At 36.8% G+C, this 115,343-nt stretch carries 97 protein-coding genes and 2 pseudogenes (2 of these 99 running past the window's edge); 78 read left to right on the forward strand and 21 right to left on the reverse strand.

What is annotated here, in order from left to right; translation table 11 throughout:
* Positions 1–151: the 3' portion of a tyrosine-protein phosphatase gene (locus IGL24_RS02690; RefSeq protein WP_242543259.1), read on the forward strand. Its footprint begins 611 nt before the window's first position; 151 of the gene's 762 nt are visible here — the last part of the coding sequence; its start codon lies beyond the left edge, outside the window; the stop codon is at positions 149–151.
* Between the two features lie 261 nt (positions 152–412).
* Here IGL24_RS02690 and IGL24_RS02695 read toward each other — a convergent pair whose 3' ends face one another.
* A complete protein-coding gene (locus IGL24_RS02695; RefSeq protein ID WP_206855424.1) occupies positions 413–1,783 on the reverse strand; it encodes an aldehyde dehydrogenase in 1,371 nt (456 codons plus the stop codon).
* Positions 1,784–2,587: 804 nt separating this feature from the next.
* Between IGL24_RS02695 and IGL24_RS02700 the strand changes: the two genes are divergently transcribed.
* The 11 genes from IGL24_RS02700 (at position 2,588) to IGL24_RS02750 (ending at position 16,373) form a co-directional block, all read left to right on the forward strand.
* On the forward strand, positions 2,588–4,066 hold the full coding sequence (locus IGL24_RS02700; RefSeq protein WP_206855425.1) for a helix-turn-helix domain-containing protein: 1,479 nt from the start codon (positions 2,588–2,590) through the stop codon (positions 4,064–4,066).
* A gap of 286 nt (positions 4,067–4,352) precedes the next feature.
* Positions 4,353–4,685, forward strand: coding sequence for an LPXTG cell wall anchor domain-containing protein (locus IGL24_RS02705; protein ID WP_242542574.1), 333 nt, complete (start codon positions 4,353–4,355; stop codon positions 4,683–4,685).
* Between the two features lie 4 nt (positions 4,686–4,689).
* Positions 4,690–5,568, forward strand: coding sequence for a WxL domain-containing protein (locus IGL24_RS02710; RefSeq protein WP_207699237.1), 879 nt, complete (start codon positions 4,690–4,692; stop codon positions 5,566–5,568).
* Between the two features lie 106 nt (positions 5,569–5,674).
* Positions 5,675–6,727 carry a DUF916 and DUF3324 domain-containing protein gene (locus tag IGL24_RS02715; RefSeq protein ID WP_429968383.1) on the forward strand — a complete coding sequence of 351 codons (1,053 nt, stop codon included), beginning with the start codon at positions 5,675–5,677 and terminating at the stop codon, positions 6,725–6,727.
* Positions 6,728–6,751: 24 nt separating this feature from the next.
* Positions 6,752–9,034: a WxL domain-containing protein gene (locus IGL24_RS02720; RefSeq protein ID WP_207699238.1), complete on the forward strand. Its 2,283-nt coding sequence runs from the start codon at positions 6,752–6,754 to the stop codon at positions 9,032–9,034.
* 337 nt (positions 9,035–9,371) lie between these two features.
* Positions 9,372–10,913, forward strand: coding sequence for a cardiolipin synthase (gene cls / locus IGL24_RS02725; RefSeq protein ID WP_429968384.1), 1,542 nt, complete (start codon positions 9,372–9,374; stop codon positions 10,911–10,913).
* 258 nt (positions 10,914–11,171) lie between these two features.
* Positions 11,172–12,668 carry a phytoene desaturase family protein gene (locus tag IGL24_RS02730; protein ID WP_206855431.1) on the forward strand — a complete coding sequence of 499 codons (1,497 nt, stop codon included), beginning with the start codon at positions 11,172–11,174 and terminating at the stop codon, positions 12,666–12,668.
* 15 nt (positions 12,669–12,683) lie between these two features.
* Positions 12,684–13,763, forward strand: coding sequence for a glycosyltransferase (locus IGL24_RS02735; RefSeq protein WP_206855434.1), 1,080 nt, complete (start codon positions 12,684–12,686; stop codon positions 13,761–13,763).
* Positions 13,764–13,772: 9 nt separating this feature from the next.
* A complete protein-coding gene (locus tag IGL24_RS02740) occupies positions 13,773–14,258 on the forward strand; it encodes a glycosyl-4,4'-diaponeurosporenoate acyltransferase (protein WP_206855436.1) in 486 nt (161 codons plus the stop codon).
* Positions 14,259–14,966: 708 nt separating this feature from the next.
* The gene (locus tag IGL24_RS02745) at positions 14,967–15,488 is read left to right on the forward strand and encodes a sigma-70 family RNA polymerase sigma factor (RefSeq protein ID WP_206855439.1); all 522 of its coding nucleotides are present in this window, start codon (positions 14,967–14,969) and stop codon (positions 15,486–15,488) included.
* An 18-nt stretch (positions 15,489–15,506) separates the two neighbouring features.
* Positions 15,507–16,373: an RsiV family protein gene (locus tag IGL24_RS02750; protein ID WP_206855441.1), complete on the forward strand. Its 867-nt coding sequence runs from the start codon at positions 15,507–15,509 to the stop codon at positions 16,371–16,373.
* Positions 16,374–16,491: 118 nt separating this feature from the next.
* Here IGL24_RS02750 and IGL24_RS02755 read toward each other — a convergent pair whose 3' ends face one another.
* From IGL24_RS02755 to IGL24_RS02765, 3 genes are read right to left on the reverse strand one after another with little or no spacing between them, the layout of a single operon-like run.
* On the reverse strand, positions 16,492–16,731 hold the full coding sequence (locus IGL24_RS02755) for a hypothetical protein (protein WP_206855443.1): 240 nt from the start codon (positions 16,729–16,731) through the stop codon (positions 16,492–16,494).
* A gap of 16 nt (positions 16,732–16,747) precedes the next feature.
* Complete coding sequence (locus IGL24_RS02760) at positions 16,748–17,257, reverse strand: hypothetical protein (protein ID WP_206855445.1); 510 nt, start codon at positions 17,255–17,257, stop codon at positions 16,748–16,750.
* Entirely contained in the window at positions 17,220–18,611 is a 1,392-nt protein-coding gene (locus IGL24_RS02765; protein WP_206855447.1) for a Y-family DNA polymerase, read from the reverse strand. Before IGL24_RS02765 ends, IGL24_RS02760 begins: the two co-directional genes overlap by 38 nt.
* 552 nt (positions 18,612–19,163) lie before the next feature.
* On the opposite strand from IGL24_RS02765, the gene aroF reads away from it, so the two are divergent.
* The 10 genes and pseudogenes from aroF (at position 19,164) to IGL24_RS02815 (ending at position 28,231) form a co-directional block, all read left to right on the forward strand.
* Positions 19,164–20,183 (forward strand): 3-deoxy-7-phosphoheptulonate synthase, encoded by a 1,020-nt coding sequence (gene aroF / locus IGL24_RS02770; protein WP_206855448.1) that lies wholly within the window; start codon positions 19,164–19,166, stop codon positions 20,181–20,183.
* Positions 20,184–20,197: 14 nt separating this feature from the next.
* On the forward strand, positions 20,198–21,262 hold the full coding sequence (gene aroB / locus IGL24_RS02775) for a 3-dehydroquinate synthase (RefSeq protein ID WP_206855450.1): 1,065 nt from the start codon (positions 20,198–20,200) through the stop codon (positions 21,260–21,262).
* Complete coding sequence (aroC, locus tag IGL24_RS02780; protein ID WP_206855454.1) at positions 21,263–22,429, forward strand: chorismate synthase; 1,167 nt, start codon at positions 21,263–21,265, stop codon at positions 22,427–22,429.
* Positions 22,430–22,442: 13 nt separating this feature from the next.
* The gene (locus tag IGL24_RS02785) at positions 22,443–23,522 is read left to right on the forward strand and encodes a prephenate dehydrogenase (protein ID WP_206855457.1); all 1,080 of its coding nucleotides are present in this window, start codon (positions 22,443–22,445) and stop codon (positions 23,520–23,522) included.
* Between the two features lie 4 nt (positions 23,523–23,526).
* Positions 23,527–24,810: a 3-phosphoshikimate 1-carboxyvinyltransferase gene (gene aroA / locus IGL24_RS02790; RefSeq protein ID WP_206855458.1), complete on the forward strand. Its 1,284-nt coding sequence runs from the start codon at positions 23,527–23,529 to the stop codon at positions 24,808–24,810.
* Entirely contained in the window at positions 24,810–25,316 is a 507-nt protein-coding gene (locus tag IGL24_RS02795) for a shikimate kinase (RefSeq protein ID WP_206855459.1), read from the forward strand. Before aroA ends, IGL24_RS02795 begins: the two co-directional genes overlap by 1 nt.
* Positions 25,313–26,179 (forward strand): prephenate dehydratase, encoded by an 867-nt coding sequence (pheA, locus tag IGL24_RS02800; protein ID WP_429968385.1) that lies wholly within the window; start codon positions 25,313–25,315, stop codon positions 26,177–26,179. Before IGL24_RS02795 ends, pheA begins: the two co-directional genes overlap by 4 nt.
* A 291-nt stretch (positions 26,180–26,470) precedes the next feature.
* A pseudogene (locus IGL24_RS02805) lies at positions 26,471–26,925 on the forward strand (type II toxin-antitoxin system HicB family antitoxin).
* A gap of 125 nt (positions 26,926–27,050) precedes the next feature.
* On the forward strand, positions 27,051–27,560 hold the full coding sequence (locus IGL24_RS02810) for a type 1 glutamine amidotransferase domain-containing protein (RefSeq protein ID WP_206855461.1): 510 nt from the start codon (positions 27,051–27,053) through the stop codon (positions 27,558–27,560).
* Between the two features lie 344 nt (positions 27,561–27,904).
* Positions 27,905–28,231, forward strand: a complete 327-nt coding sequence (locus IGL24_RS02815) for an arsenic metallochaperone ArsD family protein (RefSeq protein ID WP_206855462.1) — start codon at positions 27,905–27,907, stop codon at positions 28,229–28,231.
* A gap of 109 nt (positions 28,232–28,340) precedes the next feature.
* On the opposite strand, the gene IGL24_RS02820 is transcribed toward IGL24_RS02815, so the two are convergent.
* Positions 28,341–29,507, reverse strand: a complete 1,167-nt coding sequence (locus IGL24_RS02820) for a galactokinase (protein WP_206855463.1) — start codon at positions 29,505–29,507, stop codon at positions 28,341–28,343.
* Positions 29,507–30,544, reverse strand: coding sequence for an aldose epimerase family protein (locus IGL24_RS02825; RefSeq protein ID WP_206855464.1), 1,038 nt, complete (start codon positions 30,542–30,544; stop codon positions 29,507–29,509). The genes IGL24_RS02820 and IGL24_RS02825 overlap by 1 nt, the downstream gene beginning before the upstream one ends.
* A gap of 238 nt (positions 30,545–30,782) precedes the next feature.
* On the opposite strand from IGL24_RS02825, the gene IGL24_RS02830 reads away from it, so the two are divergent.
* From IGL24_RS02830 to IGL24_RS02865, 8 genes are all read left to right on the forward strand, one after another.
* Positions 30,783–31,688 carry an AraC family transcriptional regulator gene (locus IGL24_RS02830; RefSeq protein WP_206855465.1) on the forward strand — a complete coding sequence of 302 codons (906 nt, stop codon included), beginning with the start codon at positions 30,783–30,785 and terminating at the stop codon, positions 31,686–31,688.
* A 69-nt stretch (positions 31,689–31,757) separates the two neighbouring features.
* Entirely contained in the window at positions 31,758–32,435 is a 678-nt protein-coding gene (locus IGL24_RS02835) for an NAD(P)H-dependent oxidoreductase (protein ID WP_206855467.1), read from the forward strand.
* On the forward strand, positions 32,435–32,602 hold the full coding sequence (locus tag IGL24_RS02840) for a hypothetical protein (RefSeq protein WP_207699241.1): 168 nt from the start codon (positions 32,435–32,437) through the stop codon (positions 32,600–32,602). The genes IGL24_RS02835 and IGL24_RS02840 overlap by 1 nt, the downstream gene beginning before the upstream one ends.
* Positions 32,603–32,723: 121 nt before the next feature.
* Positions 32,724–33,623 carry a LysM peptidoglycan-binding domain-containing protein gene (locus IGL24_RS02845; protein WP_206855473.1) on the forward strand — a complete coding sequence of 300 codons (900 nt, stop codon included), beginning with the start codon at positions 32,724–32,726 and terminating at the stop codon, positions 33,621–33,623.
* A 187-nt stretch (positions 33,624–33,810) separates the two neighbouring features.
* Positions 33,811–34,518, forward strand: a complete 708-nt coding sequence (locus tag IGL24_RS02850) for a GntR family transcriptional regulator (RefSeq protein WP_429968387.1) — start codon at positions 33,811–33,813, stop codon at positions 34,516–34,518.
* Between the two features lie 716 nt (positions 34,519–35,234).
* Complete coding sequence (gene mazE / locus IGL24_RS02855) at positions 35,235–35,462, forward strand: type II toxin-antitoxin system PemI/MazE family antitoxin (RefSeq protein WP_242542572.1); 228 nt, start codon at positions 35,235–35,237, stop codon at positions 35,460–35,462.
* Positions 35,455–35,598 (forward strand): type II toxin-antitoxin system PemK/MazF family toxin, encoded by a 144-nt coding sequence (locus tag IGL24_RS02860; protein ID WP_206855478.1) that lies wholly within the window; start codon positions 35,455–35,457, stop codon positions 35,596–35,598. The genes mazE and IGL24_RS02860 overlap by 8 nt, the downstream gene beginning before the upstream one ends.
* Entirely contained in the window at positions 35,583–35,792 is a 210-nt protein-coding gene (locus IGL24_RS02865) for a hypothetical protein (protein WP_422392100.1), read from the forward strand. Before IGL24_RS02860 ends, IGL24_RS02865 begins: the two co-directional genes overlap by 16 nt.
* Before the next feature lie 122 nt (positions 35,793–35,914).
* Here the strand turns inward: IGL24_RS02865 and IGL24_RS02870 are convergent, their stop codons facing one another.
* Positions 35,915–37,114 (reverse strand): enolase C-terminal domain-like protein, encoded by a 1,200-nt coding sequence (locus tag IGL24_RS02870; RefSeq protein WP_206855481.1) that lies wholly within the window; start codon positions 37,112–37,114, stop codon positions 35,915–35,917.
* A gap of 1,034 nt (positions 37,115–38,148) precedes the next feature.
* Here IGL24_RS02870 and IGL24_RS02875 point away from each other — a divergent pair.
* Positions 38,149–39,978 carry a glucose PTS transporter subunit IIA gene (locus IGL24_RS02875; protein ID WP_206855482.1) on the forward strand — a complete coding sequence of 610 codons (1,830 nt, stop codon included), beginning with the start codon at positions 38,149–38,151 and terminating at the stop codon, positions 39,976–39,978.
* 400 nt (positions 39,979–40,378) lie between these two features.
* Entirely contained in the window at positions 40,379–40,660 is a 282-nt protein-coding gene (locus IGL24_RS02880; RefSeq protein ID WP_206855484.1) for a hypothetical protein, read from the forward strand.
* 149 nt (positions 40,661–40,809) lie between these two features.
* On the opposite strand, the gene IGL24_RS02885 is transcribed toward IGL24_RS02880, so the two are convergent.
* Positions 40,810–41,166: a winged helix-turn-helix transcriptional regulator gene (locus IGL24_RS02885; RefSeq protein ID WP_206855486.1), complete on the reverse strand. Its 357-nt coding sequence runs from the start codon at positions 41,164–41,166 to the stop codon at positions 40,810–40,812.
* A 204-nt stretch (positions 41,167–41,370) separates the two neighbouring features.
* Between IGL24_RS02885 and IGL24_RS02890 the strand changes: the two genes are divergently transcribed.
* The 3 genes and pseudogenes from IGL24_RS02890 (at position 41,371) to IGL24_RS02900 (ending at position 44,317) form a co-directional block, all read left to right on the forward strand.
* Entirely contained in the window at positions 41,371–42,510 is a 1,140-nt protein-coding gene (locus IGL24_RS02890) for an S-(hydroxymethyl)glutathione dehydrogenase/class III alcohol dehydrogenase (protein ID WP_206855488.1), read from the forward strand.
* Positions 42,491–43,333, forward strand: a pseudogene (gene fghA / locus IGL24_RS02895) (S-formylglutathione hydrolase). The gene IGL24_RS02890 and the pseudogene fghA overlap by 20 nt, the downstream one beginning before the upstream one ends.
* Positions 43,334–43,720: 387 nt before the next feature.
* The gene (locus tag IGL24_RS02900; protein ID WP_206855492.1) at positions 43,721–44,317 is read left to right on the forward strand and encodes a YitT family protein; all 597 of its coding nucleotides are present in this window, start codon (positions 43,721–43,723) and stop codon (positions 44,315–44,317) included.
* A gap of 259 nt (positions 44,318–44,576) precedes the next feature.
* Here the strand turns inward: IGL24_RS02900 and IGL24_RS02905 are convergent, their stop codons facing one another.
* Both IGL24_RS02905 and IGL24_RS02910 read right to left on the reverse strand, forming a co-directional pair.
* Positions 44,577–45,083: a VOC family protein gene (locus IGL24_RS02905; RefSeq protein ID WP_206855494.1), complete on the reverse strand. Its 507-nt coding sequence runs from the start codon at positions 45,081–45,083 to the stop codon at positions 44,577–44,579.
* Between the two features lie 97 nt (positions 45,084–45,180).
* The gene (locus IGL24_RS02910) at positions 45,181–45,975 is read right to left on the reverse strand and encodes a DUF6597 domain-containing transcriptional factor (protein ID WP_206855496.1); all 795 of its coding nucleotides are present in this window, start codon (positions 45,973–45,975) and stop codon (positions 45,181–45,183) included.
* 268 nt (positions 45,976–46,243) lie between these two features.
* Here IGL24_RS02910 and IGL24_RS02915 point away from each other — a divergent pair, with 268 nt between their 5' ends.
* The 3 genes from IGL24_RS02915 to IGL24_RS02925 are packed head-to-tail and all read left to right on the forward strand — an operon-like array spanning position 46,244 to position 50,397.
* Positions 46,244–47,086, forward strand: coding sequence for a PRD domain-containing protein (locus IGL24_RS02915; protein WP_206855498.1), 843 nt, complete (start codon positions 46,244–46,246; stop codon positions 47,084–47,086).
* Between the two features lie 4 nt (positions 47,087–47,090).
* Positions 47,091–48,935 (forward strand): beta-glucoside-specific PTS transporter subunit IIABC, encoded by a 1,845-nt coding sequence (locus IGL24_RS02920; RefSeq protein WP_206855499.1) that lies wholly within the window; start codon positions 47,091–47,093, stop codon positions 48,933–48,935.
* 16 nt (positions 48,936–48,951) lie between these two features.
* Complete coding sequence (locus IGL24_RS02925; RefSeq protein ID WP_206855500.1) at positions 48,952–50,397, forward strand: glycoside hydrolase family 1 protein; 1,446 nt, start codon at positions 48,952–48,954, stop codon at positions 50,395–50,397.
* A gap of 223 nt (positions 50,398–50,620) precedes the next feature.
* Here IGL24_RS02925 and IGL24_RS02930 read toward each other — a convergent pair whose 3' ends face one another.
* The 3 genes from IGL24_RS02930 to IGL24_RS02940 are packed head-to-tail and all read right to left on the reverse strand — an operon-like array spanning position 50,621 to position 52,579.
* Positions 50,621–51,355 carry a hypothetical protein gene (locus IGL24_RS02930; protein ID WP_207700272.1) on the reverse strand — a complete coding sequence of 245 codons (735 nt, stop codon included), beginning with the start codon at positions 51,353–51,355 and terminating at the stop codon, positions 50,621–50,623.
* A 4-nt stretch (positions 51,356–51,359) separates the two neighbouring features.
* Positions 51,360–52,214, reverse strand: a complete 855-nt coding sequence (locus IGL24_RS02935) for an ABC transporter ATP-binding protein (protein ID WP_206855503.1) — start codon at positions 52,212–52,214, stop codon at positions 51,360–51,362.
* Positions 52,211–52,579, reverse strand: a complete 369-nt coding sequence (locus IGL24_RS02940) for a GntR family transcriptional regulator (protein ID WP_206855505.1) — start codon at positions 52,577–52,579, stop codon at positions 52,211–52,213. Before IGL24_RS02940 ends, IGL24_RS02935 begins: the two co-directional genes overlap by 4 nt.
* A gap of 1,870 nt (positions 52,580–54,449) precedes the next feature.
* Here IGL24_RS02940 and IGL24_RS02945 point away from each other — a divergent pair.
* From IGL24_RS02945 to IGL24_RS02960, 4 genes are all read left to right on the forward strand, one after another.
* Entirely contained in the window at positions 54,450–57,356 is a 2,907-nt protein-coding gene (locus IGL24_RS02945; protein ID WP_207700273.1) for a BspA family leucine-rich repeat surface protein, read from the forward strand.
* 58 nt (positions 57,357–57,414) lie between these two features.
* Positions 57,415–57,915: a hypothetical protein gene (locus IGL24_RS02950; protein ID WP_206855510.1), complete on the forward strand. Its 501-nt coding sequence runs from the start codon at positions 57,415–57,417 to the stop codon at positions 57,913–57,915.
* Positions 57,916–57,952: 37 nt separating this feature from the next.
* Complete coding sequence (locus IGL24_RS02955) at positions 57,953–58,330, forward strand: LPXTG cell wall anchor domain-containing protein (RefSeq protein ID WP_206855513.1); 378 nt, start codon at positions 57,953–57,955, stop codon at positions 58,328–58,330.
* Between the two features lie 412 nt (positions 58,331–58,742).
* Positions 58,743–59,339, forward strand: a complete 597-nt coding sequence (locus IGL24_RS02960; protein WP_206855515.1) for a hypothetical protein — start codon at positions 58,743–58,745, stop codon at positions 59,337–59,339.
* 275 nt (positions 59,340–59,614) lie between these two features.
* On the opposite strand, the gene IGL24_RS02965 is transcribed toward IGL24_RS02960, so the two are convergent.
* From IGL24_RS02965 to IGL24_RS02980, 4 genes are all read right to left on the reverse strand, one after another.
* Positions 59,615–60,739, reverse strand: coding sequence for an ABC transporter permease (locus tag IGL24_RS02965; RefSeq protein ID WP_207116051.1), 1,125 nt, complete (start codon positions 60,737–60,739; stop codon positions 59,615–59,617).
* Positions 60,740–60,742: 3 nt separating this feature from the next.
* Positions 60,743–61,417 carry an ABC transporter ATP-binding protein gene (locus IGL24_RS02970; RefSeq protein ID WP_206855521.1) on the reverse strand — a complete coding sequence of 225 codons (675 nt, stop codon included), beginning with the start codon at positions 61,415–61,417 and terminating at the stop codon, positions 60,743–60,745.
* 482 nt (positions 61,418–61,899) lie between these two features.
* Positions 61,900–62,352: a MarR family winged helix-turn-helix transcriptional regulator gene (locus IGL24_RS02975; protein ID WP_206855524.1), complete on the reverse strand. Its 453-nt coding sequence runs from the start codon at positions 62,350–62,352 to the stop codon at positions 61,900–61,902.
* A 2-nt stretch (positions 62,353–62,354) separates the two neighbouring features.
* Positions 62,355–62,828, reverse strand: a complete 474-nt coding sequence (locus IGL24_RS02980) for a YbaK/EbsC family protein (protein ID WP_206855527.1) — start codon at positions 62,826–62,828, stop codon at positions 62,355–62,357.
* Between the two features lie 673 nt (positions 62,829–63,501).
* On the opposite strand from IGL24_RS02980, the gene IGL24_RS02985 reads away from it, so the two are divergent.
* Genes IGL24_RS02985 through ssb form a run of 3 tightly spaced genes read left to right on the forward strand, consistent with a single transcriptional unit; the run spans position 63,502 to position 65,492 of the window.
* The gene (locus IGL24_RS02985) at positions 63,502–64,095 is read left to right on the forward strand and encodes a type IV toxin-antitoxin system AbiEi family antitoxin domain-containing protein (protein ID WP_206855529.1); all 594 of its coding nucleotides are present in this window, start codon (positions 63,502–63,504) and stop codon (positions 64,093–64,095) included.
* 12 nt (positions 64,096–64,107) lie between these two features.
* Entirely contained in the window at positions 64,108–64,965 is an 858-nt protein-coding gene (locus IGL24_RS02990) for a nucleotidyl transferase AbiEii/AbiGii toxin family protein (RefSeq protein ID WP_206855531.1), read from the forward strand.
* Between the two features lie 44 nt (positions 64,966–65,009).
* Positions 65,010–65,492 (forward strand): single-stranded DNA-binding protein, encoded by a 483-nt coding sequence (gene ssb / locus IGL24_RS02995; protein WP_206855533.1) that lies wholly within the window; start codon positions 65,010–65,012, stop codon positions 65,490–65,492.
* Between the two features lie 179 nt (positions 65,493–65,671).
* On the opposite strand, the gene IGL24_RS03000 is transcribed toward ssb, so the two are convergent.
* Positions 65,672–66,325: a hypothetical protein gene (locus tag IGL24_RS03000; RefSeq protein ID WP_206855534.1), complete on the reverse strand. Its 654-nt coding sequence runs from the start codon at positions 66,323–66,325 to the stop codon at positions 65,672–65,674.
* Between the two features lie 416 nt (positions 66,326–66,741).
* On the opposite strand from IGL24_RS03000, the gene IGL24_RS03005 reads away from it, so the two are divergent.
* The 18 genes from IGL24_RS03005 to IGL24_RS03090 all read left to right on the forward strand — a co-directional run bounded on the left by IGL24_RS03005 (position 66,742) and on the right by IGL24_RS03090 (position 89,385).
* Complete coding sequence (locus tag IGL24_RS03005; protein WP_207699596.1) at positions 66,742–68,484, forward strand: ABC transporter transmembrane domain-containing protein; 1,743 nt, start codon at positions 66,742–66,744, stop codon at positions 68,482–68,484.
* A complete protein-coding gene (locus IGL24_RS03010) occupies positions 68,465–70,297 on the forward strand; it encodes an ABC transporter ATP-binding protein (protein WP_206855538.1) in 1,833 nt (610 codons plus the stop codon). The genes IGL24_RS03005 and IGL24_RS03010 overlap by 20 nt, the downstream gene beginning before the upstream one ends.
* Positions 70,298–70,319: 22 nt before the next feature.
* Complete coding sequence (locus IGL24_RS03015; protein ID WP_206855540.1) at positions 70,320–71,579, forward strand: ATP-binding cassette domain-containing protein; 1,260 nt, start codon at positions 70,320–70,322, stop codon at positions 71,577–71,579.
* Positions 71,563–73,077, forward strand: coding sequence for a hypothetical protein (locus tag IGL24_RS03020; RefSeq protein ID WP_207699598.1), 1,515 nt, complete (start codon positions 71,563–71,565; stop codon positions 73,075–73,077). The genes IGL24_RS03015 and IGL24_RS03020 overlap by 17 nt, the downstream gene beginning before the upstream one ends.
* 562 nt (positions 73,078–73,639) lie before the next feature.
* Positions 73,640–74,590, forward strand: coding sequence for a helix-turn-helix domain-containing protein (locus tag IGL24_RS03025; protein ID WP_206855546.1), 951 nt, complete (start codon positions 73,640–73,642; stop codon positions 74,588–74,590).
* A gap of 788 nt (positions 74,591–75,378) precedes the next feature.
* A complete protein-coding gene (locus tag IGL24_RS03030) occupies positions 75,379–77,499 on the forward strand; it encodes a BspA family leucine-rich repeat surface protein (RefSeq protein ID WP_207700270.1) in 2,121 nt (706 codons plus the stop codon).
* Between the two features lie 42 nt (positions 77,500–77,541).
* Positions 77,542–78,057: a hypothetical protein gene (locus tag IGL24_RS03035; RefSeq protein ID WP_206859462.1), complete on the forward strand. Its 516-nt coding sequence runs from the start codon at positions 77,542–77,544 to the stop codon at positions 78,055–78,057.
* A gap of 21 nt (positions 78,058–78,078) precedes the next feature.
* Positions 78,079–78,444, forward strand: coding sequence for an LPXTG cell wall anchor domain-containing protein (locus tag IGL24_RS03040; RefSeq protein ID WP_206859461.1), 366 nt, complete (start codon positions 78,079–78,081; stop codon positions 78,442–78,444).
* Between the two features lie 367 nt (positions 78,445–78,811).
* Positions 78,812–79,402 (forward strand): hypothetical protein, encoded by a 591-nt coding sequence (locus IGL24_RS03045; protein WP_206859460.1) that lies wholly within the window; start codon positions 78,812–78,814, stop codon positions 79,400–79,402.
* A 261-nt stretch (positions 79,403–79,663) separates the two neighbouring features.
* Positions 79,664–80,092, forward strand: a complete 429-nt coding sequence (locus IGL24_RS03050; RefSeq protein WP_206859459.1) for a hypothetical protein — start codon at positions 79,664–79,666, stop codon at positions 80,090–80,092.
* 42 nt (positions 80,093–80,134) lie between these two features.
* Positions 80,135–81,163 (forward strand): hypothetical protein, encoded by a 1,029-nt coding sequence (locus IGL24_RS03055; protein WP_206859458.1) that lies wholly within the window; start codon positions 80,135–80,137, stop codon positions 81,161–81,163.
* A 639-nt stretch (positions 81,164–81,802) separates the two neighbouring features.
* Positions 81,803–83,278 (forward strand): helix-turn-helix domain-containing protein, encoded by a 1,476-nt coding sequence (locus IGL24_RS03060; protein WP_207699738.1) that lies wholly within the window; start codon positions 81,803–81,805, stop codon positions 83,276–83,278.
* Between the two features lie 265 nt (positions 83,279–83,543).
* Positions 83,544–86,072: a BspA family leucine-rich repeat surface protein gene (locus tag IGL24_RS03065; RefSeq protein ID WP_207699737.1), complete on the forward strand. Its 2,529-nt coding sequence runs from the start codon at positions 83,544–83,546 to the stop codon at positions 86,070–86,072.
* A gap of 32 nt (positions 86,073–86,104) precedes the next feature.
* Positions 86,105–86,623, forward strand: coding sequence for a hypothetical protein (locus IGL24_RS03070; RefSeq protein WP_206859457.1), 519 nt, complete (start codon positions 86,105–86,107; stop codon positions 86,621–86,623).
* Between the two features lie 26 nt (positions 86,624–86,649).
* Positions 86,650–87,207 carry a hypothetical protein gene (locus IGL24_RS03075; protein WP_206859455.1) on the forward strand — a complete coding sequence of 186 codons (558 nt, stop codon included), beginning with the start codon at positions 86,650–86,652 and terminating at the stop codon, positions 87,205–87,207.
* Between the two features lie 54 nt (positions 87,208–87,261).
* On the forward strand, positions 87,262–87,615 hold the full coding sequence (locus IGL24_RS03080; RefSeq protein WP_429968388.1) for a hypothetical protein: 354 nt from the start codon (positions 87,262–87,264) through the stop codon (positions 87,613–87,615).
* Positions 87,616–88,247: 632 nt separating this feature from the next.
* Entirely contained in the window at positions 88,248–88,931 is a 684-nt protein-coding gene (gene deoC, locus IGL24_RS03085; protein ID WP_206859452.1) for a deoxyribose-phosphate aldolase, read from the forward strand.
* 295 nt (positions 88,932–89,226) lie between these two features.
* Positions 89,227–89,385: a hypothetical protein gene (locus IGL24_RS03090; RefSeq protein ID WP_429968389.1), complete on the forward strand. Its 159-nt coding sequence runs from the start codon at positions 89,227–89,229 to the stop codon at positions 89,383–89,385.
* 228 nt (positions 89,386–89,613) lie between these two features.
* On the opposite strand, the gene IGL24_RS03095 is transcribed toward IGL24_RS03090, so the two are convergent.
* Entirely contained in the window at positions 89,614–89,790 is a 177-nt protein-coding gene (locus IGL24_RS03095) for a hypothetical protein (protein WP_206859451.1), read from the reverse strand.
* 232 nt (positions 89,791–90,022) lie between these two features.
* Between IGL24_RS03095 and IGL24_RS03100 the strand changes: the two genes are divergently transcribed.
* The 12 genes from IGL24_RS03100 (at position 90,023) to IGL24_RS03155 (ending at position 109,522) form a co-directional block, all read left to right on the forward strand.
* Positions 90,023–90,649, forward strand: coding sequence for a pentapeptide repeat-containing protein (locus tag IGL24_RS03100; RefSeq protein ID WP_206859450.1), 627 nt, complete (start codon positions 90,023–90,025; stop codon positions 90,647–90,649).
* A 1,577-nt stretch (positions 90,650–92,226) separates the two neighbouring features.
* Positions 92,227–98,889, forward strand: coding sequence for an immunoglobulin-like domain-containing protein (locus tag IGL24_RS03105; protein WP_429968390.1), 6,663 nt, complete (start codon positions 92,227–92,229; stop codon positions 98,887–98,889).
* Between the two features lie 318 nt (positions 98,890–99,207).
* Complete coding sequence (locus IGL24_RS03110; protein WP_206859535.1) at positions 99,208–100,419, forward strand: nucleotide sugar dehydrogenase; 1,212 nt, start codon at positions 99,208–99,210, stop codon at positions 100,417–100,419.
* A 13-nt stretch (positions 100,420–100,432) separates the two neighbouring features.
* A complete protein-coding gene (locus tag IGL24_RS03115; RefSeq protein ID WP_206859537.1) occupies positions 100,433–101,170 on the forward strand; it encodes a YveK family protein in 738 nt (245 codons plus the stop codon).
* A gap of 6 nt (positions 101,171–101,176) precedes the next feature.
* Complete coding sequence (locus IGL24_RS03120) at positions 101,177–101,908, forward strand: CpsD/CapB family tyrosine-protein kinase (protein WP_206859538.1); 732 nt, start codon at positions 101,177–101,179, stop codon at positions 101,906–101,908.
* Positions 101,859–103,034 (forward strand): glycosyltransferase family 4 protein, encoded by a 1,176-nt coding sequence (locus tag IGL24_RS03125; RefSeq protein WP_206859539.1) that lies wholly within the window; start codon positions 101,859–101,861, stop codon positions 103,032–103,034. The genes IGL24_RS03120 and IGL24_RS03125 overlap by 50 nt, the downstream gene beginning before the upstream one ends.
* Complete coding sequence (locus tag IGL24_RS03130; protein ID WP_207699739.1) at positions 103,031–104,167, forward strand: polysaccharide pyruvyl transferase family protein; 1,137 nt, start codon at positions 103,031–103,033, stop codon at positions 104,165–104,167. Before IGL24_RS03125 ends, IGL24_RS03130 begins: the two co-directional genes overlap by 4 nt.
* Positions 104,164–105,588 (forward strand): lipopolysaccharide biosynthesis protein, encoded by a 1,425-nt coding sequence (locus tag IGL24_RS03135; protein WP_206859541.1) that lies wholly within the window; start codon positions 104,164–104,166, stop codon positions 105,586–105,588. The genes IGL24_RS03130 and IGL24_RS03135 overlap by 4 nt, the downstream gene beginning before the upstream one ends.
* Before the next feature lie 323 nt (positions 105,589–105,911).
* On the forward strand, positions 105,912–106,511 hold the full coding sequence (locus tag IGL24_RS03140) for a sugar transferase (RefSeq protein WP_206859542.1): 600 nt from the start codon (positions 105,912–105,914) through the stop codon (positions 106,509–106,511).
* Between the two features lie 3 nt (positions 106,512–106,514).
* Positions 106,515–107,261 carry a WecB/TagA/CpsF family glycosyltransferase gene (locus IGL24_RS03145; protein ID WP_242543367.1) on the forward strand — a complete coding sequence of 249 codons (747 nt, stop codon included), beginning with the start codon at positions 106,515–106,517 and terminating at the stop codon, positions 107,259–107,261.
* Positions 107,230–108,522: an O-antigen ligase family protein gene (locus tag IGL24_RS03150; protein ID WP_206859543.1), complete on the forward strand. Its 1,293-nt coding sequence runs from the start codon at positions 107,230–107,232 to the stop codon at positions 108,520–108,522. Before IGL24_RS03145 ends, IGL24_RS03150 begins: the two co-directional genes overlap by 32 nt.
* Positions 108,497–109,522, forward strand: coding sequence for a glycosyltransferase family 4 protein (locus IGL24_RS03155; RefSeq protein WP_206859544.1), 1,026 nt, complete (start codon positions 108,497–108,499; stop codon positions 109,520–109,522). The genes IGL24_RS03150 and IGL24_RS03155 overlap by 26 nt, the downstream gene beginning before the upstream one ends.
* Before the next feature lie 22 nt (positions 109,523–109,544).
* Here the strand turns inward: IGL24_RS03155 and IGL24_RS03160 are convergent, their stop codons facing one another.
* Both IGL24_RS03160 and IGL24_RS03165 read right to left on the reverse strand, forming a co-directional pair.
* A complete protein-coding gene (locus tag IGL24_RS03160) occupies positions 109,545–111,089 on the reverse strand; it encodes a helix-turn-helix domain-containing protein (protein WP_207700356.1) in 1,545 nt (514 codons plus the stop codon).
* A 268-nt stretch (positions 111,090–111,357) separates the two neighbouring features.
* Positions 111,358–111,846 carry a DUF4352 domain-containing protein gene (locus IGL24_RS03165; RefSeq protein WP_206859555.1) on the reverse strand — a complete coding sequence of 163 codons (489 nt, stop codon included), beginning with the start codon at positions 111,844–111,846 and terminating at the stop codon, positions 111,358–111,360.
* Between the two features lie 451 nt (positions 111,847–112,297).
* Here IGL24_RS03165 and IGL24_RS03170 point away from each other — a divergent pair, with 451 nt between their 5' ends.
* The 3 genes in view from IGL24_RS03170 to IGL24_RS03180 are tightly spaced (each overlapping or abutting the next) and all read left to right on the forward strand, a layout consistent with a single transcriptional unit that may run on beyond the window.
* Complete coding sequence (locus IGL24_RS03170; RefSeq protein ID WP_206859557.1) at positions 112,298–113,731, forward strand: helix-turn-helix domain-containing protein; 1,434 nt, start codon at positions 112,298–112,300, stop codon at positions 113,729–113,731.
* Positions 113,732–114,103 (forward strand): hypothetical protein, encoded by a 372-nt coding sequence (locus IGL24_RS03175; RefSeq protein WP_207700376.1) that lies wholly within the window; start codon positions 113,732–113,734, stop codon positions 114,101–114,103.
* On the forward strand, positions 114,093–115,343 hold the start of the coding sequence (locus IGL24_RS03180; protein ID WP_429968391.1) for a SpaA isopeptide-forming pilin-related protein. The gene runs 1,473 nt beyond the window's last position; 1,251 of the gene's 2,724 nt are visible here — the first part of the coding sequence; its start codon is at positions 114,093–114,095; its stop codon lies off the right edge, out of view. The genes IGL24_RS03175 and IGL24_RS03180 overlap by 11 nt, the downstream gene beginning before the upstream one ends.

A 115,343-nucleotide genomic window follows, 5' to 3' on the forward strand; every position in this document is an offset into this window, starting at 1 on the left:
AGTTGCATTGAACGTTGACAGCAGCTACTTGGATCGTTTTTATCAAGTCGTTGAAAAAGAGTATGGATCGATCCAAAAATACCTAAAGCAAGCCATTGGTATGGATCAGCTAAGTTTAGACACCTTCAATCATCAATTCCTTAAAGGGTAAATCTTTGTTTCGCAATCTTTCTAACTACGAACAGCTTACTTTTTGAGAATTAGTTGTAAGCGAACATATTATTGTATTTGCTGACCTAAAAATTAGGTCAGTTTTTTTGTGGATATAAAAAATAAACCTCTTATTTTAAAATAATAAAGGTATGGTTCAAGTAAAAAGATTTCTTAAACTAAATCATCTTACGTAAAAGAGCAAACCAACAGGAGCAAGCTGTTGGTTTGCTCTTTAATTTGTGCTAGAATAGTCGAATTTCTATTTAAGTATTCGTTTCAGTAATTTTAATGTCCGCTCATTATAAGGCGGAAATAATCCAGGAACATTGAATTTTGCTCTATTCTCATATACTCCTTTTTTATGAGAGAAGGTCAAGAAACTATACTTGCCATGATAACTACCAATACCAGATTCCCCCACTCCACCGAAAGGTAAATGATGGTTGGCAACATGCTTGAGAACATCATTGACAGTGACATTCCCTGAGGAAATTTCAGACATGATTTTCTCTTTATTCATGGTAGAAGTTGTAAAAAGATATAGCGCTAAAGGTTTTTCATACTGTTTGATTTGGGCGATCGCATCGTTGATGGTATCGAATGACAAGATGGGCAAAATCGGACCAAAGATCTCTTCTTGCATGCTTACTGCTTCATGAGAAGGAAGATCTAGTAAAGTCGGTTCAATGAATAAGTCCGCCCGATTCGTTTCACCACCAGCGATAACGAATGACTGATCTGCTTCCAACAACTTGTGTAGTCGCACAAAATGCCGATCATTGATGATTCGACCATAATCGGTATTATTTCTGATATCAGCACCATAAAACTCTTTGATAGCGGCCGTCATTTCTTTGATCAATGCCTCTTTTCGTTTATGGGACACTAAAACATAATCTGGTGCAATACAAGTTTGTCCGTTGTTCTGCAATTTCCCCCAAATGATACGCTTGGCTGCTAATTTCAGATTCGCGGTATCATCCACGACCACCGGACTTTTTCCACCTAATTCTAAAGTGACAGGAGTCAAGTGTTTGGCGGCTGCTTGCATCACGATTTTCCCAACAGGTACGCTACCAGTGAAGAAAATATAGTCGAAGCGTTGCGCAAGTAATTCAGTCGTTACATCCACACCACCCTCAACAGTGGTAATGTATTCTTTGGGGAAAATGGAGCGGATCAGTTTTGTCAAAACGTTGGACACATTAGGCGCTAATTCACTTGGTTTCAAAATTACCGTATTTCCCGCAGCGATTGCCCCAATCAGTGGCTCAATCGCTAAATGAAAAGGGTAATTGAAAGGAGCGATGATCAAGACTTGTCCGTAAGGCTCATAATCCAGATAGCTTTTCCCCCACATATAGATCGGTGTATGAACGGGTTGACGTTTGGCGAATTTCTTTAATTTTTTGATCATCATAGAAATACTTTGATAGACGACACCAATTTCAGTTACGTATGCTTCATGTGCTGGTTTTCGTAAATCTTTGTACAATGCTTGCGTTAATTCAATCTCGATTTCTTTCATTCCGTGTTTCAGTTTCGCTAATTGCGCCAAGCGAAAGTCGATCGATTTTGTTTGCCCAGTTGCGAAAAAGTGTTGTTGCTCTCTTAAAAGTTGATTGATCACTTGTATTCTCCTTTATGGTTGATTTGGCAGTCGTTGCTATAGCTCAATCATACGGGTATAAATTTGTACTTGTCAAATTGTTTTGTTTTTGGTTCGGTAAATGTATGAAGCGATTTCCTTTGCATTGACAGAGAGCTGGTTGAAGAACGTGAAACGAGCAAAAATTATGGAGAAACTAAAGATATAGTGACCATTTTTACGCTGTATATTGATCCAATATTATCGCTTAGGGAGGATCGTTTTATTTTTAGATTGAATGTATTTATTCTTACTTCTGGAAAATAAAATCAATAAATTCCCTTGATTTTAGAGAAATAAATAAATGGACAATAATTATTTTATCCGTTATTTTAAATAGTTTGATGGCTATAGGATGTTCGTTTTTTTATGCAAGGAGATAAGCTACTCGTAAAATAGGTTAATTATCTCAATTTTCATATTTTTTGAAGTGAAAGATACTTTTTTTGTGAGTATAGTTAGAGAATCAGGTATAACGAAAGAATGTTCATTAAAAATACATATAATAGAAATTGATTTTTAAAAATCCAAAAACTGATAATAACTAAACGAAAGTACATAAAATGTAAGCCTAAAGATTGTAGATTTTTGTTATGCATAGGCAGTAGCTGACTAGAGATAGAAATAAGGGGAATAAGATTATAAATAGCTTCTACCAGAAATTTTGATAAAGTTATTTTTTAGATTTTCCGCGAATTTATTATTAGTATTTCTCCATCATTTTTGTTATACATGTTTACAATCTATTTTTTAAGAATAGATAAAAAAAACAAACGGGGTGCTCAAATGCGAGAATTACAATTAAAGTTTATTACGAACACAATTACGGAAAGGTGGATGCGTATCCTAAATGTGATCGAACAACAAAATATGTTTACGATCGTTGGACTGTCGCAGCAACTAGGTGTTTCTAAACGTACGATCCTAAAAGATGTCAGTGAACTGAAAAACTATTTTGAGGAGAGTGCGATTTTTGAGTCAAATACCACTGGCTATTTTTTTAAAGAAAAAAATCGACGACTGTATCATGAGGAAAAAGAAGCATTATTACAATCTGAGATTTGGTTTGAGATCATCAGTGACATTTTTTACGGAGAATTAGTATCCATCGAAGAATTAGCTGATCGCTATAATTATTCTGAAAGTACGATGTTACGATCAGTCGCTCAAATCAATGAGGCTCTAAAAGAATATCAGCTTTCACTTAGCTTAAAACCGGTGGATCTTGTGGGAAAAGAAGGCAATATCCGCAAGTTTTTTTTTGATTTTTTTTACGAAGGAGAACCTACCCCTTATACGGTCTATCCCCCGGAAAGTATCCATCAAATGTTTTTGGCTAAGTTAGGGGAGCGTCTTGGCAAGTATAAATTGGGGACAGGAATCATGGTCAATGCTTTTTATTATTTTTTGTATATTTCGATGATCAGAAATCAGCAAGGACATATCATTTCTATTCCCCAGAGTATCAAAGAGATAGACATTTCAGATGCAGAAGATTTTCTCTTACTTTCTGAACTCGTTCCGCTCATCGAAAAAAAATACGGAATTAGCATGCATCCCGATGAAGTGATCTGGCTTTTCTTTGTTATCGTGAGTAAAAGACCCATTGACAGAGTTGAACAAGAGGCTTTTTTTTTCGATCAGTATAACCAATGGACGGAAATTATTGAAGTTGTCGAATCCTATTTCCGAGTATTTGGTATCAATGTGGAGAATAATTCAGTCTTGCCAATCTTCTTAAAGTCGTTTTTTCTAGGCAGAAGAATCAACAATGAAATCAGCCCAATTTTAAATAAGTTACTAAGCGAGGAGAATAGAATCATCCAAGATCTATATAAGGCAACTTATGAAAAAAATAAGCAATTTATCCTCAGGAATCAAAAAAAATTTTCTTTTTCAGAAGATTATTTATCTGACATCGTAGCTAGTTTAACAATGTATACAGAAATTTTATTCACTTATTATTCACCAAAAAAAACAGTGTTATTTCTTTTGGAAGGGAATCACTTACTTGTTCAGTGGATCCAAGTCCAAGCTAGCCAATTGTTGTCAAAGCAGCATCATGTGCTGTTTGTACCTTTGCATGAATTGACCGAAGAACGTTTGAATCTTGAACATGTAGATTTGATTGTGACCAACTATCGTCCTTATATGTTGGACTATCAGTTGCATAAGGAATACGTGCTGATCAATCGAGTTCCTGATATAAATGACTGGGGCAACATTTTTTCAAGTTTGAATTCTTTATTCGATCATATGTTTTAAGAAGTCCAAAAATGATATCAATCGATGAAGTACCTAAAGGGATTATTTGCTCCCAGTGGTCCCTCGTCGATTTTTTGTTGTGTAGCTGGAAGAGTGAATATATCAGAAATGTATAGTGAAAGTGGTAACAAGGGTGTTCGCTAATTAGTGAAAATCATGAATTTATTTTCTTTTATTACTACGTTAAACTTGTTTATGCAGAGGGTAATGATAATTACTCTCATGTGAGAAAGGTTACAGGGGGAGGGATATGAAATTTAAAAAAAGATACATACTGAGTATAGGTATGTTATTTATTCAAATTTATATGCCGCTGATCGTTTATGGAGCAGAAGTTCGCTCAGTAGAAACAGAAGGAACAGTTAGTTTTACTGGCGTCTATGAAACACCAGGAACACCAGATCCAGCACCAGAAGTTGGGATTAAACCCGTCTTGCCAAAAGAAATCACCCAACCACCGTCAAACGTGGTGCAAGTCGATCATATAAGACTACCAAAAACGAGCGATAGTCGGATGATTGCTTGGAAAATTTTGGGAATACTGATTATTGTAGTTACACTTAGTTTTTGGTCTTGGAAGCACAAAAGTAAGAAAACAAAAAAAGAAAGTAGGACTTAGATAAATGAAATTCGTTAGATTAGCAACTATTGCAGCATTAACATCCACCATTTTTGCCGGAGGCATCACAGCTTTCGCCGAAGAAACCACTGAAGAAACATCAAAAGAAGTACGTAACGTAACAACCGATGGAACGATTGGATTTACAGCAAATGAAGATGATGAACTAGACGTTGTTCCGCCAGAAGAAGGACCGGAAGTTGACATTGATCCTGAAGTTCCAGGAACAACAGGACCTTTATCGATCATGAAAGCTGTCACGATGAATTTCGGTTCACAAGTCATCTCGAATCAAAATCAAACCTACAACATGATTGCAGAAAAACAACAAAAAAAGGGTACGACTGGTGAAGAAAATAAAGTTCCTTATGTCAGTTTTGCGCAAGTACAAGATGTCCGAGGAACGAATGCTGGTTGGGATCTGCAAGTACGTATGACAGACTTTAAAGCAACGACTGAAACGGTAAATGATACATTGCTCGGTGCAGAGATTTCATTGTTGGATCCAAGAATCCAATATGAAGGAAGTACACCTGAGAATGCGCCGTCATTCAACGCACCATTTACGAATACAGATGAAGTCAATTATTTGAAGTTGATGCCAAACGCTTCTGCTGTTTCAGTGATGACTGCAGAAAAAGATAAAGGTGCAGGTGTTTCTTCAGTCGTTTGGGGAAATCAAGCAGATTTAGATAAACAAGAAGCAGATGATACGATTGAAGTGGTAACAAATAATGCAATCCAATTGTTTGTTCCTGGTTCTACAGCAAAAGATGCGACACAATACAAATCAACACTTACTTGGGAATTATCCAATACGCCTGGTAGTAATGGAGTAGGCGGAGAAGATGACGGGCAACCAGAAGAAAATGACGAAGCTTAATCCAGATTCGAAAGCGCCGGAAAGTAAGCTGTTTTAGGGCATAGAAATGAATGATGTAGCGTTACAATTTTGTAGCGCTACTTTCTTTAAAGGAAGGGGTCAAAGAATGAAAAAAGCAATTACATATCGAAAAAATAAAATCCAACAAGTGGGTCTCGTAGTGCTTCTGCTATTGGTTAATTTGTTAGTGCCAATGTCCGTGGGTGCAGAAGAAGGAACATTAAATTTTTATGTGACACCGGAGTTTACAGAAAATCAAAAAGAAGGAAATGAGCGTTACTTCCAGTTGAATCTTGCACCAGATAAGACAGAAAAACTAACATTGAGACTACAAAATGCAAACGCAGAAGCAAAGAAAATCAAGATCACCCCACATACCGCGTATACCAACGTGATGGGTGTAGTGGAATACGGACAAGATGCGGAAGAAGCAGATCCAACACTCCAGCATTCACTGGATGATTTGATCGAGCAACCCGAAATCATCGAGCTTGGTGGTAATGAAACGAAAACTGTGACGCTCGATCTGAAGATGCCAAAAGAAGCCTTCGAAGGCTTCTTAGCGGGTGGCTTACGAATCGAAGAAGTCAAAGAAGACACAACTGAAGAAACAAGCGATGAAGAAGGGGTCGCCATCCAAAACGAATTTGCGTATATCATCGGTGTGGTGGTGAGTAATAACCAAGACGCCGTGCAACCTGATTTAGATTTGTTGGATGTCTTTGCCGATCAACTCAACTATCGCAATGTCATCAGTGCCAATCTCCAAAATTTTACTCCGACATTTGTGAATCGCTTAGAAGTTGAAGCAACGGTGCAAAGAGTTGGCGAAGAGGATATTTTATACCAAGCAAGTCAAGAACAAATGCAAATGGCACCAAACTCCAATTTCAATTTTCCAATTTCCTTAGAAGGTGATCGTTTTCGTAGTGGGGAGTATCTGTTGAAACTAAAAGCCACCTCAGGAGAAGAGGAATGGAAATGGGAACGGAAGTTTACGATCGATGCAGATGAAGCTCGTGCATTGAACCAACAAGATGTCACTATTAGCTCAAAATGGAACTTATGGTTGATAGGTGCTGTGGTACTGATCATTCTTCTAATTATTATGAATCTTTATCTAATTTTCAAGAAAAAAATAAAAGTGAAAAATGCTTAAGAGCAGTAAAGGAGATGGAACTTCATGAGCATAAGCTTGAAAAGAGCATTATTTACAATAAGCACTACTATGCTATTCATACAGGTTATCTCTGTGCCATTTGGCATGATTTATGCAGAAACTGAAACTAGTCAAGATAGACTAAACCACGAGGTCAATCCGGCTAAAAAAAACACTATAGAAAAAAAAGAGATAGAACCTATTTTTTCTTTTGAAAAATCAAGCATGTCAGGTAGGACAAATGAACCCATACAAATTTCTTTTTTAGCGGATCAAGAGGTTTTAGAGGTAAATGTAGTTTTACCTGAAATGTCAAAAATAGTTGAAGAATTACTTCCAGCAGAAATTTCAATCCAGTCACTCGATAAACCTAATAATTGGATCATTCGGTCTGAACGCAGTCAATCCCAATTTAGTTTGCCGGTAGTATTTAGCACGGAGGGGATTCAGGAAATTTCAGTAGAGGGTTCAACTCTCCAGATTACTATAATCGACAAAGGCGACTTGGAATCATTGCCTTCAACAAGTGAGGAGATGGATGAAAATGAGTCACACATTCAGAGTCACGATAATTATCCCGAAGAGTCTTTTGAGGAGACGAATCAACTAGGGAGTGTAATTATCAACTATGTAGATATAAATGGAAACCAGTTATCTAAATCAGAAGCTATTTCTGGAAAAGTAGGAGAGGAGTATGCCACTACTCCAAAAGAAATACCTAATTATTATCCATTTGAAAAGCCAGATAACGTTAATGGAATAATTGATGGAGGTACAATAGTTGTTAACTATGAATATGTACAGGTTAATGATGAGTTAGTAAATTCCGATTTTGAAGAACCGGTTATTACAAGAAATGTTGAATTTTTAAATGAATCTGATGTACCCGGCTGGAGTACAACTGCTAGTGATAAAAAAATTGAGCTTGGTCTTGGACCAGCTCATAATATTTCTGGAGCTGCCTCTGGGCGTCAGTTTGCTGAATTAAATGCTAATGAACCATCAGAGTTGTATCAACTTGTCAACTATGAACCAGGAACAATTTTACGATGGTATCTGCACCATGCCGGAAGATTCGGTATTGATGTAATGAGACTGCGAATCGGAGCTCCAGATAATCCTAATTCAATTCAAGAACTGTCCTCTGGGAGAGGCTTGTGGACATTACACAGTGGAACTTACAGAGTTCCAGAAGATCAGTTGGTAACATATTTTGGTTTTGAAGCTGTCAGCACGAGTAATGGAGTGTTAACAACAGGAAATTTAATCGATAATATTCATTTTGCAGAGCAATCAAGGTTAGTTGTCACTAATCAAGTCAATAAAGAAATTGCTCAAGCAGGAGAGGAACTGACCTACAATATCAACATTGAAAATACTGGTGGTGTACCTTCGGATAGACTTGAAATAAAAATATTGGGAATTGAGAATCTCGAAATAATCAAAGAAAGCATTCAATTGGATGGAAGGAATATCCAATCTGATCAAATAGAAATTTTAAAAAATAAATTAATAATAAAACCTGATGTTACTGTAGATAAGGGCAAATCAGTTGATCTAAACTTTAATGGAAGAGTTAAAAGTGATTATGTGAGCGGCGAAATTGAAACAAAAGTTCAAATTGAATACTGGGACAAAGGTTTTGATGATCAAAATTACAATGGAGAATCTAATATAGCTTATACTAAAATTAGAACTTTGACACCAAAACCTGTAGACCCGTTGGCTCCTGAAAACGAGGTTGATCCTGAAAACTTACCTGAATTACCTGAAAACCAAGGATTGTTAAGTATTGACTTCGCGTCGTCATTCAATTTTGGACAACAGAACATTTCAGTAAAAAATCAAACCTACTATGCACAACCCCAACGTTTACTGAACGAAGAGGGCACGGTCAACGAAACACAAGAACGACCGAACTTTATCCAAATCAGTGATCGCCGACCGGACAATGAGCGAAGTGGTTGGCAATTATCGGTTACGCAAAATGGACAATTCAGCAATCAAAACGGCCATGAGTTGCTTGGTTCTGAGATCCATTTACTCAATCAAGAACTAGTGACGGCACAAGGTGGAACAGCGCCTACGTTACAAGAAGAAACCGTCCAAAGAATCATACCAAATACTAAAAGAATCTTATTACAAGCAGATGAAGAATCTGGAACAGGAACATGGATCTATCGTTTTGGGGATGCAGAGACAGCAGGTAAAAGTGTTGGTTTGTATGTCCCAAAAGGAACGAATCCAGAAGCCAAAGAATATTCAACGACACTTACTTGGGAATTAAGTAGTGTTCCGGGAAATTGATAAAGAAATAGAGTGTTGACAGTAGTATACAATTCTAAGAAATAAGCCAGAAAACCCGAAAATTATTGGGGTTTCTGGCTTATTTTTGGAATACTATTTACTCAGTTTTAGAGACTGTGAGATGACGAATATCATAGCGCTTTTTTTCTCTTCTTAATACGGAGTGAAAAACAATGACTATTATATAGAAGAAAAGTTTCTATAAAAGATGTAAGGAAGGAGAAAATCCTTTACATTAGAGCGACTATAACGTATATAATCTAAATAAGGTGTGCTGTAACCAACATCGTTGACTGTCTCAAAAAAAAGAATCAACGACAAAATAAAGCATGCAAACATGGAGAAAACGATGATAAAGAATAAATTGCAACAATACAAAATATTATTGATTTTATTGATTTTTGTAGCGGTTTCACTGATTGTTTTTTTGAATCAAATCATTTATGCGTGGTTGATCGTGGAGATTTATGCGTTTCTTCTTTGTGGGTACTTAGTGATTTTTGATCAAAGAGAAGCAACATCTAAGATTGCTTGGATTTTAGCCTTATTATTTCTGCCGATCGTTGGGATCATCTTGTATTATTTGATTGGTCGTGAGCCTCGTTTACGGAAGTTGCCGAAACAGCAACTAGCTAATGAGCGAAACGTACAACAAACTGTTTCAAAGATCCTTCAGGAACATTCAGAGATCATCCATGCCAAGCACGATCTGTCTAACGAGATTTTCCATCTTTCAGAAAAGTATCCAACGAAAGACAATCAACTGACATTGTTAAAAGAAGGAGCGGAAGCCTTTACAGCATTGTTGCAAGATATCAAGCAGGCAACGCATCATGTTCATCTTTTTTACTATATTGTAAAAGGAGATGAAACCGGCGAAGAACTGACGGCTGTCTTGATCGAAAAAGCACGACAGGGAATCGAAGTCCGTTTTATGTATGACAGTGTTGGATCGATTGCTTTTCCGAATCGGTTATTAGATGCGCTGCGAGAAAATGGTGTGGAAGTACGGACTTATGATCTTTTGAATTCACCGTGGTTGAGTAACAAAGCCAATTGGCGAAACCATCGAAAAATCGTTGTGATCGATGGCAAAATCGCACATACTGGCGGTATGAATATCGGAAATGAGTATAGTGGTCGCGGTAATAAGTTCTCTTATTGGCGAGATACGAATGTTCGGATCGAAGGGCCTTCTGTATTAGAGGTACAAGAATGTTTCGTTTATGATTGGTTGTTCCTTGATGAAGGAACGGAAACGATCGGTCATTTTATCAAACATCAAGCTGCGTATTTTCCATTAAAGACGGATACACCCAAAGGCTCGGAAATCGTACAGGTCATTTATGGCGGTCCTTATGATCAAGAACGAATCATCAAAGATTCTTTTAATGACTTGATTGGTAAAGCAGTCGATTCGATCAAAATCGCTATGCCTTATTTTATCCCGGATGAAGAAACATTGGGCGCACTTAGACGAGCAGCACGTTGTGGGATCAAGGTACAATTGGTCATACCGGGAAAAGGGGATCGTGGCATTTCATTCCATGGGACGAACTCGTTTATTGATGACTTATTATCGGCGGGGGTCGAAGTGTTTATTTATGATACGACCGCATTTATCCATTGTAAATATATGATCGTCGATGATGTAGTGGCAACAATTGGCTCGACTAATTTTGATATTCGCAGTTTTTATCTCAATCATGAGTTATCGATGTTCATTTATGGACCATCAAGAACAATCGATGAATTGAATGATCATTTTGCAGAAGATCTAGCCCATGCGAAAAGAGTCAAAAAAGAAGAATGGCAACGGCGAAGTGGATGGACGAAAGTCAAAGAGAAAATCAGTGGTTTATTTGTCCCGATTCTTTGATTGTGGAGAATAAATGGATTATAAAAGCAATGGTTAGCCTGAGACAGAGTAGACAAAACGATTTTTTGGTTTTGTCTACTCTGTTTTTCATTTTATGTTTTCTTATTGTTTTATAACAATACAATGCGCAATGAAATAAGATTTTTTACAGATATGCTACTATAGATATAGATATGAAGTGTTTTTTTACAGTTGATTCATATAAAATGCCCAGCTGTAAAAATTTACTTTGAGACTTAGAAAGCAAGAGGTACTGTTATGGAAAACAAACAAAAATCAGTCATTATTCTTGGTGGAGGCCTTGGGGGCTTATCTGCAGCAGTGTCTTTGGCACAAGCAGGATTCAAGGTTACTTTATATGAAAAGAATGATCATCTAGGCGGTAAATTAAACCGTTTAGAAGCGAATGGATTTGGGTTCGATCTAGGGCCATCGATTTTGACGATGCCTCAAATCTTTGAAAAGTTGTTTATTGCAAGTGGCAAACAGATGGCAGATTACATTCCGATTGAACGGTTGGATTTGCAGTGGCGCTCTTTTTTTCCTGACCATACATCGATTGATTTATACAGCGATCTAACGAAAATGGCGCAAGAAAATCCAATGTTGTCTGCAACCGATATGGCAGAGTATCAAGCATTTTTAGACTACGCAAAAGAAATCTACGATTATACAGAAGTCGGTTATTTTGACAAAGGGCTTGATTCAACGATGGAGATTTTAAAAGAACATGGTGTGATCAAAGCGTTGAAAGGATTTGATTATTTTTCTTCGATGCATGATGGAATCGCAAAACGAGTGAGTCATCCTAAAATGCAAGAGATACTTGGTTATTTCAGTAAGTACGTTGGTTCGTCTCCTTATGATGCACCAGCGGTTTTGAATATGATGATCTATATGCAACATGCGCAAGGGATTTGGTATGTGCCAGGTGGGATGCACAAGATTGCGGAAGGGATCGTGAAACTTGGGAAAGAGATCGGTGTGACGTTCCATACCGGCGTTTATGTTGAAAAATTAAATATAGAGAATGATCAGATCCGTTCTGCGCGATTGGCAGATGGCACGGTGATCGAAGCAGACTATTTTGTTTCGAATATGGAAGTCATCCCGGCTTATGAACAGTTATTAGATGAAAAACCAGCGTTTACTGAGAAGTTAGAAAAGAAATTTGAACCAGCAAGTTCAGGGTTTGTCTTGCATTTAGGTGTTAATAAAGAATATCCGCAATTAGCACATCATAATTTTTTCTTTTCAAATGCGGAGAAAGAAAATTTTGATCAAAACTTCCATCAGCACCAGTTGCCAGAAGACCCAACGATCTATTTGGTCAATGTGAATAAGACTGATCCTTCCCAAACGATTGAAGGACATGAGAATATCAAGATTTTACCTCATATCCCTTATCTACAAGATCAACCATTTACAGAAGCAGAATATGATGCTTTTCGTGAACGTATTTTGATCAAATTGGAAACGATGGGGCTAACGGATTTGAGAAAACATATTGTCTATGAAAATCGTTGGACCCCAGAAGATATCCAAAAAAATTATTTATCACATCGGGGAGCAATCTACGGTACTGTCTCAGATCGCAAAAAAAATCATGGGTTCAAACATGGGAAACATAGTGAGCGCTATGACAATTTATACTTTGTCGGTGGAACGGTCAATCCTGGAGCTGGTATGCCAATGGTTACTTTGAGTGGGCAACAAGTAAGTGATAAGATCGTGCAAAGAGAAGCGAATGGATAGGAAGGAAGGGATATTTTGTTACTGATCATGATCGTCCTTTTCGTCGCTTGGCTTGCAGGTTGGTGTATCTTTTATCGATTGCCATTTCTCGCGAAAACAGCACCAACGACTCGCCATGCAACAAGTGTTTCAATCATTATTCCTGTACGTAATGAGGTTAACACGATTCCAAAATTGATTCGATCAATCCAGAAGCAGACGATCCAACCACAAGAGATCATCGTAGTAGATGATGCTTCCACTGACGGTACAGCTGAAATCGCCAAACGCTTAGGGGCAGTAGTTTTTTCAAATGATCGTGAACAGCATGGAAAGGCGGCTGCCTGTTGGTTAGGTGCAACGCATGCTAAAAGTGAGACTTTCTTATTTTTAGATGCGGACACATTCTTCCAAACCGAGAATAGCTTGGAAAGATTATTGGCTGAATACGAAAAAAGAGGAAAGCGTGGACTAATGTCGCTACAACCTTTTCATCAGACCGTTCGCTTTTATGAACAGTTTTCTTTTATTTTTAATGTGATCATTCTAGTAGGATTGAATACTTTTTCTGTGTTTGGGGAAAAAGTAAAAGCAGCGGGGGCATTCGGTCCGTGTATCTTGTGTTCAAGAATAGATTATTTTCAGGTGGATGGGCATAATGATATGCCTAGTGGGATTTTAGATGACATGGCTTTAGCTAAGCGCTTCCTAAAGAAAGATCTTCCCATCCATTTATACGGCGGAAAAGAGTTGATTGCTTTTCGCATGTATCCAGAAGGGTTCAAGCAACTGATCCAAGGGTGGACAAAGGATTTTGCAACAGCTTCAAAAGCCACCAATCCCTTTATTTTGTTCGGGACCATATTATGGATAGCTGGTGGAGTTGGCTCTGTATTGGCTTTTCGTACGGATCAATGGCATTTTGCGCTAGTCATCTACTGTCTGTATGTATGCCAATGCATCATCTTTGCCAAACGTGTGGGGAATTTCACCCCTGCTTTCTTGTTGTTTTTCCCGATCTTTTTTCTCTTTTTCCTTTTCTTGTTTTTATGGTCGTTGATCCAAACGTATCTTTTGAAATCAGTGACTTGGAAAGGAAGAAAAATCAAATTTTAGGAGGTTTTTATGCCGCTGATTTACTTTACTCCTTTCCGCCTGATTCTCGTTGATATCTTGGCGTGGTTGGTTATCCATTTAGGGATCTCTTACTTACTTCGTCAGGTAGACGATGGCTTTTTTGAAAGAAATAAGCGATGGTTCCGCCCTTTTTCATTTGAGAAAAGCGGTGACTTCTGGCAAAAAAAATTTCGAATAAAAGCGTGGAAAGACCGCTTACCTGATGGGACCGTCATTGCTAAAAATGGTTTTGACAAGTCAAAACTAGCGAACAATAATATTGAATCTCTGAAACAATTTGTGATTGAGACACAACGAGCAGAATTGACTCATTGGTTTTTGATTCCACCTGCTTTTCTCTTTTTTCTATGGAATCCTGCATGGGCAGGATGGGTAATGGTGATTTATGCGCTTGTTGTTAATCTTCCATTTATCATGATCCAACGATATAATCGACCACGGTTAGAACGAGTCCTAAAAAAAATCAAAAACTGATAGAGAACTAGCAGTTAGTTGTGGGCGCAATATGTTCAGCCCAGAGAAATAAGGAGGAACCTACAAGATTGCTTTTCAAATTTTTGTGGGTTTCTCTCTATGTCAACAAAGGTTTCTTCGATTCGCAGCGTTTATACAATGTTAAGTTGAAAAGATCTGGTCATTCGTTCTATCTCTTGCTAAAAACGAATAAATAGTTTTCTAGAAGTGGAATACTACATAAATAAGCACCAAAATCCATTGATGAATAATTGTTGGGTTTTGGTGCTTTTTATCGGAGCTTAATACTTGTATCAGAATCTCACAAACCTGTCTTTTGTGTGGAAATAGTAATTTAAAATATAGGAATGTTCAAAATAAAGTTAATCTTTTTGAAACTTTTCTTAGAAAACGATCGTCTAATTAAGTATAAAAAAAGAAAGTGGAGTGAGCGGATGAAACATGAAAAAAACTATTCATTTTTAACGATAGAGCTAATTTTCTTAATCTTATTGTTCCTGTTTACTAGCCTTTTTTTATTGATGTATTCAATGGATACATTTTCGATCCGAGAAGAAAAGCAACGGGAGATAGAGATAAATGAGTCACAGAGAAGGGAAGATGCGCGAACAAGTCAGGAAGCAAACAAAGATTTTACAAAAGCTCTAGGTTATATTTATTATTTGAGATAAAAAATCAATGCAAATTGTTTTTTTATGAGATAGGGAGGTGTCTAATATTTTCAATCGGATAGCAAAAAAGCAGCGAGTCAAATATTATGAATCTCAGTTAGAACAGTTGATTGAAACACAATATCAAAAAATGTACCGAATCGCTTATAGTTATACGCACAGTTCAGAAGATGCGTTGGATGTTATCCAAGATAGCTTTCAAAAAGCATTGATGGATTTCTCAAAGGTAAAGAAAATCGATCATTTTCAAGCTTGGTTTTATAAAATCCTAGTTCGAACAGCAATTGACCATTGGCGTAAGAATAAACGAATTCCATTAAATTTTGAATTGGAAGATTATCAAGGTCTTGAATTCATCGATTTTCAAAATGATGTTTCTTATATGGAATTACGAGAATTGTTGAGCCAAACACCCAGTCCGGAACGTGAGATCATTATCTTGAAATTTTTTGAGGGATTTACATTGAAAGAAATTGCTCAGATTTTAAATTTAAATGAGAGTACTGTGAAAACAAAAATGTATCGCTCGCTAGATAATTACAAAGAAATTTTAAAATAAAGGAGAGTGGGTAGCGAAATGGGAGGAGCAAAGAAAAAAATAAGCATGATGGATCAGGCGTATCATGCAAATGAAATACCTGAACAATTAGAAGAAGAGCTTTTCAAGCGTTTTATGATCGCAAAGAAAAAAGTGAGCGTGAAACGACAAGTGAAAAATGTTAGTCGTATCAGTTTGGGTATCGTCTGCTCAATATTTATTTTGTTTGCAGGTGTTCAAAATAGAGACTTTCGCGTATGGGCGACAGAAATTCCTATTCTAGGAGAATTGGTTTCTATCATTACTGGGAAAACCTATTCATTCCAAGAAGAGAAATCAGGTGTCACGATTGCTATTCCTAGAATAATGGGGAAAGAAGAAATCCATGATCAGCTGAATCAAAAATATCTTGCAGAGGGCCAACAGGCTTATGAGGAAGGAATAAAAGAACTCAAGAAAAACGGGCAACAAATCGATACAACAGGTGGATATCACCTATTGGTCAATGATGAACGATTTTTAGTGATTGATCGTTCAATCGAGCAGACCATAGCAAGTACACAAACGAAAAATCAATTTGATACGCTAGATAAACAAAATAAAGTAGTTTTGTCCTTGCCTTTATTATTTAAAAGTGATGATTATCTCAGTGCTCTTTCAAAAGAAATTGAAGAACAGATGAGAAGACGGATAGAAAAAAATCCAGAATCAACTTACTTTGCTCTGGAGGATAATGGCTCATTTTTATTAACAAAAGATCCAAATTTTTATATCAATAAAGAACATCAGTTGGTCATCTTCTTTGATAAATATGAGGTAGCACCTGGTGCTATGGGAACCCAAGAATTTATTATCGATACAAATAAAATAAAACCTTTATTGTCTGATCCAAACTATTTGAACTGAAGCTTTCTAGCTTTACTGATAGAAGCGTCAACCGTTTGTATTTTTTATCGGTTGACGCTTTTTAGGCTGAAAGAAAGGAACGTTCAATGATGGACGAGGTGTCCAATAGGTGGATGAACTAGTTAATTGCTTGTTTGACGATGTTTTTCCAAAAATGAAAATATTCTTCTTCCAAATCGATTGAATCAAGTTCATCCCAAGCGATGAAGCCCCCGTTTACGTAAAAACCGTCTTCTGTCATCTTTTTTTGAATCGCTCCTCTATGGTTTTGTCCGTTTTTTGTTTGGATCGTAATTTCTTGCTTGGCAATATAAGCAGTGATTATGACAGTCTCGAAATGTTTCTTTACCATTGTCATCGGCAGCACCTCCATTTTACTCATTTTCCTCTTCAAAAGCTTGATAAAATTCATCTTTGATCAATTGCAGTTCAACTTGTTGCTTTGGATTGTTCCAATCGATGGGGCGAAAACTTTGTTTGTCATGTGTCTTGTTGTCACTAACGTCAAACCATTTTGTTTCTTGTTTTAAACCAACGTGACGAATGTCCTCCCAAAGAATCTGGTACTGGTCAATTGTCATATATTCTTCATCACTTTCACCAAAAAATACGCCTTCAATATTTTCTAAATACCTGCCAAATTCATCTTTTGTATTTAATTGGATAGTCACTTTTTGACGATAGAGAAAGGACTGTAACAGGACTTGATCGATTTCTTCTCTCTTCATCTGCGATTGAGGAGGGAGGTCTTTTAGGGCGTCTTCTGCGTTTTCATCGATCCCTTTGACTAATTCATCCATAGCAAAAGCGGTCCCCCATTTCAAGCCAAAGGGGCGATCGCGGTATTCATTGTAATCGAGAAATTCTTTTTTCGTGCGTCGCATGTCCTTCACCTTCAATACCAGCCATTCCGCCTGCATGACCGCCGACAAGCGAGCTACGGGCGATTGCTCGACCACCTTCCAGTAAACTATGGGCATGGACGATCGCTTTGAATCCGTATTTTTGTCGTATTTTATCCACGATAAAGTCCACTTTCGCATGATTCATTTGTTCTTTCGGATCATCAAAAAGATTCAATTGTAGTCCAGCAGAATAAACGAGTTGTGAGCAATTGACGCCAATGCTGCGAATGTCCTGCCGTTTGTAATGCTGGTCAAATATGCGGAGTAAAGCCTCGGCTAGCTCATGGCTCGAATTGGTCGCCGGGATTTTCAATTGTTGATGAAAGCCTCTTTTGCCAGAAGGATCGATATATCCTAGTGAAAAACCGACCCAAAGGCTGATCACTTGGGCTTTTGTTTCGGCACGCCGTAAGCGAGTTCCTAATTGATCCGCCATTTCCTTGATGACGATTTCGATTTCTGATCGTCGAGTATAATCTCTGTTCAATATTTGACTATTTCCCATACTTTTTGATTTCGGTGTGTATTTTTCGCCTAAAAAACTACGATCGATCCCCCAAGCGTGGGCATAAAGTTGTGTACCGATCACGCCAAGCGTACTTTTTAGGCGATAGTAGTCTGCGTGAGCTAAGTCGTAGACAGTATCGATCCCTAAGTTATTCAAGCGTACGGCCATTTTCCGACCGATCCCCCAAAAGTCAGTCAGCTTGGGAATCTGCCAAACGGTAGTTTTGACCTCTTCATAGCGCCATTCTGCAATCCGATCTGGCGAATCTTTTGAGGCATTGTCTAGTGCTAGTTTTGCCAATAATGGATTGTCACCAATACCGACAGTGGTGTAGATGCCAGTGCGATCCACTACGTCTTGTTGGATCATTTGTGCAAGTTCTTTTGCTGTTTTTACACCAAATAAGTTCAAACTGTTCGTGATATCTAAAAAACTTTCATCGACCGAATAGACATGGTGATTGGCTTCATCTGCATATTTTTTATAGATTGCATTGATTTCTTTATTTTTCTCCATGTAATAAGCCATGCGTGGTGGCGCAATGTGCAAATCTTTTGGGTAAGGAAAGGGGAGATCTCGCGCACGACTGATATTCGTAATACCGTACGCTTTTTTTGCTTCCGGACTTGAAGCTAAAATCAACCCGCTTCCTCGTTCTTCCCAAGAATTTGAAGGATAGGACATCACGACAAGCTTTGCTTCTAACGGATTTAATCCTCGTTCGACACATTCGACAGAAGCATAGAAGGACTTACAATCAATACATAAAATATCTCTAGAAGGTTCTTTCTGATAGTCAAATACGGGATTTTGATTTTTAAACATAACAGTCACCTCTTCCACTTGATTAGAACACATGTTCGCATTTTTTGTCAACGGAAAAATCATTAAGGGCATTAAAAAATATCTTTCGTCGAAAACGGCAGTGAGACAAAAAGAAAAAAGATTTGAAAAAGTAGTTGACTTATTTCAGAAAGAAATCTATACTTAAACCAATCTTAAATCAGTTTGGAGCGATTTCTTATGAAAATCACATTGAATTCACAACTGAATACGTATTACTTTAGCTATTTTAGATAGGTTTGTATTCATGAGACTCATGGGTGCAAACACAACGTTTGTATCTATGATGGCTAAGGATGTTTGAGATGACTTGTCCGCCACATAGATGAAAATCTATAGTGGCTTTTTTGTTAGAATTTTTCAGGCCCACTGTAGATTTGTCTACGGCGGGCTTTTTTTATACCTAACGAAAGGAGAAACACAGTAGTTCATTTTTCAACGAGTTATTTTAAGAAAACAAAAAAACGATTTTCCACTGTCGATCGAGTGCTTAAACAGTGTTAAAAAAAATAAAAATAAAAAGGATGTTATCTTATGATTTTGATTATTAAACCAGGAATTGAAGTAGACCAATTAGAACCAGTACTTTCACGTATCAAAGAAGAGGGCTTAGAAGTCCAAATCAACCAAGGCAAAGATCGCCTTGTTTTAGGATTGATCGGTGATCCTAAAATCATCCAAGATGTGCCATTCGAAAGATACGATATGGTAGAACGTGCTGTAAAAATCTCCAATACGTACAAACTAACTTCTAGAGAATTTCATCCTCAAGATACAGTCGTTGATGTAGATGGTGTGAAAATCGGTGATGGCAGTTTTGTGACGATGGCTGGCCCTTGTTCAGTAGAAGGTGAAGAACAAATCATGGAAACTGCTCGTATGGCAAAAGCGGGTGGCGCAACGATCCTACGTGGTGGAGCTTACAAACCTAGAACATCACCATACGCTTTCCAAGGATTAGGAGAAGAAGGGTTGAAAATGATGCGTAAAGCTGCGGATCATTACGGTTTGAAAGTCATTACTGAAGTGATGGATGAAGCGCACATTGACGTGGTTTGCGAATACGCAGATATCATCCAGATCGGTGCTAGAAACATGCAAAATTTCCGTTTACTAGAAGCGGTTGGTAAAACTGGCAAACCAATTGGCTTGAAACGTGGGATTTCAGGAACGATCGAAGAATGGCTGAATGCGGCGGAATACATTGCGGTACAAAACAATCCAAACATCATTTTTATCGAACGTGGCATCCGTACGTACGAAACAGCCACACGTAATACCTTCGATCTAAGTGCTGTACCGATCATCAAAAAATTAAGTCACTTCCCGATCATCGTTGACCCTAGTCACGGCACAGGAGTCTGGGACCTTGTCTCACCAATGGCTCGAGCAGGAGTTGCTAGTGGCGCAGATGGAATGATCGTAGAGATCCATCCTGACCCAATCCACGCATGGTCAGATGGACAGCAGTCATTGAATGAAAAGAACTACCTAAGAATGATGGCAGAAGTAGAGATTTTAGTTGAAGCGATGAATAAAATCAAAGCCTTATAGAAAAGAGGAGCGACATGTTAGAAGTTGTCTTACCAGAAAAAAGCTATGAGATCATCATTGAACGAAACGCACTTGACCATGTATCTGAGTGGCTTGAAGGAATCTGGAAAAATAAAAAAATCGCAGTCATCAGTGACACGAATGTTTTTCCGATCTATGGCGAGAAAGTCTGTCAACAATTGCGAACCAGCTACGAAGTCGTCCATTATGTAGTTCCAGCTGGAGAAAACAGCAAATCATTCGACATGGCAGCGGAACTCTATGCGTTTTTAGCAAAAGAACAATTTACGCGCAGTGATGCAGTCATTGCGCTTGGTGGAGGAGTGATTGGCGATTTAGCGAGCTTCGTTGCTTCTACTTACATGCGAGGCATTTCTTTTGTGCAAATCCCAACTTCTTTACTGGCACAAGTCGATTCAAGTATTGGCGGAAAAACAGCGATCAATGCCCCTATGGCGAAAAACATGATCGGGACATTTGCCCAGCCAGACGGTGTGTTGATCGATCCAGAAACGTTAACGACTTTATCAGAGCGCAGAATCCAAGAGGGGATCGCAGAAATCATCAAATGTGGGGCGATCAGTGATGAAACGTTGTGGCAAGATCTGGCAAGTTTAACAGGAGTTGCCGATCTACTAGCGAATAGCGAAAAAGTCATTGAAAAAGCCTTGCGAGTGAAGAAAAAAGTCGTAGAAGAAGACCAATTTGATAACGGAAGCCGTTTGTTGTTGAATTTTGGGCATACGATTGGCCATGCGATTGAAAATACTGCTGGTTATGGCCAAATCAGTCATGGTGAAGCCGTAGCGATCGGGATGGTGCAAATCACCAAACAAGCTGAGAAAATGGGACAATCACCGGTTGGAATCACAGATCAATTGATTGCAATGATTGAAAAATATCAGTTGCCAATCAACTATCAACCTTGGGAAGAACAGTCCCTTTATGATGCGATTACCCACGATAAGAAGGCGCGTGGGAAGACATTGAAAATCATTTTATTAGATAAGATCGGACAAGCAAGGATTCAAGAAATCCCGCTTGAATCTGTGAAAGACTATTTAGAGGAGGCGAATTAGATGCGTTTTTTAACAGCAGGAGAATCACATGGACCACAACTTACTGCCATTATTGAAGGTGTTCCGGCAGGTTTAGAAGTTTCACTTGAAAAAATCAATGAAGACCTTGCGAGACGACAAGGCGGTTACGGTCGTGGGGGCAGAATGAAGATCGAAAAAGATCGTGTACAGATCACATCAGGTATTCGCCATGGTAAAACGCTTGGTTCGCCTATCACGATGATCGTGGAAAACAAAGATTGGAAAAATTGGCAGACAGTGATGTCAGTCGAACCCATCGAAGAAAAACATGTCACACGTCGTCGCGTAGCGAAACCTCGTCCAGGACATGCGGATCTCGTTGGCGGGATGAAATACCAACACCAAGATCTTAGAAATGTGTTAGAGCGATCTTCAGCGAGAGAAACGACGATGCGTGTAGCGATCGGTTCTTTAGCAAAACAGATCCTAGCGGCACTAGATATCGAAATTGCCAGTCATGTAGCGGTTCTTGGAGGAATCAAAGCAACGATCCCTGAAGAGCTTCCTGTGGCAGTCATCAAGGAAAAAACAACGATCTCTGAAGTCAATATGGTCGATCTTGAAATCGAAGAACAAGTCAAAACATTGATCGATGATACTAAAAAAGCAGGGGATACCTTAGGTGGTGTCGTCGAAGTTCGTGTTGAAAATGTACCCGCTGGATTAGGTAGTTACGTCCAATGGGATAAAAAATTAGATGGCAAATTAGCACAAGCGATGCTTAGTATCAATGCGTTCAAAGGAGTGGAATTTGGTATCGGATTTGACGCAGCCACTTTACCAGGTTCGAAAGTCATGGATGAGATCACATGGGATCAAGAACATGGATACCGCCGTACGACGAATCATTTAGGTGGTTTTGAAGGTGGGATGACGAATGGCGAACAAATCATCGTTCGCGGTGTGATGAAGCCGATCCCGACACTTTACAAGCCATTGATGAGTGTTGATATCGACACGAAGGAAGCGTATAAAGCAAGTGTTGAACGTTCAGATAGTACGGCTGTTCCAGCAGCTTCTGTCGTTGCTGAGCATGTGATTGCAACGGCCCTTGCTATGGAAATACTTGAACACTTTCCAGCAGATAACATGCATGAACTACAAAAATCTGTTGCCAGTCATCGGCAGATGATCCAAGACTTTTAGAAGAGGTGACCCTATGAAGAAAAAGGTATTTGTCTTAGGTTTAGGTCTGATTGGTGCTTCGCTTTGTCGGGCAATCAAAGGATCAAATGTGACGCTTTACGGATGGGATCATTCTGAAGAAACAAGAAAAATTGCAGAGGAAGTCCAACTAGTCGATCATCTCGTGTCTGGGATCGAAGAAGCGAGTCAAATGGATGTCATTTTACTCGCGGTCCCTGTACAAGTTAGTTTGGATTATTTGCAACGCTTAGCGACACTTCCGTTAAAGGAATCTGTATTGGTCAGTGATACGGGCAGTACGAAAGCGGCAATCATGACTGCGGCTAAAGAATTACCTTTTACTTTTATTGGTGGTCATCCAATGGCAGGCTCACATAAATCAGGAGTCAAAGCCGGCAATCCCAATTTGTTTGAGGAAGCCTACTATATATTGACCAATGATCATGAGAGTGACCGCGTGGATGAATTGATGGAACTACTGGAACCGACGCGAGCAAAATTTGTTTTGATGGAAGCAACAAATCATGACGAAATCGTCGGTGTCTTGAGCCATCTGCCCCATATCGTGGCTGCTGGGTTGGTACAAACAAGCGATGCGCTCAATCAAAAACATCCAAGAGCATCGCAACTTGCAGCGGGAGGCTTTCGGGATATTACTCGAATTGCTTCTTCGGACCCTAAAATGTGGACAGATATCTTACTGACGAATCAAGAAATCATGCTGTCCTTATTAGCAGAGTGGCAATCCTCCATGGAAACGTTGAAAACACAACTTGAAAAAAATGATGAGTATGCGATCCATCGTTTTTTTGCACAAGCCAAGCAAACAAGAGACCAGTTGCCGAAGAAACGGCAAGGAACGATTCCGGCATTTTATGATCTATATGTCGATATCCCGGATATTTCCGGTGCAGTCGCCAAGGTGACTACAGCATTAAGTCAAGCAGATATTTCAATCATCAATTTAAAAATACAAGAAACTAGAGAAGATATTTTCGGAGTCCTTGAATTATCCTTCAAAAATCAAGCAGATTTGGAAAAAGGACAAGCATTGATTCAAGCGGAAAATTTTCACTGTTGGATCAGGAGTTGAGACAATGAAATTACTTAACGCAACACATGGGATCAAAGGAGAACTAACAGTTCCAGCAGATAAGTCGATTTCTCATCGCAGTATCATGTTCGGTGCGATCAGTCACGGAAAAACAACGGTGACGAACTTTTTAAAAGCAGAAGATTGTTTGAGTACGATTTCCGTATTCAAACAACTAGGAGTAAAAATAGTCGAAGAAGAAGAGCAAATCCATATCTATGGTCATGGCGTAGAGGGATTACAAACGCCAGCCGAGCGATTAGATGCAGGTAATTCTGGGACCACGATCCGCTTGCTTTTAGGGATTTTAGCCGGCAGTCAGGTTTCAGCAGAAGTGTCTGGAGACGACTCATTGAATCGTCGACCAATGGGAAGAGTGATGGATCCTTTACGAGAAATGGGTGCAGATCTTAAAGGCATCGAACATCCCGATCTACCACCGTTACGAGTGACTGGTGCTTCTTTGAAACCAATTGAATATGAGATGCCAATTGCCAGTGCGCAAGTCAAATCAGCGATTTTATTTGCGGCACTCCAAGCAGATGGCGAGACAACGATCATCGAAAAAGAAAAATCACGGAATCATACAGAAGAAATGATCAAACAGTTTGGTGGAAAAATCACGGTAGAAGATAAAGTGATCACAATCTCTGGCGGACAACGCTTAGTTGGACAAAACGTGGCGGTGCCTGGTGACATTTCTTCAGCAGCTTTTTATCTCGTTGCTGCAAGTATTTTGCCAAATAGCGAAGTGCTACTGAAACAAGTGGGGATCAATCCGACACGAACAGGGATTTTAGATGTGCTGAACGACATGGGTGCTTCCATCCAAGAAATGCAGATTGATCAACAAAATCAAGCCGCTGACTTAATGGTACGTTCTGCCAAATTACAGGCATGTACGATCGAAGGAGAAATCATTCCTCGATTGATCGATGAACTGCCAATTTTGGCATTAGCTGCGACACAAGCACAAGGAACGACGATCATCGGAGATGCGCAAGAATTAAAAGTCAAAGAAACGAATCGCATCGATGCGACAGCGGAAGAATTGATAAAAATGGGCGCATCTATTGAAACAACAGAAGACGGCATGATCATTCATGGTCCAACACCTCTACATGGGGCAACTGTTGATAGTCATGGCGATCATCGCATTGGCATGATGCTACAGATTGCTGCATTATTGACCGATGAACCAGTTGAATTGAACCATCCGGAAGCGGTAAATATTTCTTATCCCGAATTCTTTACGGATCTAGCTAGTCTGATCAAGGAGAAAAACTAATGGCTGCAATTGTACTGATCGGTTTTATGGGCGCCGGTAAAACAACGATCAGTCGAAAGCTATCAATGCAGCTAAAGAAACCATTGATCGATATGGATACAAAACTAGTCGAAGGATTTGGCTGTTCGATCAGTCAGTATTTTGAATTACATGGCGAAGCTGCCTTCAGACAAGAAGAAACGAAGCTGTTGCAAACATCATTGCAAGAAGAAGCGATCATTGCGACAGGTGGCGGCGTGATTTTACAAGAAGAAAATCAGCGTTTACTGGCAGATCATCTGGTCGTTTACTTAAAAGCTGATCCCAATCTTTTGGTCAAACGTATCCGCCAAGACCACAAACAAGCCCGGCCATTGGCACTTGAAAAAGACGATGCAGAGTTGAAAGAGTTGTTTTTCTCGCGAAAAAAACACTATGAAACAGTAGCAGATCTTACGATAGAAACAACCGGTAAATCACCAGCAGAAGTTGTCTCAGAAATCATAAAGCAGGTGATGAATCGATGAAAATTGGTTATCTCGGTCCAAAAGGTTCCTTCACATATAGTGCCGTAAAAAATTATTTCAACGAAGGCGATTGGTTTCCTTATCAAGCATTAACGAATTTGATCGATGCGCAGATCGCACATGAGGTGGATTATGCGATGGTCCCGATCGAAAATTCTATCGAAGGGTCCGTTTTACCGACGTTGGACCATGTTTACGAAACTTTGCCAACGATCCAAGGCGAAATCGTTTTGCCGATCAAGCAACAATTGATGGTCCATCCTGAGCATCAACAGACGTGGCAAGAAGTAACAAAAATCTGTAGTCATCCACAAGCATTGGCACAATCTCAAGTCTTTTTGAAACAACAGTTTCCTGACGTGGAAATCGAACAAATGGGGTCGACCGCACAAGGCGCCCAACAAGTTACTGAGCATCCCGAACAAAAAATAGCGGCAATCGGACCTAAAGAAGCCGCTGAACAGTTTGGCTTGACCATCGTTCAACAAGATATCCAATCGATCCGCAACAATGAAACCCGTTTTTGGCTATTAGGTTCCTCGCCGATTGCATCTAAGTTACCGGTCAATGCACATAAAGCAACTTTATTTGTAGATTTACCAGAAAATCGACCAGGTGCTTTGTATCAAGTACTTGCGGTATTTGCAGAGAAAAACCTTAATTTGACTAAAATCGAATCGCGACCGCAAAAAACCTCATTAGGCGAATACTTTTTCGTGATTGAAGTGGAAATCGAAAAAACAGACCCGAATTTGAACGAAGCAATCAAACTACTGGAACAGCGAGCATTTCCAGTTCAGTTGATTGGGAAATATCCAGTTTATCGCAGTCGTGAGGATAGACAACAGATCCACAGAAAATAAATCAAAGCAGCTAAACGTAGCTAGCTGCTTTGGTTTATTTTTTTATCGAATAATTTCTTTATTGTTTACGTGTTACACGTGCTAATATAGACATATCAATGGGTTTTATGACAATGCCAGTGATACCACAGGAAATGGTTGATTTCCATAGGTGGGATAGGCTCTCATGTAAAAGTGGAAACCGATCAATCATTGTTCCTTCCAAGCTACTAAAGGGATAAAAAAAGCGATATTGAGGCAGGTAGGGTTAAAATAACTCTGTTTCTGCTTCTTAAGAGAGGGGTGGAAAACATGCTTGTTTCATATCCGGCATTATTCTATTTAGAAACAAGTGAAGGTTATGACTCGGGATTTTCTGTTTTCTTTCCAGATTTTTCGGAGATGGCTGGTACAAGCGGATCTGATATTTCTGAAGCAATCGAAAATGCATCTGATTATTTAGGTATCCTTTTGGCGGACGAGATAGAAGAAGAGCGAACGTTACCTGCGCCATCTTTTATCAGTTCATTGTCACTGATAGAGAATAATCCTTTTAAAAATGATGCCGAATTCACATTAGAGTATGATGCTGAAAAGTCATTTATTTCAATGGTCTCTGTTGATTTATCAGAATACTTAGGATCAGAGGAACCTGTAAAAAAACATTAACGATCCCAAAATGGGCAGATAAGTTAGGTAAAGAAATGCATCTGAATTTTTCAAAGACATTGACCGAAGCGATTGTTCGAAAAAAATTAGGTGCGTAACTTTAAAAGGGAAAGTAGCATTTATTCTTTTAAATAAAATAAGTTATAAATCATAAACAGATGATTTGCACACTTTTCTGAAATCCTTTAGGCTAGAATCAAGCGATAAGAAAGGAAGAGGAAAAATGGCAAAAAAAATTGCAGCAATCGTAACTGATTTAGTCGAAGATGTTGAATTAACTTCACCAAAAGAAGCGTTGGAAAATGCAGGGAATGAAGTGACAACGATTGGTTTTGAAGCAAACCAAACAATCAAAGGCAAAAAAGGTGGCGAGTTCACGATCGATCGCAGCATTGATGAAGTTTCTCCTGAAGATTTCGATGCGCTCTTGATCCCAGGAGGTTTTTCACCTGATCAATTACGTAAGGATCAACGTTTTGTTGATTTCGTTACTTACTTCTTGAAAAATGACCAACCGTTATTTGCTATCTGTCATGGTCCACAATTGTTTATCCAAACAGGTCTAACAGAAGGCAGAACGATGACTGCTTACGACACGGTACGTCCAGATGTGGCTTACGCTGGCGCAAATGTCAAAGACGAAGCAGTAGTGATCGATAATCAATTAGTCACTAGCCGTACACCAGATGATTTGCCTGAATTCAACAAAGCAATTGTTGAGATCTTAGGATAAACGACTGAACTCTTAGTAGAGTTGCAAGACAGAATAGTGACACGAGGAATAAAAAAATTTTAGAATGATTGGGACAGAAAGAATGCATATAGCTTCTTTCTGTCTTTTTTTGTGAAAAAGAATTCGCTATTCTGCGAGTGACTAAGTATTTTAGCTAATGATACAATGGTGCGGATCAACGCTAAGAAAATGAAGTATAGTAGAAATGATAGATATCGTTACTATACATTTCCGCCAGCCTTTTGATTAAATCTTTGAAGAATCGTATATTATGCGTATAAACCCCTTGGAGGTGCCGTTGTTGATGCCCTGATAAGAAAATGAAGGAGAGTGGCAATAAAAGAATGATCATTTCATATTATGTATTTGAGCAAGTTGATGATGAAGAACTCTACGTGTTCAAATCATTACATGAAGATTTGGCTACAAAAGAGTTTTATAGTCATACAAAGGGAAAGAAACTAGAAACAAATTTATTTTTTTTGAGTTATTCGATTTTACCTTTTATTGAGAATCCTCAAGTTTTCAATTTATTGCGCACGGGCGATATAAAAAGTTTACAGATCGTTGAAATCGATAACCAAATTGTAAAAACTGGTAGTTACTTAAGTTTGGATGAATTGTCTGAAATAACTGGTATAGGTATGTCTATACAGAGAACCGATTGCTGATTTTTACATTTTTATAGATTATTTAAACGAGATTCAAAATCATGCTTGAATAAAATATGCGCCTGAGTTTGGTAGTTTGCCAAACCCAGACGCGTGTCTTTGTTTTTATTTAAATTTTCGTCGTACCACTTCCAATATGTGCCACATAGAACTCTGGCTCATATCCTACAACCTCTAAATAACGCGCATGAACATTTTCTTTAAAGGCTGGGATCTCCTCTTCTTTGACTAAAGCAATCGCACAGCCGCCAAAGCCTGCTCCGGTCATTCGTGCGCCTAATACACCTGGTTGTGCTTGTGCGGCATCTACAAGTGTGTCTAATTCAATACCTGTGACTTCGTAATCATGACGGAGCGAGTAATGAGAGTCATTCAATAATTGACCAAATGCTTCTAGGTTTCCTTGCTCTAATTCAGCTTTTGCTTTTAGTGTTCGTTGATTTTCAGTGACTGCATGACGTGCACGACGGATCAAGATATCATCACCGATCAAGTCAGTGTTGGCTTCGAAAGTCGCTTCATCCAATTCACCTAATGCTTTGATAGCTAGTTTTGTTTGTAGACGTTTCAAGGCTTCCTCACATTCGCTACGACGTTCATTATATTTTGAATCCGCTAATTCACGTCGTTTGTTTGTGTTCATGATGACCACAGCATAACCATCTAATTTAACTGGCACCATTTCATAGTGTAGTGTATTTGTATCTAGTAAGATTGCCTGATCGACCTCACCAAAACCGATCGCAAATTGATCCATGATCCCTGAATTGACACCAATGAATTCATTTTCTACTTTTTTACCAGTTTGAACGAGTGTCAAACGATCGATGGCTAAATCAAATAGATCTTCCAAAACAATCCCAACTAATAATTCTAATGAGGCGCTACTAGAAAGCCCCGCACCATTTGGGATCGTTCCTTCAATCACCAATTCAAATCCTTGATCGATGGTATAACCTGCTTCTTTTAATTTCAAGATCATTCCTTTGACATAATTTGCCCAGTTGTCTTTTTTATCAAATGTTAAATCATCAAGCGTAAACTCGATCACACCGATTTCTTCGAAGTTTGTTGAGTAGACGACTACCTTATTGTCTTCACGGCGAGCGGCAACTCCGTAAGTGCCATAAGTGATCGATGCAGGAAAGACATGGCCACCATTGTAGTCTGTATGTTCACCGATCAAGTTGATTCTGCCGGGTGAAAAATAATTTGTTGTAGGTTTTTCTCCAAATAATTCATTGAATTTTGTCGTTAAGTGTGTTGGTTTATTCATCATTTTTGTTCCTCTCTTGTTTTAAGTTTGAATTCTGTAATGGTCTCAAATGGTGTTTGAGGTGCCAAAGACATATCGCCAAAGGAAGGATAACGTTCTGCCCCAGGAGCGATTTGTGTTTCAAAGGTGATCCCACCGTGGTCAGCTAGGCGTTTGCCTCGCATTTCAGGTGTATCTTCCCCAAAGTTAGCAGTGAAAATGACGATGCTTGGAGCATCAGTACGGACACTGACTTGGATTGTTTCATCCGGACTCAAGAGCGTAGCAACAGTTTTATCTAACCCTGTTTCCTTTAAGAAGAAGGGATGATCGATACCATCAAATAACTCTTTTTGTGGAAAGTCGCTGGTGAAAACAGTCGACAGTTTTTTTGGTGTTTGGAAATCAAACGGTGTTCCGGTAACTTCGACTTGTTCGCCTGTCGGAATACTGTCTGGTCTTAAAGCGGCAAACGCATGGCTGTTGACCCATAGCGTATGTTCATCGATTGGTTGCGTCACGTCGCCACTCAAGTTGAAGTAAACATGATTTGTTGGATTAAAAAGTGTCAGTTGATCGCTGACTGCTTTCGTTGTCACACGCCAAATATTATCTTCTGTGAGCGTATAGTGGACTTCTACAGATAAGTTCCCGGGAAAACCATGCTCTTGGTCAGGGCTTGTCATGGTAAAGATCACAGTGGCTTCTTGTTCCCCATTAAGGATTTCGTATGACCATGTTTTTTCTTCAAAGCTTGGTGTGCTACCATGTAAGGAATGTCCAGTTGCTGGATCGACAGGTAGTTGGTAGTTCTGACCTGCAAGAGTGAATTTACCTGCATCGATCCGTCCAGCTGTTCGTCCGATCGTTGCTCCGATAAAGGCGTCTTTTTCGAGATATTCTTCTGCTGAATCAAAGCCCAGAACTAATTCTCGGTCATTGAATCTTAAACTGACGATCCGTGCGCCTAAATCAGTGACCGCAAGTGATGTGCCATGTTGATTGGTTAAAGTGATCAATTTAGCGGAAGATCCAAATGTTTTTTCTGTGATATTCATTTTTTCAAGCTTCCTTTCTTTATGAGGCTGAGATATTCGCTGTTTTTTAACAGAATGAGTTCGCTATGATATGCGGTTGAGTAAACCGTTTACATTATCACATAGAAAATGTTTTTGTACTCTTACTTTACCAAGAAATCGCTTACGATAACAGGTATTTCTGTGAGTACTATTTAACTTTTTGTTGCATCTGTAGTAGACTTTAGTCAGAAGACTCTGAAAAAGTAGGTGGCGTAAGTTGGAAAAAGCAATTTTTTTAAAAAATAAACATCAACCATTGTCCAAAGAGCTGTACTTTGATTTTTGTGGATTTTCGAAAACACTTCCATTCCATTCCTTTGGCCCAGCCATCCGTCATGATTATATTTTACATATCGTCATGGAAGGAAAAGGGATCTATCGTGTGAAGGATCGGCAATATCAGTTGAAAAAAGGTGACTTATTTTTGATTCGTCCAGGAGATGCAACCTTTTACTTAGCGGATGGAGAAGAGCCATGGGTGTACAGTTGGATTTCTTTTGGCGGACCCGTGGCAGACAAAATCATCCATCATTCGTTGTTCAAAGAAGATCAATACACCATGGTCTCCTCAGAAATTTCAAAATATGTTGAGATTATTTTAGCATGTATGAATTATTCGCCAGAAAACTTAGCAGATGAATTACAATTGACTGCTTTGACATATCAGCTTTTGGCGCTTCTTCTAGAAGATGGGGGTCACATACGTCTGGGCGAGCAGAAAAACTATTCTTCATTAGCGATCGACACGATCCAGTATATCGAAGAACACTATTCGAAACGTCTGACAGTTGAAGCAATCGCACAACACTTGGCTGTCAATCGCAGTCATTTATCGCGGGTGTTCAAAAATCAATTAGGTATCAGTATCAAAGAGTATATGATTGGCGTTCGCATCAATCGAGCCGCATTTCTCTTGTCGTTGACAGAAGAATCAGTTGAAGCAATCGCTTATCAAGTGGGTTTCAATAGTTTGGTCGTATTTAGCCGAATGTTCAAGAAATTCACTGGCGAGACAGCTACCAGTTATCGGAAACGAATGAATAATGAAAAGATAAAAGGGGTTTCCGCAGAGCAATTGAAAAAGCAGTTAGAGGAACAAGCCATTATTTCTTGGGCAACCTAAAGAAGCAAGGGCATCGTTTACTGGGTTTTTCTAAGGATATGCTAGACTAGAAAGCGGGAGGAGAAAGTCATGAAAACATTGATTATTGTCAGTCATCCGACAATTGAAACATCGTTGAACCAACAATTTTTTAAAGAAGCTTCCATTCATTTATCTGCTACTTGGCATCATTTAGAAGCTTGCTATCCAGATGGGAAAATTGATCTTCAGACTGAACTTGCTTTATTGAAAGAGCATGATCGGATCATCTTCCAATTTCCTTTCTATTGGTATAGCGCCCCAGCGCATTTGAAAATGTGGCAAGACCAAGTATTAGAATCAGCAACGAAAGTCTTATTGGGCAAGGAACTAGGTATCGTTTTGACAACTGGCGTGAGTGAAAAAGAATATCAAGCAGGTGGGAAAGAAGAATATACGATCTCTGAATTTTTACGTCCCTATCAGCGAATCGCCCATAAATTCCAGATGACCTTTTTGCCTCCGTTTGTCTTGGCACAGTTCATGTACTTGACTGAAGAACAAAGATTTGAACGCTTGATCAGCTATCAGCAATATCTATCGTTAGTTGAGAAACCTTCACTTATCAATCGGATCGATTGGTTTATTGAACGTTTTGCGCAAAACGAAATCATTAAGGAAAAAGAACCCGCAAAGCAACAAATGATTGGGGATATGTTAGAAGAAGCAAAAGAAAATATTGAAGATCTCACATTTATCTTACAGGAGATGAAAGGAAGAAGCTTATGATGGATCAATGGCTGGCAGAACAATTAGCCGAATTAAGTCAACAAGCTGATTATGAAGGAAAAGCGTTAGTTCATGAAATGTCACGCTTATTTGTCGAAATCAATGAGCGGATCGAGCAGTTGCAAGGAGAAATCGACGGGGAATCTTGGAATCATCAAAAATGGTGATTTTTCTTCAGCGATAACATAATAAAAAATGTTCATAACACACATTATTTGCTACAATAGGAATATAAGAAAATTGATAACGCTATTTTTTTTGCATAAATAACAGGTGGTGAAACAAAAAATGAATGAAGAAAATGAACAGCGTGGGAATGTTCGGTCAGCTCGAAGACAACAACAAAAACAAGAGTCACGCATGCGTATGATAAAAATCGGCGCAGCTGTTGCAGTAGTCTTACTACTGGTTGGTGCAGGGACTGGATTATATCTCCATAGTAGAAATAACGCCAGTGAAAATTCGGCAGCATCGACAAGCGAAACGACTCAATCGACTACAGCATCAACAACTGCTTCATCAGATACTGAATCAACCCAAGAAAGCAGTGAAGCAACAGAACCTTCAGGATCTGTTTCTGAACAACTACAAGCAGTCGTTGCGGATTATTCAAAGAAAATTGAAGAAAGAACACCTGCATTGATTGAAGAGTATCAAGCGGAGATCCAGAACAATCAAGACGGTGTCAATGGACTTTCAGTCATTGCTAATCAAAAAGCAAGAGAACTTCAAGCTTTGTCAGATGAAGGGATCAGCAAATTACGCGGGATGTACCAAGAGGCGCCCAATAAAGAAGGCATTGACTTAGATACGATGATCAATCAGTTGTCTGCAAACTATACAGCACAAGTAGCTAGAATCTCTGATATTTATCTACGGACAAGTGCAGAACTTCAAGCAGCAACTCCTAGCAGTGAATCTTCCTCGGAAGAGACAACTCCGTCGACGGAAGCAACACCAGAAACAACAGAATCGTCAGAGGCACAAGTCAATCAGTACACGGCACAATCAACAGAAGATACGAGCAACCAAGCCAATCAAGCAGCTACAACAGTTGTACGTGAAGGCGAAGGGCCAAATCAAATTGCTCAACGGACTGGCGTACCAGTCGAAACAATCTTGTCATTGAATGGCATGACGATGGATGACTTCTTTTTTAATCCTGGTCAAGAACTACGCTTGAATTAAGCAGATAAAAAAGAGAACCACATTCAATTTATCAGATGAAGTCACAAAAATTGCTCTTTTTGTCAATTTTTGTGGCTTTTTTGCTCTAAATACTTTTCGTTCTCCGCTGAATCTTCATGAGCCGCTTGTGATCAGCTATTATTTTGTTAAGATAAAGAAGTAAATGTAACCCGTAAAGGAGAATCGCATGAAAAAACGAGAATTCATCGTTCAAGATTTATTAAGCAAGATCTATCAAGAAGAATTCAAAGATGGAAAATTACCGAATCAACGGAAACTAGCAGAGATCTATCATGTTTCTCGCTTTACGATCCAACAAGCAATCAAAAATCTAGAAGAAATCGGTATTGTTCGTGTTGTTCAAGGTTCCGGTATCTTTATCCATGAAAAATGGGTCAAGAATCCGTTGATCTTCAATTCTTTGACCCGCACACCTTATGATCGGATCGATTCAAAAATGATTGGGTTAAAAAAAGCAGCAGCAACAGCAGATGAACAAAAAATTTTCCAACTCGATGAAGGCGCTGAAGTTTGGACATTTGAACGTATCCGGATCGTGGACTACAAAATCGAGCAGTTAGAGATCTCAAAAATGCCGGTAGCGTTATTTCCAGACCTTTCACAAGAAGTCGTCGAACATTCCATCCAAAAATACGTGGAACAAAAAGGCTATCGAATCTCTCACTATATCACGAGTTATGACCCAATCACGACTTCCAAAGACCGATCGAAAATCTTACTATGTAAACGCGGCACACCAGCCATGCAAATCACGAATCGTGCCATCTTAGAAGATGGGCAAGTCTATGAATACAGCAGTATCATTGCCATCGACTACTCAGTGACTTACATCCGGCCCTTTGATCGTGAGATTCATCGGTCGAGGATTGATTGAGGTTTTGAGTAGAAGTCAAAAATAGCTTAAGGAAAAAACTCCTGTAAAAATGTAGATTTTTTAAAAGTAAAGGAAGGAAACATTAAAGGGAATTAGTTGGTAGTAAGTATGAAGAAAGCACTGATGAGACGTAAAACAAAATCATCAGTGCCTTTATTACAACTGCTTGATAAGTGGAGCAAGTTATGATTGTTATTTAAAATAGAAAATATAAAATACAAAAAAATAACTTACAATAAGTAGTAACCAAATGAGTCTTTCAACTATTTGAGCTATTATTGATTGATTATATGTAAAGATAATACCAAATTTATAGTTCCTATTACTGCGTATAAAAAAACTCTGTAAACCTAGAGAGAGCATGATAAGTAACTTTATGATCAGATTCGATAGCTGATATGATTGATCGTTAGTTGTTAGGAAAAAAGTATACAAAGCTAAAAGTTGTAACAACCAAATAACTTGAATAAGTTTACTCCCAGGTTGTGTTTTATTCGGCATAGATGTTCATTCTCCTTAAAATTATTATTGTGATTTAAATTGAGTATATGCCTTTTTTAAGTCAATATTCAATAAATTTTTAATGAGAACGTGACATTAATTGAAAGATTATGAAGGTCTGAGACACTCTATTGATTTATTTTTATACTAGTATCTTTTACGTTGTAAAATTAGGTTTTACATGTTGAAATTTGTTTTGTAAGGAGTGATAAATGATGATTAATGTAAAAGCTTGTAAAGTAGGGAATTCTATTTCTATTTCAATTCCTAAACAGTATCATGTTGAAGCTGGATCAGAATATGTTGTATATAAATCTAAGAATGGAGGATTAATATTCACACCCAAAATAGAAAATCCATTTTTATCGGATGAACCATTTCCAAAGGATGAAGATGAAGTATGGCAAACAATAGCAAAAGAGGAGATTGAAAAAAATGTATGAACCTCAACAAGGTAATTTGATCTGTCTTAATTTTACGCCTTCTTTTGGCAGGGAAGTAAGAGAGAAGCACCCGCCTTTAGTTGTTTCCTCAAATGCTTACAATAAAAAACGAACTATATTATTGTCTGTCCTGTAACGACTGGGGGGCACAACTTTCCTGGGTATGTTTCTTTGATTGATTATAAGATACGTGGAAGAGTGAATACCACTCAAATTCATAGCTTTGATACTGACCGGATTATTAGTAATGAATTTATTGACCGTCTAAGAGGAGACGATTTTCTCCAAGTCAAACAGATTTTAGATTATTCTTTAGAAATTGATTTTTAAAAACTGTGTTTTACATAAAAAGCTACTAAGATGTACACGTGTATTCATTATTGTAATAATAGGAATACAGCGGACAAAAAAGCTATCCTTACATGTTTCGTGTAATGATAGCTTTTTTGGGATTACGGTGTTACGATCGTGCCGTCTGGTGTACGGCTTTGCGTCCATTCGTGTGGGCGATAGACAACTGGAAATTCTGCCGCTTGTTCTTCATTGAATGTGACACCGATTCCGCTTTGTTCGATCGGGTAGAAAAAGCCTTTTTCTGGCGCTGGAATATTCCCGAAAAGTTTTTTTGTGTTTTCAGGAACGTCGATGTTTTCCTGGATCGCCGCATTATGCAAGTGGATATTCAAATGCGTATTGACTGCTAGGCCGATCGGCGTGATATCCGATGGCGTATGCCAAGCGATTCGTATCCCCATTGCTTCGCAAAAGTGTGCCAATTTCAAGGCGGGCGTGATGCCGCCGATTTGTGAGACATGCGCACGCATATAGTCGATCTGACGATTGCGAACTAATTCTTTCCATTCCATTGGATTATTGAACAATTCTCCAGTAGCAATCGGTGTCGTCGCTTGACTCCGCAATTGAGCTAACCATTCATTTTGATTTGGCGGTAAAATATCTTCTAAAAAGAACAGATTATACTTCTCTGCTTTTTTCGCAAAGCGTATCGCTTGATTCGGATGCAAGCGTTCGTGTACATCATGCAACATTTGGAAACGATTCCCATATTTGTTTTGGATGTGTTCAAACATCGACAAAGTTGTTTGCATGTAGTCTTCTTGATCAAAATAAGAACCAGCAAGCGGGTTGTCAGGTGTAGCCAAATTCGTTGGATTTCCTCCATAAAAACCTAATTGACATCGGATATAGCGGTATCCTTGTGCGAGAAATGTCTCGATTTCACGATCAAGGTCTTCTAAATTATCTGCGACAGCGTGTGTATACGCAGGGATTGCTGTTCGAGCTTTCCCACCGAATAACTGGTACAATGGCATATCAGCGATTTTTCCTTTAATATCCCAGAGCGCCATATCGACACCGGAAATGGCGTTGTTCGTGATTGGACCATTCCGCCAGTATGAATTGACATTCATGACTTGCCAAAGGTCCTCGATTTGATTCGCGTCGCGCCCAATCAATAAAGGCTTTAAGTATTCTTCTACGACGGTTTGGACAGCTAAAGGACGAAATTGAAAAGTGCCACAACCGAAACCAGTCACGCCTTTATCTGTTTCAACTTTTACGACTAACAAGTTATGACGATCTGGCTTGATAGCGTAACTTTTTATATTTGTAATGATCGTTGGTGTCATTTTTTTCACTCCAATATACATAAATATGAATCATGTGCATCCTCATTGAAACATGGGAAAGAACATCCTGTCAATTTGGTCTAATAAAAACATCCTAACTAAGTAAAAACCAGTCCAATTTTCTCGTTATTTGTTTTAAAACGTTGATATATAAGTATTTTATGTTGTTTTTATATAAAAAGGACTGGTTTTACAAGAAGTGTTCCTCATGCTACTATTTGGGTGAAAGCGGAAACAAGAATGATTGTTTTTTGAGAATAAGGGGGAGAATAACAATTAACTTTATAAAATTAGCGTTAAACTGCTAGATATGGCGTATTTTAGTTTTGAAAAGAGAAAAACGGCGATTGATTTAGTTGAACAACTATCAATGAAGATAAAAAATACTGATTCATGAATTTCTTTTGCCATAAATCAATCTTGGAATCAAAGCTTTATCAGCTGTATCGAATGGTAGTATCTACAAAAACATTGACTAAACGGAAATAAAAAATAAGAAGGTTGAGCGCTTTTGCGTCGGTTACAGCGCAAATTTTCTCAAAATAAGAGAGGTATAAGGAGGGAATTCGATTTGTCAAAACATGTAACATCTATAAATTAGAAAAAAATCGACAGATACAGCGAAAACTAGCAATTCTTTGTCAGAACTATGTCCATTCAACAACGATAGAGATCGCGAAAACCAAACGATCGAAAATTATTGTAGAAACATTGGATATAGGGATAATGATTAAAGATAAGCATTTAGCCAAATTAGTAGTGAAAGTTCTATGGATTTATACAACAGAACAAGATGGTAAAAAGCAGCCTGACTTTAGCGGCTTAACGTACTTTATCTATGAGTTTTTAATCAAATAAAAAACGTAGAATGATAGGATTCGTTGTATCCGAATTGACGCCTGTGGAGTGTTGGACCAAACGAGAGTAGCAAGAGCATAGCGAAATCGGACACGGAGAAACAGGAAATAAACATTGATCTGGCAACTTTTATAGTTGGTTAGAAATATTTATAGATTTTTGGCAACGGAGAACAAGTGAAGCATGAAGAAATAGCAAAACAAATCATACAACACGTAGGTGGAGCAAGTAATATCAACAACGCGTGGCATTGTATGACACGTTTACGGTTTGATTTAAAAGATGAGAAAAAAGTAGACTATGCTGCATTGGAAAAAACACCAAAAGTGGTGGGAACAAAATATCAAAGTGAACAACTACAAGTTGTGATCGGGACAGAAGTGGCTGATTACTTTGCACCAATTGCGAAAGAATTAGGATTAGATGAAACAAGAGAGCAAAACGAAGGCGAGAAAAAAGGGGTAGTATCTTTATTTATGGATACTGTTTCAGGTGTTTTCGGACCAATCGTGCCAGCGATTGCTGGTGCTGGAATGATCAAAGGATTGATGGCAGGTCTAGTGGCGTTGAATGTCATTTCGAACCAGACCGATACCTATTTGATCATTGACATGATTGCAAGTGGCGTCTTTACTTTCTTGCCATTCTTCGTCGCAGCTTCTGCCGCTCGAATCTTCAAAACAAATCCGTATTTAGCGATTGCGATTGCTGCAACCTTGCAATTTCCAACAATGACGACTGCGGTTGCGGAAGGATCGATTTCTGCTTTTCAATTATTTGGTATTATTCCAGTCCCTGTCTTCAACTACGCTGGGACAGTTATCCCAATCATATTTGCAGTACTAGCGCTCAGCTATATTTACCGTTGGGTGGATAAGCTATTACCACAAGTGTTGCGAACAGTGTTTACACCAACAATTTCATTATTCGTGGCAGGATTATTGACGTTAACGGTGATTGGACCAATCAGTATCCATCTAGGTAATTTATTGGCAACTGGTGTGGCGTGGTTATTCTCTATTTCGCCAGTTTTAGCGGGCATCGTGGTAGGAGCTATTCGCCCAATCGCGATCTTTACTGGCTTACACCATGCAATGACACCGATCGCTTTACAAAACTTTGCCAATCAAGGGTATGACATGTTGATGCCGATGATGTTTATGGCAAACATGGCGATCACTGGTGCGACAGCGGCTATTTACTTGAAAGTGAAATCAAAAGAAGAAAAATCATTAGTATTATCTTCTGCTGTGTCTGGTCTACTGGGGATCACTGAACCTGCGCTTTTCGGGATCTTATCAAAATACAAGAAGGCGTTTATCGCCGCAACAGTCGGTAGTTCGGTTGCTTCGGCATTTATCAGTTTCTTCGGTGTTCGAATCTACGGCTATATTTTATCAAGTATTTTTAGCTTACCAGCTTATATTGGTCAGTATTTTGTTTTTGCAGTACTTGGCATCGTGATTGCCTTAGTATCTTCTTTTGTCCTCACTTATTTCTTAGTTCCAAACGTACAGGAAGAAGACGCCGAATATACAAACGAAGTCAATCTACACGCAGTGGCTAAGGGAGAATATATTCCTTTAGAAGATGTGCCAGACGAAGTTTTTTCAACAAAAATGATGGGTGATGGTTTTGCAATCGAATCAATCGATGGCGCGATTTTTGCACCTGTCAGCGGAAAAGTCACTACGATTTTTCCTTCTAAGCACGCGTTAGGAATCAAAACAAATAATGGGGTAGAAGTATTAGTCCATATGGGGATCGATACCATCAATTTGAATGGCGAAGGTTTCGATGTACTTGTAAAGCTTGGTGACCAAGTGACTGTGGACACTAAAATCGCTCAAATGGATTTACCTTATATCCATAGTCAAGGAAAAAAGAGTATGGTCATTGTTGTCATTACAAACATGGACCGCATCGCAAAATTCTCTGGTGAAAGAAACTTAGAAGGGCAACATCAAGCTGGAGCAATCTTGGAACGCGCATTATTGAATGGGTAAATGAATATCGTATGACCAAGAGAGCATACGCCGTCTTCAAAGATTGGCGTATGTTTTTTTGTTGGCAATTCTATTATTTTTGTATCTATTGTTATCTATATTTTGTATTAAAGTTATTTAATTGATCGAATAAAACATGATGAGATTTTATGGTTCATTAGGTTTTTGGGACTTTGATGATACTTATTTATCAGCTGTATTTTAGAATAATATGAATTTTAATGGTTTTTAATGTAGTGGGGAATGATATGGTGAATAGGTGGGGATAGGAAAAGGGTGAAAATATTCATTCAGTGTATGGACTCCTTGAGTTGTTTTATTTGATGTTTTTTTAAAAATTAATTAAGCTTATTTTAAGAAGCGGTAAGCGCTTTAAAAATAAGCTTAGGAGGCGATAGGTATGACTAATGTAGACGGAGGGATCACAATCCCGGAATCACCAATGATCACTGATGAACACAAGAAATTGGTAGAAGAAGCCCGTAAAACGTTAATGGACAGTAGTGAAGCGACACCTTTTGCGCTATTAGGGACACAAGTAGTTGCTGGGAAAAACTATTGGATCTTGTGCAAAGTCAACATGCTTGGCCCCACTCAGAGTGAAAAATTAGTGACTTATAAAATCAACAAAAATCTACAAGATGAAGTGACCCTTTTAGAAGCGACAACCTTCGAGTTTTGATTGAGCTGACTTTTTAAACATACTTCCCCACTTTCCCATACAGTCGATAAGAGAAGACATTCATTCTGCTATCAACTATATGGGATTTTTATTGTCTCAAGAACTGCCTCTACTGTGATAGAAAGATCATCTTTCCATCATTTACAGAATCAATCCGCTTTATCCGCCGAAAGACCTTCAACGACTTCATAATAATGATCGCCCCAATCACAGATATGCTGAACGATCGTTGAAAGCTCACGACCGATTTCTGTCAATTGATACTCTACTTTTGGTGGGACTACAGGATAGACTTTACGAGTAAGTAAATGATCCCCTTCTAATTCTCTTAATTGACGGATCAACATGCGTTGGTTGACTTCTGGTAACATTTTCTCAATCTCGCTTAGTCGTAAAATCGGTTGTTGCAAAAAACACCAGATCAAGACGATCTTGTATTTTCCACTAAGCACGTGCATAGCTAAATCTTTTGTATTGGTAAACTCTTTTTCATTATATTGATACATCGTGATCCTCACTTTTTATAAATTATTCGACAGCAATAGTTGCTATTATACAAAGCTCATCAAGGGAAGTAAAGAAATTGAGGATACTGACAAGTTTGTCAGTTTTGTTTCCAACTACAGCCTATGATACGATGAGGGAGAAAGATCGTGGATTCGCTTGATGGCTAAGAACCATCGGAGCAAGACAAGAAAGAAGGAAGAAAATTGAAAAGTAGAGCTGCTGTAGCATTTGAACCTGGAAAACCGTTAGAAATCGTTGAAATCGATGTTGCTGATCCGAAACCGACAGAAGTCATGGTGAAAATTTTGTACACTTCGGTCTGTCATACCGATGCGTTCACGTTATCAGGAGAAGATCCAGAAGGAGTGTTTCCTGCTGTGTTAGGTCATGAAGGAGCAGGGATCGTTGTCAAAGTCGGCGAAGAGGTGTCATCCGTTAAAGTAGGGGATCATGTCATTCCTTTGTATACACCTGAATGTGGCAAATGCGAATTTTGTTTGTCAGGAAAAACTAATTTATGCTCTGCTGTCCGTGAAACGCAAGGAAAAGGTCTGATGCCAGATGGTACGACTCGTTTTTCTTACAAAGGCGAACCAGTTTATCACTATATGGGTACGAGTACATTTAGTGAGTATACCGTCGTCAATGAAATCAATCTGGTAAAAATCACAGAAGATGCACCACTCGATACAGTGCCATTATTAGGGTGTGGCGTCACAACCGGATTAGGTGCTGTAGAAAACACTGCGAAGGTTGAAGAAGGGGCTGTTACAGCTGTTTTTGGTCTAGGAGCGATTGGTTTAGCGGTGATCCAAGGACTGAAAAAAGCCAATGCCAAACGGATCATTGCCATCGATATGAATCCTGAAAAATGGCCGTTAGCGCAAAAAATGGGCGCAACAGACTTCATTGATCCTAAGACACATGATCGTCCGATCCAAGAAGTCATCGTCGAAATGACGCAAGGCGGCGTGGATTATAGTTTTGAGTGTATCGGAAATGTGGAAGTCATGCGTGCCGCACTTGAAGCCTGTCATAAAGGTTGGGGCGAAAGTATCATTATCGGTGTGGCGGGCGCTGGAAAAGAAATCCACACGCGTCCATTCCAACTGGTAACTGGTCGTGTTTGGCGTGGTTCTGCTTTTGGTGGAGTCAAAGGACGAAGCCAATTACCAGCTATGGTGGAAGAGTACTTGAACGGGGAGATCGATTTAGATTCATTCATCACCCATCGTTTAGATTTCACACAAATCAATGAATCACTTGAGCTATTGCATCGTGGAGAATCGATTCGAACGATGCTCACTTATGGAGGTGACACAGATGGAACTACAGAAAATTGAGGCACATCGGTCATTTGGCGGACAGCAAATCAAATACCGTCATGTGTCAAAAACACTACATTGTGAGATGACATTTAGTGTGTATGTACCAGAAACGACTGATGAAAATCAAAAAATCCCACTTATTTGGTGGTTAGCAGGTTTAACAAGTACAGATGATAACTTCAGTATCAAAGGTGGGTTCCAACGATATGCTGCCGAACAACAGATTGCATTCGTCATGCCGGACACATCACCACGAGGAGATGCTGCTGACAGTGAGGATTGGGATCTCGGTCAAGGAGCGGGTTTTTACTTGAATGCGACACAAGAACCGTGGAAAAAAGACTTCTAAATGTACGACTATCTTACAAAAGAGCTGTCCGAGATCATCTACTCTTTAATCCCAAACCTTTCTGGGAAAGAAAGTATCATGGGGCATTCGATGGGCGGGCATGGTTCGTTGGTGATCGGTCTAAAAAATCCAGCACGCTTTACTTCAATCTCTGCTTTTGCGCCAATCTCAAACCCTTCAAACGTACCATGGGGACAAAAAGCATTTACTGCGTATCTTGGTACTGACCGAGCGACATGGCGGGAATGGGATGCAACGGAATTGATCAAAAATGAAAGAGTTAGTTATCCACCGATCTTGATCACACAAGGAACAGCTGATCCATTTTATGAAGTACAACTCAACGAAGACGCATTTTTAACGGCGGCAGAATCAGCGAAACATGAAGTTATGTATCAAAAAGAAGATGGTTATGATCATAGCTATTTCACCATTGCTACGTTTGTGGAACAACATATCGCTTTTCATGCAAGTTATTTGAAACAGTAAAGAGCTCATTGTAAGAGAAAAAATACCCGTTAGGTGAACGAGCAACTAACTGAAAAATCAGAAGAAGACAGAAAGATGCAACTATAAGCAATAAGCAGTGAAACGCGAAATTTTATTGGAGAGATACCTATTTAGTTTGATCATATCGTGTACCAAACCACGAAAGCCAATCAGCAAAAGTAGTTTTGCCGGATAAAAAACTAGTTTCAATTGTTTCTATGGATGTAATTCTGTGATTCAAAATTAAAAAATAAAATTAACAGGTTTACTTTTTAGAATAGATGTGTTAACTTAATTAAAGTTTCGGAGGATCCAAAGGGATTAGATAAGAATATTCTTATCTAATCCCTTTTTGTGTTCTTACATTAAAAATATTAGGAGGCTTATATGAAAAATCTATTCAAATATTTAACGATCACTTTGGGGCTATTACTACTTTCAATTAGTATAAATATGTTTTTTGGCCCACATTACATTGCTGCTGGAGGGACAAGCGGTCTAGGAATTTTACTTGAATACCTTATTCAAGTGGATCGTTCACTTATAGTACTTGCTTTAAATTCACTTATGTTGCTATTAGCAATCATTTATTTAGGAAAAAAATTATTTATAAAAGTTTTATATGGTAGTTTAGTTCTACCGTTATTATTAACCTATGTACCTAAAATAATGTTTACTGAAAATAAAATTGCATCGATCGTTTTGGGTAGTTTGATTTTTTCTATAGGGATGTCCATTGTTTATTCACAAAATTCTTCTAGTGGAGGAACTTCGATTCCACCAATCATTTTAAAAAAATATTTTAATATAAAACTCTCTACAGGCTTATTTTTCATAGATGGGATAGTCATACTACTGAACTGGAGTATTTTTGGTTTCGATCAATTTTTACTTGCGTTGTCCTCGAATATTCTAGTTTTCCTAGTGATGAATCTATTCTCTAAGATTTCCTATAAATCGATTGAGAATAGACAAACTTCTTAGAGATAGATATTTTGGTTATTATTGGGGCTTAGGGGACGCTGTGCAGTTCTTTGACAACTTTTAATTAGTACTGAAAACGTAAGGTAATCAACATCCGTTTCGGTGAAATGGTATGCGAGCTGTTTGAAACAGTGAGTAGCTGAAATGTAGCTGGACACCATTCGGTTAGATGAACGTGGGAAAATAGCAATCCAACAACTCGCATATAAAGTGATTGGATTGCCTAGTTGAGTTATCTTTTATTCGAATGTTTGACCGTTTACTGTTTCAGAAACTGCTTTTGAATCGTTTCTATTGAGTCCCCGAAGCGTTCAGCGATTTCTGAAAGGCTCAATCCTTGCGCATAGAGACGATCGAAGACACTCTGGATGCTTTCTGAAACTTCAACAATATGTTTGTCATAATCATAAAAACGAAAAACTTTTTGCCCCCAGTCATATTCCAACGCATCATGGATCACTTCGATTCCTGGATCAGAAGTGATTTTTTTCACCCAATCCTCTAAGTTTTCTACTTCAAAGTATAATTGGAAATTGTTTGGTTGAGATGTTACTTTCAGATGCCTACCAGTAGCTCTTTCTGCTTGATCGCCAGCAACGATTTTAATATAGGCATCTTTATCATACAGCGTAAAGCCGTCTTCAAATTCGATCATGTCTTCCACTGCACTAATCACTTCTAGACCTAAAACATTTTCATAGAAATCTCTGGATCGCTTGATATCAGCAGTCGTAAGTAAGAACCCTTGCCATTTGATTGTATTCATAAGTTCATCTCCCTTCACTTGATAGACACACTATAGCATGAGGATTTTGGACTGTATTGTAAAAACACGACATCTCACTTCGCTCACGATGTACCATTTAATCAAAAGGTTGTGCTTTGATCTCTTTACAAAGCTGGACAAATTCGAGTGGTGTGAAGCCGATATGTTTTTTGAAATCTTTGATCAAATGAGATTGATCGTAGTAATGCAAATCAAGTAAATCTTTTTCAGTCGTGTGAGCGTTGGTCAGTATTTTTAAGCAGTACTGGAAACGTAAGGTGATCAACATCAGTTTCGGTGAAATACCATAATGCTTCATAAATAGCCGTTGACATTGCCGAAGCCCGACACCTAGCTCTTTGCATAAATGTTCAGTCGTAGAAGCAGGGATTTGGCTGAAACGGTCAATCAACTTGACGAACCGGTTTGGGGTATGCCCCTCAACTAATTGATGGAGGTAATCGATAAAATACTTTTTTTGTTGAGCATAGGATAAAGAGAAGAAATAATCGAGATTGAAAGGAATGTCAATCTCACTGATAGAAAGAAAAGAATCCATTACCTCAGTTGTTGGTCGTCCAGTGAGTTGCTCAAACGCGCCAGGTTTCAATGTAGCTGACAAGTAAGATTCAGACGTATGGCTATAAAAATCATATTCTGTTTTACTAACACCTGAAAATTCAATCGATTGATTTTTGAAATCGATGAAAAGATCGACGCATCCGTCTGGAATGATCAAATCATTCACCTCATAAGGTTCTTGAGTCAATGGCTGATGCTCCCATAGGCAAATCACAAAGTCTTGTAATGAGGGGATCGTAGTTGCTGTATATTTAAAATATTTCTGGTAGATCGGGTTTACGATGTAAGGTACTTGGATTGGAGAATACATAGCTCACCTACTTGTTTATGATTGGGTCTTTTTATCAATTATAGCATGCCATGTGAATGTCCTAGTGGTGCAACTGGAACATTCAACAGTTTCTGTAAAAGTATAAAAAATATTGACACTATTTTTTTATGTGCTATGATATGTCTATAAATAGATAACGGTTACAGATGTGCTGTGACCATGAGGCGTGTTACTGTGAGAAGGCAAACCTCATACTTTACCAAAGGGTGGAGTATGAGGTTTTTTAGTGTCTAAAATGGAGGGTAAAATGAAAATCAAAAAATTTCTAAATAATAATGTCGTATTACTGAAAAAAGGCAGTAATGAGATCATCGGGTTTTCATCAGGCATCAGCTTCAAGAAAAAAGTAGGAGATGATGTGGAGGAAGAGGACTTTGAAAAGATCTTTGTATTAGATACACATGCAATGTTGGAACATTTCAGCTATCAGTTAAGTAAATGTGATCCAAAATACGTTCAATTAGTTACGCAGATCGTAGAATATGCCAAACAAAATTATCACTTAGGGATCAATGATTATATTTATCTGACGTTACTCGATCATATTGATTTCACGATTCATCGGTTGAAAGAAAATATGACATTTAAAAGTCCATTGCAATATGAAGTCCGCCGATTTTATCCAGATGAATATGCTATCGGAGTGTATGCAGTCCAGTTATTGGAACGTGAACTTAAACTAGCGATTCCTACGGAAGAAGCGATTTCAATTGCGCTACATTTTGTGAATATCCAATCGAAAAAACGAGATATGACTGTGACGAACAAAATCACTAAATTTATTGAAGATGTTCTAACGATCGTTCGTTATGAATATAAACAAAAGTTTGATGAAAATAGTTTTCACTTTTCTCGTTTTGTCACGCATTTACATTATTTTGCACAGAATGTCATTAATCATACGATGCCAAGTTATGAACAAACGGATCTATATCAGCAAGTAGAAAAAATGTATCCTCAAGCATTTCACTGTGTACAAAAAATCAAAATTTATATTGAGAATACGTATGGTATCACAATTTCTGAAAACGAAGAAATTTATCTAACCTTGCATATTCAAAAATTAACGGAGCAAATCGAAAAGGAGTAAACAGATGGATTATAAACAATTAGCTTCTGATATCTATCAGAAAGTCGGCGGAGCTGAAAATATACAACATGTGACACATTGTGCGACTAGATTACGTTTTACATTAGCGGATGAGAAAAAAGCAGATAGTCAAGGGATCAAACAATTGAAAGGCGTCACAGGATTGGTTGAAGGAAATGGACAATTTCAAGTAATCATCGGACCGGATGTTTCTAGTGTCTATGCACAATTGCCAGGGACAGGAGCAGCGACTGCGACCGAGAAGAAAGAGCAATCAGTCATTTCTCGTTTATTAGACTTCATTGCGGGCTGTTTTACACCGATGATTGCAATTATCGCAGCTGGTGGAATGTTGCAAGTCCTACTATCTTTATTGCAACTTTCCGGTTTATTGGCAGAAACAGATAATACTTATCTTGTGTTATACCAAGTTTCCCAAGCTGCTTTCTTTTTCATTCCAGTATTTTTAGGGAACTCAGTAGCTAAACGCTTGAATATTGATCCTTTTTTAGGTAGCTACATCGGAGCGATCTTTATTATGCCAGGGCTTACTGAACTTATTAGTCAAGAAGGTGGGGTTTCATTACTTGGCTTTGCCGTGCCCAATGTTAGTTACAATGCTTCCGTACTGCCTGTATTGTTAAGTGTTTGGTTGATGTCTTATGTGTATAAATTTGTTGATAAGATTTTACCTAAGAGTGTCAAATTTATTTTACGTCCACTACTTTCTGTGATTGTCATTACACCATTTGCGTTGTTACTTTTAGGACCGTTAGGCGTGATGGTAGGGAATTATGTAGCAGAATTTCTGAACTACTTGACGAACAACTTTGGTCCACTAGCTGTATTGTTTATGGGAGCATTCGCTCAGTTGCTTGTGATGACAGGGATGCACACGACGTTAACACCAATCTTATTAACATCTTTGGCAACTTTTGGCTATGACAATCTTATCGTGCCGGGCATGCTCTTAGGTCTAGCTGCTGAAGCGGCGATTTGTTTAGCAGCCGGCATAAAAGCCAAGAATACTGAATTTAAACAATTAAGTTACTCTTCTGCAATCACAGCTCTAATGGGTGTTTCAGAACCAGCATTGTATGGTGTTACTTTACCGTTGAAAAAGCCAATTATCGGGATGATCCTAGGCGGTGCAGTCGGTGGGCTATACTTTGGCTTGATGAATATCAATACTCCAGTAGTTATCGCCTCATTCGTAGCCTTACCTTCTTATAGTAGTGTATTGCATGCGACGATTGGTTCATTGATTACCTTTGCGATTGCCTTTGCTTATACATGGATCATGGTCAAGGAGGAAGATTTTCCATATGAAACAGTAACCGTTGATCAGATAAAAGAATCGGAAGAAAAAGTAGACACACCGCTTAAATCAGCAGTTGAAACGAAGATCATGGCCCCGTTATCAGGTAAAGTGATCCCTCTAAACGAAACGAATGACCAAGCATTTGCTTCATTTGCGCTAGGCAAAGGTCTGGCTATTAAACCAAATAATGATAAAGTAGTTGCTCCTTTTTCTGGAAAAGTTTCCGCAGTCTTTGGTGGCAACCATGCAATTGGATTAACGAGTGATGAGGGAATCGAACTATTGATCCATATCGGTATCGATACAGTAAATATGCAAGGAGAATCCTTTGTTCGGGAAGTTAATGAAGGAGAGCGCATCGAACTTGGACAAGTGTTGTTACGTTTTGACTCAGAGAAAATCCAAGCAGCTGGATACGATGATACTGTGATGATCACTGTTACAAATACCACTGACTATTTAGATGTTGTTCCTGCAACTATACATCAAGAAATTCAGGAAAAAGAACAATTTTTAGCAGTATTTTAAGAAAGGAATGAAGGAAATGAGTTTTCCAAAAAATTTTTTATGGGGCGGCGCTTCCGCTGCCAATCAGTATGAAGGTGGCTATCAAGACGGAGGAAAAGGCTTAGCCTGTGCAGACTTGATTAGTGGAGGCACCCATACGACTTCACGTCAGATCACTTCAGAAATCAAAGAAGATTTACTTTATCCCAGTCATGAAGCAACTGATTTTTATCATCATTACAAAGAAGATATTGCATTATTTGCAGAAGCAGGATTTAAAGCATTTCGCTTATCAATCAACTGGACGCGGATTTTTCCAAAGGGCATGGATCAAGAACCAAATGAAGAAGGACTCGCTTTTTACGATCAAGTATTTGATGAATGTCAAAAATATGGAATTGAACCCGTTGTCACGATTGCGCACTTTGATGTTCCTGCGTATTTAAGTAAGCATTATAACGGATGGGCAAGTCGTGAAGTTATTGACTTTTATGCCATTTATGCAGAGACGATCTTTGAAAGATATCAAAACAAAGTGAAATACTGGATCACTTTCAATGAAATCAACACAGCAACATTAACGATCGGGAACTTTTTATCTTTAGGTTTACAAGTAGGAGAAACAGCATTCATTGAACAGCCAGATGATCCCGAAGCACGTTATCAAGCATTGCATCACCAGTTTGTTGCAAGTGCGAAGGTTGTCAGTTTGGCACGAGAAAAGTATCCCCATTTTCATATGGGCTGCATGATTTCATATATGCCAAGATATCCTTATACTTGTCATCCAAATGATGTATTATTGGCGAAACAAGAAGAAAACATGCATTCAAAATTCTGTGGGGATGTTCAGGTTACAGGAAAATACCCATACTATGCCAAAAGCTATTTTGAACAACAAGGGATCAATATCAACTGTACAAAAGAAGACGAGGCGATTTTGGCAAAGGGCACTGTTGATTATTATACATTCAGCTATTACTTGACCTTGTGCGTATCAGCCGATGATAATGTAGAAAAAAATGGTCACAGTATGATTGGCGGATCAGGAGTGAACAATCCATATTTGGAACAAACAGAATGGAATGCCATGATCGATCCGGTTGGTTTGCGTATTACGCTAAATGATATTTATGATCGCTACCAAATTCCAATGATGATCGTGGAGAATGGTATCGGAGTATCTGAAGATCTGACCGCAGATGGGAAAGTCCATGATTCTTACCGCATCGATTATCTACAAAAACATATCGCTGAAATGGAAAAAGCGTTGGCAGATGGCGTAGACTTGATTGGTTACACAATTTGGAGTGCAGTGGATATCGTCAGTGCATCCACAGGAGAAATGAAAAAACGTTATGGCTTGATCTTCGTCGATAAATACGATGACGGCACAGGAACTTTAGCTCGTTATAAGAAAGACAGCTTTTATTGGTATAAGAAGTTGATTGCAACGAACGGGGCGAGTTTGTTGGAAGTGTAAATGTAGATGAAGGAGAGAGCAGTTTTGCAATTAAGAGGCTTAGCAGAAAAAACTATTAGTCTTTGGTACATGTTAACCTAAATTAGAATTGACACTTTTCTTTTTAAATGACAAACCTTACCTATAAGATAGTGGTGAGATAGATAGTAAAAACCTAGGATCGATACCGGAGTTTTCTTTGGTACCTGTCCTAGGTTTTTGTCTCTTCTAACTAATGAAAATCTTACACATTTAATATTTTGATTTCCCGTCTTCTATTCAGTAGATAAGTGAGTAGTAAAGTGAACAAGATAGTCGCTGTTAATGTGAGTAGCACTGGCGAAAGAGAATACTCACCGTACTGATATCCAATCATTTTTTGTAGCATATCAAGGGTGTTTGTTTGGAAAGCGGAACTACTTGATTGCATAAATGTACTTATTGGAATAGGAAGTAGGAGCAATACAAGAAGTACGATAAATTTTATTGATCGGCTTAAACGACTATTTAAAGAGGATAAGAAAAGCCCGATTGAGCCAGGAAGAATCAATAGAAGTGAAAAAAAGAACCAATCAATTAAAAAATCACCTCGTGAATAAAGACTAAATAAGAAAACATCCCATTTGAGTTGTACAATCAAATTCGAGTTCAATAACATGATAAGTAGGAGCATGATCAATGAAAAAACAACTGCGAGAATCACATTTGTCAGTATATGGGTGAATAAAATATGAACGCGGGATACACCGTTTTGGATAAATAGCTTAAAATCTGAATTCATACCAATATAAGACAAGAAGAACATGTAGATCATACATTCAATGATTCCGTCTGAATGGACCATACGAGAAAAATCACTGAGTAAGAAAATACCTATCAGCGGGAGGATGATCCCCAATAAGATGAATAGTGCTAAGAATGCAGACAAAGATAAGAATTGATGTTTTAACCGATAAAGAAATGCTGCACGAAACTTCATTCAATCAGTCCTCCTTTCCACTAGTAAGTTGAATAAAGTATTCTTGTAAGTTCGAAGTCAAGATAGAAAGACCTTCTATTTTTTCTTCAGGTAACGGACCATAAACATACGCAGTAAGAGAACCGCCTAGTGATTTTTGACCAAGAACATCTAAGGGGGTAATGTATGGTTCAACTATTTCTTTTGGTCCGGAGACTGTTCGAGCGTTTTGCAGGATTGTTTCGACGGAAGCTGCTTGGAGCAATTTTCCTTCGTGTAAGACAATAACCTCTTCTAATAAAGTAGCAATTTCTTCAATCAAATGAGTTGAAATCACGAACGTGCATAATCGTTGTTGATAAACTTCGATCAAATAGGAATAAAATAAGTCGCGATGTGTGGCATCCAGACCTAAAACGGGTTCATCGAGAAAAATATATTCACAAGGAACGGATAGGGCGATGATCAATTTTGTGATCGTGCGGTAACCTGTTGATAGCTTCTTGAATCTCTGATCGGCTTTTAAACCGAATTTATGTAGCATTTCTTTAGCAAGCGCCCAATCAAATGTCCCATAAAAGCGCTCAGTGATTTTAAATAGTTCTTTTATTTTAAAAAAAGAGGGGAATAGATTATCTTCGCTCATCAAGTATAGATGATTTAACGAAGCTTCACTCTCCGAGATAGATGTACCATCTAATAGGATTTCTCCTGATGTAGCGAAACTCCGATTATTGATAATGTTCAATAGTGTGCTTTTTCCAGCACCATTTCTTCCTAATAAACCATAGATTTTTCCTTGTTCAAATTGAATGGAAACATTATCTAGAACGCTTTCATTTTGCTGGTTTTTACTTATGGATTTGACAACTAAGCTCATTCATCATACCCTCTTTCAATTAACTCTTTTAGTTGTTCAGCACTAATACCGATTTTTTTTGCTTCTATAATCAAATCCGAAACTTCTTTATTTAAAAATTCTTCTTTTCGCTGTTGACGAATTTTTTCTTGTGCACCAGGCAAAACAAACATACCTAGACCACGTTTCTTTTCAATCAAATGTTCAGCTACTAATAAGTTCATACCTTTTAGAACAGTTGCTGGGTTTAGGTGATAAACTTTGGCGATTTCTGTAGTTGAAGGAATCTGTGTGCCTTCTGGATAAGAGTTGTTAAGTATTCCCTCAGAAATTTGATTGGCAACTTGTTGAAATAACGGTTTGTCTCCTGAAAAATCAAATTGCATGTTTACACCTCACTACACCTGTTAACTACTTATTCAATTAACTATACAGGCTTGTGCTTACTCTGTCAATTTAGGTTATAAGTGGAAGTGGAAAAATAATTACCACTGTTAAACCCTTTGATTAACCATTTTAACGATGTGAAAATCTGCTAAATAGAGAACTATTTTTTATCTATATATATAGTAGAAAAAATATCAGAACTTCTCATGAGTAATGTAGAAGTTCTGATATTTTTTTATGGTTTACTCGATAAACCGATGGAAAGACGGAAGAGTGATTCCAAAATTTTACTACATCACCAAAGTTTGACTTAATGATTTTCTCTCGCAAATTTATTTGAACCTTCTGTTTATAGAAAGAAATCGAGGAGTGAGGATACTTGATTCTATGTAACTTTCGATCAGTTTGGCTAGATTCTTAAAATGAGTAGTCGATAGGTTAGAAAGGAAGAGAGAATATGATGTTAGCAAGTTTCAAAAGTATTGATTTCTTTCACTCAAAAGAAGCATGGTCGAATAGAGGTGGTATTTCTGAAAACAAATATGCAACAATTATGCAACAATGACGGGTATCTATGGCTGTCTTTGATCGGTATGATCGGTGATTAAAAAGGTGTTCATTCTCTTTTGTTCAATCATATTTAGCCATAAAACGGATGATCAAGAAAACTTGATTTACAAGGAACAAAAATCGGCAACCGATTTTATAATGTGAAGCTAACCAATTAACAAGGTTCTGATTTTTTTACCTAAGTTAAATGTACTGAGTATTTTGTCAGCAATAAATCAATCAAAAAAAGATAAAAGTCTTCATAAATCCTAAAAAAATCAAATGATCAGTAAGATGTTTTTTCGCATGGCGAATCCATTTTATTAAGAGAGTATTCTCTATAACCGATGGAACTTTTTAAGACATTTCCCGCTAGATGTAAAGAAGATTCACTAGTTGAGATTATTCGGCAGTGTACCTTTGCTCGATCAGACCGTCACTCCATTCTGGATAAAAATCGGCTTGAGTAATTTTGTTGCTACCAAATCCTGTACTTATTACTTGAACTACTACAGTCTTTACTCGATCCAACTTTCCATTTGTTCTCCAAGGTGAACCTTACAACTTTTTGTTCGAGATATTATATTCATTGGTGCCCCTCCTAGTATTTTATTGTCGTGATTAGTTAACTGCTCATGTAACTAACTATATAAGTAAAATCCTTTTGTGTCAACTAAAAAAAGAATACTGTTGCTGATTTGTGTTGTTAAAACATTATATGATTCCTGAATTTATTGATACTACTAGCTTGTTTATGATATATTACGTGTTATTTTATTAACGATTCGCTGTGTCTTTAAAAAAATGCAGTTTTTTTATTGAAGTTTTTTAGAGAGGCTGAATGATTTGGAATAAATAGTTGATCGTTCTTTCTAGAAAAGGGATTTTTTATTTTATCATCAATTTGTTTCTATAGATATCAAGAAAAAATCGTTTTTGTTTATTTGTTATTTTAATCCAAACATTCCCCATGATTTTATTAGGTGGCAATAATTTATAAATGGCTCGCAGTCCAAGAAAATTTCAGATAAAGGAAAAAATTATAAATTGATTAGAATTTGATTAGTGTTATACTTTAGCTATGATATTCACATTTAAATAATTTTTGATAATTAAAAAAATACAACGATTTCCCGATTATCCGCTGTTTTAAAAGATTTTTTATAAGGTTTTTCCAAAAAAATATAGATTGAGGTGAATTTAATGTGGCGAATAAGATTGGTGAATATGTTATCTATTATAGTTTTATTAGGAGGCGTAGCTGTTTTTCCCACTTCAGCACAATTGATGTCTAATAACATATATGAAGAAGATAGATACTTGGATGGAAATGAAATTTCGTTATTTGATATTGGAGAGACAATCGATTCAATGGATATTCCGAAAGTTCTGGAAGAGGATAAGAAACTACAAGTAGAAGATGATCCTCTATGGATAGATGAAACTTTAGATACAGAAGAATATATCGAATTACCAGGGCTAGAACAAGATCAAGAAGAACAAAAACAAGTGGAAGAAAAGGAACAACAGGAGAATGGTACACAACTGGATGACGAACCAACCAAAATAGAAAGCGGTTTAATGACAGAAGTGATATTTGAGGAAGTACAGGATGAAGGGATTGCTCGAGTGTTAACACCAGAAGCAAGGACTTTATTTTCCGGACAGCTGGGTTCCATTCCTTGGGTGGTTGATAGTAAAGGGACGCTGATCCTTGGATCTGGTGTTTTCGATGAGGCGAACAATATCGGCGGACGATATGCAGCGACAGATTATTTCAATCATCCCATGTATAGCCATGCGATTACACGCGTGCAATTAACTGGACCAATCGTATTGCGTGGTAGAAACGGCAGTTTGAATATGAACGGTGATATACGCAGAGGTTTTTTTACCGACTTGACCAATGTGACAGAAATTGAAGGAATCGAGTTTTTAGATACCAGTGAATTAAGTGAAATGGCATACATGTTTGCGAACATGTCAGCATTGACCAGCTTAGATGTATCTAGTCTAGATACGAGAAATGTATGGACTATGCATGGGATGTTCGAAAATATGAGTAGTGTAACAGAATTAGATGTCTCTAGTTTTGATACAAGTAACTTATTGTACATGGCACGTATGTTTAGAGGAACAATAAATTTAACGAAATTAGATATGTCTGGTCTGGATACAAGTAATGTAACAGACATGAGATTAATGTTCGCAGATGTGAGTAGTATAGCAGAATTAGATGTGTCTGGATTTGATACAAGTAATGTAACAGATATGGCAGGTATGTTTAGAGGAACAATAAATTTAACGAAATTAGACATGTCTGGTCTGGATACAAGTAATGTAACAGACATGAGATCAATGTTCGCAGATGTGAGAAGTATAACAGAATTAGATGTGTCTGGTTTTGATACCAGTAAAGTAACAGATATGGCAGGTATGTTTCATAGTATGCGCAGTATAACAGAATTAGATGTGTCTGGTTTTGATACCAGTAAAGTAACAGACATGTCATTTATGTTTAACTATGCGAGCAGTGTAACAGAATTAGATGTGTCCGATTTCGATACTAGCAGTGTAACAGATATGCAATTAATGTTTCGAAATGCGAACAATGTAACAGAGCTAAATGTGTCCGGTTTCGACACTAGTAGTGTAGTAAACATGAACCACATGTTTCTTAATGTGAGAAGTATAACAGAATTAGATGTCTCTCACTTTGATACAAGTGAGGTGAGGAATATGTTCGGCATGTTTGACGGTATCATTAGTGTAACGAAATTAGATGTATCCGGCTTCAATACTAGAAATGTCACAAATATGTCCTTTATGTTTATGGAAATGAGCGCTTTGACTGAACTAGATCTTTCTAATTTTGATACACGTAATGTGACAAGTATGGAAGGAATGTTTCGAAATGTGAGCAGTGTAAAGGAATTAGATGTGTCCGGCTTCGATACCAGTAATATAGTAACTATGTCCCGTATGTTTGAGAATGTGAGAAATGTAATAGAGCTAGATGTGTCTGGCTTTGATACTAGAAATGTCACAAGCATGCAAATGATGTTTGGCGGTATGAGTAGTGTAACGGAATTAGATGTGTCCGGCTTCGATACTAGAAATGTCACAAATATGTCCTTTATGTTCCAAAATGTGAGTAGTGTACAAGAATTAAATATGTCCGGCTTCGATACCAGGAATGTCACAGATATGATGGTTATGTTTCATAACGCGAATAGTATAACGAAATTAAATATGTCCGGCTTCGATACTAGGAATGTCACAGATACATCCTTCATGTTTATGGGGATGAGCAGCTTAACAGAACTAGATCTCTCTAATTTTGATACACGTAACGCAACAAATATGCAAGCAATGTTTATTGGTGTTCCGCTTGAACAATTAACTTTAGGTAGCCAGTTTATCTTTCATTTAGCTAATGGAAGCCCTGGACTTCTTCCGTTAAGTGGTTCAGCCACGCATCATCCTAATTGGCAAAATGTCGGAGAAGGAACTGTGGATGAACCAAAAGGAAGTTTTATATTTACTAGCGCTCAATTGATGGCAAACTATGATGGAGCGACAATGGCAGATACGTGGGTTTGGCAGCCTCGAATTTTCGCAAACCTGACCATTGACATTGAAGGTCATGGAACAGTCTTGCCTGATATACCAACAAGTGTTGAACGTGGAGAAATGATTGATATCCGCGCGACACCCGAAATAGGATGGCGTTTTTCTCATTGGTGCATCGAAAGCGGAGATGGGACGATTGCAGATCCCGATCAATCAACCACTACTTTTACGATGGGAGAAGAAGATGCAAAATTGGTGGCTGTTTTTGAAGAATTAAATCCATTGATCACCGTAAGAATCCCAACATCGGCAGTCTTCAATACGACCTCAGAATCGCATCATAGGAACATCGTTGCGCCTGATTATGCAATCGAAAATAAGTCACCTTTTGCAGTTTCTGTTGATGTGGTAGCACCTACGGAATTGACGAACATGGAAATCATTGAAGAATTGAATGTGGCTACTGATGGGAAAGAAAACTTATTGATCAATAAAGGGAATATCCATCATATAGATCCTTTCCGTTTATTTGACTTAGAAACTGAAGAAGCTAAGGTCTTCACGTTTACAGGAACAGCAGAAGAATTATCGGAAGAGGAAAGTCAAATAACACCTACCTTCAACATGGTTTTACGTTTTGTACCAAACCTGTAACAACAGTATTTATAAAGAAATCGCACAATAATCTTATCGGGGAAATGGAGAAAGACATATGGGGAAAAAACATCAAAAAAAGTGGATAGTATTGGGATTGCTTCTTTTGATTATTGGTGGCATCGTTTTATATTTCAATAATCAAGAAAACGAACCTGTGCCAATTGTCAGTGCAGATTTGTTGCCAGGCTTAAGAGATGCAAGTGACATTGAAATTGCAAAAAGAGCGCAAGAGATTGCAGATGCCAACTATTTTACTTTGCAAATCGCACCTTTTGCTGTTTTTGAAAATGGAGAATCAGAAGGATCGATCGAAATTGTCAATCCTGGAACCAATGTCTACCCAATCGCGGTAGATCTCACATTGGCGGAAACAGGAGAAGTCATTTACTCTTCAGGCGCTATCTACCCAAATCAGCAAATTGTTGGTGCCAAACTAGATAAATCACTGGAAAAAGGGGAGTATCAAGGGATTGCACGTATCAATATCTACGATCCAGAGACGAATGAACGTCAAGGAATAACAGAAGCAGAGATTTCTATCACTATCCAAAATTAAACACTGCGAATGCTTATCGAAAGAAAGGAGGAATTTAATGCGTAAAGTAAAACAATTTTTATTGATTGTAGGTGTTATCTTTTTAACAAGTTCTAGCTATTTTGTACATGCTTCAGAAAATCGATCATTCTTCAAGCGCGTGGAAGGGCAAGTCGGAAGTGTCCAGACACTACCAGAATCAGGGTCGGAAACAAGTGTTGGGCCAGAGGCAGATAATGGAATAAATGGAAATAACAGCAATGTTTTGGTCGTAGATACATCTAGATTACCGAATCGAACACAGAATAATCCAAGCTTACTCGCAAATTTGCCGAAAACAGGCAGTGAAGGTAATTTATGGGTTCAGTTAACTGGTATTCTTTTGGTTTTACTAAGTATCAAATTCCTTTTTTTGAAGAAAGAGACGCAGAGATAAAGCCGTTTTGAACAGTTAGAAAGAAAATGATTATCTATATATTAAAACAAAAGGATTCAAATTCAGAACAATGAACTTGAAATGATCGTACGTATCATCTAGCAGCTTCTACCAATTTTTTGACAATGTTTGCTATCTACTCAGAAGAGTTCTAACAAACTAAGTAAAATAGCCGCCTAAAATGTCTTGTTTTTTCAACGCATCACCTATTTGATCAATATCCTAAGACTGTACCCATCATAAATACCACAGCTTAGTGTCTGTTGGTCAAGATAAAATTACTTTGCTTAGACGGATAAAGAATTCTAATGGTTAGGAAAAAAACTGCATAAATGGGTAGTAGCTGTTACATGATGCGAACGATGATTTCTTGTTTGCAAATAAAACAATGGAATATGGAGGAGAAAATAAAATGAAGAAATATACTAAATTATTCAGTACAGTTGCAATGATGGGCACATTATTAGGAGCAGGGGCTATGTCTGTTGCAGCCACGACATTCAATGGTCAACCAACTGGAGAAGTACCAGTTACAGGAAGAGTTGGTTTAGATAATACTGTAGATCCTGGTGTCAATCCGCCGACAAATCCAGATGAAATGATCAACGTAACAGTGCCAACATCGGCTGTCTTCTTTACAACCGGAGCATCTAGGCATACCGAAATTGAATCTCCAAACTATACTGTGACAAACAATTCAGCTTGGGATGTAAATATCAATGTGACTGAACTAGCAAATCCTGTAGAGTTCCGAAGTTTAGATTCCTTAGCATTATCAGTAGATGTAGGGGGAGAATCTAGCATGGTGCCAATTGTAGAAACGGGTGCACCATTAAACAACTCTGCTGCATTTATGTCATTAACAAGAAATGCTGCTGTTGGCGGAACAAATCCAGTAGGAAACTTTAATTTTGTGGGAACTGCAATTCCAAATACAAATACGGCAGATGTGATTACACCAACATTTGATATGGTTCTCCAATTCCAAGCGGTTGTACCAAGTCCGTAAGGCAAAACAGTAAATAACCATCACCCACACTAAAATCAACTAGGGGAGTTGCTTTTAGACAGATAGATAAAAAATAGAATAAATCTAACCTTATGTAAATCATGAAGACATGAGTTAGCAAGTAGGATGCAATTGTTTGAACAACAGCATCCTACTTTTTACATATAATAATGATTTTTTGAAATGTTTTAAAATAAGCAGGCTTTGTATCACTTGTCCTTTTTTTATTTTTAAAATAAGACTAACAAATTCTATTTTTATAAAGTATCTGTGTTCTAATAGTGTTTTTTCTTAATCAAAATGAAAACAGTTATTAGCATCAGAAATAGATTAACAGTAACAAGTGTCCCAACTCCATTGATAAAAGTTATATTTACTGATTTTAATGGTTCAAATCCTGTTCCACCTAAAATTACTTGTTGAAAATCAACATAAGATGTTGGGAAATATTGTATTAAATTATTTTGATTTGTTCCTTCCGGTGAAATATTGTAATTTGTAACTAAAAGAAACAGCAAAACACCACCCACATTAACCAAATAATTACCCGTGAATATAGATAAAAAGAAACTAATTAAAACCAAAAGTAAAATCCACAAAATAATAAAAATGATATTTTGATAGAAAAAGGTGGATATGGGTAATATAGTTACATCATTATTAATGATAGTTGCGATTGGATAATCAAAGTTACCTATACCATTTTTTATAGCAACAATCAAAGAGACCATTACTAAAGGTAAGAGAACACTCAATAAAGAAAATAGAAAATAAGAAAAAAGACGTGCCATATTTTTAGAAACTGGTTTTTTAGGCAGTATATTAATTAAAGCAATGTATTGTTTTCTTTTCTCATACGAAGTGATTGTTGCAATAAGGATGGCAGAAATTGAGAGATATAAGATACTGGGGATTGCACCAGAAAAAATAAGTTCGTAATAATTTGCTAAAGGAAGTATCTTAGTACTTTCTAAGGAAACAAGCGGATAACGATTTTTATGTAAATATTCTAATTTAGAAACGACTTTTTTTTGTTCAATAATAGGTATTCCAACTAATTTGCCGGATAACATATCTTCCAAGTTCTTTTTTTCAAAAGTATATTTGCTTTCGACAATCTTGTTTGAGTCTTGTGACTGTAACGCTGAGATTACTGCTTCCATATTTTTGTTCGCGATTTTTAGATCCTCTATAGTTTCGACGGCCGTATCGTCATCTTTTATTGCATCAATAGTCTGCTCATTAGCTAACTGATTTGCTTGTAATTCATCTACCTCACTCCAGGGACTTTCCCTATGAAAAATTAAAGGTATCAACAATAAGAGCGTTAGAATTATAAATGGTAAGTAATTTATCTTATTCTTTATTAGATTTATACATTCAAATTTAAGTACATTCATATTTTATCCTCCATATAATTGTTTGTAGAGTGCCAATATTTCGTTCATATTTTTCGTATCTCTTGCTATTTTTCCGTTTTTTAAAAATAGAACTCTATTACAGATTGCTTGAATATTAGCAATGTCATGAGATGAAAAAAGAATTATTTTCTTTTTATATGCTAAATTTTGAATGATTGTATTAGTAAGTTCTATACTACCAGGATCCAAACCATTTAGAGGTTCATCAAATAATAAAACTGGTGCATCACTAATCAAATATGTTGCTAATAATGCATGCTGTTTCATACCTAGAGACATTTTTTTTATAGGAAGAGTTTGATACTTATGGATTTTTAAAAGACTAATTACTTCATCTATAGCAATTTTGCTCTGCCAATTTTTCTTAATCAATAATAAGTGATCTAAAATAGTTAAATGCTCAAACAAATTATTGGAACTCTCTAAATAGAAAAACGAGCGGTTAAAGTTTAATGAATGAGGTGAAAAGCTATTAATTTCTAGTTTTCTATATGTAACTGGTAATAAGTGTGCTATTCCGTTTAATAAAGTTGTTTTACCTGTACCATTTGGAGCAACTAATGCGACTATTTCGCCATCCATAATTGACAAACCTAGACCATCAATTATTTTTTTTCTCCCTCTTTTTATAGTCATATTCTCAATTAAAACCGACATAAAATCCTCCTTTTCGACTCGCTCCGCTATTCGAGCCATATAGTAGTGAAAACGAGGGCGGATCCTCGTTATAATAGATTCAAAACTCTTCATAAAATAATACGTCCTTTTAACTTATTGTATCAATGTAATAAGAAAGCGCAATTTTTTTATGTCTATATTATGAACGACAGTATAGATTATTAGCTTCTTTGAAAGAAACTGAATAATGGGGTTAATCTTATGCTCGCTTTCCTTAGAATAATGTCTTTTTTTCCATAGATAAGAGAGTAGGACAATAATCAGAAGAAATCTGATACTTGTCCTACTCTCTTATCTATAGTTGCCTAAAAATAATTTTATGTCTAAACTTTAATTATGTTTACACAGTGTTTCTTTAATACATTATGAGCTTTTGTCATTGCTAGATATGCTTCTGCTTGAATGCTTACGATTTTAAAGTATGTTTCATTCATTATGTTTAGCCTAATTTTATTCTTCCTCTAATAAATCCGTCTGTCCCCATTTTTTACAACATGCCATTCATCATCAACATTCTTGCTTACTTTTCTTAAAGTCTGTAACAACATTTCTTTCTCTTCTAAGGATAATCCTGCTAAAGCGGCCTTTTCTGAATATGTTTCTTCTCGTTTCAAGTAATTATAAAGCTCTTCTGCCTTATCTGTTGTATATAGCTTACGAATTTTTTTGTTGTCGGGATCAACTGCTTTTCTTATTAATTTTTCCTTCTCAAGCTTCCCCACTGACTTTGAAACAGTCGTCCGATCTTGTTTGACTAACTCAGCTAAAGAATCATTAATAATACCTGGATTTTCGTAGATCCTCGTTAAGTACAAATATTGGTCTTTATTAAGATGAATATCCTTAAATTCCACATTGCTGATATAAGACAATGCTCGCGAAATCACACCAATTTCTCTTAATATTTCAGACATAGCTATTCCTCCATTGGTAGTAAATAAGTTTCTAAATCAAGCGTCTTAATAATTTTGTCTAGATCAGCAACTTTTACAACCATCGTTTGATCTGGGCGACCAGGCGCAAACACAAGCTTTTCATGTGAAAGCAACGCTTCATCAATTATCACAGGCACTTGTGTCTCATAGCCAAAAGGGGAGACGGCTCCCGGTTTTTGCCCAGTTGTTTCCTCCATCGTTTCAGCGGAGACAACAGAAAGCCTTTTTCCTACAAGTTTACTTAATTTTTTAAAATCACTTCTTTTCGTAGTGAACGTCAAAAAGATATAGTGATTGTCTTGTTTGTTCTTTAAATACAAACTTTTTGTCTCTGTCCCATTGAAACCTTGTTCTGCTTTTACAACCAGTGCATCCTCATTCGTATAAATCGCTCGGTGATGATATAACTCAAAGTCAATATTTGCATGTTTAAATGTTTCCTCTAGATTGATCAAATTTTCTCACTCCATTTAAATTGTTGAATTTTCTATAATTTCATCCAGAGTAAAGGTTCTTTGTTGAAAAGTCAACAAAAATATCACCGGAAATTATAAATGTTTTATCAGGCAATGAAACTAAAGTAGACGCAGTCGCGTTCTATCGTTTTGGAGGCAAGGAGTGTCACTTGAGAACTGCTTGGTGATTTTGGCACTAAATTTGAGGGGATTGAGAAGTAAATGGAAAGAAAAATGCGTATATTAGTAAAAACTAGTCTAAAAAGAATCCTGGAAAAAAGAAACGCACAGTTATGGAGCTGGACGGAAACATTCAGGATTCTCGAGAAATCTAACTAGTGAGAAGGACCAAAAATTTGTAATTTGAAGCAATTGTTATTTTAAAAGACCACTAATTAAAAAAGAAAAAACGAAGCGCAAAACTAATTAGCATTTACGGAGGAATAATCATGAGAAATACAACTTATAAAGAACAAAATAACGAAGATCTAAAAGCAAAAATTCGTTCAGAATAGGAGAAAGTGTGGGTGAATAAGTTAAGGCTATAGTAATTGAAAATCCAACAGCAGATTCAAAAAGAAATTGAATTCGTTCAATAGACCCCAATCTTGTTACAAATACACTAACATGATATATTTGATGTAGTGTATTTGTAACAAAGGGGGATAAGTAAATGCAAGATAAACTGAAAGAATTGCTGGCTATTCGGGATGGAAATTTATCGATGAAGGAAGCTAGAAAATTAGGAATCGCAGCAACAACTGTACAAAGATTGGTGAATCAAAGAAAATTGATCAAAGTTGATCGTGGTTATTATGTAGAGGATGGTCATGGAATAGATGATTTATTTTGGCTTCAGCAAAGATTTTCCAGAGGAATCTTTTCTCATGAAACGACCTTAGATATTTACCAGCTTTCTACGAATATGCCAAAATTCATTCATTTAACTTTTCCCCATGGCTATAACGTGGATCGTTCAATTACAAGAGAACAGCAGTTACAGTTTCATTTTGTGAAGAAAGAATTTTATGAGCTAGGAAAAGTAGAGGGAACTTCCTTTCAAGGGAATCCTATCAATATGTATGATAAAGAGCGTACACTTTGTGATATTTGGAATCCGAGATACGAAATTGAATACGAAATGAAATTAGAAGCGTTAAAAGATTACATGCAAGACCCAATGAGAAATCCAAGTAAATTAAGAGATTACATGACAAAACTACATGTAGAAAAAGAAATGAAATACCATATGCAAAGCTTGTATTGATGGAGGAAAAAAATGACACCAACACAATTTGCAGCAAAAACCAGAAATTTAGCAAAGAGTACAGGATTGAATGCACAGTTAGTGCAACGGCATTTTATGATGGATCGTTTAATTGAACAAATTTCTGAATCAAAGTACAAAAATGACTTTATTTTAAAGGGTGGCTTTTTATTAGGATCAAAATATGGAATCGATAGAAGGACAACCATTGATATCGATACGACATTTAGAAATAGCAAATTAACTGAAGAAAAATTGCAGATTATTCTTAATGATTTAACTAGAAAACCCACGAAAGATGGGATCGTTTTCTCTATTCAAGGAATGAAGGAAACAAGAGAAGCGGATTTTTATCCTGGGTTTCAGATTAAGTTAGTGGCTAATTTAGAAAAAGTACGTGTGCCATTTAAAATGGATGTGACAACAGGTGATTCTATTTATCCTGCAGTAGATACACACTATCACCAATTAATGTTTGAAGATAAAAAAGTGGAGATCCCAGCTTATCCAACAGAACAAATCATTGCAGAAAAGCTAAGTGCTACGTTCAGTTTTGGTACAGATAATTCGAGAGCAAAAGATTACTATGACTTGTTTACGATTCCAAAACTAGAAAATATTGTTACGAAAGAGTTATACAAAAGTGTTCGAAATACATTCACAAAACGCGGAGATACCAAACCTTTGTCCTTTTATTATGAAAGAGAAATGGAAAAAATCAGAGGAAACGACTATTTAGAAAAACAATGGGAAAAATATCGCTCAGTTAATACGTTTGCGAAATCTATTTCATTTACAGAGACAGTCAACGAAATCGATCACCTAATGAAAAGCATGATTAAAATTGAAAATCAAGAAAGAAAACAATAGTTGAAAAGATTCCAACAAATAAATCAGGAATTGGAGAGAGAAGGATGATCAATAATGTAACCTTAGTAGGACGATTAACTAAAGATCCCGATTTACGTTATACCGCTAGTGCTACCGCAGTCGCCACTTTTACGCTAGCTGTCAACCGCAATTTCACGAATCAAAACGGCAATCGAGAAGCCGATTTTATCAATTGCGTGATTTGGCGGAAATCAGCGGAAACAATCGCCACGTTAGCTAAAAAAGGTAGTTTGATCGGTGTTGTTGGACGAATTCAAACTCGAAGTTATGACAACCAGCAAGGCCAACGCGTGTATGTGACAGAAGTTGTGGCTGATAACTTCCAACTATTAGAAAGTAAAGCAGCGACAGAAAGCCGTATGCATCAAAATCAATCTCAAGCTGAACAAAGAACAAGCACTTTTGAACAACGTGGGACAACTACGAACAAAAGTGGGTTTAAGGCTTCCCAAAATCCGTTTGATGGGCAAAAAATTGACATTAGCGAGGATGATCTACCATTTTAAGCCAAGTTATCTAGTGGTTGCTTTTAATAAAATTTATGCGATAAACTAGTTGAAAACATTCTACAGTCAACAACTAAAACAAACTAAGATCAATGGGTAAGATGTTCCGTCAAATATCTTACCCAGTGATCTTTAGTATTTTTATAATTGTTAACTTAAGTGAGATTTTATTGATAAAGTTAATGTGTAACTGGAAGCTTAAATTTTATTGAACTAAAATCTTGACTATTTTGGTTGACTAAATCACGCACGTAATAGTACTCGATATTGATTTCTTGAACGTTAGTATTTTTCACATCTCCGTCTAGTAAAAAGTAAGATTGGACAACGCCTGTGGTCCCTAATTTTAAAGGGGCCGTTTCTGGCTGACCGCTGGGTTGGTATTGTAGCGTAGGATATACATTAATGCCATCTTCTGTAACTAAATCAAAGTTTCTATAAAACTGCGAACCATCATTAAAATCATTAAATGAATGGTTTGTCATGCGAATATCAAGTCTGATGACAGTGTCTAATTTTTGAGCTAAGTAGGCTTGTTGTCGAATGACCTCATCTGGTTGGGCGCTGGCATTAAGAATTTCGATCGTAACTGCTGGTTTTCCGGCTAAGTAGATTGTGACCGGATCGTTTAGTCCATGGAGTGTTGAAGTGTCATTTGATGATTCGTTCTCTGGTTCTGATTTGGCAGAGGATGATTCTGATGATTTATTATCAGTGGTTACTGTACTAGTTATTACTGTAACGTTTTTGTCAGTGTTACTTGCAGATTTGCAACTTGTTAATGTCAATAAAAAAAACAAGCTAACAATCCCTAAAATTACTTTGTTTTTCATATTCCCGTGAGCTCCTAAAATGTAGATTATAGTATAATTCCGCTTTATTATAACGTTTAATTTTTTATTTCAAGTGTTCTGAAATAGATACCTAAAACCCTTTATTTAAAATAATAAACTGAGAATCAAAAGTAGTTATCTACTTTTGGTTCTTTTTTTATTCTTAAAAAAAATTCTACCATGTCTTCCTAGTTTTATAACAGTGTTATCACCTCTAAAACCTCTTCGTCCAGATTCTTTTACTCACTGAAAAAAAATATTTCAAATAACTGTTGACCCTCCTATTATAGGAGACTATATACTTATTTATGTGCTATAACACCAGAAAGATAAGAGGTTTAAGAAATGAGATAGATAAAAGAAGATGAGTTTTGAGTTGAAACAAAAAGATTGAAAGAAGTAAAGGAGAGATCACAGTGCTAAAACTATTTAAAACGGCACATTTAAGTAAAGTAAAAGTAGGTTTGTTACTCCTATTCATCACACTACAAATGTTGGGAACTTTATATTTACCTACATTGACGGCTGATATCATCAATGAAGGGGTTGTCATGCAAGATATGGATTATGTACAAACGACAGGAGCAATCATGTGGGGGGTGGCGATACTGACAGGTATTTTCTCGATCTTAGCCACGTACTACTCCGCTGAGGTGGCGACGACTTTTTCTAAAAATATCCGCGATCGTTTGTTCAAACATACACAAAAGTTGTCATACCAGGATTTCAAGCATTTTAGCGGGTCTTCGTTGATTACACGAGCAACGAATGATATCGAACAGTTACAATCGACGATCAGTATGTTTTTTGAGACGATGATCCCTGCGCCTTTTGTCATGATTGTTGGGTTGATATTGGCCTACATAAGAGATGGTTACATGGCGTTGATCATCTTGATCACAGCTGTCATCTTCACAATTGTATTTGGTTGGGTTACCTTGAAGATTTTTCCGCTTTTTGAGAAAACACAGGTTGGCTTGGATAAGATCAATGGGATCGTCGGGCAGTATTTGTCAGGGATTCGGGTAGTGCGAGCGTTCAATCGGACAAAGCTTGAGAAAGAGCGGATGGATGCTTCGTTTATTGATTTTGCGAATTTGAATATCAAGATCAATCGATTATTCGCAGTGATGATGCCGATCGTTATGTTGGTCATGTCTCTTTCTACTGTGGCAATTATGTGGTTTGGTGGTATGAGGGTAGATTCAGGGAATATGGCGATCGGTGATATCATGGCGATCATTGAGTATGCAATGAATATTTTGATGTATTTATTGATGGCTGTCTTTTCAGCAATCAACTTGCCAAGAGCAAAGGTATGTGCGAATCGTATTCTTGAAGTTTTAGAATATCGTCCTGAGATCACTGATGGTGAGGCGCACTTGAATGGACGTGCTGATTTACGTTTAGAATTTAAAAACGTTAACTTTTCTTATCGCGATGCAGAAAATCCAGTGTTACAAAACTTAAACTTTGTTTGTGAGCAAGGTACGACGACGGCAATCATTGGCGGAACTGGTTCGGGTAAGAGTACGGTGGCGAAATTTATTCCACGATTACTTGAGGCTTCTGGTGGAAAAATCACGTTAAATGGGATGAATGTCAAAGATTTACCACAAGAAGAATTACGCAGCAAAATTGGATTTGTGCCACAAAAAGCCTTCTTATTCAGTGGTACGATTGCAGAAAATTTAAAACATGGCAATCCGCATGCTTCATTAAGAGATATGAAACAGGCAGCAACGATTGCTCAAGCAGAAAGTTTTATCAATGAACTTCCAGAAAAATATGAATCAACAGTTGTGCAAGGAGGAAAGAATTTCTCAGGTGGTCAAAGACAAAGGTTGTCCATTGCACGAATGATCATGAAAAAACCAGCGATCTATGTGTTTGATGATAGCTTCTCTGCATTGGATTATAAAACAGATGCCGCATTAAGACGGTCTTTAAAGGATGCGACAAAGAAATCGGTGATGGTTGTGATCGCTCAACGGATCACTTCAATCAAAGAGGCAGATCAGATCATCGTTTTAGATGAAGGTAAGGTTGTTGGTAAAGGAACGCACAGAGAGTTATTAGAAAATTGCGGTGCATATTTCGAGATTGCTAAATCTCAGCTGAGTGAGGAGGAGCTAGCAAATGAGCTCAGAGAACAATAATACGTATGACGTGATGGATGGTGGAGGAGCCATCTCCGTTGAACATGCGAAAAATAGTAAAAAAACGTTAGGACGGTTGATCAAAGCATTGGCGCCGCAAAAATGGCTAATGATGATCGCTTTTCTATTTGCTATCTTTGGTGTCTTGCTAAATCTATGGGCGCCGAATATATTTGCGGATGCCATCAATATCATTTTTGAAGGTGTTGAATTGTCATTTACCGAAGGAGCAGCGATTGCTATTGATTTTCGTCGATTAGCTGAATCAATCCTCTTATTGATCGGGGTTTATATATTAAGTTCGGTCTTCTCTTATTATCAAGAGTATGCGATGGCTTCGGTATCTCAAAAATTGGTGTTGAGTTTAAGAGAACAAATCAGTGAAAAGTTAACAAAAGTACCGTTGAAGTTTTATGATACAAATCAAAAAGGTGAAGTTTTAAGCCGCGTAACCAACGACTTGGAGCGTGTGAATGAAATTTTAAGAGATGCGATCATGCGCTTGTTTACTTCGGCAATCACCATTGTTGGTGCGGTTATTTTAATGATTCGCATTGACCGAACGTTGACATTGATTGGTGTCGGAGCGATAGTGATCGGTTTAGTCATCACTATGCTCGTTGGGGTAAAAAGTAATGAGATTTTTACAGATCGTCAACGTTCTGTAGGAATATTCAATACGAAAATTGAAGAGTATTTTTCAGGGCAGGTAGAAATAAAAGCCTTTAACTTAGAGAAAGAAGTCATTGGGCAAACGAAGAATTCAATTGATCAATTGTATCAAGATGATAAAAAAGCGCAATTCATTATGTTTGCGATCATGCCGATCATTCGACTATTCAACCAAATCGGGTATGTGGTGATTGCTGGATTAGGTGCTAGTTTTGTTATTCGAGGAAGAATCTCGGTTGGACAAATCTTATCGTTTTTCCAGTATATCCAAATGTCTCAAGAGCCTTTGACTGAAGCTTCGTATTTATTCAACTCGCTACAATCTGCCATTGCTTCTGCGGAACGAGTGTTTGAGATTATCGATGAAGAGGAAATGGAAGAAGATACGCAAACAAACAGAAGAATCAAAGCACCAAAAGGAAATATTTCTTTTGAAAATGTCCAATTTGGCTATGGAAAAGAACTATTGATGGATGGTGTCGATTTTGAAGTGAAGGCTGGACAAAAGGTGGCAATCGTTGGCCCAACTGGCGCTGGGAAAACAACAATGATCAACCTATTGATGCGCTTTTATGAAACCAATGCAGGAGCAATCAAAGTCGATGGTGTGGACGTCAAAAAAATGAGTCGTCATTATTTACGTTCACTATTTGGCATGGTTCTGCAAGATTCATGGATGTTTGAAGGAACAGTCAGCGAGAATATTGCTTATGGGCGTCATCGTGCCTCGAAGTCTGAGATCGTGAATGCAGCAAGAATGGCACGTGCCGATCACTTTATCCGCACGTTGCCAAACGGCTACGATACGGTCATGAATGATGAGAATGCGTCTTTATCTCAAGGAGAAAAACAGCTTCTATGTATTGCACGAGCGATATTGACCAATCCGCCAATGCTTTTATTAGATGAAGCAACGTCGAGTATCGATACGAGAACAGAATTAGAAATCCAAAAAGCAATGGATAATCTGATGAAAGGAAAAACCAGCTTCGTGATTGCGCATCGCCTTTCAACGATCAAAAACGCAGATGTGATTTTAGTCATGAAGGAAGGGAATGTCGTCGAAGTTGGCGATCATAAAACGTTATTGCAAAAAGGCAGTATGTACAGTGAAATCTACAATAGCCAGTTTGCTTCTTAGAAATTAAGCGGAGGTGTCGATTATGTTTCAAATCGATTTTAAAAATCGTAAAGCAATATACAATCAACTAATAGATAATTTTAAGCGTTTGATCGATACAGGGGTTCTTAGCCCTGGCTCAGAGGTACCTAGTACCTCTGAGTTGGCTAAGATGTTGACGGTTAACCCGAATACAGTATTGAAAGCTTATTTAGAGCTAGAGAATCAGAGCTATTTTGAATCTGAAGGGGGAACGGAATGGTTTGTTCGAACGTCCTCTGAAGAAAAGGATCAAGAACCAATAAAAACGTTGTATAGTCGAATCCATGCCGATCTACAATTGTTGCTAGAAAATGGTGGCAATAAAGAAGAAATCGAGCAACTTATCGGGATGGGACAAAAGTCATTTATCCAGGTAGAACAGTTGAAAAAGAAAATGGACGATACGATGGCGTTAGCTGGGCTGACCATGAATGTCAAAAAAGGTTCGATCTATGGACTTGTAGGAACGAATGGTTCAGGTAAAACAACCACACTTAGGCACTTAGCTGGGCTTTTGCGGCCGGATAGTGGGATTGCTCGGATCGATGGGTTACCAGCCTATGATAAAGCACATCAAAAGGTGATCGGTTATATGCCGGAGGAGATGTATTTCTTGCCCGACTATACAATGAAAATGCTCCAGCGTTTCTTTAAAAATAAATACCAACAAACTTGGAATAATGACCGCTACCAAGAGTTGGTCGCAGTGTTCCAACTAAATGAAAATAAAAAAATCAACACATTCTCAAGAGGCATGCAAAAACAAGTGGGCTTTATTTTTGATATTTCTACAATGCCAGATGTATTGCTGTTAGATGAAACCATCGATGGGTTAGATCCATTGGTTCGCAAACAAGTAGTGAAAATGATCATTGAAGATGTAGCGAATCGAGAAATGACGGTGTTGATCACTTCGCATAATATGCGAGAAATGGATGGCTTGTGTGATACGATCGGGATCATCAAAAATGGCCAATTGGTCATTGAAAGAGAATTGGATGAGCTAAAGGCAAATACCCATAAGATCCAAGTAGCATTTCCACAAGACTTTATGATGAATCATTATCCTTATGACGGCTTAGAGGTTCTTTATATGGAAGAGCTTGGCAGTACCGATCTATTAGTCGTACGCGGGAAAGAGGAAGAAATCGCTCAACATATCGAAAGCTTTGAACCATTGGTCTATGAACTTGTACCAATGACACTAGAAGAAATCTTTATCTACGAAACAGAGGGGGCATTGGATGAAGTCCGTAATTAGTACGCCGTTAATGAAAGAACAAATGAAACGTATCTGGCCAATGGTGCTTTTGACATTTTTAGGCTATGGGTTAGCTTTATTATTACCAATATTTTTACAAACAGGAGGAGCCGATTCAGTTGTCCGAGCGCAAAGAATGATCGATCTTTTGGCGATGAGGCAACCAATCATGTTGGTTTCAATGATCATGATCCCCGTTGTCGTTATATTACTTCTGTTTTCACATTTATTTGATTCAAAAGCAATGAGCGCCTATTCGTCTTTTTCAGATAACAAAAACCAATTGTTTTGGACTTCCGCACTAAGTGGCTGGCTTGTTATGGTTCTTCCATTGTTAGCGATGAGTGCATTGCTGTTGATTCGTGTTCGTTATTCTGGTTCAGTAGATGTCTTGGAATTTCCGACTGCGTTATTTTCAAGGGGGATCGTCAGTGGCGAAGTGATCAATACTTTTTCAGTAGTTGCGATGTTCTTTTTACGCAGCCTGATCATCGTTACTTTTTATTTTTCACTTTTTCTCCTTGCGGTAACAGTGAGTGGAAATTGGGTGATTGCCAGTCTTTTGTTTGCGATTTTCCCATTTATTCCAACACTGATTCATCGCTTGATCCAAACAATCGCTGCGATGTATGTGTTTGGCTATGTACCAGTAAATCCTTTAGACAGTCAAGTGATCTTCACTTATAGCAATCCGATCGCATGGTTTTGGAGTTTTGGGCAGAATGCTCAACCGATCTTTTTACTGATTTACATCAGTATGACGCTAGTTATCCTATTTTTAGCGTATCTTAGTTTTACGCAACGGAAAGTGGAAAAAACGGAAGAACCAATTGTTTTCACTAACTTTAAACATCTGCTGATTTTCTTGTTGTCAGTAGCAGGAATGCTTGCTATGGGTGCGTATTTAATGGATTTCTTTAGCGGTCGCTGGTTTATGTATTATGGTTTTGTGATTGGCTTTTCTTTTACTTTTGTGATTGCTCAAATGATTGTGAAAAAAACATTCAATGTGATTACTGAAGTGAAATGGTTGATGCCGATGATGGGCATCGTTCTTAGTTTATATGGTGTGATGCTGTTAGTGACGAATTTCGGTGTACGTACCTATACGAATCATGTGCCGGCAGTATCTCAAGTGGAAGGAATCTATGTCAGTCATGAGGGTCAGATGAAAGGCAATGACTTTTCAACAGATGATCAAATGATCCAAGATACGATCAACTTGCATCATCAAATCATTGGTACTCGCTCGGTTACAGGACGTGATTGGAGAGATTTATCAAGAAACGAACGTCGCGATATACGCTCGGATGAACGTGAGCATCGAAAAAATATGCAGGAAGCTTTTTGGCAATCCATCACTGGGAATGGTGAACGCTTTATCGAAAATGGTGGAGAGCATATTTATATTACTTACTTGCTAAGTGATAATGAAAGAATCCATCGTCGCTATGCTTTAACAGGAACATTCGTTTCTGCGATGGCGGAGAGTGAGTAGTACACAGAAATCTATGGTTAGAGAACTTTACGTTATTTTATTAAATGCTTTGTAGCGATTCAATTATTTGAAAGTAAGCTGTCATTTACAAAAGTTGATTTTGTAGATGATTGCTTATTTTTTTATGAATTTTACGTAAAATATCTAGGAAAGCGTATATCCGCATTATGTCAGTTAGTCTTGGCTAGCCAGTAGTCAATCAGTAAACAAATATATGGCATCACAAATTACTTTGAATCAGCTTGACAAGAAATCAGCAATGAAAAGTATTTCGCTACGGATATCCGAATATTAGAAGAGAACAAAGCGGTAAAAGTCTTCACTTATGAATTCAATTATTCGGGTGTCAATAGAAAAGGCGACATTATCGAAAGTTGTGGTAAAGCAACGAATGTATTTTTATATATGGCTGGAAAGTGGTAGTTATTGCACGAACATCTGAGTAATGATTAATCTGAGATTAGTCAAATTAATTGTATCTGCCTATTAACTTTATAATATGAATAGAATATAATGAAAATAAGGTGAGCGTTATATTAAAATATTATAAGAGGGTGTTTAAGTGAAAAGTTATGGAAAAACAATCAAAGAGATACGCAAAGCGAAAGGCATGTTACAAAAGGAATTAGTGGATGAGCAACTTTCAATATCATTGTTATCTCAATTTGAAAATGGGCGACTATCAATGTCTTGTGAAAGATTCCACCTTTTGTTGTCAAAGCTTGAGGTGAAGTTTGAAGAATTTATTGTATTGCATTCTGAAAGTCCTTATTCACCAGTACATGTAGCCATTAGCAAATATATGCGCGCTACTAATGTGGCTTCATTAAAGGAATTAGAAAAACTACAAGAAAACTACGAAGAATTACTAGCATATTATCACGAAAATTATTCCTTGGAACTGGATCATTTTTTGCAAATAATCCGGTTCAATTATGAAACGAAAAAATCTTATTTCAAGGGAGTCCCGATGCATGAGGCTAGCTTGATGCACAGCCATCTTTTAGACTCGGCGAAACAATATTTGGCTGATACGACGACATGGGGCGTGTATGAATTAAAATTGTTTTCTCGCATTGCTGTGTCTTTGGAACCTGAAGTTCTATGGAAGTATGTAAAGATGGCGAATGATAAAAGTGAACGATTTGAAAAAGTCCCAGGTAATAAAGATATCTTGTATCAAACATTCATTACGATCTTTTCCGTTTTTTGTTTATTTGGTGAAGTGGACTATGCAACCAAGCTATTCTCTCTTTGGAAAAGCCGTGTCATTAAAGATGAGCATATTGAACAGGCGGTTCTTTTGCCATTTTATGAAGGCTGTTTAGCACTATTAAATCAAGAGGAGGAACAAGCTATTCAATTGATGGATCGTACCTTAACAACCTTAGAAACTCTAGGTTTATCAAAAATCGCACATGACTACTTAGAATTAAAGAAAGTTCTTACAGTTCTTGGATTTGTGACAGTCATCATTATTGATCCGTTGTTTGAGGATTTAATTAAGTATTAAAACACTAGTAGGACGGGACAATACGGGGCAGCCTCGAGAAATAAGACGGAATATACGAAAATCACTTTTTAAATTTTTGTGGATTCCGTCTTATGTATGAAGAGGTTACTTCTACTCTCGTCTTTTATTCGCTTTTTAGATATACAATAAAAGTAAAAATTTACTTTTGTCTCAGACACATAAGTTATCTTTCGCATCCTAAAACTGAATAAAAAGTAACTCATTTAATAAGAGTTACATATCAAAAAATCCTTTAGATCAATCAACGATCTGAAGGATTTTTTGATGAAAAGCTTGAATAAAGAGTCAAAGCATAAAAAAATTCAAATAAAAGAAATATAAAAAAACAGGGATCTTTTTATTTTTATTGTAATAATTCCAAAGATAAAACAACCAAACGTTTTTTTGGTTGTTTATGTCTAAATACTAAAGTATTTATTCTTAATAATTGATTATTGAACAAATAATATTTGAATACTTCTTTTTTAGTATTCTAAAAAAAAAAATTGAAATAAAAAAAATAGAGAGAAAAATAAATAACGACAAAAAGATTTAAAAGAACAAAATCTCAATAATTTTAATCCGCTGAGTGCAGCTTTTTTTCTAGATTCGAATAAAATTATAAATAGATTAAAAATTAGTGAGGTGCTACACTTTGTGTATCGACAAAGCGCTTTGTTGCAGAATTTTATTGGTATGCCAACAAACATATTTCCAAAATATAAATAAGTTATATTAAGCATTCATCACATTTTACACGGTGAAAAAGTTAGGGGAGGTTAAAAATAGTGACTAAAAAGTCAAAATTAAAAAAACGTTCTTTGGGTATAATTACAACAAGTATGCTTTTGCTTTTGCCAATCGGACAGGTATTAGCAATCGATATTCACGCGCCTGATATTCAATCAGATGAGTTAATGAGCGATCAGTTAGTTGTTCCCGATGAACCAATCGATGTTGAAGTACCAGAGTCAATTTCTGGAAACAATGAGGAAACTTCTTTTGAAGAAGTTAATGAAGAAGTGCAAGGAATTGATGAAGAAATCCAACCAGAAGTAGTTTTACCAGAGCAAGAACTATCGTCAATAGTAGATCATTCAGAGATAGCAGAAGACGAGTTAGATGTACCTGAGGAGTTAGAAAGAATTGCTTTACCACCTGGAGTAAATGCCGTATATACAGGTCAAGTCGGTACGATTCCGTGGGTGATCGATGATACTGGGACACTGACATTAGGTTCAGGGATTTTTGATGAAGTGAATGATGTGGGAGGAAATTACGAATCAACGGATTATTTTAATCATACGGCATATAGTGATTCAATTACTAGAATCGTGCTAACTGGACCAGTTGTACTGCATGGAAGTCAGCGAGGAACAAAAAACTTTGCGCCTCATGCTGGTGGTGCTGATTCTACAAGACAAGGATTCTTTGCTTACTTGAGCAATCTACAAACGATTGAAGGAATGCACTATCTTGATACTAGTAATGTGACCGATATGAATAGTATGTTTCTTCGCTCATCTGGGTTACTAGAACTAGATGTCTCAAGCTTTGATACGAGTAATGTCACAAATATGGCACAAATGTTTACTGAATTGGCAAATCTTAGAAAGTTAGATGTCTCTAGTTTCGAAACACACCAAGTAACAGATATGAGTCATATGTTCCGTGGATTAGCAAGAGTGGACCAGTTAGATGTCTCTAATTTTGTTACCAGTCAAGTGACTGATATGTCGGGTATGTTTAGTAGTGTTAGCCTTAGTGAAATAGATCTTTCTAATTTTGATACGAGTAACGTCACAGAGATGTGGTGGATGTTCGCTAGTGCTAGTAATATAAAGTCACTTGATTTATCAAATTTTGATACGAGTAAAGTCACTCGAATGCATTCAATGTTTGCGGATGCTCGAAGTTTGGAATCAGTTGACTTATCAAACTTTGATACAAGCAATGTTAGAGATATGTGGAGAATGTTTGCGGATGCTCGAAGTTTAAGAAAACTTGATTTATCCAGTTTTGATACTCGACAAGTTTCTAATATGCTGGCTATGTTTGATCGTATTTCGTTAGAACAACTGACTTTAGGAAGTAGCTTCGTTTTTAATATGGTAGGAGGAGGCCCTGGACTTCTTCCGTTAACTAGTTCAGCAACACATCATCCGAATTGGCAAAATGTCGGTGAAGGAACTGTGGATGAGCCAAAAGGAAGTTTTGTATTTACTAGTGCGCAACTAATGGCAAACTACGATGGAGCAACCATGGCAGATACCTGGGTTTGGCAACCTAGAACCTTTTCAAATCTAATTATTGAAGCTGAAGGACAAGGAACTGTCTCCCCGGCTACCTCAACCAGTGTTGAACGTGGGGAAATGATTGATATCAGTGCAACAGCCGAATCAGGATGGCGTTTTTCTCATTGGCGGATCGAGAGTGGGGAAGGGACGATTGCAGATACCAATCAAGCAATAACTACTTTTGTTATGGGAGAAGAAGATACTAAATTGGTGGCGGTTTTTGAAGAATTGAATTCACTACTATCCATAAGAATCCCAACATCCGCTGTATTCAATACGACTTCTGAATCCAAGCATAGAGATATTGTTTCACCAGATTATGAGATTGGGAATGAGTCACCTTTTGCTGTTTTCGTAAATGTAGTCGAACCTACAGAGTTGAAGAATATGGATATCATTGAAGAGTTGAATGTGGCTGCTGATGGAGGAGAAAATGTCTTGATCAGTCAAGGAAGTGCCCATCAAACAGAGGCATTTCGTTTATTTGAATTAGCAACTGAAGAAACGAACACCTTCACATTCACAGGAACAGCAGAAGAATTACCAGAAGGAAGTAGTCACATCACGCCTACTTTCAACTTGGTTTTACGTTTCGTGCCAAATCTGTCGTAGGAGTATTTATCAAGAAAAACGAACAATAATCTTATTGGGGAAATGGAGAAAGAATGGATGGCTAAGAAAAAGCAAAAGAAATGGATCGTATTGGGATTACTTCTATTGATTATTGGTGGAGTCTTTTTATATTTCACTAATCAAGAGAATGAGCCTGTTCCAGTTGTTAGTGCGGAGTTGTTACCCGGTTTAAGGGATGCAAGTGACATTGAAATTGCAGAGCGCGCGCAAGAGATTGCGGATGCCAACTATTTTACTTTGCAAATAGCGCCGACAGCTATTTTTGAAGATGGGGAATCGGAAGGCTCAATTGAGATCGTGAATCCAGGAAGTAATGTGTATCCAATCGCGGTCGATCTCTTTTTAGCAGATTCGGAAGAAGTAATCTATTCTTCTGGATCCATTCATCCAAATCAACAAATCGTTGGCGCTAAATTAGATAAATCACTTGATAAAGGGGAGTATCAAGCTGTTGCACGCATCAATATCTATGATCCAGAAACGAATGAGCGTCAAGGAATTACGGAAGCAGAGATTTCCATCACTATCAATAATTAAATGAATGAAAGGAGAAACTTAATGCGTAAACTGAAACAATTTTTATTGTTTGTAGGAGTGATCTTTCTAGCTAGTTCTAACTACTATGTTCATGCCTCAGAAGACCAATCATTCTTCAAGCGTGTAGAAGGGCAAATCGGTAGTACTCATACACCACAAGAACCAGGAACAACTCCTGGTTCAGATGATGGAACAAAAGGAAATGACAGAGATGTTTTAGTCGTTGATACATCAAGATTACCGAACAGAACTCAGAGTAAACCGAGCTTACTCGCAAACTTGCCAAAAACTGGAAGTGAAGGGAACTTGTGGATACAATTAGCAGGTGTTCTTATGATTTTACTAAGTGTCCGCTTCCTTTTTTTAAAAAAAGAGGGACAGAGATAAATAATTTCTGATCGATACAAATTTCGTACAACGAACAAGAAATTATCGTACGCATCATCTAGCAGCTCCTACCAATTTTTGAGATTTTCTGCTATCTAGCCAGATGATCATAAACAAACTAAGCAGAGTATACACCTGTAGCGTCTTGTTTTTTCACCACGTCATTCATTTTGATCAACATCCTAAGTTTACATCCACCACTAATACCAGAACTCGTGGGGGTTGATCATAATAAGTTTGCTTTGCTTAGGTTGATAATTCGAAAGGCTTAGGTGAAAACTGCATAAATTGGAAGTAGCTGTTACATGATGCGAACGATGATTTCTTGTTTGCAAATAAAACAATGGAACATGGAGGAGAAAATTTGATGAAGAAGTATAAAAAAATAGTCGGAACAGTAGCAATGATGGGTACGTTATTAGGAGCTGGAGCAGCTTCAGTTGCAGCCACCACATTTAATGGAGAGGCAGATGGAAATATACCAGTTACTGGACGTGTTGGCTTAGACAATACTGTAGACCCTGGGGAGATTCCGCCGACCAATCCAGATGAAATGATCAACGTAACAGTACCAACATCCGCGATCTTTTTTACAACTGGTGAGTCTGGGCATACTGTCGTTGAATCACCAAGCTATACTGTGACGAACAATTCAGCGTGGGATGTGAACATCAACATCACTGGTTTGGCAACTCCAACAAATCTAGATAGTCTATCCGCTTTAGAGTTAGCTGTAGTTGGTCAGAATACGACTATTCCGATTGTCACAAATGGAACAGCACTAAGTAATCCAACATCATTCATGTCTTTAACAAAAAATGCTGCTGAAGGTGGAACAGCACCTGTCGGAACTTTTGGATTTACAGGAACAGCAATTCCAAATACAAATACTTCAGATGTGATCGTTCCAACGTTTGATATGGTGTTGCAATTCCAAGCGGTTGTGCCAACTCCGTAAGGACTATATTAAAGCAAGGATTACAACAAATCTACGAAACAACGAGTAAGATGTTATAAATCAGGACGAGTAGAGAGCTGTATCATCAGCGATCTGGTACTTCCTAATAATTAAATAATTAACGTTCTATAAAAAAACAATTTGGTAATGAGCCATCATCCGTAACTATTTGAAGGATAAATTTCAAGGATGATGGCTTATTTTTTTACCACTATTGCTTCAAATTGTTGGACTTTAGAAATAAAAATGTTGGAGGGGCAAATGAAAAAAGTAGTTGGTAGTCTATTGATCATCTTGTCTTTTGTGGTTCTAAGTGGTTGTGCGAGCGGGGTCACAGTAAAGGATCTACAAGCAAACGATTGGACAGTGAAAGGCTTTGAGGATAGGTCAGGCAATAAGATGATTGCATCTTTTTCCGATGATGTTATTACTTTTACCATTGATAGCTCAGAGGCAAGCATAAAAGATACAGCAGATGAGTTTGTAAGAGAAATGGCGTTTGAAATCAATTATCGTTTAGAAAAAGACATGATGACATGGGAAGATCCTGCTGGTATTAGCGAAGAAGCAAAATATAAAGTGTCTAGAGCGGAAAGTAATATCGTATTAACACCAGATGAGGAGAATAAAGAGCATGAGGAGATGATTTTGATTCCTCATACAAGCAAAGATACAGATGATTCAAAATAAAAATTAAAATCGAAAGTTACGTATACAGGAGGAAGGAATCCAATGAAAAAAAGAAGCTTAGTCCACATACTCGTTACGGTTTTATTCGTCATTACATTTGGTGCTTTTTTTAGTACGGACGTACAAGCAGATGAATCACTTTTCAAACCAACCACTGAGCGCGTAGGTGTGTGGTGGTGGGATACGAGTAATTTGAATTTAGCGCATAGCGAAAGTTACTTAGACTATGCAAAGAATAATGGGATAACAGAGATTTATTTGAATCAAACCAGGTTAAGCGAGGTAAACCCGAGTAACACTTTTGGTTCAAATGGTACGACTAATGTAGTTATCCCCACACAAAATTTTATTCAAGCAGCAAATGCCAAGGGAATTGATGTCTATTTGCTTCTAAGTAACAATGGTACTTGGTTAAACAATCCTAATCGTTTTCATTTATTGATGAAAGGGTACTTAGCTTATCAAAATATAGCAAAAGATGCACAGTTTGCTGGGGTACATTTGAATGTTGAGCCGAATCAATTAAGAGATAGCACTGGCGAGCGCTATTGGGATAAAGGATATGACGTACAAGCAAGGATGATGCAACAACTGATTGATTTTGCAGTTGATGCAACGAATGTATATGGAGATTACACAACCTTTGACTGGTCAACGGGAATGTGGTGGGACCGTGACAGATATCCAGTTACGTATCGTGGTAAAAAAACACTACTCTATCGAGCAATGATCGAAGAAGCGAATACGACAGTAGTGATGTCTTTTAGAACGACAGCAAATGCGATTGCAGAGGCTTCTAAAAACCATCTAGCATATGCTCGAAATGTTGGAAAACCAATTATTCTCTCAGGTACAGTGTTTTTATCTGGAGAGGAACCAGATAAAGCACCAAATGCTCAGTTTGTTGGATTTGGAAGAGACTATATGCATACTGAATTGGCAAAGGTTCCAGAGTATGCGCTGAAATGGGCGGATGATGCGAATGGCGGAGCGTCGAATAAGCATTTAGATGTGCATATTGCCTTTCATGAAATGATGACTTGGCGGCATTGGGAGAGAAGAGAACGATAGTCCATTGAAGTGGATAAAACCATGATGATTCCAATAAATTATTCACTCAGGTATGAAAAAAATATTAAATATATCTAGAAATTTTCTATGTGCCTTTCTCCTACGTTTATCTGACGGAGGAGAAAGGCATGTTTTTTTATTTAATGCATATTTTTATAAGTTACTAAAGCAAGGTCGACAAAAAACGATAATTGCAAATGGATTTTTGAGGAGAATCAAGAACTTGAGTTTGTGGATAATAAGCAAAAATAAATAAATTGTTATAAATCAGCTGTTTTAATGTGAGGAGAACCAGCTTTTTTTGGATTATAGAGAATTAGTAACTAATAAGATTGATCAATTGGCAATAATAGTCCTACATATTTGGAAAAATTACTTCGTTGGTAACTCTGCTTATAACAGTAGGAGTCATTTGGAATCCTGGGAAAAATATAAAAATGGGTATGAGCATTCATTTAGAAGACGTTGTGTAATTATTGAATAAATCATAACTACCATAAGGTTTAGTAAGCAAAATAGAACGAAAAAAACTGCCAGTTTTACTTTTATTTTTTCTCTCAAGTAGAAACAATATAGTTTATCATTCCGCTTGGTTGTGTTATTTATATTTAGAGAGGAAGATAAGGTGAGGTGGAAATATTGAAAGACTTACAATTAGCATTTATCAGTAATCGGACGACGAGCCGTTTGTTTCGAATATTGAGCATGATCGAACGAAGACGATTCTTTACGATTGGAGAAGTGGCCGAAAAAATCCAAGTGACACAACGAACGATTGCGAATGATATCAAGTACATCAAAGACTATTTTGATGATTGTATCAGTTTAGAATCAGGCAATAGTGGAATCTTTTTTAAAGAAAAAAAACCTTCGATATACCAAGAAAGAAAACAAAAATTATTAGAAAATGAATGTTTATTTGAAATCATAGGGAATATTTTTTTAGGGAAATTGTCGAATATCGATGAACTTGCACATTTCTATCATTTTTCAGAGAGTACCTTTCGGCGATTATTGAATCGATCAACGACAGTTTTAAAAAGTTATGGACTAGAATGGGTATCTAATCCCTTATCGATTGAAGGACGAGAAGCTAATTTGCGGAAATTCTTTAAAGATTTTTATTATGAAGGAGTAGAAACGCCCTATACGCTTGTTCCTGATATTGAATTACATGAGTTGGTTTTAAAAAAATTAAGCAATAAACTGGGCCAAGATGAGGTTGGATCTGGAACTACGCCGGCAGCATTTTATTATACTTTTTATATTGCAATCAAACGTGCAGGGCTTGGTTTTTCTATAGAGATTCCTAGAAAATTAGCAAAATCAGCATACAAAGCAAAGAATTTCTCTCTCCTTCATTCTTTGAAAGAGGACATCAAAAAACTTTATATGGTTGAATTATCAAAAGAAGAATTCGCGTGGATCTATTTAGTCACTATCTGCAAACGTACCCTAGATCAAGAGGAATCAGAGAAAAATTTTTATAAAGAATTTCATGTAGGCACAGAAATTTCTCAACTTACCAATCGATATCTCAAAGAATTTGATTTTCCAAAAAAAATTGATCCAAAAGTCACAACATTCTTACGTTCGTTTTTTTTATCTAGAAAAATAAATGATTTATTGTCACCTGTATTAAATAAAGAGGCGATAGAGATAAAAAAAGCAGTCATACGCTCAGATAATGAGAATTATCAACGGAATTTACGTTTTTTAAAAAAAGAAAGGAAGAACTACACTATTTCTACAAAATACATGGAAGATATAAGCGTGAGCTTAACGATTTATAGTAATTTGATTTTTGATTTTTATTTACCCAGTAAAACAATTTACTTTCTTCTGGAAGGGGATCATTTTGTGTGTCAACAAATTATCACTCGTGTACGTCAACAATTTGGGAGTAAACATACATTAGTTTTTTTACCTCTTTATTACCTAGCAGAAGAAGTATTGAACGCCGCCCATATTGATTTGATTGTAACAAATTACAATCGTTATCTTTTGGATTACATTATTGAGAGCGATTTTCTTTTGTTAAAAGCTGTTCCAAATGAACATGATTGGCAACGATTAGAAAGAAAAATAAATCCTTATCGTAAAACATATAACTAATGTTTTTCCACAGTTGCTAATAAAAATAGCGACTGTTTTTTTTCATTTATTTCAGACGTTAATGAAATAGATGATTTTATTTCATTAAAAAATCAATGTAATCTTAGTGAAGTAATAAACATGCAAGTTGACTTACAGAACATTTGGGAAAGATTTATCTTCGAGCCAACAAAAAATGACAGTTAATAAAAAGAATGTCTAAACTTTGTTCGCTATAAGTTTCTAATTGGAATAATACAGTAGGTCAAATACTAGGAGGAGTGGTATGAAAATAAATACAATTAGCCGAACCGTTGGAAAGTTATTATTGATCATGGTTTTACTTTTGCCCCATCTCCCATTTCAACTAGCCTATGCGCATGATCATTCAAGCTCTTCTGATAATCAGGAAGTAACAGCGACTTCGGAAAATCCAGAAAAGTCAGAAGAATCAGAAAAGAGTAATCGTACGACTGAATATCGTTTAGAGTTAGTAGCAAGTCCACCAGCTGGCGGTAATCCTAGACGAACTGATTCGGCAGGATCGAATGTGGTATGGCTCCGTGTAGGAGATACTCTGGGTAATATGAATGCATTTCCTAATCCCGGCTACCGATTTTTACGTTGGGAAGTCGCTTCAGGTCCAATATTTATATTTCATCCAACTAGCCAGGATCTTGCTGTAAGCCAAAATGGAGCTGGAAACTCTGTGATTCGTGCAGTCTTTGAACCAGTTCAAGGTGGAAATGTTACTGTAAAGCATGAAGATGAGGAAGGGAATCAATTAGCTGATCCTAGCGTGCTGACTGGATTAGTTGATCAAACCTACACAACCGAAGCATTAAGCATCAGTGGTTGGCAATTGAGTAAGACTCCTGAAAATGCCTCTGGAACTTTTAGAGTAGAAGAACAAACGGTTGTCTATACCTACGAGCCTGAACAGAATCTATGGGGAACGGTTCCTTGGTCGTATGAGGAAGAAACTGAAACAATCAGATTATATGGTGGAGAAGCTGGCGCAGTAGCTGATGCACCTTGGAAAACCTATTCTTTGGTTAAACAAATTATCGTGGAAGATCAAGTGATATTACCGAAAAATTCACAAGGTCTGTTTATAGGCTTGCGAAATCTGGAAATAATCGAGAATATTGATAGAATGGATGTTTCAAATGTCGAAAACATGCAGCTGATGTTTTCCGATACATCAAATCTAAGAGAATTAGATTTACGTAATTGGGATACGTCAAATGTCACAGATATGAGTGGCATGTTCCAAAATGCGAGTTCTTTAGTTCAATTGGATATAAGTAGCTGGAATACATCGAAGGTAACTAATACGAGCTTCATGTTCCAATTTGCAAGCTCAATCACAGAACTAGATTTAGGAAATTGGAATACCTCAGCTTTAGGTCATACTATGTTTATGTTCAATGGTGCAACGTCTTTAACAAAATTAGATATCAGTAATTGGGATATAGCAAGAGGCATTGTGGTTGTAGCTATGTTTAATAATACACCTTTAAAGACAATCGTTCTGGGAAAAAAAACGGTTTTCACATCCACGCTATCAGGAGATTCGACAAATTTACCACAGATTGAAATAACTGATCAATATACAGGCAGATGGGTCTTAGAAGAAAGTTTAACGAGCGAAACGGGGGTTATCGCGTTTGAAAACTCAACCGAGTTTATGAATAACTATGATGGCACTTATCCAGGTACTTACATCTGGGAACCGGTTCCTCCTGAACAACTCATTGCCAAATTTTACCCTGTGAGTGACCAATCTGTAGCGATTCACGGTCATGCCACAGAAATGGTGGATCATTTGACGATTACCTATAAAAACACAGAAGGAAATACAGTTGTTCTTGAAAAAGATTCTCCTCGCATTGTCTGGGGAGACTATCAAGATAATCAACAGAAAGTTCGTTCCTTCCAGATCAACTTAGCAGAAAATGAACGGCTCGAAACGGAGTCAAAGGTCGAAATGAAACTGTCAAAGCCTTCTGGGGATACGACTGGGGATGTGACAGAAGAGCAAACAGTCATCAAAGGTATTGATTATCGGAGCAATAACTTTACGTTAGATCGTTCTAAGATCAACGAGATAGATACTGTTGAAGCATTACATGCGCTCATTCTTCAAGAAAGTCGTGCGCAAGCAAGAAACATCTTATCTGAAGAAGACATGACCAATGATTTTCGCATCATTGAGACCGATCTTTCGTTAGATAGTAAAGAAGACGGAAGTTACTACGCTATTCTTGAAGTCGGCAATAAAGCATATCAGATGACGATCGGTATCGATCTTACCTCAAAAGTTGAACATTTGCGGGTAACGATCCCAGTTAAAATGATCTTTGAATCATTGTATGATGAAGAAGAATCGAACCGCCAGTTTGAGAGCCAAACCTATGAGATCCACAATCAATCTTCGGTAGCTGTCGATACGTATATCAACCAAGTTGCTATTGATGATTCTGCTGGAATCGTTCTTTTGAAAGAAGGAGAAGATCCACTTGACTATGTAGAAAGTGATGTGGAAGATCCTAGTTATGAGGATATTACGAAGCCATTGTTGCGCTTGAATCTCCAAACGCAAGAGACTAAAAAACAGTTATACGCAACGATGCCGGAGCAACATTTGATTCGTTTACCAGAAGGAGATCGTACACCGCTTTCCTTATCGGGAGAATTTTATGGGAATTATCCACGGTGGATTGATAATCCTGAGATTGACCAAGGAGGCTATTACGAGAACACACTCGTACCTAATTACCGAATCGTGTTACGATTCGTTCCACGCATTTAAAGAAAAAAATAGTTATCAAGGAGGTAAATCCATTGGAGGAAACGAACCAAGCACAAAATAAAAATAAGCGTAAATGGCTCTTGTGGTTTTTGCTATTTTTGTTGATTGCCGGTGGTCTCGCCTATTATTTCAATCAACCAAAAGATCACGTTCCATTGGTCAGTGCAGATCTTTTACCAGCGGTCGGCGATGCCTCTGATCAACAATTGGCGGAACGAGCGCAAGAAGTAGCTGATGCCAATTATTTTACATTACAAATCAATCCAGAAGCCGTCTTTGAGAACGGACAGAGTGAAGGATCGATCGAGATAGTCAATCCTGGGACGAATGTTTATCCGATTGCAGTAGATATTTCTTTAATATCTAGTGACGAGCTGATTTATTCTTCTGGTGCCATCTATCCGAACCAATTCGTAGAAAATGTAAAATTGGAAAAACAACTAGCTAAAGGAGAGTATCCTGCTAGAGCCACCGTTAATATCTATGACCCTGAAACGAAAGAAAAACAAGGGGTCACTGAAGCGGAAGTAATGATTATTGTTAATAACTAAAATAAAAAGAAAATGAGGGAATTTAGATGAAAAAAATAGTAGCAGCACTTCTAAGTACAGCAACAATCGCAGGGATCATGGCAACTGGGACAATCGTAGGAGCAGAGCAAGTGGTTGACGGGCGTAAAGGCGAGACGTCAGGAGATGTCCTTGTACAGGGAATTATTGGGGAATTCGATAATACGACACCTGGACCAAATCCTGACGAATTGGATCAATGGATCAATGTGACGATTCCAACCAATGCTTTGTTTTACACAACAACAGCCTCAAATCATACAACAATTTCGTCACCTGAACATACGATCACGAATAATTCCGCTGTTGGTGTGATTACTTCAGTTTCTGGCGTAGATACACCCACGAATATGGCTGAAGTGGATTCACTAAAAGTGAATACGATTGATTTGTTTGAAGATGGTAAGCCAACAGAAACGGTAGCTGAACTTTTCAGACTCCAAGGAAATCAAGGGGCGAATGAAGGCAAGTTTACTTTCACTGGTAAAGTTACGCCGGTCAATGCTTCAGCAGAGTTAAATCCAACGTTTAAATTAGTTTTGAGTTTCTCTCCTAATGTAGCGTAAAAAAAGAATCGCTGAAATCCCAGAAAAGAAGGGATAAATCAAATGAAAAAAAGTATGAAGTTATTTTATATCACGAGCCTATTCTTCATTATCTCGAACGTTTTGCAGACTAAAGTAGTTATAGCAAATTCGACAACGGGACAAGTCACTGTCACTGGACGAATTGGCGAAGACACTAGCACTGAAAAAGGTATAACGATCAATGAAGCACATGGAAGCGAGAGCAAGAAACACACCCTTGTCGCAGATATTTCACAACTAAAACAAGGGAATCTACCAAAAACAAACGGTTTGAGTGGTCGGCGTTTCTTATGGCTTGGCTATTTAATCGTTACAGCCTGGCTTGTTATTTCAATCAGAAAGAATCAGTACTTGGGTGACAAGCATCCGAAAAAGAGTACTGACTAAAAGTAAAATAATAAAGAAGAAACAAACCAATAGGCCTCCGTCATTGAAAGGGGCTTGTTGGTTTGTTCGTATCTGAGGGAATGTATGTGTCAAATGGGAACAACTTCTAAGTATAAAAATAGAAAAATTCTTGATTTATAGAAAAAACACTTTTGCTATTCTGTTTTGCTTTCAGGTATGATTGCTTTATAAAAAGAAGACGTTGTTAAATGATTTTACAGAGAGTTAACAGGTCTTAACATGAACCGCTCAGTACTTTGTCAGTTGATTTATTTAATGAAACGATATTGTACAACAAAGATATGGCGTAATGCAAAGAAAGAGAAAACTAAATAATCGGTGAATAAAAAATGTGCCAATCGAAAGTGAAAGAAACAGAGGGCGGGAGAGGAATGCTTAATCGAAAGAAATAATTAGAGGTTACTTCTGTTCCCGTTGTTTATTCAGTTCTAAGGTATACAATAAAAGTGAATATTAATTTTACCTCAGATACATTATTTTGTTTTAGATTGGAATAATAAGTGAACACTATTGATCAACACTCTATTCTTATTTCTTTTTATATATTGACAAAAAAACTAAAGGATAGTATATAAGTGTAAATGAAAATAAATGAAGGACGGAGAAAATAAATGATCGAGTTAAAAAGATTAGCGAATATGGTAGACCACACATTATTGAAAGCGGATGCTCAGAAGGCAGAATTTGAACAACTTTGTAAGGAAGCGACTAACTATGGATTTAAAATGGTAGCAATCAATTCTTATCCTGTAGCAATATGTCGTGATTTTTTGGAAGATAGCGAAGTCCATGTGGGCGCTGCGATTGGTTTTCCATTAGGACAAACTACGATTGAGACGAAGGTTTTTGAAGTAGAAGATGTCATCAAAAATGGTGCAGACGAAATCGATTATGTCATCAATATCGGTAAGGTAAAAGAAGGGGATTTCGGCTATATTCGTGAAGAAATGAAAGCGATTGTTAATTCTTCTCGTAAAGGTAACATCATCAGTAAAGTCATTTTAGAAAATTGTTACTTAACGGATCAAGAAAAAATCGCTGTATGTGAAATCGCAAAAGAAGTAAAGCCTGATTATGTCAAAACATCAACAGGTTTCGGTACAGGAGGTGCGACAGTAGAAGACGTCAAGTTAATGAAAAGCGTGGTAGGTGAAACAGTGAAAGTGAAGGCTGCAGGAGGGATTCGTGACTTAGACACTGCGTTACAGATGATTGAAGCTGGGGCGGAACGTTTAGGAACAAGCGCTGGCATCAAAATCATCGAAGAATATAAACAGTTAAAAGGAGCAGGTTGATGAAAGAAATTCGAAAGCTATAATAATTAGCTTTTGTTGATTTTGATTTGACAGCAACGCATGATCAAGTGCTAATTAGGGAGTCTTAGCTATATCGCAACGAATGATGGGGATTATCTAAAGAAAAAGTAAAATTGAATTCAATTATCCTACACAATTAAGCGAGATCAACACACGAGGAATCAATTTATTGATCGTATAGATATAGTATTGGAGCCAACGGGGATTTCCTAGAAATATTCAATCGAAATAAAATGACTTCCATCAGAAATTAATCGTTAAATTTTTATTATTGTTGAAGCATCAGTGGCTCGAAGCAATCCAATACTACTATCCAGAATGTAAAACTTCGAAAACGTTCCTTCAACCGACTGACATCACGGTCACTACTTATCAAGATTTATACAGTAAAAGGGAGAGATTACGAGATTACTTCGAGCAACAAGAAATCTAATTTATAGTATTGGACGAGTCATATCAAAGAGGGACGAATGTGGTTTACAATCCAATCACTAAACTGAGTAAAAACTTTAGATACATTCGGCGATTACTGCGTTTCTAAAAGCCTTGAAGTTTTCGGTCTTTAGATAAGCAACCAATAAAAACTAAAAGAATCAAGCTAAAACATGCCAGTTTAGCTTGATTCTTTCATATTTATAAAATAATTCGTTTAATCGATCCATTATTTCCGTGTCTTGATCATATCAAAAACGTCATAAGCAACAAATCCCATTGCGAGTAGATAAAGCACCCAAGTAAAAATCGAATTTGTGATGAATTGGTAGTATAGATTTAAACTACAAAGGGTATATAACGCCAAGCGTAGGAATGTAAACGGTTTGGAATGGTAATTAGTCAAAATAGCAGCCTCCTGAAAGATACATCTCATATTTTATCAATAAAATACTAGTTATCTATAGTTTACGGTGAAAGCTGTTTCATTGTCAAATTCCTACAGAAAACAAAGCTAAAAAGTTCTTCATTAGTATAGAAGTTAAAGCAAGCTTATCTATCGAATAAAGTATCTTCTTTTTTCTTGATTCTGTTATGATAGAAATAGCATGATAAATAGAAAAAGGTGGGATGAATGTATGGCAAAGAAAATTGCTTCTCCAGAGCTGACAGAATTAGTTGATGGATCGTTCTATTTAGAAGACGAAACAACATTTACAGGTATTATTTCTGAAGGAGAAGATCAAAGTTATCTTAGTTCCCGGAATACTGTATTGAAAAATAGCCATATTAAAAAATTAGCGATGCAAAAATCACGCTTGGAACGGTTTGAATGTAGTGATGTTGTTTTTGAAAAGTGCGATTTTTCAAATTTAGAGTGGTTTGGCGCAAGTTTTCATCGCGTGCATTTCAAGCAATGCAAATTGACTGGAACCAATTTTTCTGACAGCTTTTTAAGAGACTGCGTCTTTGAAGAATGTGTAGCTAATCTGTCTTCTTTTAGCTATACGAATATGAAGTTCGTTCGATTTAGCGATAATCAATTGAATAATAGTGATTTTTTTGATAGTAATTGGAAAAATCTAGTATTGGAAAATAATGAACTTTCAGGCTCAAATTGGTTCAATACGGCACTGAAAGGATTAGATTTTACAACGAATACATTCTCACAAATCAACCTGTCATTGGAATTACTTCGCGGACTGACCGTCAATCAAGAACAAGCAGTCATTATTGCGGCAGGATTGGGGTTGGTGATTGAGTAGGCAAAAATTAAATTGGCCTTTAAAAAAAGTGCTGCTGGAAAACATTTGTGTTTTCCAGCAGCACTTTTTTATGAATCACCAATATAGAAAAATTATATATCTATAAGTAATTTTAATACGAAAAAGCTATCGGCCACTATACTGTTGGAAATAAGTCTATTTTCACAAACTCATGAATGGACAAAATAATATGAAAGAAAAGGCGCATTTAACGATGTCTTTCATGTTGACACTAGGTTTAGGGTTTATAAATAAAGTTGCAATATAGTGACCGAAGCTTACTACATATAGTATCAGGAAAATAACCAATTCAATACTCAAGAAATGGTGTTTAAAAAGTCACGAATGGAACTAGGGAGATAAATAGATGCTGAATAGCAAAACAAAAAAGTGAGAAACAAAATCAAAAGGCTATATTTGTTTCTCATACTAGAATTAGTTACAAGGCGGTAACAATGATAATTTCGCATTTAATAATCTCGGAAAAATTGAAATAGAAAAGTAAAAAGCTGTTGGTCACCATATATTTTAACGTGATTTTATTTGTGCAAAATCACGAATGGATGAAAATTTGTGTTCAAAACACATTGATTAAGTTTGTTTTTATGTTTATACGTTCATATATTGAATAAAAATATAAGTGACCAAAGCTTATAAAGAGAATAACATATAACAATGTAAAATTATCTTCACAAAACGGTTTATCAAATCGAATAAAATGAAATATTTAATTATGTATGAAGTAAAGAAATTCGATTTACATTATTGCTGTAAAAAGCACTGACCACTAGATTACCTACACCCTGACAAGATCTTTCACAAATGAATAAACAGAAACGGGTTAAAAAGAGATAAAACTAATCTTTTTTGTTTTTCAAATGTAATTCTAGTATACCTAGTGGTCACTGCTTATCAATAATAGTAACAAAAAAAATGGTGATAGAAGTTCTTTTCACGGACTATGAAAATGATTATTTAGATCATAAGGAGCGGCGGTGTATTTAATTTAGTGAAGCGATTTTATAGAACAGATAAAAAAGAAGATTATCTGTTTAACTAATATGAATAGTTACTAATAACCTAACAAAAAAGAAAAGTGGATATTTAGTGTTGCAGCTTTAGATGACGAAAATAATATAATCAAGAAGAATTCCAATCACATATGTGAAAGAATATTCTTACAGTAAGAAGAGATTGAGAAAGTATCAGAAATTATTTTGTTAACTTTTCAGTAACTTCAATGATTTTTTATTTTTAGAATTTTGGATAGCAATCAATAAGCTTTTACATTGATTGATCGTTCATGACCAGATACTGATACAAAATTTATTTGATTTATCCCTAACTATTATTATGTTTATGTTACTAGAACGTTTAAGGACCAATTATTTATACTTCATTCAACATGATTATGATGATTTTTTTAACTATATGTTTAAAAAATATTATATCAGATAGTTGAGTTCAATTTTGTTCTTAAAAAAAACCTAGAACTGAACATTTTTACAAATAATAATCTCTTAAAATGTAACAGCTGGATAAAATCTAGTTTTATGAAGTTATAAGGGGGAAAATTTATGAGTAAAAAAAAGTTAACTAAAAAAAGAAAAAAGCAACTGCTGGCAATGTTTATGACAGCAGGAATGATGACAAATACATTTGTCGGAACAGGTTTAGCTCTTGCTGATGAAGTGACGACAAACTCTACAACTACCAGCGGACTATCTGATAGTAAAGAAAATACTAATGAAAAACAACAAATAACAACAAATTCTTCCGGTAGTAGAATTTTGAATACTAAGATTACATCAGGAGAATACTATTATGGAGAAAGTAAAACAATTAAAGGAACTTGTGAGCCCCTTTTTCGGGTAACTGGTTTTAAAGGTGAAAGTAGTACGGGTGTAACATCCACGGTTAACGCAGATCTTTTTGGAAATTTTGAAATTGGTGTTGCTGAATACATGATCCAACCTGGAGATGTAATTACAGTAAGAAGTGTCGATGCATCAGGACTTTTTGGAAGTGATGATACGACATATGTACATTATAGTACTCCAAAAGTAAGTAATAGTTACACTTATGATTCACCAATCACTGGGACCGCTTATCCTGGTTCGGAAGTATACATTTCTGATGATTCGTCTTTCGCTTCTGGCTGGGTAACAGCAACTACAGATGGGTCTGGTAACTTTTCAGTAAGTTCAAACCAATTAAAAAGTTTAGCAGGCTACGCTTCAGGAAAGACTATGTATATAAGGAGTGGGGCAGCCGGTTCTAATAATAACGTATCAGGATTGCTTAGTCACACAGTGTCTACTCAGATTACTGAAGATAAGGCTACAATTACTGCTAATAATTTTACACTGGATTATGGATCAGCGTATAACAGCAATATTGCTATTCAAATGTCTGGTGTAAGAGCGACTGATGCAAATGGCAATGATGTTACAAATAATGTGCAGGTTTCTGGAAATGTAAATACAAAAATTCCTGGAAATTATAACGTGACATTTACATCACCAGAATCAGGTAAAAGTACTACTGTAGTGGCGACTGTTAAAGATGCACCAGCAGATAAAGCAACGATTACAGCAAACAATGCTACTGTCGAATACGGATCAACCTGGAATGATAGTGTGGCCAAACAAGTAACAGGAGTCAAAGCAACTGATAAATATGGCAATGATGTAACGAATAACGTAACAGTATCAGGGAATGTAGATACAAATAAACCTGGAAATTATAATGTGACATTTACTTCGCCCGAATCAGGAAAAAGTAAAACAGTAGTGATTACTGTGAAATCAGCTAAATATGAAAAACCAGTTCTTGAAAATCCATATATTTATCAAACGGATTTGAAAGGAAAAACGACACCTGATACAGATGTTGTGATTTCTGATAGTGACGGCTTCGAAGAATTTGTCACTGTTCATTCAGATTCTTCAGGTAATTTTACTGCATCAAGTTCTTTGTTAAATTCTCTTGCAAAACATACTCCAGGTACTAAACTTTATGTCAAATCTGGGGATATAGAAAATGCCAATTATAGTGAAGTAGAAACTACTCTGATCCATTATCCTACACCTAAAGTAGCTGAAAGCTATGCCTATAACACAGAAATTAAAGGTATAGCATATCCAAACTCGAAAGTTTATATTTCTGATATGAATGATTTTGGTGGATATATGACTGTTGAAACTGACTCATCAGGTAACTTTACAGTTTCAGCTTCTCAGTTAAAGGCTTTAACTGAATACAAAATTGGTGCTACTTTATATTTTATGAGTGCAGATGATTATTATAGTCAAGCAATCAGTCTAGTAGCATCCACAAAAATCACAGAAAATAAAGCGTCGATTACAGCTAATGATTTTACCTTAGAATATGGTGCAGATTTTAATGATCAGATTGCTATTGAAAAAGCGGGAGCAACTGCTACAAATGCCAACGGAAATATCGAAGGTGTCAGAGTTAAAGCAAATAATGTAGATACAAGTAAGCCGGGCGAATACAGTATCACATTTGTTTCCGCATCAGGAAAAGAAAAAACAGTCAAAGTAACGGTCAAAGATGCACCAGAAGAAAACGCAACAATCGAAGCGCATGATTTTGAAGTAGATTACGGGTTTGATTTAACCGATGAAGCAGCGATTGAAAAAGCTGAAGCAAAAGCAACCGATAAATACGGCAAAGAAGAAGCTGTCACAGTCAAAGAAACGAATGTTGACACAAGCAAACCCGGTGAATACAGCATCACATTTGTTTCCGCATCAGGAAAAGAAAAAACAGTCAAAGTAACGGTCAAAGATGTACCAGAAGAAAACGCAACGATCGAAGCACATGATTTTGAAGTAGATTACGGGTTTGATTTAACCGATGAAGCAGCGATTGAAAAAGCTGAAGCAAAAGCAACCGATAAATACGGCAAAGAAGAAGCTGTCACAGTCAAAGAAACGAATGTTGACACAAGCAAACCCGGTGAATACAGTATCACATTTGTTTCCGCATCAGGAAAAGAAAAAACAGTTAAAGTAACGGTGAAAGAATCCGTAAAAGCAGAAACGCCAGTATTTGAGACACCCTATATATATGGAGATGATTTAAGAGGAAAGACATCCCCAAATGCATCTGTCCAATTACGTATTACCAAGCCAGCCCAAGTTGATATAACTGTCCAATCAGATGACAACGGTGATTTCTCAATCCCTGTTGAAAAATTGAAACAATATGATAATTATAAAGTTGGAAGTACACTTTTTGCTACTGCTTCATTTGGATCAGACGGATCAACTAGTGAAATGGGATTGGTAACAGTTGAAGAAAACCATTCCTCAATTGAAGCAAATGATTTTGAAGTAGACTATGGTTTCGATTTAACAGACGAAGCGGCGATTGAAAAAGCTGGTGCGAAAGCAACCGACAAATACGGTAAAGAAGAAGCGGTCAAAGTCAAGGAAAGTAATGTAGATACTTCAAAACCAGGTGAATATAGTATCACATTTGTTTCTGATTCAGGAAAAGAAAAAACAGTGAAAGTAACTGTTAAAAACAAACCAATCATTGGTTCCGAACCAATCATCCATGCAACAGATATGACCTATCAAGTAGGAGAAACATTAAACCCATTATTAGGCGTAACCGCTGAAGATCCAGAAGACGGTGATTTAACGGACCAAGTCAAAGCCGATGCTTCTGGAGTCAATATGTCTAAAGCAGGCGATTATGAGTTGAAATTATCTGTAACAGATAAGGACGGAAATACGACTGAACAAACAGTTACGATCCATGTAGTTGATCAAGTAACAGATGGTCCGGTGATCAAGGGCGCAGATGACGTGAGAGTTGATGAACGTGCGAAATTTGATCCACTTGAAGGCGTTACTGCACAAGATAGTCAAGGAAATGATATAACTGATAATCTAACGTATACAGGATCTGTTGATACATCTACTCCAGGAGAATATACGATAAAATATTATGTGTATGACAAAGATGGTAAAGTAGCGACTGCAGAACGGGTTGTGACAGTCCAAAGTGATGCAAGTAAACCAGTGGTAATGAGTCCAGATAAACTAACAATCAAACAAAATAGTAAATTTGATCCAACACTTTATGCACAAGCATATGACAATGAAGATGGCGATATTACTGATCAAATCAAAGTTTTAGGGCAAATTTATACCGATAAACTAGGTTCACAATTCATTACTTATGAAGTGACTGATAGTGACGGAAACAAAGCTACTAAAATGATGGAAGTTGAAGTGGTTGCAACGCTAGGAAATGCGCCCGTTATTAGTGGTGCAGACGATTTGGAAATCAATGTAGGAGATAGCTTTGATCCAATTTCAGGTGTCACTGCGTATGATAACGAAGATGGGGACTTAACCTCTGAAATCAAATACGGTGGTATTGTTGATACTGGTAAAGCAGGCGAGTATACCGTTACTTATACAGTTTGGGATTCTGATTTCAATGTTGAGACCGTAGAACGTAAAGTAACAGTGAAAGATCCAACAGTAGAACCAGCCATTGAAGCGCATGACTTTGAAGTAGATTATGGCTTTGATCTAACCGATGAAGCGGCGATCGAAAAAGCTGAAGCAAAAGCAACTGACAAATATGGTAAAGAAGAAGCGGTCACAGTCAAAGAAAGTAATGTAGATACTTCAAAACCAGGTGAATATAGTATTACATTTGTTTCTGCATCAGGAAAAGAGAAAACAGTCAAAGTGACTGTCAAAGATGCGCCAGAAGAAAATGCAACGATCGAAGCACATGATTTTGAAGTAGATTATGGGTTTGATCTAACAGACGAAGCAGCGATTGAAAAAGCGGAAGCGAAAGCAACTGACAAATACGGAAAAGAAGAAGCTGTCACAGTGAAAGAAACGAATGTTGACACAAGTAAACCAGGTGAATATAGTATTACATTTGTTTCTGCATCAGGAAAAGAGAAAACAGTCAAAGTGACTGTCAAAGATGCGCCAGAAGAAAATGCAACGATCGAAGCACATGATTTTGAAGTAGATTATGGGTTTGATCTAACAGACGAAGCAGCGATTGAAAAAGCGGAAGCGAAAGCAACTGACAAATACGGAAAAGAAGAAGCTGTCACAGTGAAAGAAACGAATGTTGACACAAGTAAACCAGGTGAATATAGTATTACATTTGTTTCCGCATCAGGAAAAGAAAAAACAGTCAAAGTGACAGTGAACGCAGAAGCTGCCATGAAACCCACCGTTGATCCAATCAAAGAAGGAGCAGGTAAGGTCACAGGACAAGGAAAAGCCGGCGATAAAATTGTCATCACTGTTGATGGAAAAGAAGTTGGCACAGGAACGGTTAAAGAAGATGGTACATTCGAGATCTTGACTGGCACGTATCGTGCAAAAGCGGGAGATGTGTACTCTGTTCAAGCCTTTAATTCAGAAAACGCAGGCTCTGAAATTACAGATGTCAAAGTTATTGCCACTGCAGGAAAAGTCAATCCAGATGATTATACGATTGGGGACGCAAATGTGACCGGAAGCTATACTGGCGATGTCACTTCTATTGCGGTCTTTATCAATGGTGTGAACAAAGGAACGATTTCTGGAGCTAGTGTAAAAGATGGACAATTCACCTATTATGTTGGAAAAAACATTAAAATGGGGGATGTCGTAACAGTTGTTGGGTACGATAAGTATGGTAAACGTTTGGATGAAAAAGAATTGACGATCTATAACAAAGAAACAATTCAAACACCAACAGTCAATGATATTTATGTTGGCGATACAACGGTAACAGGAACTGGACAAGCGGGTACAACCGTCTATGTCAAATTAGGTTCAACGATTTTAGGCCAAGCTGAAGTGAAGGAAGACGGTACGTTTGAAGTAACGATTCCAGCGCAAAAGGCAGGTACAGAACTAACAATTTTAGCAAAAGATGGTGAGGAAGCCAGTGAGTTGGTGTCTAAAATAGTTATCGACCAACTTCCACAAGCGCCGAGTGTTGATGATATCAAAGATGGTGCCGGAAAAGTAACAGGTAAAGGCCAAGCAGGCGATACTATTGTTATCACTGTGAATGGAAAAGAAATCGGTCGTGGAAAAGTCAAAGCTGATGGAACATTTGAACTTTTAACTGGTACGTATCGTGCAAAACAAGGTGAAACTTATGAAGTGTATGCAGTAAATGATGATAATGTCCAATCTGAAACAGTGAAAAAAGTAGTCGTTGCGACTTCCGGACAAGTAAAACCAAATGATTATGTTCTAGGAGAATTATCCATTACAGGAACATATACAGGCGATGTTACTACAATTGCTGTATTTGTCGATGGCGTGGAATTAGGTAAAACTTCTGGAGCGAATGTAGCTAATGGACAATTTAACTTCTATGTAGGAGACCATATCAAAGCAGGTCAAAAAGTCACAGTTGTCGGATACGATAAATACGGTAAACGACTAGATGAAAAAGAAGTCACTATCGATAATGGTGTTGATACACCAACAGTCAATGATATTTATGCTGGCGATACAACCGTTACAGGTACAGGTGAGGCAGGTAGCACGGTCTATGTGAAAGATCATTTGAAAAATATTATCGGCGAAGCCGAAGTCAAAGCAGATGGTACCTATGAAGTGACGATTCCGGCTCAAGCAAAAGATACACAATTGATTGTCATGGCAAAAAAAGGGAATGCAAGAAGTGAAGAGGTCAATGCAAAAGTCTTAGCAGCTCGCCCACTACAACCAACAGTGGATGCAGTTAAAGAAGGAGCTGGAAAAATCACTGGGACTGCACAAGCTGGTGATACAGTAGTCATTACTTTAAATGGAAAAGAAGTAGGTCGTGGTGAAGTTAGTGAAGATGGTACATTTAGTATTATTCTATCAAGCAAAGTACGAGCAGGTAACATGTATCAAATTACAGCAGTAAATTCAGATGGTATTAGTTCTGTCGCTACTGAAGTAACTGCAACGGTTACAGAAGGTACCATTACACCTGATCCATTTAAAGTAGGTGGCAATTCAATCACTGGTACCTTTACGGGAGATGTTTCATCTATTGATTTAGTGATTGATGGTGCACCACAAGGTGTTGTTAGTGGGAATTCAGTCAAAGATGGCGTATTTTCTTACTATGTAGGTAATCTCTCAATTCAAGCAGATCAAACTGTGGAAGTTGTTGCTTATGATGCTTACGGCAAACAATTAGATCAACAAACAGTTACAATCAATGCTTAATTGAAAACACTTATAATGAGAATTTGTAGATAAAATCGTAATAGTTTTATCGTTGCTTGTTCTACGAAGAGGGAATCGATCCGAGTATAGAATTGCTTGGATCGATTCCCTTTTATTCATTTAATGACTATAAAATTTTATGTGGAATCAAAAGAAGTGTTTGTTGATCTATATTCAACATAGTAAGTATCAATAAATAAAAATCACTAAGTGACCGATGTTCGTTTGTTTCACTATATAAAACCGAGGATTGAACATCCTTTGGGGGCTTTTGACAGTATACTTCTTTCTTGGAAAACAAAATAAGGAGATGGAAACATGGACAAAAAAACAATCAATTTTGTGGGTTTAGGTTACGTAGGGTTACCTGCAGCGTTATTACTACAAAATTCTGGCTATTCTATCATTGGGACAGATATCAATCAAGAACTAGTATCTGAATTAAGTAATAGAAAGAAGACGTTTGACGAGCCGGGTCTTCAAGAAGCCTATGATCAAGCAATGGTTAATGGGATACAGTTCACAACAAAATATCAACAAGTAGAGACCTATGTCGTCGCTGTACCAACACCGTTTGAAGCAACGACAAAAAAAATCGATCCGACCTATTTAGTCAGTGCACTGACTGCAATCAGTGAACATTGTTTAGAAGGAGCGTTGATTATTGTAGAATCAACGATTTCTCCAGGAACAATTGATCAATATGTTCGACCAATTTTTAAAAATAAAAAGGTGAACTTATGTCATGCACCTGAACGTATTCTACCTGGTAATATCCTGAAAGAACTACGATATAATTCTCGTACGATTGGTGCGGATAATGAGGAAACAGCCCAAGTAGTCAAAGAAATCTATCAAGGTTTTTGTGAAGGCGAAATCGTTTTAACAGATATCAAAACAGCCGAACTTTCTAAAGTTGTTGAAAATACCTTTAGAGATATCAATATCGCGTTTGCGAATGAATTGAAGCTGATCTGTGAACGGGAAGGATTGGATGTACATTCGGTGATCGAAATCGCTAATAAACATCCTCGTGTCAATATCTTGAATCCAGGAACTGGTGTGGGAGGACATTGCATTCCCGTAGATCCTTGGTTTTTAGTGGGAGATTATCCTGAGCAAGCAAGATTGATCCGAACAGCGAGAGAGGTCAATGATGCTGTACCAAAACGTATTTTAGACAAAGTAAGAGAAATAATGGATCATTCATTTTCTGGAAAACGTTTGGGTATCTACGGTCTAACTTATAAAGATAATGTAGACGATGTTCGAGAAAGTCCTAGTTTACAACTGTACCAAGCAATGACTGATAAAGAACAAGCAGAAGTCCTATTTTATGATCCATTGGTCAAAAAATCGATCGTAAAAAATCAAGCAATGGATTTTGATGATTTCTTACAGAATACAGATGTCGTGCTAGTGATGAATAGACATGAACATTTAGTGGTCAATGAGCCATTGATAAAACAGTCTGGTGAGACTGTTCTTGATCCTATTGGTGATTTGAGCATGGATAAGGTGGTCTTATAGAAAGGAGAGTTCGATGCAAGGCACGAATCAACTACTTAAAACATTTCGCTTACTAAGACAAAATCTATGGATTATTTTACTTTCTACGGTTTTTTTTGCTGCTGGGGGGTATATTTTTACTGAAAAATTCATTACACCTACGTATAAGGCAACCACTCAACTTGTAGCAAAAACAACGGTGACACCAGAGTCGGATGAGACCCTTAATGATGCGAACTATAAGTTATTGATGATCAATACGTATAAAAGTTTAGTCACAAGTTATTCGATTTTAGATGATGCACAAAAGAAAATAAAAGAAACGCAAGATATCGATTTGAATGTGGATCAGATTCGCCAAATGATCACGGTGGCTCAAGAAGAAAACTCACAGATATTCAGTATTTCTGTTTTATCTGAAAAACCAGAAATTGCTCAAGTTGTTTCTGAAAAGGTGGCAGAATCTTTTTCAGCAAAAGTCGGTGAATTACTAGGTGAAGGGAATTCTGTTTCGATTATTTCACCCGCTCGTACCTCGGGAACACCGATTTCTCCAAACTTAAAGATGAATACAGTTATGTTTGCTTTGATTGGCTGGTTAGTCGCTGTTATCGGCATATTTATTTGGTCACTGTCGAATCAAATCTTAGAGAAAGAAGACAACTTTGAAGAAACGCTCGGTCTTCTAAATTTAGGAAATGTGGCGGAAATGAAACCAACACAAAATGAAAAAAGCAAGAAAAAACTATATGTAGTAGAGGAAAGGAGATAGACACGAATGGCAAGGGGAAAGCTTGGATTGGATATTGTGACATTATCGAATCCAGAATCAGTTGCTTCTGAACAGTATCGTAGTATTCGCTCGAATATCCAAATCCAAAGAGAAAAGGAAGCATTGACTTCATTGATGATTACTTCAGCCAGTCCGGGTGAAGGAAAGACAACAACGAGTGTGAATTTAGCTGTTGTCTTTGCTCTAACAAAATGTAAAACATTATTGATCGACGGTGATTTAAGGAAACGTTCCATCACGGAATCATTGAATGTTCCTAATGCTTCAGGGCTATGTGGCATCTTAGATAAAGGATACTCATTAGAATCTAGTACGTACCAGACAAATATTGAGAATCTAGATGTGCTACCTAGTGGGGTTTATTCAGAAAATCCAGCTGAAGTTTTGGCAAGTGCTGGATTTAAAAAACTACTGAGAGAAATCAATTTAACTTATGATTTTGTCGTTATCGATGTGCCACCAATCACCGAAGTAGCGGATGCTAAAATTATAGCGACGTTGGTTGATAGTTGTGCGTTAGTGGTACGAGATAGTAAGTCCAGTAAAAAATTGATCGTTGAAGCTAAAAAACTACTTGATAATTCAGGAGCAAATGTTCTTGGAGTTATTTATAACGGAAATAAAACAAAAAAATCGAAGCACTATGGTTATGGAGGTGCTTACGGCTATGGGAACAGAAAAAAAGAAAAGAGTCCTTTTCGTCTCTGGAAGCAATAAGCCGGTTCCCGCTACCTCAGGAGGGGCAATCGAGTTTCTTACACAGAAACTTTGGGAATTGAACCAAAACAAACCAATGGATGTTGATTTTTTTGTACTTTCTTGTAGTTCTGTTTCTTCGGATGATCCATCAACGGGGCTCTTTTATTATAAAGACGCCCCAACTATTTTTCAGAGAGCGAAGAGGTATTTAAATAAGTGCACAAATCGAATCAACAGATATCAACAAAAGTATACATCAATCAATCCCAATTTATTATCTAAGCTGAAAATTTTGATAGGAAGCTATTCTTTTGATGAAATCATTATGCTGAATTACGGGGTGTATTGTCCAAAAATCAGAGAATTTTATGTAGGGAAAGTATCACTATACTTACATAATGATTATCTTAATCGGTTTTCTTATCAGAAAAATAAGATTTTACAGTCAGTCGATCGCATCATTTCGGTTAGTTCGTTTATTGACCATAAGGTGAAGGAAGTGCTAAACCAATCCAATAGACCATCCTTGTGTGTGGTTGAAAATGGAATCGATACGACTGCTTATTCGCCTGTCACAAATGACACGAAAATGAGTCTGAGGGCAGAGCTAGGCATAGGTCACCAAGAAAAGGTGGTCTTGTTTTCAGGTAGGATCGATCGTTCCAAGGGAATCACTTATTTGATGGATGCCATCGAACAATTGACGAATGAGCAAGTACTACTATTGATAGTAGGGACTGTTTCCAATAAACAATTAGACAAAGCATTAAGACATTCAGCGATTGATTTGAAACTGATTGAACAAGCAACTCAAGAAGAAATGCCAATGTACTACCAAGTAGCGGATCTTTGCGTCATTCCTTCAATCGTCAAGGAATCCTTTTGTTTAGTGAATATGGAAGCACAGGCGTGTGGCATACCAGTGATCACGACAGATGCAGGGGCATTGAGAGACTACTTTTTTGGCGATGAACAATTACAAATAGCTGCTGCCCCCAAAACATTAACAATCGATTTGGTAAAAGCAATGACGTATTTTTTTAAAAATGAACAAGCAATCAAGAAGTTTGATTATCGACAACATGCTGAAAACTATTCTTTAGAAAAAATGTATCAAACAATGATTGGTGAGGTGAGAAAGTGAAAATTTTACAGTTTGGTTTTATTGATAGCTTAAATATCGGGGATCGTTTGATTGCTGAAGAAATCCAACATCAGTATTTAGAAAATCATGAAACAAGGGCAGTCTCTTATTTGGGCACGCCTAGAGAGAACATTCCCTCGATTGCTGATTCTTCAGTTGAAAAATCAAAAAAGAAGAATAAATTGAAACAAAAACTTGCTATGATGATTCCTTACCATCCAGACCGAAGGACAGAAGATCTAGTGGAACAATGGATCGCTGACGCAGATTGCATCGTTTTTTCTGGTGGAAATTTAATTTTTGACTTAAACAAGTATAGTAAATCTTATTTTAAACTAAAATGGATCGTTGAGTTGGCTAAGAAACACAACAAAAAAATAGTTGCTCTGTCGATTGGTTTAGGACCATTCAAAACAAAAAAACAAGAAAAAGAAGCGGTGAGATTATTAAACGATTTGAGCTATGTTAGTGTGAGGGATCTAAAATCAGCTTCCTATTTTAAAAAAGAAGTAGCTGTGATTCAGGATCCTGTCTTTACTTCAGAGTTTTTTGCACCGTTAGCGCAACGTCAAAGTCTAAAAAATGAGCAACACATTGCGGTTTCTATCATTGACTATCGCCTTGCTGGGGCTTCTCAGGAACAATATTCGGTATATATCAAACAAATGACAGCAATACTTTTACAGCTTTCAATCAAGTACCAAGTAACCATTTTTTCAACAGAAATGAGAGATTATCAAGCGGTTGAGGATATCTATCATTTATTAGTTGGTGCTGTAGAAATGAAAATAATACGCTCGAAAGAAGAACTTTATGCGTTGTACGAAGTGAGTACCTTGATCATTGGTACACGAATGCATTCGATGATCTTTGCTGTCGCAGCAAAAATTCCTGTGGTCGGAATTTCTTGGCAAGATAAAGTAACTGAAATGTTTCGTATACTAGCTGATCCGACGAGTTGTTTTTCAATCCAAGAATTAGAGAAACAACAAACAGCGATTCTTGAACGAGTAGAGTATAAGATGAATCATGTAGAAGATGAGCGGTATTTACTCGGAGAGATTGGTCAATCCTTTCAGGAGAAAGTGTCTAAAGAAAAGGAACGAGTAAATGCGCTCTTGGCGATCAAATGAACCGATATAAGAAATTACTAACAAGTTCAGGCATATTAATGATTGGGAATCTAGGAACGAAATTTGGGTCACTCTTTCTACTACCATTGTATACAAAGTACCTTTCTACTTCTGAATATGGTGTGGCAGATCTATCAATTACGTTCATTAATTTATTTTTACCCATCATTACAATGAGTATTTTTGAAATGTTCATGAAAGATGTGATCCAGCAACCAGAACGTAAAATCTACTTCTTAAAAAATGCTTGGTTCTTGCTTTTATGTACAAATGTTAGTGCGTGGATCATTGGTCAAGGTTTGTATGCACTGGGCTATATCCATCTAGATTATTCGATTTTCCTGTTGATGATGCTTTTGATGACACTCCAATCTTATAATAGTTTATTTTCTAATTACCTTCGTGCAATCAATAAAAATACGATTTATGCGACGATGAACTTGATTCAAACAGTTTTATTGATTATTTTTGCGATAATGATGCTCCGATACTTAGAATTGGGTTTGCCTGGTTATTTTTATGCAAATGTCGGTGCTTATACGGTAGTGCTTCTCGTTGTCATGCCGTTAATACTTTTCCGAAAAAAAGATGTTGAAAAACAAACAGCGCTATTTGCAGTCGATTTTGACTATCTCAAACAATTGGTAAAAAAAAGTTTTCCATTGATTCCTAATGCATTGATGTGGTGGGGAATTAATTCGGCAGACAAAATTTTTATTGTACTGATTCTAGGAACAAGTGCAAGTGGTCTATTTGCGGCTGCCAATAAGTTACCCATGTTTATTACCATGTTAAGTACTGTATTTTTTCAAGCTTGGCAAGTTTCGGCAATTGAAGAGGTACAATCCAATAAAAAAGAAGCATTTTACACAACCGTTTTTCGTGCATTCCTTTTTTTAATGAGTCTAGGTGTGCTCATGATGTATCTTTTTATGGAACCAATCGGGAAAATCTTATTTGCTGATGCGTTTACTCAGGCAATCGACTATATTCCCTTTTTGGTTTTAGCTGCGTTTTTTTCCAATCTCGCCAGTTTATTAGGCGCAAATTGTATTGCGGAAGGTGAAACAAAATTTGTTTTTCATTCGTCGATCCTGTGCGCCATTGTAAATCTTGTACTTAGTCCACTCTTTATTAAAAGCATGGGATTGCATGGTGCAGGAATATCCGCATCAATCAGTTTTTTATTTTTGGCTTACTTGAGATTTAACAAAGTGAGAAATGTTTCTGGGTTGCGAATGACCCATCACTCTTTTTTTGTTCAGCTATTCATCATTATTTTGGCGACTATTTTGTGTTCGCTCACTCAGTCAGTAGGATTGATCATATTGAGTATAATCGTTTATTTCGTGTTTCAGTGGAGTTATATTCTGCAAATCAAGTCTGTTCTAAAAAATAATTTTAGTAAATTAGAGCATTAATTGTAAGGTGAATATGAAATATTGTTATTTTATAGATGCTTATTTTAGTAGAAAAAAGCTTTTTTATCGATCAAACCAATAGGGATTTGATCGGTTTTTTATATTGTTTTAATTTCGATGGGAAAGTATTTTATGATTGATATAACTGTCAAAAATAATGATTTTTAATAGATAGGAAAATTTATATTTTCTTACTGCAAGGAAGTGTTTTAGAAAAATTTATAGGTCTTTTTTATCTTTTAAATAATACGTTTAGTGAACATTGTAAAGGTTATTTATTCACTATAATACTCCTGAATCAAATATTTTTCAGGAGGTAATTTATGAATATTCTTGACTCAATCATCAATCGTGTTCTTGCTGCTTTTGCGCTGTTGATTTTATCCCCTTTACTTATTATAGTAAGTATTCTTTTGAAGCTGGAGAATCCAGAACTCTCTCCTTTCTTTTCCCAGACAAGAATTGGAAAAAACCAAAAAAAATTTACTCTTTATAAGTTACGAAGTATGAGAGAGGTCACGCAACAAGAACTTATCGCACTTGATCGATTGAATGAAGCTGGAGAGCAGATGTTCAAAATTAAAGAAGATCCACGTATCACACCGATTGGCCGGATTATACGTAAAACAAGTATTGATGAATTGCCACAATTGATCAATGTAATAAAAGGCGAGATGGCCTTGGTGGGGCCACGTCCTCCTTTACCTAACGAGGTAGCTAAATACACAGATCATGATTTGCAACGTTTGACTGTCTTGCCAGGTTGTACTGGTTTATGGCAAGTGAGTGGTAGAAGTGATGTTTCGTTTGAAGAAATGGTTGATTTGGATTTGCAATATATTGAGAATAAGAGTCTATGGTTTGATTTGAAGATATTGTGTTTGACAGTCCCAGCGGTCTTAAAGATGAAAGGAGCTTACTAAGTATTGAACAGAGTAAAATTATTAAGTGCAGAAGTAGATTCGTATACGTTTGACGAAACAATCGAGCAAATGGTCCGCATCATTGAACAACGAAAAATCACGCAACACGTGGTAGTGAATGCCAATAAAATCAATTTGTTATACAAAGAACCAAAACTAAAAAAAATCGTGAATTCTTGTGAATTGATCAATGCGGATGGGCAGTCCGTTGTCTGGGCAGATCGATTGTTCAATCGAGCGATTCCAGAGCGTGTAACAGGGATTGACCTATTTGAAAAAATGATTGAAGTTGCTGCAAAAAAGAATTATCGTGTGTATTATTTAGGCAGTAAGTCAGATGTTGTAAAAGAAGTGGTCAGGAGGCATCAAGAAGAATATCCTGCTCTCAAAGTAGCAGGTTATATGGATGGGTATTTCGATCGAAATAAATCAGTGGAAGTAGCTGAAGAAATTGCAGCTACTCATCCTGATATTTTATTTTTAGCGATTCCTACCCCTGAAAAAGAGTACTGGTTGGATCAATACAAAGAAATTTTAAATATCCCCCTTTTGATTGGCGTAGGTGGGAGTTTTGATGTAGTTGCTGGAAAAGTGAAGCGTGCACCTAGATGGATGCAAAAAATCGGAATGGAATGGTTCTATCGGTTTTCGCAGGAACCAAGAAGAATGTTCCACCGGTATTTTTTTGGCAATTTGACTTTTTTAGGACATGTCATTGATGAAAAGAGGAAATCCCTTGTTAGAAGATAGCAAACAAAAATATTCCCAATGGTTGCTTTATTTTGTAGGCGTCTTTCCGCTTGTCGATTTTATGAACGGTGTATTTTTAAGTGAAGGGATTTCGATCCCTATTGGAACCTTCTATCGCATTGTTTTGTTTATCATACTACTTTTCTTATTTATCAATCATCTAGAATTAGTTACCAGCGTTTTTGGATTATTGATGATTTTAAGTATGTTTGTATATTTTTTACTGTTAGCCATTCAAACGATCTATTTTGATAATTCATTTAGTACGTTGTTTAGTGATGCTAGCGCAGTAACTAAATATTTATTATGGTTTCTGATTGCTTTACTATTTTCTAAAATAGCTGAACCTAAGCTGACTCAGTTGTTTATTGCAATCGATAGTTTATTTGTGGTGGGTTTGATCGTTCCTTATTTTTTAGGGTTAGGTAATTTTACCTATGCCAACTCTAATGCAGGTTATAAAAGTTTTTTTTATGCAACCAATGATTTAACCTACGTTTTAGTTATTTTGTGCACTCTGTTGCTTTTTGTGCTAATTACTTGTTTTACTAAAAAGCAATGGCGTCCTTTATTTTATCTGTCATTACTCTATTTGGCAAATTGTTACTGTCTCCTACTGATTGGAACGAAGACGGGGATTATTTATAGCATTGCTAGTTTGATTGTTACGATTTTATATTTACTCTTCTTTAAATCTGATATCCCTTTCCAAGTAAAGTTTTTACTTTCGCAATTAATATTAATTGGTGTTGGGTTTAGTTTGTTTTGGGGAAAAGATCTATTTATCGGAATGATCCAAGGAACGATTGATCGAATGACTTATTTTTATGATTTATACGATGGAAATTGGATCAAGATCCTTAGTAGTTCCAGAAGTATTTATTTTGAAGATGCGATGGCTAATTTTATGGAATATCCAAATAATCACTGGATCTTTCTCTTTGGATTTGGCGTTGAGAATCGCTGGGAATTTTTTGGACGAGCTGGGGGATATATTGAAATCGACTTTTTGGATACTTTTTTCTCATATGGAGCAATAGGTTTGCTTGTCTTTCTTTTACCACTGGTCTATTTGATTTATCGTATCTTCAAGATGCGATTATTTAATAAGTATGCTTTTTTGTTACTTGTGACATTTGGGTTTGCAGCGACTTCGGGTCATGTATTTTATTCTGCAATGTCTGCGACTATTTTAGGTTTGATCGTATCGAGATTATTACGAGAGGAAAGTGAAAATGAATATCTTAATGATAGGGCCTAGTATTGATGCGAAGGGCGGGATGTCAACAGTCATCAAGAATATGTATGAATATGAGGGAGAAGACCAAATCAAAGTGGTGAGTAATTGGCATGAGAAACACCGTATTTCACTATTTTTAAAAAATATCTTTACAATTAGAAAAACAATAAAAGAAGAGAAGATTGATATCGTACATTTCCACGTAGCACAAAAAGGAAGTTTTTATCGTAAGAGTTTATTACTATTTTTATTGCCTAAAAAGGTAAAATCAGTGTTCCACATCCATGCTTCACAATTTGACTTATTTTATCACGAAGCCTCAAGACGAAAAAAAAGAATCATCAGAAAGTGCTTAGGTCGAACGGATTTGATTGTTGCAGTTTCTGAAAGTTGGCAGAAGTTTTACCAAAAAATAACTGATACACCGGTTGAATTCGTGAATAATGCAGTGAAAATGCCACAAGAAAATCAGTATCAGACGACAGCAAAGCGGATATTGACGCTAGGAAGAATCGGTGAGCGAAAAGGTTCCTATGATTTACTTAAAGTAGCAAAAATCGTGGGTGAGTTTTATCCAGAAGTCGTTTTTGAGTTATATGGAGATGGGGAAGTGGAACACTTTCGGCAGTTGACCCGTCAGTTACCAAATGTAAAAATCAATGGTTGGGTTGATCAGGAAGAAAAGGGTGAATTGTTTCAACGAACATTGTTACATTTCTTGCCCTCTTATAATGAAGGGCTACCGATGGCTATTTTAGAAACAATGAGCTATGGCATTCCCAACATTACGACTAACATTGGAGGAATCCCACAGCTCATTGAGAATAATGAGGATGGTTTATTGACGGAACCCGGTGATGTAGAAGAAATGAGTCACAAAATCCTCCAGTATCTCGGAAAAGTTGCGACTGAAAAAGCCAGATTTTCAGAAAAAGCTTTTAAAAAAGTAAAGAAGGATTTTAGTTTAGATAGCTATATGGAGAAGTGGCATCGTATTTACGTTCGTTTGATGTCGCAATGATGCCCATTGAATTAGCAGTTACTTAGCTAGTTTGAATTGAATGTTGATAGTTTTCTAACACTAGCTTTTGTAACTCTTTATAAATTAAATGAATGTCGTACTCAGAAAAATGATTTTTATAATTTAAATAGATAAACGAACTCTTTTGAAAATTATGGGCTTGTGTATTCGTCGGAAGTGTAGATATCACTAAATCAATCTCATCATAGGAAGAGACATTCGATTCTAATTCTTCAATCGAATAAATATTAAGATTGAAATAAAGACTAAACATTGATTCTATGTGTTTTTTCAATGACCAACGAATCATTGAGGGATAATCTGCTTCAAAATAGATTTGGATTTTCTGTTCTAAATAATAGAGCGGGTGAAAAATTTCATATAATAAAGCATATTTCTTTCTTAAAAATGAGTTGTTTAAAAAGATAGGATTTAGCGTTTCTTGATACATCAACTCCATAAAATGATCAATACGATTTAAAAGTTGTGGATATAGTGCTTCGAATACATCATCCCCTTCAATGGGATTCTTATCGATTTTCGGGAAAATTGAAATTTTGTAGTGGATTGCAAAAGCACTTGTTTTAAATCTTATTTTCTCGCTGTCTGGTAGTGATTCAAGGTCTAAGTTGAAGTATTCAATAAAATTAGTTTTAAATGTTGTATAATAATAATGACTCTCCGTATGATAATTTTCGTGTAAACCGAATATATCAGTTTTGTTGACGAATCGTCGATAAAACGTTCCTTTCGTTTGGAAATAGAACAACCAAAATTGAATCTCTGAATCAGAAATGAGAAAATGCTTTTTTATCATCTCCTGTATTTGTGAATTTTCCATTAATTCTGAATTGATTCGTTGGTAATTGTAATCAAATTCTTCTAATGAAATATAATGATTTTGAAAATATCTAGTTATATTTATAGCCATAAAAAAACATAATTGTTCTTTTGCTTGGATGCTAAATGAAGCACCATATTCGATGCTCATATCATTTAATAAATCATGAAGTTTATTTTTTGATATATTTTTAAAAGGCCAATACAATCCTTTATACGTATTCCAGAAAAACTCATGAAACATATATCGTATATTGTGTTCTTTACCAGAAATATAATAGGTTGATTTTTTAGAAGTTATATTGATATTTAAAGTTTTAAACAACTTTTTTAATTCATTGATCGTTCTTCTAATTGTTGAAATACTTACATAATTCTCATAAGACCACTTTGTAATATTCAAACGATTCTCAAAAAAAAGAGTATGAATGATTTTAATGGCTATATTATCTTTGATTAGCCACAAAATAAATTTTTGAATGATTAAAGGATCTCTAGCATGCAAAAACGTTCCTCTACCTTTTGAAAATTCCATCGTTAGTTCAGAATGATCGAATAATTCTAAATCCCTCTCTAACTCAGCAATATATTTTAGCGTAGTTTTTCTTTCTAGCTTCGTTTTTTCGGCCAATTCGCTTGTAGTGATCCAATCATGGTTATTGTAAAGTATGTTCACTAATGTGATTTTTTTCTTGATGTTTTTCCCATAAACGTGTTTGATGTCCATTCCGCATTCCCTCTTTTTTATAGTATTTATTAAAAAATATTATTTATCACATAAATGAAACAATACCAAATATATAAAGAATTCAAAATCAATAATTGGAATATATAGTGGTGTAAACTGACCATAGGATAGTTGTTAATATCAGCATATCGAAAATAGTTATAATTACAAAATAGAAAGATTTGATGATCAGCAAAAAAGCTCGCACTACATTGTTAAGTAATGTGCGAACTTTTTTGCTGTTTAGTGTATTTAATATTTAGAATGCTTAATTTTTATTTAAATCCCAGGCTATATGTTTTTGATCGCTTACGAGATAAATTAGCTGTTCGATGGAATCATTTTTGTTCAATTCAAAATAAAGATCTCCTTCAATTTCTTGGTTAGCATCTAATTCTTGTCCAAAAACAGTGTAGTTTGTACTTACACTATGTTGTTTACCATCTTTGGTCTCTAGAGAAAAATCAATTGATCCTAAACCTTTAGTAACTGAGGAGATATTTTTACCTTTCACATGGAACGTATATAGAATCTTATCTCCTTTTTCATCTGTTATCGCTTTTTTCTCTGGTTTATTTATCGTGATTTCCAATCCATCAATAACAGTTGCTTTTCCTATACCATCAACTTTTTGAGTTTCTATATCTAAGGCACTACTAGAAGTAGTTGTTGTTGCGTGATTGTTGGTATTTTTGCAACTAGTTAAGATAGGTAGGGATAACAATAATATTGTACTAAACAGTAGTAATTTCTTCATCTTTATATTTCAACCTCCTTGTATTTCTTTGCTATTTTAACAAACTTCTATTTTTCATACGTTCATCTTCTGGAATCAAAAGAGACAGATTTAGGTAGGTTACATTTCATGGATTACCAAGAAAGTACAATAATACTGAGTTGATTAATGAATGGTGGATCATACGGTAATAAATGAACATAAAATCAGTTTAATATTGTTAGACTAAAGATGTAAAAAAACTATGTGGATTTCAAATAGAGCAGAGCAGAATGGAGAATCTATTTCTGCTCTGTTTTATTTTGGATCTAGGTTTTTAAGGATTTATATATAACAAATATTATATATATTCATTTAAAAAAAAGTTATTTTATATAAAAAAAGTTAGAAACCATACTTTTTCCATTTTTAAGTAGAGGTATCCTATTAATGGGACTGTAACACCTAACTTAACTAATAAAAGGAGGATCGAATGCAATTAGAGTTTTTTTTAGAAGATAAGGAGAGAATCAAATTAGCTATTTTGCGCTACATTGAGTTAAAAGATAGGAGTATTGAGGTTAGGGAACTTGCTTCATTTATTGAGATCACTGAAACAAGATTAAAAAAGTTTCTTGATGAGTTAAACAATGAACTTTATCAATTTGAATCGAATGCTCATATCCACAGTGATGGTGTCATAGTCCACCCAATCAATATAGATTATTCGATTGTAAAAAAATTCCGCTTGACTTATTACAAAGAAGCACCAACTTTTTTATTATTTAAAGCTTTTATCGAAGAAAACATGACTGTCAAGGAATTTAGCATTCGACACTATTTTGCTCTCCCAACTGTTTACTTGAGACAGCGAACGATAAAAAAATTTTTATCAAAACATAATCTTGAAATAAAAAATGGCAAAGTAGTAGGAAATGAAATCATTATAAGAAATCTTATTTTTTCTGTATTCTTTGACATTTATAACGGAATTGAACTTCCTTTTACAGAAGAAATAAGAAATCAGATCAAATCTTTATCTGAATATTTAACATTTCTTTTCCATTTACGATTAAGTAAAACAGAACAGGTAAAATTAAATTTGTTAATCGGTATCTTAATATGTAGAGAAAAAAATGGTTTTTCTTTAAGCAAAGAAGAAGATTTTTTTATTTTTTTGACAAGCTCGGATATTCAACTTGTCATCGATAAAATAGCTGATTTTTTGTCTATTGAAGATGAGACGAAGAAGTGTATTGAAATTCGCTATTTATTAGGTTTTTTGAAGTCATTAGGTGTAGACGAAGTACCTGTTGTGATCCAAACGTCAAAGTTTGAAGATATTGATGAAATAAGTATAAATCTAGCAAGTAAAATCACCTCTGAATTAAAAATAAATGAACACAAAAATCGTATATCTTTCGAAAATAACTTAATTGCGTTAAATAGGTATCATCAAATTTTTGATTTTACTTTGTCTTCCTTTGCTTCAAGTAATCAAAGAGATTATTTTTTGGAATCATATCCCAAACTTAGTAAATCGGTTACGAGAGCCTTAACAATTTATAAAGAGCAATTGCATTTTAGCGATGAGACAAGCGTCAATCAACTTTTTTTTGAGTACGTATTTTTACTAATCAATCATTTTGCTTTTATTGAAATACCTGTTTATGTTTGTGTTGATTTTTCTTTGGGAAATTTATACACGAATTTTATTCAAAATCAAATTCAAGGATTTAAAAATCTAAATATTATTGTAGAGAATCGCTTAACCTCAAAAACAGATATTTTTGTTTCAGATTCTGTTATTGAGAATTTATCGATTACACAAATCATCTGGAAAAGACCACCTACTCCAAACGATTGGGAGGTATTTGGAGATGCAATTATAGAGGTAAAAAGACAAAGAGAAAAGGATGTAAATTAGTTGAAATTTTTATCTGTCATTCTATCCATATTACTGATTGGTAGACAAGGAGTATATCCACTAAGTCAGGCGTCGCGAATAAAAGAGATTTCACTAAAAAAGAAAATCGATTCTTCGAGTCAATCGCAACAGTTGTTTTTTAATGAAGAAAAACAGATGATAACGATTAGTAATACCAAAATCTCTTTGTCAAACAAAGAGAAATTAAAAATAGCAAAAGAACTTCAGCGAATAGAGGATGATTTAGTTATTTTAGAAGCAGATAACTACCTACCTAGTAACAAGCCAAATAAGACACAACTGGGTAAATCAATGAAATGTTTATCAAAGAATATCTTATTAAGTGAAAGAGGGTACAAAATTGAGGAATAAAAAGGCTACATTTTTTTTAAATCTATTAACTAGTATTATCTTGATAATCGGTCAACTTGGATTCTTACCGTTGATTGGAAGTTCATCGGAAATCAGTCCAAGAATTGTTGGAGATGATCCAGGAATTTCTATCAGTGGTCCTAGTATTATTGAGTCACGGCAACAAGTTGAATTAAATATTCATTTAGCTTCTTCAGCAGGCGGAATCGACGAGGATGGGAAAATACAAATCTCGATTCCCCATGAAATTGTTCAAGATGAAAGTGATCTTTTAAATAAACTGATTATCGGTGAGCCATTCTATTTAGATGATTCTTCCTTGACCAAGGATAGTCAGGGAGATTACGTCTTGACGGTGTTTTATGATCATACCAAGATATCTCAAACAGATGCTGTAGGCTATACATTTACGATTAAATTTATTGCTCCGATTTTTAATGTTGGGGATGAAAGTATTCCTGATTTTGTCGAATTTCCTGTTGAATTTTATAAGGGGAATAACTTAGTCAGCAGCGATCAGCTGAATTCCGAAGTACATCGACTAAATAATAGCTTACCTAATCTTTCAAAGTGGAGTACGAGGCCCAAGAAAATAATTGATGGAAATGAAGTTGCACTAATGAGCCTAGATAAACCTGCATCAAATATCTATGCAATAACAGTCAATTATGACCAAAAATCTATGAAAAATGTTAAGCTTACGGATACCATACCAGAAGGGACTCAGTTAACCGATCCAGATACTTATATACCCGCAGTTGGGGATCTAACACCCTATCAACATATAAGAATTGCTAAAGTAACTTCTAGAAAGGCAGATGGTACCCCAAATGAGTGGAAGTATGTAACGAGTGAATTATCTAACAAAATAACTGTGAATAATCAAGGATTTACCATTGATTTCGGCGATGTTACAACTGAAGACAGTTACGTTGTCATGTATGGGGAAGAAATACTAGGGAATCCAACACCGGCAGAATTTGGTGTGAAAAATAATCATGCAGCAATCTATTCAAATGATTCGCTTGTTTCAAGTTATGACTCAGCAATGGCTTTGGACGAATCAAGTTACAGTGGTATTTCTTTAAATAAAAAAGTGGAACAAACTACGCTAGCAGATACAGAAGGGATTTTGGATTATACATTGACTTTGAAAAGTTCAAGCGGTAGTATCCCAGCTGGAACTGTGATAAGTGATCCACTTCCAGACTACACAACCTATCAAACAACTGTTTCAAAA

The organism is Enterococcus sp. DIV2371, assembly GCF_050498525.1.
Taxonomy (GTDB): domain Bacteria; phylum Bacillota; class Bacilli; order Lactobacillales; family Enterococcaceae; genus Enterococcus_B; species Enterococcus_B mangumiae.

Coding starts and splice junctions, on each gene's coding strand:
- IGL24_RS02850 (WP_429968387.1), top strand. CDS start 33,811: ATGAAAAAACGAGAATTCATCGTTCAAGATTTATTAAGCAAGATCTAT.
- IGL24_RS02880 (WP_206855484.1), top strand. CDS start 40,379: ATGACTAATGTAGACGGAGGGATCACAATCCCGGAATCACCAATGATC.
- IGL24_RS02755 (WP_206855443.1), bottom strand. CDS start 16,731: ATGACAATGGTAAAGAAACATTTCGAGACTGTCATAATCACTGCTTAT.
- IGL24_RS02705 (WP_242542574.1), top strand. CDS start 4,353: ATGTTATTTATTCAAATTTATATGCCGCTGATCGTTTATGGAGCAGAA.
- IGL24_RS03125 (WP_206859539.1), top strand. CDS start 101,859: ATGGGAACAGAAAAAAAGAAAAGAGTCCTTTTCGTCTCTGGAAGCAAT.
- IGL24_RS02940 (WP_206855505.1), bottom strand. CDS start 52,579: ATGCAATTTGATTTTTCAGGAGACAAACCGTTATTTCAACAAGTTGCC.
- IGL24_RS02825 (WP_206855464.1), bottom strand. CDS start 30,544: ATGAATATCACAGAAAAAACATTTGGATCTTCCGCTAAATTGATCACT.
- IGL24_RS02860 (WP_206855478.1), top strand. CDS start 35,455: ATGTATGAACCTCAACAAGGTAATTTGATCTGTCTTAATTTTACGCCT.
- pheA (WP_429968385.1), top strand. CDS start 25,313: ATGAAAATTGGTTATCTCGGTCCAAAAGGTTCCTTCACATATAGTGCC.
- IGL24_RS02970 (WP_206855521.1), bottom strand. CDS start 61,417: ATGTCGGTTTTAATTGAGAATATGACTATAAAAAGAGGGAGAAAAAAA.
- IGL24_RS02910 (WP_206855496.1), bottom strand. CDS start 45,975: ATGTATTCTCCAATCCAAGTACCTTACATCGTAAACCCGATCTACCAG.
- IGL24_RS02700 (WP_206855425.1), top strand. CDS start 2,588: ATGCGAGAATTACAATTAAAGTTTATTACGAACACAATTACGGAAAGG.
- IGL24_RS02810 (WP_206855461.1), top strand. CDS start 27,051: ATGGCAAAAAAAATTGCAGCAATCGTAACTGATTTAGTCGAAGATGTT.
- IGL24_RS03010 (WP_206855538.1), top strand. CDS start 68,465: ATGAGCTCAGAGAACAATAATACGTATGACGTGATGGATGGTGGAGGA.
- IGL24_RS02795 (WP_206855459.1), top strand. CDS start 24,810: ATGGCTGCAATTGTACTGATCGGTTTTATGGGCGCCGGTAAAACAACG.
- IGL24_RS02750 (WP_206855441.1), top strand. CDS start 15,507: ATGGGAGGAGCAAAGAAAAAAATAAGCATGATGGATCAGGCGTATCAT.
- IGL24_RS02730 (WP_206855431.1), top strand. CDS start 11,172: ATGGAAAACAAACAAAAATCAGTCATTATTCTTGGTGGAGGCCTTGGG.
- aroC (WP_206855454.1), top strand. CDS start 21,263: ATGCGTTTTTTAACAGCAGGAGAATCACATGGACCACAACTTACTGCC.
- IGL24_RS03170 (WP_206859557.1), top strand. CDS start 112,298: ATGCAATTAGAGTTTTTTTTAGAAGATAAGGAGAGAATCAAATTAGCT.
- deoC (WP_206859452.1), top strand. CDS start 88,248: ATGATCGAGTTAAAAAGATTAGCGAATATGGTAGACCACACATTATTG.
- IGL24_RS02990 (WP_206855531.1), top strand. CDS start 64,108: ATGACACCAACACAATTTGCAGCAAAAACCAGAAATTTAGCAAAGAGT.
- IGL24_RS02930 (WP_207700272.1), bottom strand. CDS start 51,355: ATGAAGTTTCGTGCAGCATTTCTTTATCGGTTAAAACATCAATTCTTA.
- IGL24_RS02720 (WP_207699238.1), top strand. CDS start 6,752: ATGAGCATAAGCTTGAAAAGAGCATTATTTACAATAAGCACTACTATG.
- IGL24_RS02760 (WP_206855445.1), bottom strand. CDS start 17,257: ATGCGACGCACGAAAAAAGAATTTCTCGATTACAATGAATACCGCGAT.
- IGL24_RS02935 (WP_206855503.1), bottom strand. CDS start 52,214: ATGAGCTTAGTTGTCAAATCCATAAGTAAAAACCAGCAAAATGAAAGC.
- IGL24_RS02845 (WP_206855473.1), top strand. CDS start 32,724: ATGAATGAAGAAAATGAACAGCGTGGGAATGTTCGGTCAGCTCGAAGA.
- IGL24_RS03000 (WP_206855534.1), bottom strand. CDS start 66,325: ATGAAAAACAAAGTAATTTTAGGGATTGTTAGCTTGTTTTTTTTATTG.
- IGL24_RS02765 (WP_206855447.1), bottom strand. CDS start 18,611: ATGTTTAAAAATCAAAATCCCGTATTTGACTATCAGAAAGAACCTTCT.
- IGL24_RS02950 (WP_206855510.1), top strand. CDS start 57,415: ATGGGGAAAAAACATCAAAAAAAGTGGATAGTATTGGGATTGCTTCTT.
- IGL24_RS03045 (WP_206859460.1), top strand. CDS start 78,812: ATGAAGAAGTATAAAAAAATAGTCGGAACAGTAGCAATGATGGGTACG.
- IGL24_RS03155 (WP_206859544.1), top strand. CDS start 108,497: ATGAATATCTTAATGATAGGGCCTAGTATTGATGCGAAGGGCGGGATG.
- IGL24_RS02815 (WP_206855462.1), top strand. CDS start 27,905: ATGATCATTTCATATTATGTATTTGAGCAAGTTGATGATGAAGAACTC.
- IGL24_RS03100 (WP_206859450.1), top strand. CDS start 90,023: ATGGCAAAGAAAATTGCTTCTCCAGAGCTGACAGAATTAGTTGATGGA.
- IGL24_RS02715 (WP_429968383.1), top strand. CDS start 5,675: ATGAAAAAAGCAATTACATATCGAAAAAATAAAATCCAACAAGTGGGT.
- IGL24_RS03050 (WP_206859459.1), top strand. CDS start 79,664: ATGAAAAAAGTAGTTGGTAGTCTATTGATCATCTTGTCTTTTGTGGTT.
- IGL24_RS03105 (WP_429968390.1), top strand. CDS start 92,227: ATGAGTAAAAAAAAGTTAACTAAAAAAAGAAAAAAGCAACTGCTGGCA.
- IGL24_RS02960 (WP_206855515.1), top strand. CDS start 58,743: ATGAAGAAATATACTAAATTATTCAGTACAGTTGCAATGATGGGCACA.
- IGL24_RS02915 (WP_206855498.1), top strand. CDS start 46,244: ATGAAAATCAAAAAATTTCTAAATAATAATGTCGTATTACTGAAAAAA.
- IGL24_RS03160 (WP_207700356.1), bottom strand. CDS start 111,089: ATGGACATCAAACACGTTTATGGGAAAAACATCAAGAAAAAAATCACA.
- IGL24_RS02885 (WP_206855486.1), bottom strand. CDS start 41,166: ATGTATCAATATAATGAAAAAGAGTTTACCAATACAAAAGATTTAGCT.
- IGL24_RS03065 (WP_207699737.1), top strand. CDS start 83,544: ATGAAAATAAATACAATTAGCCGAACCGTTGGAAAGTTATTATTGATC.
- IGL24_RS02905 (WP_206855494.1), bottom strand. CDS start 45,083: ATGAATACAATCAAATGGCAAGGGTTCTTACTTACGACTGCTGATATC.
- IGL24_RS03055 (WP_206859458.1), top strand. CDS start 80,135: ATGAAAAAAAGAAGCTTAGTCCACATACTCGTTACGGTTTTATTCGTC.
- IGL24_RS03135 (WP_206859541.1), top strand. CDS start 104,164: ATGAACCGATATAAGAAATTACTAACAAGTTCAGGCATATTAATGATT.
- aroF (WP_206855448.1), top strand. CDS start 19,164: ATGATTTTGATTATTAAACCAGGAATTGAAGTAGACCAATTAGAACCA.
- aroB (WP_206855450.1), top strand. CDS start 20,198: ATGTTAGAAGTTGTCTTACCAGAAAAAAGCTATGAGATCATCATTGAA.
- IGL24_RS02965 (WP_207116051.1), bottom strand. CDS start 60,739: ATGAATGTACTTAAATTTGAATGTATAAATCTAATAAAGAATAAGATA.
- IGL24_RS03115 (WP_206859537.1), top strand. CDS start 100,433: ATGCAAGGCACGAATCAACTACTTAAAACATTTCGCTTACTAAGACAA.
- IGL24_RS03140 (WP_206859542.1), top strand. CDS start 105,912: ATGAATATTCTTGACTCAATCATCAATCGTGTTCTTGCTGCTTTTGCG.
- ssb (WP_206855533.1), top strand. CDS start 65,010: ATGATCAATAATGTAACCTTAGTAGGACGATTAACTAAAGATCCCGAT.
- IGL24_RS03020 (WP_207699598.1), top strand. CDS start 71,563: ATGAAGTCCGTAATTAGTACGCCGTTAATGAAAGAACAAATGAAACGT.
- IGL24_RS03040 (WP_206859461.1), top strand. CDS start 78,079: ATGCGTAAACTGAAACAATTTTTATTGTTTGTAGGAGTGATCTTTCTA.
- IGL24_RS02955 (WP_206855513.1), top strand. CDS start 57,953: ATGCGTAAAGTAAAACAATTTTTATTGATTGTAGGTGTTATCTTTTTA.
- IGL24_RS03110 (WP_206859535.1), top strand. CDS start 99,208: ATGGACAAAAAAACAATCAATTTTGTGGGTTTAGGTTACGTAGGGTTA.
- aroA (WP_206855458.1), top strand. CDS start 23,527: ATGAAATTACTTAACGCAACACATGGGATCAAAGGAGAACTAACAGTT.
- IGL24_RS02835 (WP_206855467.1), top strand. CDS start 31,758: ATGAAAACATTGATTATTGTCAGTCATCCGACAATTGAAACATCGTTG.
- IGL24_RS03165 (WP_206859555.1), bottom strand. CDS start 111,846: ATGAAGAAATTACTACTGTTTAGTACAATATTATTGTTATCCCTACCT.
- IGL24_RS02870 (WP_206855481.1), bottom strand. CDS start 37,114: ATGACACCAACGATCATTACAAATATAAAAAGTTACGCTATCAAGCCA.
- IGL24_RS02925 (WP_206855500.1), top strand. CDS start 48,952: ATGAGTTTTCCAAAAAATTTTTTATGGGGCGGCGCTTCCGCTGCCAAT.
- IGL24_RS02920 (WP_206855499.1), top strand. CDS start 47,091: ATGGATTATAAACAATTAGCTTCTGATATCTATCAGAAAGTCGGCGGA.
- IGL24_RS03150 (WP_206859543.1), top strand. CDS start 107,230: ATGAAAAGAGGAAATCCCTTGTTAGAAGATAGCAAACAAAAATATTCC.
- IGL24_RS02985 (WP_206855529.1), top strand. CDS start 63,502: ATGCAAGATAAACTGAAAGAATTGCTGGCTATTCGGGATGGAAATTTA.
- IGL24_RS02740 (WP_206855436.1), top strand. CDS start 13,773: ATGCCGCTGATTTACTTTACTCCTTTCCGCCTGATTCTCGTTGATATC.
- IGL24_RS02820 (WP_206855463.1), bottom strand. CDS start 29,507: ATGAATAAACCAACACACTTAACGACAAAATTCAATGAATTATTTGGA.
- IGL24_RS02975 (WP_206855524.1), bottom strand. CDS start 62,352: ATGTCTGAAATATTAAGAGAAATTGGTGTGATTTCGCGAGCATTGTCT.
- IGL24_RS02900 (WP_206855492.1), top strand. CDS start 43,721: ATGAAAAATCTATTCAAATATTTAACGATCACTTTGGGGCTATTACTA.
- IGL24_RS03120 (WP_206859538.1), top strand. CDS start 101,177: ATGGCAAGGGGAAAGCTTGGATTGGATATTGTGACATTATCGAATCCA.
- IGL24_RS02840 (WP_207699241.1), top strand. CDS start 32,435: ATGGATCAATGGCTGGCAGAACAATTAGCCGAATTAAGTCAACAAGCT.
- IGL24_RS03015 (WP_206855540.1), top strand. CDS start 70,320: ATGTTTCAAATCGATTTTAAAAATCGTAAAGCAATATACAATCAACTA.
- mazE (WP_242542572.1), top strand. CDS start 35,235: ATGATTAATGTAAAAGCTTGTAAAGTAGGGAATTCTATTTCTATTTCA.
- IGL24_RS03075 (WP_206859455.1), top strand. CDS start 86,650: ATGAAAAAAATAGTAGCAGCACTTCTAAGTACAGCAACAATCGCAGGG.
- IGL24_RS02710 (WP_207699237.1), top strand. CDS start 4,690: ATGAAATTCGTTAGATTAGCAACTATTGCAGCATTAACATCCACCATT.
- IGL24_RS03035 (WP_206859462.1), top strand. CDS start 77,542: ATGGAGAAAGAATGGATGGCTAAGAAAAAGCAAAAGAAATGGATCGTA.
- IGL24_RS02785 (WP_206855457.1), top strand. CDS start 22,443: ATGAAGAAAAAGGTATTTGTCTTAGGTTTAGGTCTGATTGGTGCTTCG.
- cls (WP_429968384.1), top strand. CDS start 9,372: ATGGAGAAAACGATGATAAAGAATAAATTGCAACAATACAAAATATTA.
- IGL24_RS03080 (WP_429968388.1), top strand. CDS start 87,262: ATGAAGTTATTTTATATCACGAGCCTATTCTTCATTATCTCGAACGTT.